This is a genomic window from Prevotella marseillensis (genome assembly GCF_900625065.1).
Taxonomy (GTDB): domain Bacteria; phylum Bacteroidota; class Bacteroidia; order Bacteroidales; family Bacteroidaceae; genus Prevotella; species Prevotella rara.
Genome location: NZ_UYXY01000001.1, coordinates 230686 through 346028 on the forward strand (window position 1 = coordinate 230686; position 115343 = coordinate 346028).

79 protein-coding genes, 3 tRNA genes and 3 rRNA genes (2 of these 85 only partly in view) are annotated in these 115343 nt (G+C 46.7%); 40 read left to right on the forward strand and 45 right to left on the reverse strand.

Translation table 11 applies throughout. The features are described 5' to 3' along the window. On the forward strand, positions 1 to 4466 hold the final stretch of the coding sequence (locus EJL04_RS00995) for a hypothetical protein (protein WP_125103856.1). Its footprint begins 6469 nt before the window's first position; the window shows 4466 of its 10935 coding nt (coding positions 6470-10935); the start codon falls outside the window, past its left edge; its stop codon occupies positions 4464 to 4466. Positions 4467 to 4540: 74 nt separating this feature from the next. Here the strand turns inward: EJL04_RS00995 and EJL04_RS01000 are convergent, their stop codons facing one another. Genes EJL04_RS01000 through EJL04_RS01015 form a run of 4 tightly spaced genes read right to left on the reverse strand, consistent with a single transcriptional unit; the run spans position 4541 to position 8046 of the window. After that, positions 4541 to 6673 (reverse strand): outer membrane beta-barrel family protein, encoded by a 2133-nt coding sequence (locus tag EJL04_RS01000; RefSeq protein WP_125103857.1) that lies wholly within the window; start codon positions 6671 to 6673, stop codon positions 4541 to 4543. A gap of 10 nt (positions 6674 to 6683) precedes the next feature. Continuing rightward, entirely contained in the window at positions 6684 to 7070 is a 387-nt protein-coding gene (locus EJL04_RS01005; RefSeq protein WP_021853844.1) for a DUF6108 family protein, read from the reverse strand. After that, on the reverse strand, positions 7067 to 7570 hold the full coding sequence (locus EJL04_RS01010; protein ID WP_125103859.1) for a hypothetical protein: 504 nt from the start codon (positions 7568 to 7570) through the stop codon (positions 7067 to 7069). The genes EJL04_RS01005 and EJL04_RS01010 overlap by 4 nt, the downstream gene beginning before the upstream one ends. Next, positions 7567 to 8046 carry an RNA polymerase sigma factor gene (locus EJL04_RS01015; RefSeq protein ID WP_125103860.1) on the reverse strand — a complete coding sequence of 160 codons (480 nt, stop codon included), beginning with the start codon at positions 8044 to 8046 and terminating at the stop codon, positions 7567 to 7569. The genes EJL04_RS01010 and EJL04_RS01015 overlap by 4 nt, the downstream gene beginning before the upstream one ends. Before the next feature lie 367 nt (positions 8047 to 8413). On the opposite strand from EJL04_RS01015, the gene EJL04_RS01020 reads away from it, so the two are divergent. From EJL04_RS01020 to EJL04_RS01030, 3 genes are all read left to right on the forward strand, one after another. Further along, on the forward strand, positions 8414 to 8788 hold the full coding sequence (locus EJL04_RS01020; RefSeq protein ID WP_125103787.1) for a transposase: 375 nt from the start codon (positions 8414 to 8416) through the stop codon (positions 8786 to 8788). Between the two features lie 35 nt (positions 8789 to 8823). Next, positions 8824 to 9798 (forward strand): IS3 family transposase, encoded by a 975-nt coding sequence (locus EJL04_RS01025; RefSeq protein ID WP_241209919.1) that lies wholly within the window; start codon positions 8824 to 8826, stop codon positions 9796 to 9798. 852 nt (positions 9799 to 10650) lie between these two features. Then, positions 10651 to 11754, forward strand: a complete 1104-nt coding sequence (locus EJL04_RS01030) for an Mrp/NBP35 family ATP-binding protein (RefSeq protein ID WP_053397492.1) — start codon at positions 10651 to 10653, stop codon at positions 11752 to 11754. Between the two features lie 315 nt (positions 11755 to 12069). On the opposite strand, the gene EJL04_RS01035 is transcribed toward EJL04_RS01030, so the two are convergent. From EJL04_RS01035 to EJL04_RS01055, 5 genes are all read right to left on the reverse strand, one after another. Beyond that, on the reverse strand, positions 12070 to 13332 hold the full coding sequence (locus EJL04_RS01035; RefSeq protein WP_021853841.1) for an ABC transporter permease: 1263 nt from the start codon (positions 13330 to 13332) through the stop codon (positions 12070 to 12072). A 51-nt stretch (positions 13333 to 13383) separates the two neighbouring features. Continuing rightward, the gene (locus tag EJL04_RS16470) at positions 13384 to 14487 is read right to left on the reverse strand and encodes an ABC transporter permease (RefSeq protein WP_125105274.1); all 1104 of its coding nucleotides are present in this window, start codon (positions 14485 to 14487) and stop codon (positions 13384 to 13386) included. Between the two features lie 84 nt (positions 14488 to 14571). Beyond that, positions 14572 to 15561 carry an HlyD family secretion protein gene (locus tag EJL04_RS16475; protein ID WP_021853839.1) on the reverse strand — a complete coding sequence of 330 codons (990 nt, stop codon included), beginning with the start codon at positions 15559 to 15561 and terminating at the stop codon, positions 14572 to 14574. A gap of 5 nt (positions 15562 to 15566) precedes the next feature. After that, entirely contained in the window at positions 15567 to 17060 is a 1494-nt protein-coding gene (locus EJL04_RS01050) for a TolC family protein (protein WP_021853838.1), read from the reverse strand. 45 nt (positions 17061 to 17105) lie between these two features. Beyond that, complete coding sequence (locus EJL04_RS01055; protein ID WP_021853837.1) at positions 17106 to 17981, reverse strand: hypothetical protein; 876 nt, start codon at positions 17979 to 17981, stop codon at positions 17106 to 17108. Between the two features lie 283 nt (positions 17982 to 18264). Here EJL04_RS01055 and EJL04_RS01060 point away from each other — a divergent pair, with 283 nt between their 5' ends. The 3 genes from EJL04_RS01060 to cydB are packed head-to-tail and all read left to right on the forward strand — an operon-like array spanning position 18265 to position 21294. Then, positions 18265 to 18468 (forward strand): DUF4492 domain-containing protein, encoded by a 204-nt coding sequence (locus EJL04_RS01060; protein WP_021853836.1) that lies wholly within the window; start codon positions 18265 to 18267, stop codon positions 18466 to 18468. A gap of 36 nt (positions 18469 to 18504) precedes the next feature. Then, a complete protein-coding gene (locus EJL04_RS01065; RefSeq protein ID WP_125103861.1) occupies positions 18505 to 20115 on the forward strand; it encodes a cytochrome ubiquinol oxidase subunit I in 1611 nt (536 codons plus the stop codon). A 42-nt stretch (positions 20116 to 20157) separates the two neighbouring features. Continuing rightward, complete coding sequence (cydB, locus tag EJL04_RS01070; protein ID WP_125103862.1) at positions 20158 to 21294, forward strand: cytochrome d ubiquinol oxidase subunit II; 1137 nt, start codon at positions 20158 to 20160, stop codon at positions 21292 to 21294. Positions 21295 to 21408: 114 nt separating this feature from the next. On the opposite strand, the gene pgeF is transcribed toward cydB, so the two are convergent. The 4 genes from pgeF to hpt form a co-directional block, all read right to left on the reverse strand. Next, positions 21409 to 22188, reverse strand: coding sequence for a peptidoglycan editing factor PgeF (gene pgeF, locus EJL04_RS01075; RefSeq protein WP_206429362.1), 780 nt, complete (start codon positions 22186 to 22188; stop codon positions 21409 to 21411). A gap of 77 nt (positions 22189 to 22265) precedes the next feature. After that, entirely contained in the window at positions 22266 to 23453 is a 1188-nt protein-coding gene (gene obgE, locus EJL04_RS01080; RefSeq protein WP_021853831.1) for a GTPase ObgE, read from the reverse strand. A 765-nt stretch (positions 23454 to 24218) separates the two neighbouring features. Further along, positions 24219 to 24791, reverse strand: coding sequence for an adenylate kinase (locus EJL04_RS01085; RefSeq protein WP_021853830.1), 573 nt, complete (start codon positions 24789 to 24791; stop codon positions 24219 to 24221). A 24-nt stretch (positions 24792 to 24815) separates the two neighbouring features. Next, on the reverse strand, positions 24816 to 25355 hold the full coding sequence (hpt, locus tag EJL04_RS01090; RefSeq protein ID WP_021853829.1) for a hypoxanthine phosphoribosyltransferase: 540 nt from the start codon (positions 25353 to 25355) through the stop codon (positions 24816 to 24818). An 88-nt stretch (positions 25356 to 25443) separates the two neighbouring features. Between hpt and EJL04_RS01095 the strand changes: the two genes are divergently transcribed. The 13 genes from EJL04_RS01095 (at position 25444) to rrf (ending at position 41002) form a co-directional block, all read left to right on the forward strand. After that, positions 25444 to 26961 (forward strand): bifunctional ADP-dependent NAD(P)H-hydrate dehydratase/NAD(P)H-hydrate epimerase, encoded by a 1518-nt coding sequence (locus tag EJL04_RS01095; protein ID WP_021853828.1) that lies wholly within the window; start codon positions 25444 to 25446, stop codon positions 26959 to 26961. 71 nt (positions 26962 to 27032) lie between these two features. Beyond that, positions 27033 to 28094 carry a DUF4831 family protein gene (locus EJL04_RS01100; RefSeq protein ID WP_021853827.1) on the forward strand — a complete coding sequence of 354 codons (1062 nt, stop codon included), beginning with the start codon at positions 27033 to 27035 and terminating at the stop codon, positions 28092 to 28094. Positions 28095 to 28237: 143 nt separating this feature from the next. Further along, a complete protein-coding gene (locus EJL04_RS01105; RefSeq protein ID WP_021853826.1) occupies positions 28238 to 28981 on the forward strand; it encodes a NigD1/NigD2 family lipoprotein in 744 nt (247 codons plus the stop codon). Between the two features lie 82 nt (positions 28982 to 29063). Further along, complete coding sequence (locus EJL04_RS01110; protein WP_053397501.1) at positions 29064 to 29630, forward strand: RNA polymerase sigma factor; 567 nt, start codon at positions 29064 to 29066, stop codon at positions 29628 to 29630. A 3-nt stretch (positions 29631 to 29633) separates the two neighbouring features. Continuing rightward, positions 29634 to 30956 carry an outer membrane beta-barrel protein gene (locus EJL04_RS01115; RefSeq protein ID WP_125103863.1) on the forward strand — a complete coding sequence of 441 codons (1323 nt, stop codon included), beginning with the start codon at positions 29634 to 29636 and terminating at the stop codon, positions 30954 to 30956. A gap of 11 nt (positions 30957 to 30967) precedes the next feature. Continuing rightward, entirely contained in the window at positions 30968 to 31240 is a 273-nt protein-coding gene (locus tag EJL04_RS01120; protein ID WP_021853823.1) for a LysO family transporter, read from the forward strand. Then, positions 31237 to 31842: a LysO family transporter gene (locus tag EJL04_RS01125; protein WP_125103864.1), complete on the forward strand. Its 606-nt coding sequence runs from the start codon at positions 31237 to 31239 to the stop codon at positions 31840 to 31842. Before EJL04_RS01120 ends, EJL04_RS01125 begins: the two co-directional genes overlap by 4 nt. Positions 31843 to 32498: 656 nt before the next feature. Next, positions 32499 to 35243, forward strand: coding sequence for a T9SS type A sorting domain-containing protein (locus EJL04_RS01130; RefSeq protein ID WP_164511706.1), 2745 nt, complete (start codon positions 32499 to 32501; stop codon positions 35241 to 35243). A 740-nt stretch (positions 35244 to 35983) separates the two neighbouring features. Beyond that, positions 35984 to 37513, forward strand: a 16S ribosomal RNA gene (locus EJL04_RS01135). 101 nt (positions 37514 to 37614) lie between these two features. Beyond that, a tRNA-Ile gene (locus EJL04_RS01140) sits at positions 37615 to 37688 on the forward strand. Between the two features lie 9 nt (positions 37689 to 37697). Continuing rightward, a tRNA-Ala gene (locus EJL04_RS01145) sits at positions 37698 to 37771 on the forward strand. A 119-nt stretch (positions 37772 to 37890) separates the two neighbouring features. Next, positions 37891 to 40780 (forward strand): 23S ribosomal RNA (locus EJL04_RS01150). Between the two features lie 109 nt (positions 40781 to 40889). After that, positions 40890 to 41002: ribosomal RNA gene (gene rrf / locus EJL04_RS01155) — 5S ribosomal RNA — on the forward strand. The 16S, 23S and 5S rRNA genes sit together here with 2 tRNA genes alongside, the layout of an rRNA operon. 674 nt (positions 41003 to 41676) lie before the next feature. Here rrf and EJL04_RS01160 read toward each other — a convergent pair. The 3 genes from EJL04_RS01160 to EJL04_RS01170 form a co-directional block, all read right to left on the reverse strand. Next, positions 41677 to 41910 (reverse strand): hypothetical protein, encoded by a 234-nt coding sequence (locus EJL04_RS01160; RefSeq protein WP_125103865.1) that lies wholly within the window; start codon positions 41908 to 41910, stop codon positions 41677 to 41679. A gap of 67 nt (positions 41911 to 41977) precedes the next feature. Further along, complete coding sequence (locus EJL04_RS01165; RefSeq protein WP_125103866.1) at positions 41978 to 42520, reverse strand: transglutaminase-like domain-containing protein; 543 nt, start codon at positions 42518 to 42520, stop codon at positions 41978 to 41980. 121 nt (positions 42521 to 42641) lie between these two features. Next, on the reverse strand, positions 42642 to 43187 hold the full coding sequence (locus EJL04_RS01170) for a leucine-rich repeat protein (protein ID WP_125103867.1): 546 nt from the start codon (positions 43185 to 43187) through the stop codon (positions 42642 to 42644). A gap of 241 nt (positions 43188 to 43428) precedes the next feature. On the opposite strand from EJL04_RS01170, the gene EJL04_RS01175 reads away from it, so the two are divergent. After that, positions 43429 to 43626 carry a transposase gene (locus EJL04_RS01175; RefSeq protein ID WP_241209925.1) on the forward strand — a complete coding sequence of 66 codons (198 nt, stop codon included), beginning with the start codon at positions 43429 to 43431 and terminating at the stop codon, positions 43624 to 43626. Between the two features lie 83 nt (positions 43627 to 43709). Here the strand turns inward: EJL04_RS01175 and EJL04_RS01180 are convergent, their stop codons facing one another. The 3 genes from EJL04_RS01180 to EJL04_RS01190 all read right to left on the reverse strand — a co-directional run bounded on the left by EJL04_RS01180 (position 43710) and on the right by EJL04_RS01190 (position 45959). Next, the gene (locus EJL04_RS01180) at positions 43710 to 44723 is read right to left on the reverse strand and encodes a M48 family metallopeptidase (RefSeq protein WP_053398260.1); all 1014 of its coding nucleotides are present in this window, start codon (positions 44721 to 44723) and stop codon (positions 43710 to 43712) included. Positions 44724 to 44741: 18 nt separating this feature from the next. Continuing rightward, positions 44742 to 45305 (reverse strand): LemA family protein, encoded by a 564-nt coding sequence (locus EJL04_RS01185; protein WP_125103869.1) that lies wholly within the window; start codon positions 45303 to 45305, stop codon positions 44742 to 44744. A gap of 222 nt (positions 45306 to 45527) precedes the next feature. Next, on the reverse strand, positions 45528 to 45959 hold the full coding sequence (locus EJL04_RS01190) for a transglycosylase SLT domain-containing protein (protein ID WP_021854652.1): 432 nt from the start codon (positions 45957 to 45959) through the stop codon (positions 45528 to 45530). Positions 45960 to 47160: 1201 nt separating this feature from the next. On the opposite strand from EJL04_RS01190, the gene EJL04_RS01195 reads away from it, so the two are divergent. After that, positions 47161 to 47499 (forward strand): 6-pyruvoyl trahydropterin synthase family protein, encoded by a 339-nt coding sequence (locus tag EJL04_RS01195; protein WP_021854653.1) that lies wholly within the window; start codon positions 47161 to 47163, stop codon positions 47497 to 47499. Between the two features lie 5 nt (positions 47500 to 47504). Continuing rightward, entirely contained in the window at positions 47505 to 48077 is a 573-nt protein-coding gene (locus EJL04_RS01200; protein WP_125103870.1) for a 7-carboxy-7-deazaguanine synthase QueE, read from the forward strand. A gap of 112 nt (positions 48078 to 48189) precedes the next feature. On the opposite strand, the gene EJL04_RS01205 is transcribed toward EJL04_RS01200, so the two are convergent. Beyond that, complete coding sequence (locus EJL04_RS01205; protein WP_021854655.1) at positions 48190 to 49101, reverse strand: hypothetical protein; 912 nt, start codon at positions 49099 to 49101, stop codon at positions 48190 to 48192. Positions 49102 to 49307: 206 nt separating this feature from the next. Between EJL04_RS01205 and EJL04_RS01210 the strand changes: the two genes are divergently transcribed. Genes EJL04_RS01210 through EJL04_RS01230 form a run of 5 tightly spaced genes read left to right on the forward strand, consistent with a single transcriptional unit; the run spans position 49308 to position 55019 of the window. Then, entirely contained in the window at positions 49308 to 50630 is a 1323-nt protein-coding gene (locus EJL04_RS01210) for a DUF5690 family protein (protein WP_125103871.1), read from the forward strand. A gap of 1 nt (position 50631) precedes the next feature. Further along, the gene (locus EJL04_RS01215) at positions 50632 to 51852 is read left to right on the forward strand and encodes an NAD(P)/FAD-dependent oxidoreductase (protein WP_053398264.1); all 1221 of its coding nucleotides are present in this window, start codon (positions 50632 to 50634) and stop codon (positions 51850 to 51852) included. A 57-nt stretch (positions 51853 to 51909) separates the two neighbouring features. Continuing rightward, positions 51910 to 52692 carry an electron transfer flavoprotein subunit beta/FixA family protein gene (locus EJL04_RS01220; protein WP_125103872.1) on the forward strand — a complete coding sequence of 261 codons (783 nt, stop codon included), beginning with the start codon at positions 51910 to 51912 and terminating at the stop codon, positions 52690 to 52692. A 15-nt stretch (positions 52693 to 52707) separates the two neighbouring features. Next, positions 52708 to 53901, forward strand: coding sequence for an electron transfer flavoprotein subunit alpha (locus EJL04_RS01225; RefSeq protein ID WP_125103873.1), 1194 nt, complete (start codon positions 52708 to 52710; stop codon positions 53899 to 53901). After that, on the forward strand, positions 53898 to 55019 hold the full coding sequence (locus tag EJL04_RS01230) for a porin (RefSeq protein ID WP_125103874.1): 1122 nt from the start codon (positions 53898 to 53900) through the stop codon (positions 55017 to 55019). The genes EJL04_RS01225 and EJL04_RS01230 overlap by 4 nt, the downstream gene beginning before the upstream one ends. Before the next feature lie 477 nt (positions 55020 to 55496). On the opposite strand, the gene EJL04_RS01235 is transcribed toward EJL04_RS01230, so the two are convergent. Beyond that, positions 55497 to 55569: transfer RNA gene (locus EJL04_RS01235), tRNA-Met, on the reverse strand. 973 nt (positions 55570 to 56542) lie between these two features. Here EJL04_RS01235 and EJL04_RS01240 point away from each other — a divergent pair. The 9 genes from EJL04_RS01240 to glmM all read left to right on the forward strand — a co-directional run bounded on the left by EJL04_RS01240 (position 56543) and on the right by glmM (position 70856). Next, positions 56543 to 57136, forward strand: coding sequence for a TetR/AcrR family transcriptional regulator (locus EJL04_RS01240; protein ID WP_125103875.1), 594 nt, complete (start codon positions 56543 to 56545; stop codon positions 57134 to 57136). 68 nt (positions 57137 to 57204) lie between these two features. Further along, complete coding sequence (gene fabG, locus EJL04_RS01245) at positions 57205 to 57951, forward strand: 3-oxoacyl-[acyl-carrier-protein] reductase (RefSeq protein WP_021854664.1); 747 nt, start codon at positions 57205 to 57207, stop codon at positions 57949 to 57951. A gap of 112 nt (positions 57952 to 58063) precedes the next feature. After that, entirely contained in the window at positions 58064 to 58735 is a 672-nt protein-coding gene (locus EJL04_RS01250) for an RluA family pseudouridine synthase (protein WP_125103876.1), read from the forward strand. 110 nt (positions 58736 to 58845) lie between these two features. Continuing rightward, positions 58846 to 63450, forward strand: coding sequence for a translocation/assembly module TamB domain-containing protein (locus EJL04_RS01255; protein ID WP_125103877.1), 4605 nt, complete (start codon positions 58846 to 58848; stop codon positions 63448 to 63450). Then, the gene (gene tamL / locus EJL04_RS01260; protein WP_125103878.1) at positions 63447 to 65807 is read left to right on the forward strand and encodes a translocation and assembly module lipoprotein TamL; all 2361 of its coding nucleotides are present in this window, start codon (positions 63447 to 63449) and stop codon (positions 65805 to 65807) included. Before EJL04_RS01255 ends, tamL begins: the two co-directional genes overlap by 4 nt. An 826-nt stretch (positions 65808 to 66633) precedes the next feature. Beyond that, a complete protein-coding gene (locus EJL04_RS01265; protein ID WP_021854669.1) occupies positions 66634 to 67545 on the forward strand; it encodes a sugar phosphate nucleotidyltransferase in 912 nt (303 codons plus the stop codon). 109 nt (positions 67546 to 67654) lie between these two features. Continuing rightward, positions 67655 to 68680 (forward strand): DHH family phosphoesterase, encoded by a 1026-nt coding sequence (locus EJL04_RS01270; protein ID WP_021854670.1) that lies wholly within the window; start codon positions 67655 to 67657, stop codon positions 68678 to 68680. Positions 68681 to 68828: 148 nt separating this feature from the next. Further along, complete coding sequence (locus tag EJL04_RS01275) at positions 68829 to 69467, forward strand: BamK family beta-barrel-assembly machinery protein (RefSeq protein WP_125103879.1); 639 nt, start codon at positions 68829 to 68831, stop codon at positions 69465 to 69467. 3 nt (positions 69468 to 69470) lie between these two features. After that, positions 69471 to 70856: a phosphoglucosamine mutase gene (glmM, locus tag EJL04_RS01280; RefSeq protein WP_125103880.1), complete on the forward strand. Its 1386-nt coding sequence runs from the start codon at positions 69471 to 69473 to the stop codon at positions 70854 to 70856. 181 nt (positions 70857 to 71037) lie between these two features. Here the strand turns inward: glmM and EJL04_RS01285 are convergent, their stop codons facing one another. Then, positions 71038 to 71730, reverse strand: coding sequence for an LrgB family protein (locus EJL04_RS01285; protein WP_021854673.1), 693 nt, complete (start codon positions 71728 to 71730; stop codon positions 71038 to 71040). Then, a complete protein-coding gene (locus EJL04_RS01290; RefSeq protein WP_021854674.1) occupies positions 71727 to 72086 on the reverse strand; it encodes a CidA/LrgA family protein in 360 nt (119 codons plus the stop codon). The genes EJL04_RS01285 and EJL04_RS01290 overlap by 4 nt, the downstream gene beginning before the upstream one ends. A gap of 372 nt (positions 72087 to 72458) precedes the next feature. Between EJL04_RS01290 and EJL04_RS01295 the strand changes: the two genes are divergently transcribed. Continuing rightward, a complete protein-coding gene (locus tag EJL04_RS01295) occupies positions 72459 to 74573 on the forward strand; it encodes a VapE domain-containing protein (protein WP_125103881.1) in 2115 nt (704 codons plus the stop codon). 470 nt (positions 74574 to 75043) lie between these two features. On the opposite strand, the gene EJL04_RS01300 is transcribed toward EJL04_RS01295, so the two are convergent. The 5 genes from EJL04_RS01300 to EJL04_RS01320 all read right to left on the reverse strand — a co-directional run bounded on the left by EJL04_RS01300 (position 75044) and on the right by EJL04_RS01320 (position 83325). Further along, complete coding sequence (locus EJL04_RS01300; protein ID WP_241209926.1) at positions 75044 to 76018, reverse strand: IS3 family transposase; 975 nt, start codon at positions 76016 to 76018, stop codon at positions 75044 to 75046. Between the two features lie 35 nt (positions 76019 to 76053). Next, entirely contained in the window at positions 76054 to 76428 is a 375-nt protein-coding gene (locus EJL04_RS01305) for a transposase (RefSeq protein ID WP_125103787.1), read from the reverse strand. Between the two features lie 243 nt (positions 76429 to 76671). Beyond that, a complete protein-coding gene (locus EJL04_RS01310; protein WP_125103882.1) occupies positions 76672 to 79248 on the reverse strand; it encodes a T9SS type A sorting domain-containing protein in 2577 nt (858 codons plus the stop codon). A 125-nt stretch (positions 79249 to 79373) separates the two neighbouring features. After that, positions 79374 to 81494 (reverse strand): choice-of-anchor J domain-containing protein, encoded by a 2121-nt coding sequence (locus EJL04_RS01315; RefSeq protein WP_125103883.1) that lies wholly within the window; start codon positions 81492 to 81494, stop codon positions 79374 to 79376. Positions 81495 to 81519: 25 nt separating this feature from the next. Next, positions 81520 to 83325 carry a M6 family metalloprotease domain-containing protein gene (locus EJL04_RS01320; RefSeq protein ID WP_125103884.1) on the reverse strand — a complete coding sequence of 602 codons (1806 nt, stop codon included), beginning with the start codon at positions 83323 to 83325 and terminating at the stop codon, positions 81520 to 81522. Between the two features lie 334 nt (positions 83326 to 83659). Here EJL04_RS01320 and EJL04_RS01325 point away from each other — a divergent pair, with 334 nt between their 5' ends. Further along, a complete protein-coding gene (locus tag EJL04_RS01325) occupies positions 83660 to 85054 on the forward strand; it encodes an AraC family transcriptional regulator (RefSeq protein ID WP_164511707.1) in 1395 nt (464 codons plus the stop codon). Positions 85055 to 85704: 650 nt separating this feature from the next. Next, entirely contained in the window at positions 85705 to 87153 is a 1449-nt protein-coding gene (locus tag EJL04_RS01330; protein ID WP_125103886.1) for a carbon starvation CstA family protein, read from the forward strand. Between the two features lie 186 nt (positions 87154 to 87339). Here EJL04_RS01330 and EJL04_RS01335 read toward each other — a convergent pair whose 3' ends face one another. The 17 genes from EJL04_RS01335 to EJL04_RS01415 form a co-directional block, all read right to left on the reverse strand. Beyond that, positions 87340 to 88416 (reverse strand): YeiH family protein, encoded by a 1077-nt coding sequence (locus tag EJL04_RS01335; protein WP_053398275.1) that lies wholly within the window; start codon positions 88414 to 88416, stop codon positions 87340 to 87342. Between the two features lie 143 nt (positions 88417 to 88559). Next, positions 88560 to 89468, reverse strand: coding sequence for a LysR substrate-binding domain-containing protein (locus EJL04_RS01340; RefSeq protein ID WP_021854682.1), 909 nt, complete (start codon positions 89466 to 89468; stop codon positions 88560 to 88562). Positions 89469 to 89491: 23 nt separating this feature from the next. After that, positions 89492 to 91048, reverse strand: coding sequence for an IS1634 family transposase (locus EJL04_RS01345; protein WP_125103887.1), 1557 nt, complete (start codon positions 91046 to 91048; stop codon positions 89492 to 89494). A gap of 379 nt (positions 91049 to 91427) precedes the next feature. Then, on the reverse strand, positions 91428 to 92924 hold the full coding sequence (locus EJL04_RS01350) for a BACON domain-containing protein (protein WP_125103888.1): 1497 nt from the start codon (positions 92922 to 92924) through the stop codon (positions 91428 to 91430). Positions 92925 to 92946: 22 nt separating this feature from the next. Continuing rightward, positions 92947 to 96222, reverse strand: coding sequence for a TonB-dependent receptor (locus EJL04_RS01355; protein ID WP_125103889.1), 3276 nt, complete (start codon positions 96220 to 96222; stop codon positions 92947 to 92949). A 500-nt stretch (positions 96223 to 96722) separates the two neighbouring features. After that, positions 96723 to 99395: a hypothetical protein gene (locus tag EJL04_RS01360; RefSeq protein ID WP_125103890.1), complete on the reverse strand. Its 2673-nt coding sequence runs from the start codon at positions 99393 to 99395 to the stop codon at positions 96723 to 96725. Beyond that, positions 99395 to 100336 carry a GLPGLI family protein gene (locus EJL04_RS01365; protein ID WP_125103891.1) on the reverse strand — a complete coding sequence of 314 codons (942 nt, stop codon included), beginning with the start codon at positions 100334 to 100336 and terminating at the stop codon, positions 99395 to 99397. The genes EJL04_RS01360 and EJL04_RS01365 overlap by 1 nt, the downstream gene beginning before the upstream one ends. A gap of 132 nt (positions 100337 to 100468) precedes the next feature. Continuing rightward, entirely contained in the window at positions 100469 to 102085 is a 1617-nt protein-coding gene (locus EJL04_RS01370) for a tetratricopeptide repeat protein (RefSeq protein ID WP_125103892.1), read from the reverse strand. 724 nt (positions 102086 to 102809) lie between these two features. After that, complete coding sequence (locus EJL04_RS01375; RefSeq protein WP_021854691.1) at positions 102810 to 103319, reverse strand: hypothetical protein; 510 nt, start codon at positions 103317 to 103319, stop codon at positions 102810 to 102812. Beyond that, positions 103316 to 104446 (reverse strand): tRNA epoxyqueuosine(34) reductase QueG, encoded by a 1131-nt coding sequence (gene queG / locus EJL04_RS01380; RefSeq protein WP_125103893.1) that lies wholly within the window; start codon positions 104444 to 104446, stop codon positions 103316 to 103318. Before queG ends, EJL04_RS01375 begins: the two co-directional genes overlap by 4 nt. Next, the gene (locus EJL04_RS01385) at positions 104424 to 105035 is read right to left on the reverse strand and encodes a polysaccharide deacetylase family protein (protein WP_021854693.1); all 612 of its coding nucleotides are present in this window, start codon (positions 105033 to 105035) and stop codon (positions 104424 to 104426) included. Before EJL04_RS01385 ends, queG begins: the two co-directional genes overlap by 23 nt. Before the next feature lie 211 nt (positions 105036 to 105246). Then, positions 105247 to 108564: a DUF2723 domain-containing protein gene (locus tag EJL04_RS01390; protein ID WP_125103894.1), complete on the reverse strand. Its 3318-nt coding sequence runs from the start codon at positions 108562 to 108564 to the stop codon at positions 105247 to 105249. Between the two features lie 261 nt (positions 108565 to 108825). Then, the gene (locus EJL04_RS01395) at positions 108826 to 109278 is read right to left on the reverse strand and encodes a YqaA family protein (protein ID WP_021854695.1); all 453 of its coding nucleotides are present in this window, start codon (positions 109276 to 109278) and stop codon (positions 108826 to 108828) included. After that, positions 109266 to 110192 (reverse strand): hypothetical protein, encoded by a 927-nt coding sequence (locus EJL04_RS01400; protein WP_125103895.1) that lies wholly within the window; start codon positions 110190 to 110192, stop codon positions 109266 to 109268. The genes EJL04_RS01395 and EJL04_RS01400 overlap by 13 nt, the downstream gene beginning before the upstream one ends. A 266-nt stretch (positions 110193 to 110458) precedes the next feature. Further along, positions 110459 to 111727 carry a phosphoribosylamine--glycine ligase gene (gene purD / locus EJL04_RS01405; protein WP_125103896.1) on the reverse strand — a complete coding sequence of 423 codons (1269 nt, stop codon included), beginning with the start codon at positions 111725 to 111727 and terminating at the stop codon, positions 110459 to 110461. Between the two features lie 27 nt (positions 111728 to 111754). Continuing rightward, positions 111755 to 113953 (reverse strand): S9 family peptidase, encoded by a 2199-nt coding sequence (locus EJL04_RS01410; protein WP_082335200.1) that lies wholly within the window; start codon positions 113951 to 113953, stop codon positions 111755 to 111757. A 2-nt stretch (positions 113954 to 113955) separates the two neighbouring features. Next, a protein-coding gene (locus EJL04_RS01415; RefSeq protein ID WP_021854700.1) for a THUMP domain-containing class I SAM-dependent RNA methyltransferase crosses the window boundary here: on the reverse strand, positions 113956 to 115343 show its 3' portion. 109 nt of this gene lie beyond the right edge of the window; only the last 1388 of its 1497 coding nucleotides appear in the window; its start codon lies beyond the right edge, outside the window; its stop codon occupies positions 113956 to 113958.

Here is a 115343-nt window from a genome sequence, read left to right on the forward strand (position 1 = left end):
CAGAACAAATTACCTCTAAGTCAGCCGATGGTCAGGATATTGTATCTATTCCGGGGGTAACTGGCAGCTTTACTTGCATGGGAGACATCAGTGAAATTTTATCTAACCGTGCTTATTCTGACTTTAATCAGAATGGCATCAACGAGCCGTGGGAACTTGCCAGTCAGGTAATTCTCTCAGGCAATGTCAACGTGTCAGAGCAGGTTAAGAATGTTTATCATGTAGTTTATTCTGATGCAAAAGAAAATCAGGAACCGCTTAATCCTGTTATATTAGACGGCTTGACCATTATGGACGGTGAAACTTCAAACATATTAAGTAATGCGGCTGATACTGACGAAATCGGTCGAGGTGGAGGCATCTATTCTAACGGAGTGTCTTATCTGCTTAACCGCTGCCGTCTCATCAATAATTTTGCAGTTCGCGGCGGAGCTGTCTATATGCGTGACGCCAAGTTGACCATTGTAAATTCCATCCTGGCCGGTAACGGCACGGTGGATAATGCCCAGCCTGTAGTGCCCACTCAGCTGCCAAGAGGTGGGGCTGTATATGTAGCGGGCGTTTCTGATGCTCCTAAAGTCTATGCAGGGTTATATGCTGTAAATACGCTTTGGGTGAATAATGAGACTGTAGGCCAGGGCGGAGCCATCGGAACAAATTATGCAGATGGAATAATTGGACCGAATTATGTTCCTGAAGTTTCATTAATGAATAATACTTTTGTCAGAAATAAGGCCCAAAGCAATGCGGTGATTTACCACCACAATGGCAAAAATACTATTACAAATACGTTAATGTGGGGTAATGAAATTACAGGTGAGAATATTCCGCAGACAGACGAAACAAACACGTCGATCACTCACAGTGCGAGCGATGCTGTTGATTTGTCAAAATACAGCGATACCAATATTCTTCTTTCTACAGACAATACTTCTGTAACCGGACCTCGCTTTACCAAGCCTTCATCAACAGCAGGTGTAGCCGGCAATGATGCCAACAATCAATGGAATCCCGCTGCAATATCTGTATTGACTGATGCCGGAGACGGAACTCATAAGGTGGCAACCGGAAGCGGAACTATTGACGGTGCATACGCAGACTGGATGCGGAGCAATGCCGGCGAATATGCCACACAATACATGGGATATAAAGACTATATGGACACATATCTCCGTTATGCTGGTCCTTTGAAAGAAGACGGAACTTCTGCCGATAAGCCTATAGACATAGGTTTATATGAATATCAGTACGAAATAACGTTCCCGCAGATGGATGCTATATATGTGGCAACGGTAGAGAGCGGAAAGGCAGATGGATCAAACTGGGCAAATGCAACTTCTGACTTGCGCGGAGCTCTGACGGCTATGGCCAATCCTACAGGAGGTACAGTTAAGGATAAGGCCGTTTATATTAAAGCCGGTGAGTATTCATTGCCAAGAATGTCAACAGGTACGGCTTTTACAGTGTCTATGGGTGATACTCAGTATGGCGAGTCGCTGAATGTAAAAGGCTCATATAATGAGTCGGGTGTTCAGGATTTCAGCAAGCCTACAGTAATTACAACTCAGGAGAGCAATGCCGACGTGACGAGCCTGCTGATGGACGTTGCGGCCAACAACAAGCCTGTAACGATAGAAGGACTTACCTTTATAAACAAAAATTCAAACGGCGGAACAGGAATGCAGGCAAGTACGGGCGGAGGCAAGGTTACGCTTAAAAATGCAGGCTTCCGTGGCAATAAGGCAAATGGATTGAATATAGTTTCTGGTTCGTCGGGCAAAATTCTGCTTGTCAATACGCTGTTTGCCGACGGAGGTACAGGACTTAATGGAGCCGACAGCCGGGTTACGGTGGTGAATGCAACGTTTGCCAATAACAAGGCAGATCTTACCACTTCTGCATCAGTGCCGTCTGTTTATAACTCTGTTTCATGGAATAACGATACACAGAATTTGACAACAGACGATGACAACAAGAATGTGGCAATAACCCGTGGTGTGGCAAACGATAATGTCAATGAAGGTCCTAACTTCCGCGATCCGGATAATGCAGATGTCTATAATCGCGATTATCGTATACGCCCAAGTGTGAAGTTGCTCAATAAGGGCAGCAATGCCAATTATGCAGAGCAGGCTCTGGCAGCAGAGACAATTCCGGCTGAAGAGAAGGATCTTGGTAATAACCAGCGAGTTGTTGACGGGTCGGTAGATGTTGGTGCATACGAGTATGAAGCACCGCTGCAGCCTATTGTCTATGTTAAGGCTGACCTTACGGCAACTGCTGACGGAAAGAGCTGGGAGACGGCTCTTGGCGACTTGCAGGGTGCTGTTGATTTGGCCGGCTTGTATGCTTTGGGACATTCAGGACAGAATGGTTACGTTTTTGTTCACGGCAATTATCATGATACGGGCTTGCTGAATATGTCTCTTGGAAATACCAAGGTGTATGGAAGCATGAACGATGAGCGGAGTGCTGAAACAGAAACTGACCGCATTGTTTCTGACTTGTTGGGCAAGCGTAAAGGCATGTTGGTTGCCGCAAGCCGCTCTTCATTGGAGAACGTTGCCATAGGTGCTGACGGCGTGATAGATGGATTTGAGATTACAGGCAAACCGGTGGTTAATGCCGGTGTGCTTTCCACTTCGATTGTTAATAATGGTGTTGAGGGTGCCGCAGGCGGCTTGTTGTATAATTCGTTGGTGTTGGGCTCAGTCAATGCTGTTAAGGCGGTTAATGTGACGTCGGCGGAAGCCATAAACGGTGCAGCCGGCAGCGGCAACAACCGGGCTTCTGTTGCAGAAACGAACAGTTATGTTACGGACGATTACTGGAAATATCAGTTGATGGAGACCTCGCAGGATATTGATCCGACAGGAAACCGGACGGATATAAGCGAGTATATAATGAAAGTAGGCCATGAGCGCGACCTTATAGGCAACAGGCGAATCCGCAACGCAGTTGATAACGGCTGCTTTGAGACATGGAATATAAGCAGCGATTACGCTATTACGGCAGATGACTATCCCGTTGGCAGGTCAGTGGTGTATGTACGCAAGGGACAGGAACTTTCGGTCAAAGCAGGAGTTTACCCTAATGGCAACGCCTTCAACCCCGGATACCTGCTTCTGGAACATCAGGCAGGTTTGCGCGGCAACGGCAATTACATCTCGCTGACAAACTTTGCTGTTGAACGCGATGTAACAGTAAATGGCAACGACCTGGCCGTAATGCCGTTTGAAGTTAAGCGTATGAGTCCTTTAAGCGGTTATAACTTGAAGCGCTACAGTGGACAGATGCGTGCTGCTTACAGTTATCAGTATGACGGATCTGACGGCAAGGCATGGACAGACGGCGGCTTTGCGCAAATAGGAACAACAGAGGGCTTCCTCATTGAAAACACCTCAAACGATAATCTTACGGTGCGTTTCAGTGGAAAACAGTATAGTGAGGGTGGAGCAGACAAGAGCGTCGTGCTTTATAAATGGAACTATAATGAACCATGGAACTCAAGTTCGTCAGCTGGCAATAAGTTCACACATAAGGAGAACATGAGCTGGAACCTCTTCGGTTCGCCTTATCTCTGCGCAATGAATTATGGCGATATGGAATACGGCCGCGTGATATATGGATACACAGAGGGTGCATATAAGACGATAAACACTGCCGGCGAAACTGCCGGAGGATATATTCCTGCCGGTGATGCGGTTTTCACACAGACTGCAACCTTGAAGGATGCAGAGATTGTCGGCATCAAGACCTCTGAGCAGAAAGACGGCGTGCCTTATGCCGCGGCTGCAAATCTTACGGTAGGTCTGAGACAGGCCGGGGCAACGCGTGCAGCCGGGGCAGACAAGGCCGACGTGCTGCAGCTTAACGCTGTGCCTGAAAATGAGTCACGCAACTATTTCGACATCGCCTCTGATGGCGTCAAGTGGATGACTGCCGACAGCGTAGCGCAGCTTTACGCTGCACGCTCGGGCGCACGCTATTCGCTGTTGTCAGCTGTCAGCCAAGGCGGTGAGGTGGCTGTTGGCGTTACGTTGCCCGAACCAGGCATGTACACGTTCTATATACCTGAAACCTGTGATGCCGGCAACTATGAAAGTGTAGTGCTTAAAGATGCCAAGACTGGCAAAAAGACCAATCTGCTTGATGGCGGCTATGACTTCACTTCTGTTGAAGGCGGCGATATATCGGGACGCTTTACTATAAGCTTCAACCGTATGCTCGATGACGATAAGAATGCGGACATACGCGCATGGTCGCCCTTGCGTGACAGGGTTAGCGTTAGCGGTGTTGAGGCAGGCGACCGCATAGCCGTTTATTCTGCTGACGGTGTCCAGGCTGCTTCATGCGTGGCATCATCTTCTGTTGAGAACATTCAGGCGTCTGTGTCGGGTGTTGCGGTTGTTGAGATAACGCGAGATGGCAGGACGATAGCCGTTAGAAAGGTGAAGATGAAGTGAGTGTAAAGTTTTTCCTTTATATAGAATAAAATCAATGCCGTATGACTCAGTCCGAGTTCATGCGGCATTATTTTTTAGTTTGCCCTCTTTGATTCTCGCTCTTTTGTATCCCTGTAGACATTGTTTACTTTGTCTCTACCAAAGTTATATGATATGCGAAATGATACAGAGCTGGCGTGAATGTCGTTTCGTGTGTAAACCTTATAATCGTTATAAATAGCTGTTGATTTTGTTGTGTTCCATCCAAAAGGATCTGTAACAGATGCTGTCAGTGTGAGTCTGTCGTTCAGCAGGTTATATCTTAAATAACAGCCGAGCAATGACATAGCCTTGTATCTTATCATGCGTTCATGATAAGGAAAATAATGGCTGAATCTCATATCTAGAATCAGATTTTTCTGTTTGTTCAGTATGAATGATGTATTTAATTCAATTTTCCCGCTCCAACTGCTATCGTCAGCATCTTTGTAATCAGTAAGTTTTGATTTGGCATATGTGTGGAAAAACTCGCCGCCAAGGTTGAGGTTCCACCATCCGAAAAAAGAACGGTAATATGATAAATATAGTCCTGTCTTATTGCTGTTGATATGATTTTCCGGTATGGTGTATTGTGAGCCGTCGTTATTGAACCGCGTGATGTAGCCGATGGCATCATTGTTGTATGAATTATATAAAACGGCATATATTCCTTTAAAACTATAGTTTATCTCTGCATTGTGGGCAACACTGGGGCGTAAGTCAGGATTGCCAGACACGTAGTCGCTCGTTGTAGTATAGTATTTATATGGATTCAAGTCGTTGAAGTTTGGTCTTGTTATTCCCATAGAATAAGAGAGTGTGAAACGTCCTGCTTTATGGCTGTTCCAACTGAGATTAACTGTTGGGAACAGATGATTATAGCTATATCTGCTTTCTTCATCTTTTACCCGCTGATATCCTTTGGTGCGTGTAGATTCATACCGTAGCCCGAGCTTACCGAAAAAAGAGTTTGTAAAATTTCTCTCTGCGCTGACATACGCTACGGCCGTACTCTCATCATATTCGAAGGCATTGCTTTGTTTTGTATCTGACATCCAAGAATTGTTCTCCAGATACCGTACATCCAAAGCTGTGTTGTTGCCTATGCATGTAAAAGCCAGTCCTGCTTCCATTTTGAATAACTTTAATGGCAGTATGGCATCCAGTTTGGCTGAATGAATATGATATTTGTTGTCGCCTGTGTTTGTAAGTTTTGTATCCGTATTGTTTGCTGATGTTGTTACGTCCGAAAAACTCTGCGCTTGCTTGTCGTAGTAATTGTAAGTTAGGCTGAGCATTTTTCCTTTTGTATCCAGCATCCAGTCTGAAAAAGCAGTAATTGTTAATGCGTTATCCGGGCGTGAAGGAGAATAGTTTGTAGAACTGTATACATTACCCCGGTCTGTTGTTACATCAAAAAGTTTGCTGTTCAGTCTGTTCGTATAAAAATTAAGTATGACGCCTGCGTTCAGTGTATTTGTAAATTTATATTTGAACAAGCCGTTCGCTCCGAAAGTTCTGTTCCTGTAATTTGTTGTGCGCTGTGAAATCTTCGTGTAATAAGGAAAAATGTAAGTGCGGTCCAGGTCATTGATGCCTTTAGAATCATTCCAACTGGCATCTGCCGACAATTCTACTTTACGTGTCGTATGCGACACATTTCCTCCAAGTTGATAACAGAAAGACTCACGGATGATTCCGTTTGTCCATATGTTTCCACGTGTGCCTAAAGATTCATTTTTAGATGTAATGCTGATATAGGCTACGTTATTGTTCGCTCCATATTTTGCCGGAGGAGTAGTCAGCACCTCAATCTTCTCAATTCCACTTGCCTGAAGATTCTTCAGACGCAAGACCATAGCCTCGTCTGATATCTCCATGAGATGTCCGTCGATGATATATTTTACAGAACTTTTACCTGCTACTGTAACCATATCGTTCACAACCGATACGCGCGGTATGCGGTCAAGCACCTCTATACCGTTCATACCCTTGGCATATTGGTCGTTTTTAGTCAGGTATATAATCCTGTCAGGAGCCTGTTTTATAACGGTGCGTGATGCCATCACTACAACTTCTTTCAGTTCGAGCTGTCTTTCCCAATTTGTTGCAGTAGAGTCTGCTTGGTCCTGAGCTGACATGGGGATGGCAAAAAATAGTGACCATAAAGTGAAAACGTATGGTTTCATATAAAATCTTTTATTTAAAAGCCTTTTCTTTTCCTTGAATAAAGAAGAACGCACCGCCGCCTGATTTGTCACGTTTCAGTCCGATATATATGGTCTCACCGTTATTGACAATCTGCAGTGACGTGTATCTTCCGTCATCTCCCTGATAGTCGGAATAGTCTTTAGCGCGCGGCTTATCCTTTTCTATAGCGTCTGCTATAGCCTTTATTATCTTCAAATTGTTTTTCACGGTTATTCCGCGATAATAGTTGCCGTTACTTTTATAGACAGAGATGCTTACACTCTTGTTGTTGTTATATCTGCCGTCAAATAACTTTTCCACATTCAGTTTCGGGGGCCTTGCACTGGCTGTCAGTGCTATTAGGACCATAAAGAAAAAAATCAGAAAACGTTTCATCTCTTACTATTTTGATTGTTAAAAAATTGTTTTACTTTGTTTTGTTCTGCGGCCTTTTGTCTTTCTATAGCCTGCATGAACTCTTCTACCTTGGCTGCTTCTGTTTCTGCTATTTTTCGTGCAGTCTTTTCGTCTACCTGCTTACCTTTGACGTATGCGACATAATGGCTGTCGCCAGTTGAAGTGCCCATTTCGTTTATTTTAGACAGGAAAACACTTCCTGTCAATATTATGGCAACGCTTGCAGCTGCTGACAAAGTCCATATAAGAGCTTTTTGTAGAGGCGTACGTCTGTGGCGTGCTGAAGTATCATCTGCAAGCTTCATCTGACGCGACAGGCCCATAAGCTCTTTCGTCTCACTTATAATGTCTGAACTGTATGCCGTGCATAGCAATATATATTCCAGTTCAGTTTCTTCCTGCACAGACAGCCGGCACTCATTATAAAGAAGGCATAGTGTCTCTATTTCCTTGATGCTTAAATTCATTTCCTGTTTCATCTGTTTAATCTTTTGTAAGTTTCACGTATTTTTCTGCGTGTACGGCTCATGTTCATTCTTACAGACTCAACCGACATTGACAACTCTTCGGCAATCTGCTCATAATCAAAACCTTCGTGTGTCACAAGGTTGAATATCTGTTGTTGTAGAGGTGTCAGTTCTTCTTTCAACAGATTTTCCAACGTATTTATGTCTTCCACTTCCATTTCGTATTGCAGAGAGACCGGTGTTTTTACTTCATCTATAGTCTTCATATTTGTCCTCCTTAGTCTGTCTATACAAACATTTCGCAATACACAGACAAGCTTGTTTCTCGCCTCGTTAGGATCTGACACATTATTTTTCAGTTTAAGTTTTAGCCATGATTCCTGGAGTACGTCTTTTGCATCCTCATCGTTTTGAAGATATCTCAATGCGATGTGGTGCAGCTTGTCGCGCAAGTCCATGAATGAGGATGTCAATATATCTCGTTCCATATACTACTGATACGAATGAATACGGAAAACATAACAGCAGAATTTCTTTTTTTGTAATTTTAGATGATATTTTTAGTGTATCTGTTTAATTGTTAATGATAAGGTTTATATTAATTATGATATATCAAGGTTTCCCCCGATATTCTCAAAGGCTAAAGTTACGGATTTTTTATTGTATATATGATTGTTTTTATGGGGATCTTTAGTTTTGAATGGCAAATCCATGCTGCCAAAGGTCGCTAATCACCTTGCAAAAGGGCACATATTACATCGCGATATGTGCCCTTTTGCATTGCGGAATGTATGCTTTTGCATTGGTGTTGCAGTGTCTTACCCTGAAAAAAGTTGACTCATAAATAAAATAATTATGAGGAAAAATAAATCACAAAAGGGTCAATATCTTCAAAAAGTGATAGATCTTCGCTCTTCAGGTGTAAGTTTTTTGGGAATATCAAAAATAATTCCCGTATCAGAGGCTACAGTTCGCCGCTGGTGTGCTAAATTTGCACCTGAATTGTATTATGTCGATTTTATGACAAAGAAAAAGACACTAAGAGAGAAGCATGTTCGTGACTCAGTCAGCCTCCCGTCAGACATAGAGGCCCTTCAGGCCGAGATACTCCGTCTTAAGTCCGAACTGACCAAGGCCGAGATAAAGGCCGAGGCTTATGACGAGATGATAAATGTGGCCGAATCCGAGTTAGGCATCAGCATAAGAAAAAAATCTGGCGCCAAACAGTAACATTCCTGCACACGAAGAACCCTGTCCGATACAGGGTGAGACATCTTTGTGCGCTGTTTGGCGTAAGCAAGCAGGCCTATTACAAGTATGATGAGTCAAAGTCAATGATGAGGGCCGCCCGTGATGCCTTTGTGATTGAGTATGTCCGCAAGGTGCGCCGTATAGACCCCGGAATAGGCGCATTGAAGCTCTGGCACATGTACCGGCGTGATTTCAGCGGCAACAGTCCCGTCGGCCGTGACCGTTTTATAGAAATAATGTCATGTAACGGCATGATTCTCCGTAAAAGGTTGCGCCGTCCACGTACCACTGACTCAAGGCACGGTCTTCCGACATATCCCAATCTTATAAAGGAAATGTTGCCCCTCAGACCTAACCAGCTATGGGTCAGTGACATAACGTACATAATTATTTGGACAGACGACATACACTACCGTTTCTGCTACCTTTCAATTGTACTTGATGCATATACAGAAGAGATTGTAGGATACTGTGTCGGTCCGACGCTTGAGACGGCTTATCCCATTGAAGCACTGTGCATGGCTTTGGGAAGGCTGAAGGGCATGGACGGCATCAGCCTTATACATCATTCAGACCGCGGCGTACAATACGCAAGTTCCGAATATGTCAGGCTGCTTAATAAAAATGGTATAAGTATCAGTATGACGGAGACCGGGGATCCGAAGGACAATGCACAGGCAGAGCGTATTAATGGTACCATAAAGAACGAACTCCTTAAGGGTATGAGGTTCACCGACATCGGCCAGGTCAGGGAAGCCGTGGCAACGGCCGTGGACTTCTACAACAACGAAAGGCCGCACATGAGCATCAACATGATGACACCGGCACAGGCTGCTTCATGTCAGGGTGAGATATCTAAGCGTTGGAGCAGTTTTAGGACAAAGGCCATAAAAAACAGACAGGAATGCTCCGATATTGGAGAAGATGGACTATCTTTGCCTTCTGTTCATGGTGTCCTTTCCGGGCTACGCCCTCCAAGGACACCATGAACAGGGATTCTGTCCCGGTAAAAGTCAACTTTAATCAGTAATTAAAAGTAGAGTCAACCAATAACAGTTATAAGTTTAACCAGAGTCAACTTTAATCAGGGAATGGCTTGTTAGAAGTCAACCAATTTTAGGAAAGGACACAGCCTGGTGTATGCAGAAAATATTTTTGTTAAAAACTCGTCACTCGTCACAATCGTATGTAAGACGTTGAATGACAGGATGTTAATGTGTGATGAGTTGTGTTTTCAACTCGTCACACACAGCTGTATTTGGCCTGTTGAGGCTGATTTTGCGGCTAAAAGTATTAATATATTGGCTTTATATTGTTCGGAAAATGGAGAAATAACAGTGATGTGATGAGTTGCTTTTTCAACTCGTCACGCATTAAGTAGCTGATTGATAGAGTGTTAAACCCTGTTGTGATGAGTGATGAGTTTTTTGCGAAAAAGTTTTTTGTATTTCGGAGTTTGGGGCCTTTTCTAAATTTGGTTGATTTCAAAGTGTCCTTTCCCTGATTAAAGTTGATTTCGCTTTGGTGTTTATCTGTTATCGGTTGACAGCAGTATGCGGTTGTCAGGTCAAACTTTTTGTCTTGGGGCTAAAAGGCTGCGGCATCACTGGACGAATGGCATCTTTGCCAGTTTGTTTATGAGTTATGATGATTTTGTTGGTTATATAGTTTTGTCGGAGTATTTTCAGATTAAAAATTTGTTTATTTGCATAATTATTGCGTATTTTGCAGTAAAATTACGATAATGTGCAGTGTGCCCGCTTTTAGGCATGAATTTTGTTGGAATAAGTATATGAAGCAGACACTGACTGCCTTGTTGTGAAATATAAAAAATAAACATTATGACATTATATCCAAAACTGATAATGGATGCCTTGGCTACCGTTACGTATCCGGGTACCAAGAAGAATCTTGTAGAGAGTGAGATGGTGGCCGACAATCTGCGTATTGACGGCATGAAGGTGTCGTTCTCGCTGATATTTCCGCGCGACACCGACCCCTTTATGAAGTCTACCATCAAGGCTGCCGAGGCTGCCATACACTATCATGTAAGCAAGGACGTTGAGGTGACCATAGAGGTGGAGACTAAGTCGAAGCCCAGGCCCGAGGCCGGAAAGATGCTTCCGGGCGTAAAGAATATCATTGCCGTAAGTTCTGGCAAGGGCGGAGTGGGCAAGAGCACCGTTGCTGCCAACCTGGCCATATCTCTCGCACGTCTTGGCTATAAGGTCGGACTGCTCGATACAGACATCTTCGGTCCGTCAATGCCTAAGATGTTCGGCGTAGAGGATTTCCGTCCCTATGCAGTTCATAAAGACGGACGCGACCTCATTGAGCCTGTTGAAAAGTATGGCGTGAAGCTGCTGAGTATAGGTTTCTTTGTAAATCCTGACACAGCTACACTGTGGCGCGGCGGAATGGCTTCTAATGCGCTGAAGCAGCTCATAGGTGATGCTGACTGGGGCGAGCTTGACTATTTTGTACTCGATACGCCTCCCGGAACAAGCGACATACATCTGACGCTGCTGCAGACACTGGCCATAACGGGTGCAGTTATAGTGAGCACACCGCAGAAGGTGGCACTGGCAGACGCACGCAAGGGTATCGACATGTACAGAAACGACAAGGTGAATGTGCCTATCCTCGGACTTGTTGAGAATATGGCGTGGTTTACTCCTGCCGAACTTCCTGAAAACAAGTATTACATATTCGGCAAGGAAGGATGCAAGAATCTTGCCAAGGAGATGGACGTGCCTTTGCTGGCTCAGATACCTGTTGTGCAGAGCATCTGCGAGAGTGGCGACGACGGCAAGCCGGCTGCCCTTAATGTTGACACCATGACCGGTCAGGCATTTATCAATCTGGCCATGGCTGTTGTAACTGTTGTCAACCGCCGTAATGCCGAGCAGGCGCCTACAAAGATTGTTGAGGTAAAGAACAGCTGACGCCATGATGCCGTCTGAACGCTGATGGCTTATGGGCTGTGATTATTATATGCGGTTCTGGCTCGATGTCCTTTAGGCATGGCTCTGGTTATGTCAGGACAATGCAGCGGCAAGCGGGCTGCGGAAAACAAAGAGACAGATTAAAATCTCTGTCTGCTTGCGGCATGTAAAGACATATTCGGCCTGATAGCAGATAAAAATTTAACGGAAGTCAGCATGCAAGTGCATGCCCGACTTCCGTTTATTTTTATGCTAACTTATTGATTTTGCGCACATACATTTTTTTATGTGCGTCTTTGTTTGCATTTTATATGTCTATTCTGCCGTTTCTGTTTCGGCAGTTTCGTAGTTTCTTTCAGTTCTTAGTCTTTCAATTTCCTTTCGTCGCGTCTTTATTATCTGGCGTCTGTAAAGCAGGCACGTTATGAGGAAATAGACGAAAGCCTGAATCCACAGTGCCCTGTATTCGTACAGCACATCGCCAAGGCGTGCCTCCATGCCGTTCATTCTGACAAAGCCGCGTATGCCGAAGGTTGAAGGAACGAGGTTAGACACCCATTGCCAGAACTCCGGTATGGCGCTCTGCGGCCATGATACTCCTGACACAAACAGGAACGGCAGTGAGGTGAATACAACCAGAAGTATGATGTTCTCGCGGTATCTCACGGCGCATGAGACAATCATCGAGAAGAATATGCATGAGAGCAGATAGGGCAGCATGAAGCATGCCAGGTCGCCGGCATGGAGCAGCGACGTGAAGCCGAATATGCGTGGCACAACAAGAGTGATGTAAGCTGATATCACGGCATAAATCATAAGATAGCACAGCGACTTGCCAAGCACGATGCGGAATATGCCGTTGTAATGCCTGCTTACGGGAACGAGCTGCTTAAACCTGTTCTTCTCTCTTGCGGTTCCTGCCGACAGACCTACGCCCAGCAGCAGAGTCTGCTGCAGGATGAGTATAAGCACCGCTGGTATAAGAAAGTTGCCGTATCCTCCAGTTGTGTTGAATATCTGCACTTCGTCAAAGTCAAGCGGCTTTATCGTTATCTCGTTCTCGCGTTCGGTAGTGTTGCCGGCGCGCTGAATCTGTATTTCTGAATTGATGTTTCCGGCTACAGCAGTGGCTGTCTGGAATATGGCTTTGTAGTAGAGCATGAAACTCATGTCGCAGAACACGTTGACATGGCTTTGCTCCATCCGGTTGATGTTGGTCTGAAAGTCTTCTGGAAAATACAGCACGCCCGAGGCTTCCTGTCTGCCCACAAGGTCTCTTGCTTCGCTCAGGCTGTTGCAGTAATATGTAATCTTGGCGTCGGGTGACGCGTCAAACTGTCTGATGAACTGCCTGCTGAGATTGCTGTGCGACATGTCGACCACAGCCACCTGCACCTCGCGCACCACCTCGTTGGTGTAGATCCACGAGTAGACAAGCGGATAGAGCAGCGGCACTAGGATGAAGAAGATAAGCACACCCTCGTCTTTCCAGGTGGTTTTCATCTCTTCAGCCCAGATGTAGCACATGTCATGTATGCCCTCATTGATCTGTTGTATTAAGCTTTTGGCTTTTTTCATCAGGTTTTATATCTTAATTCTTCTTCTGTTTTTATCTTCAGTTAAAAGCGCTTAAGGCAAGTACTCATATTCTAAGGCGGCTTTCTTTATCTTGGATACAACCAGCACGGGAAGCATAATGAAGCATACCATTGCCGTTATGTTTATCCACGAGTAAGCAAGCGGATAGCCGTTGAAGATATTGAGCTGATAAATCATGTAATAGTGCCGTAGCGGAAACAGCTGGGCTATTGATTTTATTGCCGGCGACATGGCAGACAGCGGAAAGGCTGTGCCCGACAGCGAGAAACTCAATACGGCCCACAGACTGCAGATGCTCATAGACATGCGGAGCGACGGCGTGAGCCCAAAGACAAATATGCCGAAGCCCTGAGCCGCGAGGACTGAAAGCAGTCCGAGCAGCAGTATAGCCGGCAGTCCGCCGGGATGAGGAAACTGCAATATGCCGAACACATACATCATGTAGCCATAGAATATGGCCAGGAACACCAGCGTCTGTGGCAATATCTTGCCGATGAGTGCATTGTGAATGTTATTGCCGGCTGTCTCCATCCATTCTTTCGATGTGCCGAATTTCTGTTCCGTTCCTATCGAGTAGACCGTTATCAGGAAGATGAAGAGCATAAGGCAGCCCGGAATGATCATCGTGTTAAGATAGATGCTATAGTTTACGGCGGGATTGTTCACCGTATGCAGGTCGATGACGATAGGCTGCAGAAAACTCATAATCTGGCTTTCTGTAAGTCCTTTTGCCTGCAGCACAGACGACGCTGCCCCAGCAGAGCCAAGCGTAGATATGGTCTTGAGGTCGCGGTAAAGCAGCGCTCCGGCAGTAAGTGAGGTGGAGCTGTAGTAGAACGATATTTTAGGCTGTCTCATTGACAGCAGCTCAGACGTTGTGCCTTCGGGAATATACAGGAAGGCATAAATCTCGTTGCGCTGTATGGCATTGCGAGCCTCGCTTACGTTAGTATACCGTTTTACGATTTTTGTTGTCTGGAATGCGTCCAGCTTTCTTATTATTGAGCGTGTGGTAGATGTATTGTCGAGGTCTACCACGCCAACGGGCATGTTGGTCGGCTGCCCGTTGCTCATTAGTGAAGTAAAAAATATGGTGACAATAACGGGGAATATCAGCATGCAGAACAGATACATCGGATTCTTCTTCAATATTCTGCATTCTCTGCATGCCACGCTGATGATGTTCCTTATGCTGACACTGTTACCCACGTTCTGGTTTTATCTGTTTTTAATTATTAGCGACATACCCGGTCTTAGTCCGTCAAGCTTTGTTACAGGACGGGCTTTCACCTCGAAAGTCTTCAAGTCATACTGTCCGTTGCTCTTAGTGGCTTTCCATACGGCATAGCTGCCTTCGTCCTTGATGTAGTAGACCTTCATCTTCAGGTCTTTGCTGAAAGCCGGGCAATATGCTGTGAATGTGTCGCCGTTCTTGAGTCCGTTGAGTTGGTCTTCACGCACGTTGAATGTACCCCACAGGTCGCTCATTATTGATATGCTCATGATAGGAGAGCCGGCTCCGATAAGTTCGCCCACTTTGGGATAAATGCTGCTTACCTCGCCTTCAACCTGTGCTATCTGCACGGTTTCGTGTATGTATGAGTTTATTTCCTGTACGGCACCCTTTGCCCTGTTCACCTGAGCCGCAGCTGCACGCTTCTCTTCGCGGCGTGCGCCGTTTACTGCCATGTCGTATTGGCTCTTGGCAGCCTTTGCCTGAGCTTCGAGCGCTTTATAGTTGGCAAATGCCTCGTCGCGTTTCTGGGCACTCATGACACCTTCGTCAAACAGACGCTGAACACGCTCGTATGACTTCTTTGCAATGTCAAGTCCGGCCTTGGCCTGCTGCCACATCTCGTAGGCTCCGCGTATCTGTTCCTGACGTGCGCCCCTGTCTGCCATCTCGTTCATGGCGGCAGCAGCGTCTTCGGCACTTTCAGCCTGCTTCTTCTTGGCCTCAATGTCAGGAGCGTCTATTATGGCCAGCGTGTCGCCAACCTTTACATAATCGCCCTCCTTGACTCTAAGTTCAAGAATGCGCCCGGGCACCTTGCTCGACACCCTGTATTCTGATACTTCAATTTCGCCCTGTATCGTTTCAGTTGTCTTGCCAAAAGCAAAGAAACCTATAACTCCTACAATAATGACGGTTATGGCAAATCCGGTTATTGTAAGCAAGATGTTGTTATGTTGTGATTTTTTTGTCATGATTTCTAATATAATGATTCTCCAAGAACTTTCTTTAAGTTGAGCTGTGACAGCTTAACATCAATTTCAGCGTCTATCTTCTGTGAGCGTGCCTGCAGCCATGCCGTCTGTGCGGTCATGACATCCGTAACGTCCATTACGCCCTCTTTGAAGCCGAGGTTGGCACATCGCAGGTTTTCGTCGGCACGTTCTGTATTTTTGTTTGCCATGTTGAGCCGCTTGTTGGCTTCGCTTACTTTGAATGAACTCTGGTTCACTTGCAGTTCCACCTTTTCGCGTGCTTCGTCGAGCTCGAGCATGGCTATCGTCGTGGCAGTCTTGCTGGCCCTTATCTTGTATGAACTTTCAAACCAGTTCCATACAGGTATTCTCATTATCACCCCGACATTCCATACACCGGAGAACTTCTTTTCGAATCCGTTGTAAAGGTTGGGATTTGTTACAAGATAGCCTGCGGTGAGCGCTATTTGCGGCAGATACGCGGCCCTGATTATATTTGTTGTCTGTTTGCTTATGTCAACCGCATTCTGCAGCATCTTCAGTTCTGCACGGTTCTCCTTGGCGGCATCCGTGTCAACCAGCGGTGTCATTTCCACCTTGCTGAATGCGTCTTCTTTATCTTCGTCTTCAAGCCTTATGTCCTTGCTTATCGGCATGCCGCACAGCTGGCAGAGCAGCATTTTTGCCAAAGACACTCCGTTCTCAACTTCCAGAAGCTGCATCTCAGCCTCGTTTAGCTTCACGTCAACCTTCAGGCCGTCGGCTCTGGTGGCAACGCCTTCGCGTATCATCTTTTCAACGTCGCCGCTCAGTTTCTTCACGAGGTTCAGATAGCTGTTAGCCAGTTTCTCCTTATGTTTCAGCGACACCACGGTCCAGTAGGCATTGTCGATGTCGTATATCGTGTTCTGCGTCTTGCTCGTTATGTCGTTTTCAGCCAGTTGCTCGCTTATGTCGGCTATCTTGTTTGCCGCAACGATGCTTCCGCCCATGAATATCGGCTGGCGCACCATGACAGATGCCGTAAAGATATTTCGCGTGTCGGTCCTGAAAGCGTCGCTTATGGATTTTCCTATGGCGTTGCCTGCATTTTCCAGTCCGGGCATTATCTTGTTGGCTATATTTCCAAGCGCTTCGGCTGTCTGCGGTGTTATAACGCCCTGACTTACCATGTCCGTTATTGCAGACGATACGGTGTTGCCCAGTTGGCCGGCAGTTGTAGTGCCGAGGTTGCCGAGCACGCCTTTCTGTTCATTGTTGAGGAGAGAAATCTCCTTGCTCATGAATTCGTATCCGCCGAGCACGTCAACGTGTGGCAGATATTTTGTGCGTGCGGCTTTCCGTGTGTTCTGCGCCACGTCCTTCTTAAGCCGTGCAATGTTTATCTGCTTGTTGTTGCGCAAGGCCATGGCGCGGCAACTGTCGAGCGACAGCACCTGTTGCGCCGCCGCTGTGGCAGGGGCGCATATCAGGAGAAATATGGCAGCAACATTCTTCATAAACGAATAGCGGTTAATTCTTCTTGATGATCCTGAGGTCAGGGGTTATTTAAATGAGAAGTTGCGAGAACCAATCATGTTTCCGTCGGCAAATATGCTGACGTTGTATGTACCGTTGCTCAAGAACTCGTTTACGTTCCAGTATGTTGTTACAGCAGTCTCGTTGCCGGTGTATTCAATGTCTCTTTTCATTGAGTATTGCAGGCTGCGGTTCTCATAGTTGAATGTTCCGCCATTGGTGAGCACAGAGCCGGTTGGCGTAGTTATGCGCACGTAGATGGTCTTCATGCCGCTCTGGGCTGTAACGTTTTTGGCTATGCTGAAGTTTACCTGAAGAGTCTTACACTTTTTCAGGCTCTTTGTAACCTTGCCTCTCTTGTTCTTGGCTGTCAGTGATATGCCTGTGGCATCAAGCTGAGCAGCAATGGCGACCTTCTCAGAAAGCGACTGCTTGTCGGCATTAAGACCTTCGATCTGTCTTGTTGCCTCAGCGTACTGTCCCTTCACGCGTGTGTTTTCTGCTGTAAGGTTCTGGTTAAGACGGTTGAGCGAGTCTATTTCCAGAATATAGCTTCTGATGACGGCGCGGCATGTTGCAAGCTCCTTTTTCAGACGTGCAATCTCGCGTGCGTCTGTAGCCTTCACGTTCTTCAGCTCTTTCAGCAGCTGTTCTGTCTTCATCTGCTCCTGCGTGAGCTGCTCTATGATAGAGTCGTTGTTTATCTGAGTCTTCATCTCGCTGTACTGGTCGGCAAACTGCTGATACTCGTTTTCCATTTCTTTCTTGTCGAGTTCGGCCAGTTCCTGCATGTCCCTGTTAGCCTGCTTTTGCTGCTGCAGACTTATAGACAGGTAAACTATTCCACCGAGTAGAAGTACACCAATGACAGCTGAGATTATTATAATTTTCTTATTTTTCATTTTAAATTCTGTTTTAAATTAATCATGATTATTAAACTGAATGCCATAGCGGCATATTTAATTGCAAAAGTAGATTTTTTATCTTAAAAGACAAAGCATTTATTGAAATAAAAAAACTATTATTGTCAATTTTGCCGTGTTTTTGAACAAAATTAAAATTTAATGTGTATTTTTGTTGAAATTAACTTGCCTTATGCTAATTCGGCGTTTACATTTTGTCGTGAATATAGCATTGAGAGTGGTTATTTGTACTGAATATCTAATATTATGAAATAAAACGGATATGTTGCGCAAGATTTTCGATTTCTATTACAGCGGTTTCACCTCGATGGACATAGGAAAGAAGCTTTGGCTTGTCATTATCATAAAGCTTGTGATAATATTTCTCGTCGTGAAGCTGTTTTTCATGCCCGACGTGCTAAGCCAGAAGGCTGCGGGCGGCAGTAAGGCCGACTATATAAGCAGCCGTATGACCGGTGCAGATTGACAGAGCAAGATTAGTAACTATTAAAAAATAAAGTGTATGACAGATTTTTTATTGAGCATTAGTGCAGGGACCGTCGACTGGTCGAGAGCTCAGTTTGCACTTACAGCCATATACCATTGGCTCTTTGTGCCGCTGACGCTCGGACTTGCGCTTATTATGGGAGTGATGGAAACCTGCTATTATCGCACAAAGAGCGTCTTCTGGAAAGACACTGTGCGCTTCTGGCAGAAGCTGTTCGGTATAAACTTCGCCATGGGTGTGGCAACCGGACTTATCCTTGAGTTTGAGTTCGGCACAAACTGGAGCAACTATTCGTGGCTCGTAGGCGACGTGTTCGGTGCGCCGCTGGCAATCGAAGGCATTGTGGCTTTCTTTATGGAGGCTACATTTGTCGGCGTAATGTTCTTCGGCTGGGGCAAGGTGTCAGACGGATTTCATCTTGCGTCGACATGGCTGACGGGACTTGGCGCTACGATATCAGCGTGGTGGATTCTTGTTGCCAACGCATGGATGCAGTATCCCGTAGGACAGGTGTTTAATCCTGACACGATGCGCAATGAGATGACGTCTTTTGCAGATGTGGCTCTGTCGCCTTTTGCCATAGACAAGTTTTTCCACACAGTTCTTTCAGCCTGGATTGTCGGTGCAGTGTTTGCCGTGGCGGTCAGCTGTTATTATCTTATCAGGGCCAACAGCGGCAAAATGCCCGAGGCTACTGCCGCCAAGACAAGAAAGTTTGCTGTCAGCAGTATAAAAATCGCCTCAATCGTAGGACTCGTCGCAACGTTGCTTACAGCTTATACAGGAGACAATTCTGCATATATGGTGGCAAAGACACAACCCATGAAGCTTGCTGCAATGGAAGCTCTGTATGACGGTGAAGAAGGTGCGCCGCTTACGGCTGTGGCCTTAATAAATCCGTTCAGGCAGCCTGACTATGCCGCTTCTGAAGAGTTGCCTCTTCAGGTGGCAATACCCAAGATGCTCTCTGTGCTGGCAACGAGAGACCTAAACGGCTTTGTGCCTGGTATAAACGACATCATTAAGGGCGGATACACGCAGCATGACGGTACGACTGCATTGTCGTTTGCGGAAAAGTCGGAGCGCGGAAAGGTCGCCATCGACGCAATAGGCAAATACCGCGAAGCCAAGAAAAACGGCAATGCTGCCGAGGCAGATAAGTATGGTGCACTGATTAAGGACAATGTTAAATACATCGGTTACGGATATATGGACAATCCCGACCAGATAGTGCCTTACATACCTGTGTGCTTCTGGTCTTTCCGTATTATGGTAGGTCTTGGCATGTTGCTCATCCTAGCCTTTGCCGTAACGCTGTTTGTTGTCTACCGTAAGGACATCCTGCGTCTCAAATGGCTGCATATTGCATGGCTTGTTCTTCTGCCGTTGGCCTATGTGGCAAGCGAGTCGGGATGGGTGCTGGCCGAACTCGGACGTCAGCCTTGGGCAATACAGGACATGCTGCCCACATGGATAGGCGTGTCTGACATCAGCTCAGGGTCAGTTATCTTCACGTTCTTTATGTTCCTCGTGCTGTTCACGCTTCTGCTTGTGGTTGAAATCAACATTATGTGCAAGGCCATAAAGCAAGGTCCGGAGTTTTCTGATGTTGCTGCCAGACCATAACTGTGTCAATAATAAACATGAACGATAAAAACAAAGAAAATTATGACATATCTTTTTTTGCAACAATATTGGTGGTTCCTGGTGTCGCTGCTTGGAGCGCTGCTCGTTTTCATGATGTTTGTTCAGGGAACAAACTCTATTATCTTTTCTCTCGGGCGCAACGATGTTGAGCGCGGAATGCTGGTTAATTCTACCGGCCGCAAGTGGGAACTGACTTTCACCACGCTTGTAACGTTCGGCGGAGCCTTCTTTGCCTCGTTTCCGTTGTTCTACAGTACGAGTTTCGGCGGTGCCTACTGGCTGTGGATTATCATCCTGTTCACTTTCGTGCTGCAGGCTGTCAGCTACGAATTTCAGAAAAAGCTCGGAAATATTCTCGGTGTAAAGACCTTTCAGACCTTCCTTGTCATCAACGGATGGGTGGCTCCGTTCCTTATTGGTGTTGCCGTGGCAACATTCTTCACAGGCTCTAACTTCGTTGTTGAGAAGGCAAACTTCACCAACGGACTGTCGCCCGTGATAAGCAGCTGGGCTAACGGCAGCAACGGTCTTGACGCCCTTCTCGATGTGTGGAACATTGTACTTGGACTTGCCGTCATGTTCCTTGCGAGGGTTACAGGTATACTCTATACGGTGAACAGCGTCTCTGACATATACATACGCCAGCGCTCAAGAAAGCTGCTGCGTGTTAATCTGCTGCTGTTCCTCGTTACATTCCTGGCTTTCCTTATTTATGTCCTTGTGAAGGACGGATATGCTTACGACCCTGCAACAGGCAACATCTTTGTCGAAAATGGCAAGTATCTTTCAAACTTCCTTGCCTTGTGGCCGCTGGCTGTTATGCTTGTAGTGGGCGTTGTGCTGTTCCTTTACGGAACGGGGCGCACCGTTTTCGACACCAGTTTCAATTCAGGTATATGGACAGCCGGCATTGGTGAAGTGATGGTAGTGCTGAGTCTGTTGCTGTGTGCCGGACTTAACAACACGGCGTATTATCCTTCTGCCGTTGACCTGCAGAGCAGTCTGACCATTCAGAACAGCTGCAGCAGCGAGTTTACGCTCAGCGTCATGTCTGTAGTGTCGCTGCTCATACCGTTTGTTCTTGCATATATAGTTTATGTGTGGCGCATCATCGACCGTCACAAGATTAACCGCGAGACGGTGGAGGAGGGCGAATAATAGTCGCCCTTCCGCATCATATCAACAGTAAAGGCCATATCCCATTCATTCCGGGATATGGCCTTTACTGTTTTATTCTGTATGCCTTCAGGCATTTTCCTTGCGGCTTAGGTGTCAGCGCAATATTATTCCTGTGAATATTCTGCCTGATTCAGTGCCGAGCTTTCGCGCCGAAAAATAGTCGTTGCTGTTGTTGTAGGTGCATACCCCCGACACGTTTATGTTGTCTTCCTTCAGTCCCATGGCTGCCAGCTGCCTGCGGTTGCATTCGGGCAGGTCGATGTGCCATTTGTCTTCCTTGCGGCTAATGTCGGCCATGTTGAATCCGGCAGCCTCAAATTCGGCATAAACTTCGTCGCCTACTTCAAAGGCGTCTATCGATATGCCCGGTCCTATAACAGCCGTCAGGTCTTCCGGACGTGAGCCGAACGACACCTCCATCATCTTTACGGCCTTGCATGCTATGCGCTTTGCCGTTCCGCGCCATCCTGCATGCACCGCTGCTGCAGCGTGGTGTGCATAGTCGTATATTAATATAGGTATACAGTCGGCGGTAGACACGCCTATGCACACGTCCTTTACGTCGGTTATCAGAGCGTCGACGCCTTCAAGAATCATTCCTTTTACCGTTGCCGACAGCGACAGGAAGTCGGCACCTATCTGCATCACTTCCGTGCCGTGAGTCTGGTGCGGCATAATGACACGTTCCTTGTCAACGCCGAGTTCACGGCATAGGTCTTCAAGGTTCTTCTCAATGTCTTCGGGGGTGTCGCCGCAATATCTGTTTATGTTCAGCTCCGCATAGTTTCCGGTGCTGTGTCCGCCGTGGCGCGTGGTGCTGAATGCCGTCGTGTCGGGCGATATGTCATAATATGTAAGCTGTGGCTTCATCATAGCAAAAGTGTTTTTGTTTATATAAAAGAGCCGCATGTTTGCCGTTGCGGCATGTCATGCGGCTCTTGTCTTATGTTTTATTTATCTTCGTCAATGTCAAAATACTCAACATCGTCAAGGTCCTCATAGTCGTCGATGTCCTCAATGTCTTCATCATCAACAAACACTATCTCGTCCTCGCCCTCTTTAAGCAGTTCCTGCGGCAGTGTGCTGAGGTCTTTGTCGCGGTGAACCAGCGTGTCTTCAGCTGTAATGTCCTGCAGCTTGTTGCTCTCGCTGTTGAGCTCTTTCCACAGCACGTCTTTCAGTTCGTTGATGCCCTGACCTGTTACGGAAGATATGAACACCACAGGGATGTCGTCGGGCGTAGTCTCGCGCAGCATCTCAATAAGCTCGTCGTCGAGCAGGTCGCATTTCGTCACGGCCAGCACTCTGTGCTTGTCGAGCATCTCGGGGTTGAAGTTGCGCAGCTCGTTGAGCAGTATCTCATATTCCTTCTTTATGTCGTCGGTGTCGCCGGGCACCATAAACAGCAGCAGTGAGTTGCGCTCTATGTGGCGCAGGAATCGCAGACCGAGACCCTTGCCCTCGCTTGCGCCCTCGATAATACCCGGAATGTCGGCCATTACGAACGACTGTTTGTCGTGATAGCTCACAATGCCGAGCGACGGCTCAAGCGTGGTGAACGGATAGTTGGCTATCTTTGGGCGCGCACTCGACAGCGACGACAGCAGCGTGCTCTTGCCCGCGTTGGGGAATCCAACAAGTCCCACGTCGGCGAGCAGCTTCAGTTCTAATATTATCGTCATTTCCTCCATCGGCTCGCCCGGCTGAGCGTAGCGCGGAGCCTGATTGGTGGCACTGCGGAACTGGAAGTTGCCAAGTCCGCCGCGGCCGCCTTTCAGCAGCAGCACCGTCTGTCCGTCATATGTAACGTCGCACACATACTTTCCTGTTTCGGCGTTATACACCACCGTTCCGCACGGCACGTCGATATATTGGTCCTTGCCGTCGGTGCCGTGACATTTGTCACGTCCGCCGTTGCCTCCGTGTTCGGCAAACACGTGGCGCTGATATTTCAGATGGAGCAGCGTCCAGTAGTTGTGGTTGCCTCGCAGGTAAATGCTTCCGCCTTTACCGCCGTCGCCTCCGTCGGGACCTCCGTTGGGGTTGTATTTCACATGGCGAAGATGCATGGAGCCTCTTCCGCCTTTGCCTGAGCGGCAGTAAATCTTCACATAATCTACAAAATTGGATTCCGGCATGTTGTTATCGTCTTTGTTAATATTTTGCTGCAAAAATACGAAATTATTGCAAAACGTGCAATATATAAGCGGTGCAGATAATAAAATTAAGTATTTCTTTGATATTGTTTTGCCCTGTTGCTGATTCCGTATTGTTCCGTCTAGGATCTTTTGACGCTCTGATATGTAAACACAGCTTTTGCCTTTCAAACTGATTTTCGTTGACGCTCCAGAACGGGCATTTTCTGAAATTAAAAATATTTGTACGCAAATACTGCCGAAATCGTGTGCAAATGTAACGCCTTGTTACTCAATATAATGCCAGCATAAAACATAAAGTGTGCAATTTTTTTCGTAATAAACGGCTGCAAAAAGCCAGGATTTTGCCTTAAAAACAGCCTTTTCATGATTCAAAAACGGCCCACTTTTGCCCCAAAACCGATACGTTTATCATCAGAAAGTGCCCCGTTTTCTTCTCTTTGTAAATATCCTTTACCATTTCATGTCCTTGTGTCCGCCTCGCTTTTCTATTTCGTCAGAAAATCCAAACATTTCTGTAATGTCATTTTGTTGTTTAAGATTGATTGTGGACGACATAATGTGTATGCATATAAACAAATGATGTTGAGCTTTTCTTCGTTATATTCCGTGTTCGTTATGCAAAAATATTTTGCAGTATTTATATGCATCTTTATGTATCTGAATGCGGATTGCCAATAAAAAATAAGAGGCTAAGACGGAGCAACGCTCCCTTAGCCTCTTACATTATAAATATGTCTTACGTATTTACAGATTGTCTATAACATTGCAGATGTCACCGAAGATGCGGTCGAGTTCGCCAAGACCGTTGATGTGGTGATGAAGGTTCTCTTTTGAGTACCATTCAATCAGCGGAGCAGTCTGGTTGTGATAAACGTCGAGACGCTTCTTTATTGTCTCCTCGTTGTCGTCAGAGCGTCCGCTCTCCTGACCGCGCTTGATGAGGCGTGTCATCAGTTCGTCCTCGGGAACGTCGAGCTCTATCATAGCTGCAATTTTGTGTCCGCGCTCGTTGAGCATGCTCTTCAGAGCCTCTGCCTGCGGTATTGTGCGGGGGAAGCCGTCGAAGATGACACCCTTGTGCTCTTTTCCGAAGCTGTCGTAAACGCTTGCAAGGATGCTTACCATCAGTTCGTCAGGAATAAGCTGTCCTTTGTCGATGTATTGTTTGGCAGTTTTTCCCAGTTCTGTCTCGTTCTTGATTTCGTTACGCAGTACGTCGCCTGTTGAGATGTGGCCAAATCCGTACTTCTTAATCATAAGATCGCTTTGTGTGCCCTTTCCTGAACCGGGCGCACCGAAAATTACAATATTTTTCATCTTTTTACTTTATGTTATTTTGTCTTACTCTTCCACCAGAGTATATATGTCGCGCAGGTTGCGTCCCTGCTGGTTGTAGTCGAGTCCGTAGCCAACGATGAAGTCGTTAGGAATCTCCATTGCGGCATATTCGATGTTCAGATCAACCGTAAGTTTTTCGGGCTTGAGCAGGAGTGTGCAGATATGCACCGACTCGGGGTTGCGTGTTCCGAGCGAGTCTATCATGCGTTTCATTGTCAGTCCGCTCTCAACAATGTCTTCAAGGATTATTACTGTTCTGCCAGAGATGTCCTCGTTGATGCCTATAACCTCCTTGATTTTTCCTGTAGACATTGTGCCCTGATATGAGGCCAGCTTCACGAAGGAAATCTCACACGGAATGGTTATGAGCCGCATAAGGTCGGCTGCGAAAACAAACGAGCCGTTGAGCACGGCCAGAAACAGCGGGTTCTTATCCTTCATGTCTTTGTTTATGCGGTCTGCAACCGCCTTGACGCGCTTCATAATCTCGGCTTCGGGATAAGAAATCTTGAATTTTTTGTCATGGATTGTTATTGGGTCCATAGTGCTTTTTTTATATTTTGGCACAAAATTACTAAAAATATATCAAACATTAATAAGCGATTGGCATTAATTTTGTATTTTTGCACTGATGAAGATTTTTACAGGTGCTCAGATTCGTGAGCTTGACAAATATACAATAGAGCACGAACCCGTTAAATCGATAGATTTGATGGAGCGTGCGGCTAAATCGATAACGCATGCCATTACCGAAACTTGGAGCAATGGTATGCCGGTGATTGTTTTTGCCGGACCGGGCAACAACGGAGGCGACGCCCTTGCCGTGTCGAGGATGCTTGCTGAGCAGAAATATGATGTAAGCGTTTATCTGTTCAACATCAACGGCAACTTGTCTGAAGACTGCAAGACCAACAAGCAGAGGCTTATTGAATGCAGGGCTGTAAGAAAGTTTGACGAGGTGGTGAACGAGTTTGACCCTCCGAAACTCGAAAAGAACATGCTTGTCATCGACGGCCTGTTCGGTTCGGGGCTCAACAAGCCGCTGGCCGGAGGCTTTGCCTCGCTTGTCAAGTACATCAATCAGTCGGCTGCTACGGTGGTGAGCATCGACGTACCGTCAGGACTGATGACTGAGGACAACACCTATAACGTAAGGGCAAACATCATAAAGGCTGACCTTACGCTGACACTGCAAAACATAAAGTTGTCGTTCCTTTTTGCCGAGAACCAACAGTTTATCGGCAAGCTTCGCATGCTCGACATAAGGCTGAGCAAGGAAGGCATGGAGCAGATGACATCACATTATCGCATTCTTGAGGAGAACGACCTCAGGCCGCGTCTGCTGCATCGCGACTGTTTTGCACATAAGGGCGACATGGGCCATGCGCTCATCGTAGCCGGCAGCTATGGCATGGCCGGAGCCGCCGTGCTTGCCACAAAGGCATGCCTGCGCAGCGGTGTGGGTAAAGTGACCGTCTGCACGCCAAGACGCAACAACGACATACTGCAGATGTCTGTTCCCGAAGCCATAATGCATGTCGACAAGGAAGAAACCTTCTTCTCAGAGTCGGTTGAGACAGCAGACTATGATGCATTAGGCATCGGACCCGGACTGGGCATGCAGGAAGGCGCAGCTATAGCATTTATCAGTCAGGTGCGCCGTGCGCAGATTCCTGTTGTGGTTGATGCCGACGGCCTGAACATCCTTGCAAGTCACAGGGCATGGCTGCAGCAGTTGCCCAAGGGCATAATAATGACACCGCATCCAAGAGAGTTTGAGCGCTTGTCGGGAAACAGATTCAACGACAGCTATGAGCGCCTGAGCAATGCCCGCGACATGGCAGAGCACCTGCAGGCTTATATCATACTCAAAGGCCACAATTCAGCCTTGTGTATGCCTGACGGAAACATCGTTTTCAACTCTACGGGAAATGCCGGAATGGCAACAGCCGGAAGCGGCGACGTGCTGACCGGTATAATAACAGGACTCTTGGCACGAGGCTACAGGCAGGCTGACGCATGTATGCTGGGAATGTATCTGCACGGACTTGCCGGTGACCTCGCAGCAAAAGAGATAGGAATGGAGAGTATGGTGGCAGGCGACATCATCAGATATCTGCCACAGGCATTCCGCCGTCTGGAAGATTAAACCGGCAACAGGCCTTATGGCCGTTGCCTTTTCCATATATTATAAGTTAGAACCGAAAATAATGAGATATTATGAAGAAGCTGATAACATGTGCATTGCTTTTTACAATGGGACTTCATGCCGCGTCTGCCCAGAAAGGTAAGAACGTGGCAGAGGGAACCGGGTATTATCTTCCACGCACCGAGTTGCGCTTTACGGTGAAGATGGAAAAGACATCTTATACACCGGGCGAGTTTGCCGTTTATGCCGAAAAATATATGAAGGTGAGAAACGTCAGCATGCAGCCATCTGTTACCTACCGCATGTTGGGACTTGACATTAACTCTGAAGGCGAGCGCGACACGTCTAAGTTTTATGTGGCTCCGGTCGACTCTAAACATAATATACAGACGCTTGAACTCGACGATAACGGTGTGCTGCTTGCCATAAATGCAGAACCGAAACAGATAAAGGAGCGTGTGCCGTTTAAGCCCGCGCCGAAACCTGCACCGCTAAATCCGCGCGACTATATGAACGAGGATGTTCTCTCGGCAGGCAGTTCGGCCAAGATGGCTGAGCTTTGCGCTCTTGAGATTTATGACATACGCGACAGCCGCAGCCTGCTGAGCAAGGGACAGGCCGACTTTATGCCTAAAGACGGCGAGCAGCTCAAGATAATGATGCGCAACCTTGACGAGCAGGAGAGCGGACTTATGCAGCTCTTTACGGGCGTTACCGTTAAGGACACTATTGAGACCGAGATTGTGTTTGTGCCTAACAAGGAAACCGACCGCCAGCTGCTGTTCCGCTTCTCGAAGTGGATGGGCATAACCGATGCCGACGACCTTGGCGGCAATCCATATTATGTAAGTGTTGAAGACAAGCATATCATGCCGTCTGTTCAGGAAAATCTGCTCAGCACGAAGAAGGCCAAGGACAATGGCGGATTTTATGTAAATCTTCCGGGAAAGATAAAGGTTACTCTGTTTAAGGGCACCGAACAATGGGCTGCATACGAGCTTTATGCCGCTCAGTTTGGTCAGGTGGTGGCTCTTGACGAAGGACTTTTCGACAAGAAACTGCTTACGAGCATTGTTCTCAATCCTGTAACAGGCAGCCTTGAGAGCATAGAGATAGAGAATATTAAGAAGTAATTAGGCATTTCCTAGCCATATTTCCTGCATCATGGCCCGCTTTCATTCCTGAAAATGTGAATAAAATTTAAAAACATTTGACGGTACGCAAGTAAAATGCACTTTGATGATTTCATTGGTGTAAGATAAATAATAAATATGTTATGAAAGCAATGAAATTCTTTACAGTGATAGCGTTGGCCATGATGTCGGTTTTCACAATCACCTCTTGTGACAACGACAACGATGTTTATTGGTATTATCCGCCTTATCCCAACGCGCTTGTTACGGTGAAGCCCGTAAGCGACAATGGTTTTTACCTTCAGTTGGACGACAGCACCACGCTGTTCCCCACAAACATGAAGACTTCGCCTTACGGCGACAAGGAGGTAAGGGCGCTGGTATGCTTTACAGAGGTGAAGCCTGTCAACTCTGACTATACCAAGTCGGTAGAGATAAACTGGATGGACAGCATACTGACAAAGAAGGGTGTGCCTTATCCGGGTGAAGAAGGCGAGGCTGAATATGGTGAAGATCCGATAGAGATTGTAAAAGACTGGGTAAACATTGCCGAAGACGGATACCTCACTCTGCGTTTCCGCACACGTTGGGGCAACAATGGAGTGGCACACTTCGTCAACCTGTTCACCGGAGTTAATCCCGATGACCCGTATGAGGTTGAGTTCCGTCACAATGCCTTTGGCGATGTCAACGGAGTATGGGGCGACGCCCTTGTGGCTTTCCGCCTGAGCGACCTGCCTGACACAGAAGGCAAGACCGTGAAACTGACATTGAAATATAAGTCGTTCAGCGGCGAGAAGTCAATACAGTTCGACTATTGCAGCCGTAAGGCTGCCGGAAGCACGAATATAGCCGAAAAGCCGGCATATTCATCGCGTGTTAAGTAATCCGGATTATTATTGTTTGTTGATTATATTTCAGAAAAGGCCCCGCCGAGTGTTTCGGCGCAGGCCTTTTCGATATTAAAGAATGACAAAAAACTACGGCAGATATAAAGAGAACGACCTCGTCGAAATGGTAGTTAAGAAAGACCGGGGTGCAATGAAATTCCTTTATGACAGATATGCAGAATATTTGTCTGCCGTGTGTGGTCGCTATATCGCAGACGAAAACGACCGCAAGGATGTCTTGCAGGAGTGCTTTATCAAGATTTTTATGTCGCTCTCTACATTCGAGTATCGCGGCGACGGTTCGTTGAAGGCATGGATGGCAAGGATAACGGTCAACGAGTCGTTGAAGTTTATAAGAAAAAGCGCCACTTACAGTTTTATTGAATATGGCGAGAATGTGCCCGACACGGCCGACGAACCTGAAGTAGAAGGCGTGCCGGATGATGTAATCAATAAGATGATTTTGTCTCTCCCTCCTGGTTATCGAATGGTTTTCAACCTCTATGTGTTTGAAAACAAAAGTCATAAAGAGATTGCACGTATGCTTAACATTGGCGAAAGCTCGTCGGCATCTCAGTTCTCTAGGGCAAAGGCCCTGCTTGCAAAACGTATTAAAGAATATAAAACAGCACATAAAAATGATTAGGTCATGGAAAAACAATGGATAGAAGATCTCAGAAAACGATTTGACGACAGAAAGGCTCCCGTTCCGGAAGGCTTGTGGGATGATATTGAGTCTGCCATGGCCGAGGCAGGTGCTGATGCCGTAGACAGTAGCACAGGCAAGCGCCGGGCACGCATCGTTCCTCTCTGGGGACGATGGTCTGCCGCAGCTGCCGTTTGTGCCGCCTTGGTTGTCGGTCTGGTTAAGTATAGTCAGCCCGCACCTACTGAGTTGGCGTCTGTGGGCAGTGCGCCTCACAAGTCGGCTGACGTTTCTGCCGCAAAGTCTTCAGATAATGTTGCTTATGAATCTGTGTCTACAGATGAAGCCGGCGATGCCGTACAGCCCGCGCTGTCTAGGCTAAAGGCCGGAGTGGCGGCTGTAGTTGAGAGAGCAAAAGAGCGTGCTGCCGTAGACAGCGTAAGGGTAGAGACTGCTGACGAAAACCTCGTGGCTGATGCCGGCGTGGCCGCAGATAAAGAAAACAAAGCTGCTGAAACTGCAAAGAAGGAGGTGTCTGTAGTGAGACATCAGCCTTCCGGCCGCAGACAGTCGCCTTATCGTGCAGACAATGATGACCTGCTGGCTGTCAGTTCGCACAAGCGTCATGACTCAGGCGTGTCGGTAGGCGTATATGGGGCCAACTTCATGTCTATTGGAGGCACTTCTAATGGCGGCATGATGTCTCAGCAGCAGATGAACGCTTACGTTGATCCGGTTTTGAACAAGGATTTTGTCATGCTTACATCTATGAACGACAACCTCAGAGCCGCCGAGACAGAGGAGAACGAGGTGAAGGTTAAGCACCGCCAGCCCGTCAGACTTGGTATGTCTGTGCGTTTCAAGTTGCTTGACAGACTTGGCGTGGAGACAGGTATGAGCTATTCTTATCTGTCGTCTGACATTGCTTCAGGTGATGATGAAGGCGGATTCCGCACAGAGCAGAAACTTCATTATGTAGGTATACCTTTGGGTGTGAACTATGATATCTGGAAGACTGACTTCCTCGAGGTTTATGCCTCTGCCGGCACCATGGCCGAGTTTTGCGTTTCAGGTCGTTCGAGCACGGAGTATGTTTCAGACCAGACAATAATGAAGCGCACTGAGACCGACATGAAAGACAGCAGGCCGCAGTGGTCGGTGAATGCTGCCGCAGGTGTGCAGTACAACTTCAGCAACCTTCTGGGTCTGTATGTGGAGCCGGGTGTAAGTTATTATTTCGATAACGGCAGCAGTGTGTCTAACATATATAAGGATAAGCCGTTTAACTTTAATCTTAATTTAGGTCTTAGGTTTACTATAAGATAGTTGCAGACGTAATGTTTACAGTTATTTTGGTCATGCTTTCAGGCATGCTTTTAGGGCGCTTGCTGCGTAACCGCCGCATGACGTTTTTGCCCCGCGTTGTAATGTTCCTTATATGGGTGCTTCTGTTTCTGCTTGGAGTAGAGGTGGGAGCAAACCCCGAGATAATACGTAATTTGAAGTCGCTTGGCGTCGAGGCTTTTGTCCTTGCAGTGGCAGGCACGTTGGGCAGTGCCGTTCTGGCATGGGCTTTATGGCGTTATGCAGAAAGGAGCGGTGAGCGATGAGAGACAGTCTTATTATAGTCGGCTTTTTTGTGTTGGGTATTGTCTTCGGCATGAACGACATACTCCCTGACTCGTTGGTGGGCAATAGCAGCGTCAGCTTTGGTGCTTTGTGCGCCCTGATGTTTTTTGTAGGCGTCAGCGTAGGCATCGACTCTAAGATATTCGCCAGCATACGTTCGGTCAATCCGCGGCTTATGCTTCTGCCTCTTATGACCATTGTAGGCACCCTAGCAGGCACCGCTGCAGCTTCATTCCTGTTTCCGCGCCACGGCTTTACCGACTGTCTTGCTGTCGGTTCGGGGTTCGCCTATTATTCATTGTCAAGCATATTCATTACGGAATATCGTGGAGCTGAGCTGGGCACGGTGGCTCTCCTTGCTAATATCTCGCGTGAACTTATAGCGCTTCTTTGTGCTCCTTTGCTGGTTAAGTTCTTCGGAAAACTTGCTCCTATTTCTGCCGGTGGAGCCACGACGATGGACACCACTTTGCCTATAATATTGCGCTATTCAGGCCAGCAGTTTGTCATGCTGTCTGTATTTCACGGTTTCTTGGTTGATTTCAGTGTGCCGTTCCTGGTGACATTCTTCTGCTCTATATAATATAATGTATAGGTCTTGTGGTGCAGTGGCAGAGTGCATGTTCTGACTTTGCCTGTTATGCATGCTGCAATATGTGGTCTTTTGGATTCTGATAGACGGCTTATTGCCTGCTGATATGCCACATATTGCAATGCAAGATGCCTGCTCCTGCGTGTACTGCATGATTCATAAAAAGTTTTTCTTAGAAACTCGTAACTTATCACAATTGTCCTTAATTCACTAATATTCAATGCTTTAGCGTGTGATGAGTTGAATACTCAACTCGTCACATCATCATAATCCTGCTGTTTTTATATACGTAAAATGTGTATCCGGTTTTACAGCGTGATGAGTTGTCACAACAACTCGTCACGCTGTAACTCATTGAAGATTATTGCGTTACGTGTCAATGTGATGAGTGATGAGTTTTTTTGAAAAAATTGTTTTGCTGATCGAAACAAAATATGTGCATAATGTTTAGATGTATTTGTTGAAAATAGTTCATAAGATTTGACGGATTAAAAAATGTTAATAGCGTGGAACTGCTTCCCAAAGTGTGATTACAACACTTATGCGTAATCGTTATATTTATGATTTGTCTATTATTATGGCTATATCGCCGTTAAAATGAAGCAAGTCTTATTATATAAATATAAATTATTAACTTTATTAATCTTATGAAAAAACATTTGCTAATAGGCGCTTCTTTGTGTGCGTTGAGTTTGTCAGCGCAGGCACAGCGTATCGACTTTGATAACGCTCCGCTTAATCCCGGGCGCGACACCGAGGACAAATATATCGGATGGACAGTAGATAAGGCAGTTGCTGACACTCTTACAGACATTGAAGTGCCGGGCGACGAAACCCGCAAACTGACACTTGTTGTCAACTGTGGCGACCAGTCGGTTACAAACAGAACTCTGAAATCTAACTGGTGGAAAGACGGAGTGAACAAGCATTCTAAGCTTGTAGGCGACTGTGTGGCTGTATATGGATTTGATTCTGACGGCAACACTCCTCAGCTTACAACGGAGAGTGCTACTATGAACCTTGTCTTTAAGGGACTTTCAGCCGGCAGCCACTCCTTGTTGGCATATCTCAATGTTACTGATGGCAATATCTCTTCGGTAGCACCGATTGACGTGCTGGTGGATGGCGTAAAGGTTGCCGAAAATATAATAATGTCGTCAAGGGCTGAAAGCCCGTCTGCCAGCGGACAGGCTTATATAACGTTTAATGCCGTTGAGGGTGCTGACGTAACTGTAAGTTTTGTGTCAAAGCCAGAGGCAGGTGTTACGTATGGTACTTCCGGAATATTCCTCAGCGGTATTGTGCTGGATGAGTCGAATCCTAATTCAACGGCTTTAGATCCTTATCCCGCAAATCTCGACTATCATGTCGATGCAGACAACGGTTCGCTCACACTGAGGTGGACTAAAGCGCCGATAGCAGTCAGCAGCGTTGTATATATGGGCACATCAGCCGATCAGCTGGTGAAGGTCGGCGAGACAAATGATGATTTTTACACAGTAAGCAACCTCTCTGCCGCCGAGTCGGCACTTAATACATACTATTGGCGTGTTGACGAGATCGATGCCGAAGGTAACGCCTATCCGAGTGATGTATGGTCGTTTCGTCCGCGCCGCATAGCATTCCCCGGAGCCGAAGGATATGGAAAGTATGCTATCGGAGGTCGTGGCGGAAGTGTTTATCATGTAACGTCTCTTGAAGATTATTCTGCTGAAGAGACTCCTGTTCCCGGTACTTTCAGATATGGACTTACTGAAGTTGACGGTCCCCGTACTATAGTATTCGATGTTTCCGGAACAATCAATCTTAAGTCTCGTCTGACATGTTCTGACCCATACGTTACCATCGCAGGACAGACAGCTCCAGGCAAAGGTATCCTTTTCCGTGGTGCTCCTATCGGTGTGGCAAGCGACGGCATCACACGCTTCGTCCGTATGCGCCGTGGATATCATAATGACGATGTGGCTGATCAGGCAAAAGGACTCGACGGTCTTGGTATGGCCGGCAACAATAATGCGATAATGGACCACTGCTCTGTAGGATGGACCATCGACGAGGCTTTCAGTTCGCGCAATGCCAAGAACATCACCTTGCAGCGCACACTTATCTCTGAAGCCCTCAACGTGGCAAATCATCCTAATTATGGTCCAGGTGCGGCACACGGATATGCTGCTACCATTGGCGGCGACACTGCCACTTATCACCATAATCTTCTTGTTCATAACGAAGGACGCAACTGGAGTTTGAGCGGCGGACTTGATGGAGCCGGAAGTTATGCCGGACATCATGACGTATTTAATAATGTAGTATATAACTGGGGCGGACGTGCCACAGACGGCGGAACACATGAATGTAATTTTGTAAATAACTATTATAAGATGGGTCCTGCAACCACTCAGCGCTTCTTGTTGCGTGCACAGCTTGAAGGCACCGGCACAGGTTCGCAGTCATATTATGTTAAAGGCAATCTTAGAATAAATAAGGACGGATCTGTTACAGAAGATGCGCTTGACGAAACTTACAGATATGAGACATCTGGGGGACAGGTGGTTGATTGGACGGTGTTCGTAGACAAGCCCTTCTTCGATTCCAAGGCTGAAATACAGGATGCAAAGGATGCTTATAAGTCGGTTTTGTCTGACGTCGGAGCCAATCTTCCTTATTTTGATGAGCACGACATGCGCATGGTAAGCGAGACATACAATGGCACGACAAGTACAAAGGGTAGCGTTTCGGGTAAACTGGGACTTATCGACCGCGAGACAGATGCTGAAGGATATGTTTATTTCCCTGAAGTAGGCGAGACACGCGGTGCCGATTTTGATACAGATGGCGACGGTATGCCAGACTGGTGGGAGAAGGCAAAGGGATTGAATCCGAATCTCGAAGATAATAATACGCTTAATGCCGAAGGTTACACAGCATTGGAAGAGTATCTTAATTGGATGGCTGAGCCAAATTATCAGATTCTTCCTGGTGTTGAGAGCAAGATTGACTTAAATGCCTTGTTTGTTGGCTTTGATAAAAATTCGGCATTTTATGGCTATGAGTGTCCTGACGGATGGAATGTGATGGATAATTCTGACGGTACGCTCAGCATAGAGCCGGATATTAATGCCGACGGACTTTTCACTATACCTGTTTTCTGTGGTGATGGTACGACAGAGTATACAATGACTCGCAACATTAATTTGTTTGTATCTTCTTCAGCCACTGCAATAGAAAGTCCTGCTGACATCGAGAATGGCGCTTCTGCAAGTTATCAGATATATTCAGTGGATGGTGTGTTGCTGAAAAATGGAAAAGATTTCAAGTCGCTGCCACAGGGTATATATATATTAAAGGTTACAGACGGCAAGAAAGTAAAGTCATATAAAGTGGTGAACAAATAAAAACCAGACATATCAAGAAAAATCCGTTTGAAGGAGTCTCTCCGGATAACGGATTTTTATTTAACCCAAATCTGTTATTATGATTTGGATTGTATTTTTCTTTATATTGAGCGCATTTTCGGTATGTCAGGAAAAAGCGAACAAGAAGATGCCAATAGAAACAAAAGACGGAGTGAAAGAATGAATGCACAAAATTGGTAATGCAATGTGCGGCCTAATGACAGATTTTGGCTAAAATGAATTATGGCATATTTGAAAATCAAAAAGAATATATCTTCTTTATATGAATAAAACTCCAATTTTTTATCTGTTTTTGGGTTTTAGACTAAATTTTTAAAATTAGTGTAAAATTCGTAGATTTTACGAAGAATTATCCTGTTTTGCTTGATTTATATCAATTTTGAGCAGAAAAATCGATATTTTTGAAAAATAATCCTCAAAAAGTTTGTGAGAATAAAATAAACCCCTTATCTTTGCACTCGCTTTCACAACGATAGTGATAGCGAACAAGAAAAGAGTTCTTTGAAAAGTTTACATATACAACAGAAACAGTACAGGCCTTCAATCGTTTCTTAATAAGAAACATGAAGGAAAGAACATGTAGGGTTCCGTCCATATTGCTTGATTCATTTCTTGCAAAGATGGCAATTCACATATACTGGATAATGAAATGCGTACATTACAGAGCAGATTAAATTAATCTTTACCTTCGGGTATTGATTACATTATAAAGATATTTTACAGTGGAGAGTTTGATCCTGGCTCAGGATGAACGCTAGCTACAGGCTTAACACATGCAAGTCGCGGGGCAGCATGAAGGATGCTTGCATTCTTTGATGGCGACCGGCGCACGGGTGAGTAACGCGTATCCAACCTGCCTGTTACCACGGCACAGCCCGTCGAAAGGCGGATTAATGCCGTATGTGGTCCTTTGCGGGCATCTAATTAGGACTAAAGGTTTAGCGGTAACAGATGGGGATGCGTCCGATTAGCTTGACGGCGGGGTAACGGCCCACCGTGGCGACGATCGGTAGGGGTTCTGAGAGGAAGGTCCCCCACACTGGAACTGAGACACGGTCCAGACTCCTACGGGAGGCAGCAGTGAGGAATATTGGTCAATGGGCGCAAGCCTGAACCAGCCAAGTAGCGTGAGGGAAGACTGCCCTATGGGTTGTAAACCTCTTTTGTGCGGGGATAAAGTGTGGGACGTGTCCCATATTGCAGGTACCGCACGAATAAGGACCGGCTAATTCCGTGCCAGCAGCCGCGGTAATACGGAAGGTCCGGGCGTTATCCGGATTTATTGGGTTTAAAGGGAGCGCAGGCCGTCCTTTAAGCGTGCTGTGAAATGCCGCGGCTCAACCGTGGCACTGCAGCGCGAACTGGAGGACTTGAGTACGCACGAGGTAGGCGGAATTCGTGGTGTAGCGGTGAAATGCTTAGATATCACGAAGAACTCCGATTGCGAAGGCAGCTTACCGGAGCGCAACTGACGCTGAGGCTCGAAAGCGCGGGTATCGAACAGGATTAGATACCCTGGTAGTCCGCGCGGTAAACGATGGATGCCCGCCGTTGGGTTTTAGAATTCAGCGGCCAAGCGAAAGCGTTAAGCATCCCACCTGGGGAGTACGCCGGCAACGGTGAAACTCAAAGGAATTGACGGGGGCCCGCACAAGCGGAGGAACATGTGGTTTAATTCGATGATACGCGAGGAACCTTACCCGGGCTTGAATTGCAGGAGAACGATCCAGAGATGGTGAGGCCCTTCGGGGCTCCTGTGAAGGTGCTGCATGGTTGTCGTCAGCTCGTGCCGTGAGGTGTCGGCTCAAGTGCCATAACGAGCGCAACCCCTGTCCATAGTTGCCATCAGGTCGTGCTGGGCACTCTGTGGAGACTGCCGCCGTAAGGTGTGAGGAAGGTGGGGATGACGTCAAATCAGCACGGCCCTTACGTCCGGGGCTACACACGTGTTACAATGGGGCATACAGCGAGTTGGATGTGCGCAAGTACGTCCGGATCAATAAAGTGCCTCTCAGTTCGGACTGGGGTCTGCAACCCGACCCCACGAAGCTGGATTCGCTAGTAATCGCGCATCAGCCATGGCGCGGTGAATACGTTCCCGGGCCTTGTACACACCGCCCGTCAAGCCATGAAAGCCGGGGGCGCCTGAAGTCCGTGACCGCGAGGGTCGGCCTAGGGTGAAACTGGTGATTGGGGCTAAGTCGTAACAAGGTAGCCGTACCGGAAGGTGCGGCTGGAACACCTCCTTTCTGGAGTCGTATTTCATTAGTGTGTGTGAGGACTCTCATGTTCTGTACGAATCTGTTTGTATGTATTACTATATTGGTTGATTAGTCTTTTTAAGACACATAGTCCTATAGCTCAGTTGGTTAGAGCGCCACACTGATAATGTGGAGGTCGGCAGTTCAAGTCTGCCTGGGACTACTCAATCACGGGGGATTAGCTCAGCTGGCTAGAGCACCTGCTTTGCAAGCAGGGGGTCAACGGTTCGAATCCGTTATTCTCCACGTGTCCTTTTTGGACGAACGATCTTTGACATATTGGCACAAGCAAAACAGTAGAGAACACAACGTTAAAGTACAGAGCTGAATGAGTCGTTCCGCAAATGTGGGATGATATCTTCATAGGAAAAGCAAATAAGGGCGTATGGCGGATGCCTAGGCTCACGGAGGCGATGAAGGACGTGATAAGCTGCGATAAGCCGCGGTTAGGTGCAAATGACCCTTGACCCGCGGATTTCCGAATGGGACAACCCGGCCGCCTTAAGGCGGTCATCATGGCAATGTCATGAGGCGAACGCGGGGAACTGAAACATCTTAGTACCCGCAGGAAGAGAAAATAAGTCAATGATTCCCCCAGTAGTGGCGAGCGACCGGGGAAGAGCCCAAACCGGGTGTGTCGAGGCACATCCGGGGTTGTAGGACCGCGCTGTTGTACGAGCATGAGCGAGCGTGACCGTCTGGAAAGTCGGGCCGTAGCGGGTGACAGCCCCCTTCGCGAAGTTCATGCCGGCATAGCGGTATCCTGAGTAACGCGGGACACGAGGAATCCTGCGCGAATCCGCCGGGACCATCCGGCAAGGCTAAATACTCCCGTGAGACCGATAGTGAACCAGTACCGTGAGGGAAAGGTGAAAAGAACTCCGACGAGGAGAGTGAAATAGCCCCTGAAACCATACGCCTACAAGCGGTCGGAGCATGCGTTGCATGTGACGGCGTGCCTTTTGCATAATGAACCTACGAGTTGCCGTCACGGGCAAGGTTAAGCGCCTAAGGCGCCGAGCCGCAGTGAAAGCGAGCCTGAATAGGGCGCAGAGTCCGTGGAGGCAGACGCGAAACCGAGTGATCTACACTTGTCCAGGATGAAGTCCCGGTAACACGGGATGGAGGTCCGCACCGATAAGCGTTGAAAAGCTTCCGGATGAGGTGAGTGTAGGAGTGAAAGGCCAATCAAACTCGGAGATAGCTCGTACTCCCCGAAATGCATTTAGGTGCAGCGTTCCGCGATAGCGTCAAGAGGTAGAGCGACCGATAGGATGCGAGGGCTTCACCGCCTATCAAGTCCTGACGAACTCCGAATGCTTGACGCCCGCAGCGGGGCAGCAAGGGGGCGGGTGCTAAGGTCCGTCCCCGAGAGGAGAAGAATCCAGACCGCCGTCTAAGGTCCCGGAATTCTGCCTGAGTTAGTCTAACGAAGTGAGGTCCCTGAGACAGCCAGGATGTTGGCTTGGAAGCAGCCATTCATTCAAAGAGTGCGTAACAGCTCACTGGTCGAGGGTCCTTGCGTGGATAATAATCGGGTATAAGGCAGATACCGAAGGCGCGGGATAGTAATAATAAAAGTATCGGTAGGGGAGCATTCCATGTGCGTCGAATGTTCATGGTGACGTGAGCTGGAGCGCATGGAAAAGCAAATGTAGGTATAAGTAACGACAAGGAGGGCGAGAACCCCTCCCGCCGCAAGACCAAGGTTTCCCGGGCAATGCCAGTCATCCCGGGGTCAGTCGGGTCCTAAGTCTAAGCCGAACGGCGAGGGCGATGGCAGAAACGGTTAATATTCCGTTACTGCCTGTGCGAGCGATGTGGAGACGGAGAAGTGGAACCGCCGCGGGGTGACGGAAGTCCCCGTTGAAGGGCGTAGGTTATGAGGGATGCAGGCAAATCCGCATTCCGAGCCGACCCTGACAGTACTCCGGCGCCTCCGGGCAACGGAGATAGTGCGGGTAATCATGCTCCCGAGAAAATCCGCTAAGCAATCGCACAGGCACCCGTACCGCAAACGGACACACGTAGTCGGGTAGAATATACTAAGGCGTTGAGAGACTCATGGTTAAGGAACTAGGCAAACTGACCCCGTAACTTCGGGATAAGGGGTCCTCACGTTGAGTGAGGCGCAGAGAATAGGTCCAGGCAACTGTTTAACAAAAACACAGGGCTGTGCGAACTCGAAAGATGAAGTATACAGCCTGACACCTGCCCGGTGCCGGAAGGTTAAGAGGAGAGCTCAGGAGCAATCCGAAGGTTTGAATTGAAGCCCCGGTAAACGGCGGCCGTAACTATAACGGTCCTAAGGTAGCGAAATTCCTTGTCGGGTAAGTTCCGACCTGCACGAATGGTGTAATGATCCGGACGCTGTCTCAACCATGATCTCAGTGAAATTGTAGTATCGGTGAAGATGCCGATTACCCGCGATGGGACGAAAAGACCCCGTGAACCTTTACTGCAGCTTAGCACTGACCTTGGTCATCCGATGTGTAGGATAGGCCGGAGGCTATGAAGCCGGTACGCCAGTATTGGTGGAGCCGCCGTTGAAATACGGCCCTTTGGCTGTCTGAGGTCTAACGCGTGATTCGCGGACACTGCTTGGCGGGCAGTTTGACTGGGGTGGTCGCCTCCAAAAGCGTAACGGAGGCTTCCAAAGGTGCCCTCGGGCCGATTGGTAACCGGCCTTACAGAGTGCAATGGCATAAGGGCGCTTGACTGGGAGGGAGACATCCCGAGCAGGCAGGAAACTGGGGCATAGTGATCCGGCGGACGTGTATGGAAACTCCGTCGCTCAAAGGATAAAAGGTACTCCGGGGATAACAGGCTGATCCCCCCCAAGAGCTCATATCGACGGGGTGGTTTGGCACCTCGATGTCGGCTCGTCACATCCTGGGGCTGGAGAAGGTCCCAAGGGTTGGGCTGTTCGCCCATTAAAGTGGCACGCGAGCTGGGTTCAGAACGTCGTGAGACAGTTCGGTCTCTATCTATCGTGGGCGTTGGAGTTTTGAGCGGATCTGACACTAGTACGAGAGGACCGTGTTGGACAGACCTCCGGTATGCCGGTTGTGCCGCCAGGTGCACCGCCGGGTATCCGTGTCTGGCCCGGATAAGCGCTGAAAGCATCTAAGTGCGAAGCCGTCCGCGAGATAAGAACTCCTTGAGGGCCGTTCCAGACGAGGACGTTGATAGGGCGCAGGTGTAAAGACGGCGACGTCAAAGCCGAGCGCTACTAATTGCCCGAAGCTTTTCCTGTGCATGTTCTTTTGATGTGCATGTAACAGAGGATGAAGTCTCTTTCATCGGTGTACTTCCAGGTTCACTAATGTTTTGTTCTTGTGCCGAGACCGTCAAAAAGCCATATTTAGGTGGTTATTGCGGCGGGGTTCCCCCTCTTCCCATTCCGAACAGAGAAGTTAAGCCCGCCTGCGCCGATGGTACTGCAATGCAATGCGGGAGAGTAGGAGGCCGCCTTTTTTTTCAGAGTTGAGTCCCTGACGTCAGTCGTGATGTCAGGGACTTTTTTTTGTTTGGCCTCACGGAGTATGGGACTTATGAGACTAATAAGACTAATGTGACTTATTTTTAAAGAGACATATGGTGACATCCCCAATGACTTGCCGTACACTTTAGACATTCTACCACATAAATGCACATACGTTTGAAAAGCTGAACAAAGAAACATTAAGCATTTTCGGGTAGTGTTTCACCGAGTGTGTCTGAATCAAGTTGACTTAACCCCGAATCGGGTATTATAATTCAGACGGATTCTTGCTTTATATTGAGCGGATTTTCCTTAGATTTTTCGCAGGCATAGCAGGCAAGTCAGGAAGAAGCTGGCAAAAAGTCGCCAATAGAAAACAAAAGGGCGGATGAAAGCATGAAGGCACAAAATAGATAAAATTATGTGCGGTTTAATGACCAATTGGGGTTAAACGCACTTGATTGATGAAACGCTATCGCTGGGCGACTCTCAAGCTAGAAGTGAATCAAGTGAAAATTCATTTTCTTCCAATGGTTTCGCACTCTCTGTCTGTCCAGAACCTTCAAAGAAGAATTTTAAACAGGCTCTTAAATATCGGAATTATTTTATAAGGGTGCTTGCCAAAACCACTTTTCATCCGATGTGTTGTAATTAGCATGAGGATATGTCAAACCTCTACCGGAACTAATGTTACAGTCTTACCTTGAGGATGATTGCTTTCTCCTTCTGGTTCAGCTTGATTCCATATATTTGTTTCAAGAAAGTAGAGATTCTTTGCCATGTACTCCTTAAGATAATAGTCGGCTGTTTGTTTTACTCTGTTGTTCCAGTTCGCTTCTTCATTAAGTATCAATGGCAAATCATGCTGCAATCTATAACGTACTTCTACTGAGTGAAGCATGATTCCGTTTTCATCTGTGACATATGCTGCAAATGTAGGGTCAACCCAAACCCATTTATTCAGCGATTTACTCCAGGCAATGCAGATGACATGGCAATCGCTGTCCGTCTCCCATCCTTTTCTGGATACATGTTATATATTTTGCAGGAATCCCCACAGCAAGCAATGCCTCTGTCAAGCATATAGCAAGAGCCCTGCAGTTGTAACCACAACTGTTTCTACGAGCAGATTCGTATGTATTTTCCAAATTTCTTGCTCCGGGAGCCAAACCGTTGCTTCCGTCATGTTCGATGTTGTCATGAACCCAATAAAGGAGATTCTTCATTCTGCTGATGTCATCCCCATTACCGGCTATTTTGTCAAGATTGAACTTCTTGCGTGTCATTTTCAACATTCTGTCTGAAGGCTCTGCGTATCTGAAAGCCATATCAAAGGATGGTTCTGAGTTGTATTTTGGGGATTCTTTCAAAATATCAAGTTTGGTCTTGACCTCTTCCCCCAGACTCCATGCGTAATTCATAGCTGTTTTCAATGTGTCCGCTTCCTTACTATTCAAAGCTTTTAGTACGGGATAAAGTATTATGGCTGACTGATATTCATTGCTTCTCATCCAGTCAGAGTTCTTTGCTGTCAGAATCTGTGCCTGTCACTGCGCAGTCTTTTTCAAATCTTTTATCAGGCGAGGATTTGATTTCAGATAATTGATATCTGCTATTGATGCTATCTTGTCGTTATATACTTTCAGAAAAGCCCCATGGACAGATGTATTTCGTTAAATTAGGACATTTGGAGTCTTTCAATAAATCCAAATCGAAATAGACCACAGTGCTTTCAAATATCACACTGTCCAATTTCGGACAGTTATGAGCAAATCCCTGGCCTCCTGTACTCGACACAGGACCTCGGAATATGATTTTCCTCAAGTTTGGGCAGTTTGTCACTAATGCGCAGTCGAAATGACCGATAGCTCCCTCAAACACAATCTCCTCAATAGTGTTATTATCCATAAATAGACCTCCCAGGATATAATCTATATTGCCGAATGTTACTTTTTTCAGATTGGTAAATCCAATATTTCCTAATCTTCCGATTGTCATTATGTCGGGAATATGAATTTCTTCGGCATGAGAGTCGTAAACTAGGCTATCCGGAAACATTCGTATTCCATCCATCACAGGTCCGTCGAAATGGTCAGGAGCATGAAGAACGATATTCTGGGAAAAAGACGGAATTACTATTGTAATTGCAGCAATTAAGCAAATAAAAAATCTATGCATAATAAATATATATTCAGAATGATAAAATTAATAAAAATTCCAACACATCTGTCACATTACTAAATAAATTGGAAAGCGTACGGACGCTAAACAAAAACATTCTCCCTGCAAGACTCTCGCAGCAAGAACCTTCAATACAAGACGATTCTGTTTCATGTAATCTCTTTTAATAATATAACGTGAGTTCGACGAATTGTAAATGCCTGTAAGTTTGGTGATAAGCGAAAATCGTTGTAACTTTATGGTGCTGAACAACAAAGTATTACAAACAATAATCGCCATGATCACCGGGAGTAAAGTTATAGAATTATTTTGTATGGCAGACGATTTAGCTTCGCTGATTTTCAATTCTGAAATTTTTGATGCTATGATGGCAAAATATACGCTTAAACCAACCGTAAAACGCAAATTTAATTATTTGTTGGTGGCAAAGATATAATAAAGACAAAAGTGGGATTAGACTACTGCCATAAATTGTCAGGCAGTATGACTAACCCCACTTTTGTCTTTTAATTATGTTTCTTAGAATTGCTCCAAGATCTCTATTCTTTTCTTTGTATCCGGGTGTGTGCTGAATAATGAATTAAAGAAATTCATCATGCCCGGTGCGAAGTGTTGCGGATGAATAATGAACAGCTGCGCGATATCGTCACGCTTGACGTTATTCAATCCAGGATCGCCTGATATCTTTCTCAGAGCAGAAGCAAGCGCCAAAGGATTGCCGCAAAGCTCAGCACCTCCGGCGTCGGCCATATATTCACGTTTACGCGATATTGCAAAACGCGTAAGCAATGTGAAGAAGTAAGCAACTGCACAGCATAAAGCTCCGATTATGAATACCGCAATCATAGACAGTCCGTTGCCGCGGTTGTCCTCGTCATCACTGCTGCGGCTGCTTAGTCCGCCAAACCAGAATGCGTTATACATCATTTGGATAACGAGGCTCATTATGGTTGATACGATGCCGACAAAGATGATGCTTGTTATCAGCAGTCTTGTGTCGTGATTACGGATGTGCGTCAGCTCATGAGCTATCACACCTGCAAGTTCGTCATCGTTGAGCCTGTCGATTATTCCTGTTGTCAGCGTAACCGTGTAGCTCTTTTTATCTATACCGCTTGCAAAAGCGTTCAGCTGCGGGTCGTCTACGATGTTAATCTTTGGCATATCCATGTTGCATGTCATGCAAAGATTTTCAACGATATTGTAGATTTTGGGATTTTCCTTACGTGTAAGCGGTCTTGCTCCTGTAGCGGCACGTACCATTGCCGTATTTGCAAAATACGCTATTGTAAACCATATTCCTACGCCCACGATGACCCATGGTATGGTGTTCATGAAGTAATAGTTTACTGTTGCGGCGTCAAGCTGGTGTACAATGTTGCCGTATTGGTCGTAGTATCCGTTTCCGAAATAGTTTACCAGTGCGAGGAATACCCATACCATGCCCAGGATTATTACGGGAAACAAGATCAGCAACATTATTGTCAATCTGTTGTTGCGCATAATCTGGGTGTGCATTCCGACATATCTCATATATGCTTGCGATTTATGTTAGAATTTAATTTCAGGTGCCTTGTCGTATATAGCGCGTTCTTCCTGTGGAACCTCGAACATAGGTTCTTTTTTAAATCCGAACATTTTGGCAAAGATGTTTGACGGGAATGTCTCAACGGCGTTGTTGAGCTCTCTTGTTGCCGAATTGAAGAATCTGCGTACTGCGGCAAGTTTGTTCTCAAGGTCAGCAATCTCGTTCTGCAGCTGCATGAAGTTCTGGTTAGCCTTCAGGTCAGGGTAAGCTTCGAGTGACACCTTCAAGCCGGCAAGCGCACTTGTCAGGGCATTTTCAGCATTGATCTTGTCGTTTATTGTTGTGGCGCCCATTGCTGCCGTGCGTGCTTCTGTAACTCTCTGCAGCACTTCGCGCTCGTGTGTGGCATATCCTTTCACCGTGGCTACAAGCTGCGGCACGAGGTCGTGGCGCAGCTTAAGCTGCACGTCGATATTTGCGAAGGCATTTTCGCGGTTGTTTCTAAGTTTTACAAGATTGTTGTACAGGCTTACACACCAAATTGCAAGCAGTACGACGATAACTAAAATAATAATTCCTGTTGTCATAATTTTTTAATGATAAATGGTTTCATAAGTTTGTTTACAAATATAATACCATTTTATGAATATCTGAGGTTTCTTTAAGTCTTTTTGTTTATTATTCTTATTTAATATGAAGGTTGTAGCCAATAAGGACACGTGCCGGTTTAGTTTCGTCATGAAATAAAAAAAAACTGCATGACAGGATTTATCCTATGACATGCAGAGCGTTATGTTAAGTTTTAATGTTTATTTCAGCAGATTCATTACTTTGTTGAAGTATCGCTGAGTGCCTTTTATGCTGTATCTGAGTCCGCCGTTCCACGACCTTATGGCCTGCTCTATGCTGTTTTGCGGATTGTGGACCGACTGAAACAAAATGAACATCTCCTTCGATTTTGCCACGTTAAAGCGGTCAGACAGCTTAAATCTTTTCTTGCTTTTTCTTCTTTTCAGGATGTTGTTGCACTCTCTTACCAGAATCGGAGTTATCTGCATTGCTCCGCATGAGTTGCCGCTTACGGCTTTTGGGTTTCCTTCGCTTTCGACTTGAATAATGGCGTCCATCACCGGATTCCAGTCGAATTGAGGGCTTTGAGTTTCGTTGTTTTCTGCAAAAGCATATAAATTTGCTGTAAATACAAATAATAATACTAATACTTTTCTTAATATTCTCTCCATATTTTACGGTTTATGGCATCTGGACATATAAAAAAACAGGGATGTCCGCGGCAAGCGGTTCGTATGAGAAAAATTATTGAACCGAGTCTGGATGCCAGTTATATACTAACGCGAATGGCGGCTTTCAAAACAAAAGAAGATACGCCATTCAATCTTTTTACCGCTGCAAAGGTATGAAAAAAAATGCGATTATCCAAACTTTGTTCCGTTTTTTTAACATTTTGCATTGAAATAAGCATTTTATATCATGTTGAAAATCAACTAATTGCTTTAAAAATATGTAAAATATTTTCGGCTGCCGTCTTGCGCCCGAATTTAGGCGAAACATAATGTTAATGCACGTTTCACGGCATTTGTTGTTATAGGAACGGCCCATTTTTATATCTTAAATCATGTTGCGTGTTAAAGTGTTATAGACTATAACTATGCTAAGATTGTTGCAGGAGTGAATAGGGGGCAATGTCGCTTTGTCTTGCAGGTAAATTATTGTCATAGTTTTGCCTTGTGCCCGCTTTCGCTATTTTTTCATGATATAGGGTAAGGATTGCAGGCATCAGAATTAAACCTCAAAAAACTGAAAGGAAAATGTGCTATTATCCTTAACGAAAAGCCGGAACGGTAGTTTGAAATATGCAGACTGTAAGCAAAATCGTGCTTATTGGTTTCGAATCATTAACCTATTGTTTACGGTCCGTAAGTGGCCCACTTTTAATGCAAAAGTGGCCGAGTTTTTTGTCGCAAACAAATGGTTTTTTATGTCCAATCCGATGTTCCGTGCATTTCAGTGCAGGCATTGCTAAAGAAATATTGTTTATCCCAATCTGCCGGTATTAATAAGTTTGCTGTGTGATTCTTCCTGTTGGCTGATGACGTAGTGTATCTTGAGCAGTGTTTTCTGAAGGCCGACAATGAAATTTCCTGCCTGCAAGCGTTTGGCTTTCAGAATATTTAAATAAGACAAACAGCTCATTATTCGGCTGCCAATGACCTGCCCGGGTTAAAAAACTGCGTTTTTCGTTTGTCTTTTCATTCTCCTTTCACTATTTTTGACTACCTTTGCATTGACGATTGTTGAAACATGCCATATTGGCAGGCTTAATTGTATGTCGGCATGCGTCATGCCGGGCAAGTGTGAGAGGCACGGCCTGTTTCGTGCATGTTGTTTTTTTGAATGATTAACGGATAATTTCTTTATAAAATTATGTATTACGTTTCTAAGCGAATGGAGATTGCTGGCTGTCATCGCCTTACTCTTTCTTATGACAGCAAATGCTGTAATCTGCACGGACACAACTGGATTGTTACGGTTTATTGCAAGTCGCGTGAGCTTAACGCTGAGGGTATGGTTGTTGACTTTAAGCATATAAAGGATAAAATTCACGGATATCTTGATCATGGCAACTTCAACGAACTGCTGCCGTTCAATCCTACGGCCGAAAACATTGCAGCCTGGATATGCAGTCAGGTTGAACACTGCTATCGGGTGGATATAGAAGAAAGCGAGAACAACAAGGTGTCGTACGTTAAAGACGAAGACTGACATTTATGAGGGTAAACGAAATTTTTTATTCGCTTCAGGGCGAAGGCCACTTTACCGGAACACCAGCCGTCTTCGTACGTTTTTCAGGCTGCAATCTCAGTTGCAGTTTTTGTGACACGGAGCATACGTCGTTTACGGAAATGTCTGAGGAAGACATCGTCCGTGAGGTGTGTGCCTATCCGGCTGCGCATGTGGTTATTACCGGCGGCGAGCCGACAATGCAGCTTACAGCTTCGCTTGTTGACAGGCTGCACGCTGCCGGAATGTATGTGCAGATAGAGACAAACGGCACTTATCGTCTGCCCGAAGGCTGCCGTGTCGACTGGATTACGTGTTCACCCAAATACCGTCCTGTCGTTCTGACGCATATCGACGAACTGAAAGTGGTGTTTCAGACGCCGGAGCAGGATATGTCGCAATATGACGGCATGGAGGCTCAGGTGTATAGCCTGCAGCCATGCGACGTGAATGACGACAGACGGAATGCCGTGATATTAAAAGATGCCGTGGAATATTGCCTTTCGCATCCCAAGTGGCGTCTTTCGCTTCAGACCCATAAAATAATTAATGTGAGATAACGGCCTTCAGCCTCTACGGCGACATGGCTCGCCAGTGTCTGAATAACGTGGCCCGACAGTTATGCCGTCTGTGGCAATTCATAAGAAATCAATGAGGCAATTAGGCATAGCCTCATTGATCACCACCATTGAAGTGAAGTATTTTCAGCAGCTGCTTTTCGTGCTGCAGTTCCTTCAAGCCCTTGTCGGGCGATATGAGCATCATGCTCCTTATCACGTCGTTTTGTCCGCACGTGTAGTTATAATAGTCAATAAGTTCTCCGGTGAGCTTTTCTTTCAGGATAACTTCTGTTCTTAGTTTTTCAAACTCCTCCAGTGGTATTTCGTCTCCCTGGCGTACAAAGATAATACGCCTTGCGATAGGATTGCGGTTGTAGTCGTGCGTGAGATAAATGCCCTTAATCACTTCAGGATATTCAATGATAGGCAGTTGCAGATAAATAACCTTCAGTGCGAGCTGCAGCCTCTTTTGCTCGTTGAACATCAGATAGCCAATCTGGAACGGCGAGAACAGGCCTACTCCTACATAATAGTCGCCGGCCATATTCTGGCAGTATACCTTCGGCAGGGTGTCGCCGTCGGCAATGGATGATATCATGTAGGGCTCAACTTTCAGTCCGTCGGCATACGACGAAGCGCTGTACGACTGGTACAGGCCTGTGTATATGCCTGCGTTGGGAAGATACTTTATTGATTCTTTTTCAATATCGTCAAGAAACGGACGGCTGTTGCTCTTTCCGCTTATCAGCCGTGGCTCTATATGGCACACCTTGTCGTACAGTTCGTCAAGGCATCCCAGCAGCTTTCTCTTAGACACATTGTTCACCTGCTGCAAGGCGTTGTTAAGCGCGTAGTCGCTGTCGTTGCCGCCGGATATGCTGTTGATGTAGGCGGGCAGTACAGACGAATATAAAGAAGACAGAACGCTCGATGTTATGTTCGTCTCCTCCGAAATGTCCTTCATCTTCACTCCTGCGTCACGCAGTTTCTTCAGTTGCTCATACAGTGATACCAGTTTATCCATATCCTTTATTTTTGGCGCGAATGTACCAAAACGATATTACAAAAACATTACCATTCTGATTCATTATCATGATATGAAAATTACATAATGAATACACGTTTTTTTGGCGTTATAATATATGATTAATTGATTTTTTCATATTGCAGACCGATATACTTTTGCTGCCGTAATTAAAAAAATGAACAAACAAAATCATCAATATAATTATGGAAAAAGCAACAAAGAACAAAAGAATGTCGGAACTCCTGCTTATACTTTGGGCCGGAGGTGCAGCCTTGCTGTCTTACTCGCTTGTATATGCCTTGCGCAAGCCGTATACGGCAGCCTCTTTCGAGGGATTGACCCTGTTTGGAACAGATTATAAGGTAGCTGTTACAACCATTCAGATACTTGGGTATGTAATAGCAAAATTCTTCGGTATAAAACTTATCTCTGAGCTGAAACGCGAAAACCGCTTCCGCTTTTTTGTAACATCGGCAATAATGGCCGAGGTGGCTTTGATAGGCTTCGGCGTGCTCAGCGCTCCTTACAATGCCGCAGCAATGTTTTTCAACGGCCTGTCGCTCGGATGCATGTGGGGCGTTATCTTTAGTTTCATTGAGGGCCGCAAGGTTACGGATATGCTGGCGAGCCTTTTGGGCGTAAGCATGGTGTTCAGTTCCGGAATAGCCAAGAGCTTCGGACTCTTTGCCATGAACGAACTTAATATAGACCAGTTCTGGATGCCGGCAGTCATTGGCGGCGTGGCCCTGCCTCTGCTTGTGCTTATGGGCTATCTGCTTAAGCGTCTGCCCAGCCCTACACAGGAAGATATCGAGTTGCGCAACGAGCGCGTTGTCTTAGACTCTGAAGGCCGTAAGCGTCTGTTCCTGAGTTTCGCGCCAATACTCACGCTGCTGTTTATCGGCAACTTCATGCTCCTTGTCCTGCGCGACATCAAGGAAGATTTCCTTGTGCTTATTCTCGACATGAGCAATCAGTCGTCATGGCTGTTCGCACAGGTCGACACTATAGTTACATTGGCCATACTTGCCCTGTTCTCCGCCTTTGTGTTCTTCCGCAGCAACATCAAGACGCTTATGTGTCTCATGGGCATTGTCATACTGAGCTGTATCACCATGGCATACGTGTCGTTCAACTACAAAGCCCTCGACCTGCAGCCTGTTGTGTGGCTGTTCATAGAGAGCCTGTGCCTTTATATAGCCTATCTTACGTTCCAGACAATATTCTTCGACCGTTTCATAGCCTGTTTCAGGATAAAAGGCAACGTTGGATTCTTCATCGCGATAATCGACTTTATCGGATACATGGGAACGGTAACACTGCTTTCAACCAAGGAGTTCCTCAATTTCGACATGGAATGGTTCGACATGTTCAATCACATGGCATTCTTCGTCGGTGCAGTATGCACAGTCTTGTTCACAATAGTAGCCACACTTATCTACAAGCGCTATTCGCTTAACAACAGAAACAAGACAAAAAACTCTAAGATGGATTTGTTTATAAACCCTCAATATAATACAATTTAAAATGAACTACGACATCATAATCATAGGAGGCGGTCTGCTCGGAACAGCCACTGCCTATCAGTTGGCAAAACGCAAAGCCGGTAAGATATTGCTTTTAGACGGTAACGAGATTGCATCTCAGGCCTCTTCGCGCGCGGCCTGCCTGCTGACACGTGCGCGGACAAAACCGGCGCTGATGGAACTGGTGCAGGAAACCTACGACTGCATAGACGAGATAGAACAGCTTCTTGGAGAGTCGCTCGAGCTGCAGCAGTGCGGAAGCGTTACGATTGCTTCGTCAGAAGCCTCGCTGAAGGGTGTGGAAGCCTTGGAGAGTGCAGCCAACGACTTTGGCATTCCGAATGAACGGATATCACAGAAACGTGTGAAAGAACTGTTGCCATGGATCAACGAAACTGCCGCTGACGTAGCCGTATATATGCCTACAGACGCCTTTATCGACTCTGCACTGCTGTGCTCTGGATATGCCAGGGCTGCAAAGGCGCTGGGTGTGGAACTGAGAACTAACTGCAAGGTGAGGTCGATACAGACCGAAGGCGGAAGAATAAGCGGCGTTGAACTGCCTGACGGTGAGATGATAAGTGCTCCCGTTGTTGTCAATGCTGCCGGCTCATGGGCCAATCTGCTTATGCGTCCGCTCGGTGTAGGACTGCCGTTTACGCCCGTAAGGAGCCACTTCTGGATTACCGGCATCGACAAGCAGCGCTTCCCGGTAAACCATCCGTTCTCTGTCATTCCTGACGCAAGAGCCTTCACGCGATCGGATGTAGGAGCCTTGATAATAGGTTTGCGCGAAAGCCAGTGCCAGTCGTTCGACCCTTCTACGATGACAGACCAGCTTCAGGACTTCGACTTCAACAAGGCTGCCAAGTGGGAAGTGCTTGACGAATGTGCACCGCTCCTGAAGCGTTTCTTGCCGGATATAGAAGACCTCGGCATAGCCCACTACATGGCCGGTCCGTCTTGCTATGTGCCCGATGCAATGTTTATCATCGGTCCGGTGAGCAAATACGAAGGTCTGTTTACCGTTACGGGCTGCTGTGGCGGTGGCGTGGCTGCCGGTGGAGGTATGGGACGGTTGGCTGCCGAACTTATTACAGGCGAGAAACCATTTGTCTCACCCGGTCTTTTCGCACCGGAGCGTTTTGGTGAAGTTGATCCGTTCTCAGCCGAATTTCAGAAGAGATGTGCCGATGCCCGTTCTAACAAAAAGGGCGGATAGGCCTGTGCTGCAAATGAAGATATAGAAAACACGAACATAAATATAAAAATGTAGAAAATGAAACGATATATAGTTTTTCTGAAACAAGTACCCTTATCCACAAAGGTTGAAATAGATCCGGTGACAAAGACCTTGAAGCGCTCGTCGGCTCTTACGCGCACCAACCCTGACGACCTGCATGCGTTGCAGACAGCCGTTAACCTTAAGAAAAAGACCGGGGCTGAGATTGTGGCCGTAAGCATGGGACCGGAGATGGCTGTAGAGGTGTTGCGCGGGGCACTGCAATACGGAGCCGACAAGGCTGTGCTGCTTTCGTCGCGTGCTTTTGCCGGAAGCGACACGTTGTGCACGAGCAAGTCGCTCGCAGCTGCCGCACGTAAGATTGGCGACTACGACCTGCTGTTCTTCGGCAAGATGGCTGTAGACGGCGACACTGCACAGGTTGGCCCTGAGGTGGCCGGTCAGCTTGACATTCCGCAGATAACACAGCTGACAGCCATAACGGCCATATCTGACACTTCGGTAAGTGTTACAAGAAACGCTGGCTGCAAGCTTCAGCATCTTGAGGTGAAGATGCCGTGCGCCATCATGGTGAGCCGTGAAAACTGTGAACTTGAGAACGTAACGCTACGTGCATGGCAGAAGGCACGCCAGCAGTCCATTACAAGATGGAACGAGCACGACCTGGGCCTTTCTTCTGACGAGATCGGACTGTGTGCGTCGCCAACGCAGGTAGTGGCAACAGAGGTTCCTCAGCACGACAAGGTGGTAGAATGGATTGAGGACGGACATGCCGTGATGGACATTATAGAGAACAACGTGCTTTGTCAAACAAAATAACAGATAATAAGAATTATGAGTTTCGCATTAAATTTAGATAAAGATCTTTGCATAGGTTGTGGCATCTGCTCTGAGAGCTGTGCTTTCGGGGCTATAACCATGAGTGATTTTCCCGAGATAAACGAAGACAGCTGCCGTCTGTGCGGAAGTTGTGTACAGGCATGTGCCGCCGGAGCCTTAAAGATAAACAAGGAGCAGCCTAAAGACAGCGCTGCCGACAACAGTAAAGGTATATGGGTGTGGGCTGAAGTTGAAAACGGACAGTTGGCTCCTGTGAGCATTGAGCTGCTGGGCAAGGCTGTAGAACTGTCTGAAAACTTGGCGCAGCCGGTTGAGGCAGTGCTCATAGGCGACGGCGTGAGCGGGCTGGCAGACGACCTTATTGCGTATGGCGCCGACTGTGTGCATATGGTTGACTCGCCGTTGATGGCCGACTTTATCGACGAAAACTACACCAAAGTCTTTGAACGCCTGATACGGCAGAATCGCCCGGCTATACTCCTTATGGGGGCAACCCTGCTCGGACGCGGCCTTTCGGCACGCCTTGCCTCGGTGCTTCACACAGGACTTACGGCCGACTGCACTGAACTTGAGATTGACAAAGAGACCAAATTGCTGCGACAGATACGTCCTGCTTTCGGCGGCAACCTTATGGCAACGATAATAAATCCTGCGCATCGCCCGCAGATGGCTTCGGTGCGTCCCGGCATCATGCGTCCGGCCGTGAAAGACGGCAGCCGCAGAGGCCGCGTCGTGAGATACGACTGCGACGAGAGCATGAATGATGCGCGCGTAAGGCTTATTGAGACATTGAGCAGCGAAGTGAAGCATTCGTCGCTGAGCAACAGTAAGATTATCGTGGCGATAGGGCGCGGAGTGAAGACGCGTAAATGTGCCGACGAAATCAGCGCATGGGCAAAGAGCATAGGTGCGTCTGTTGCCGGATCGAGGGCTGCCGTTGAGATGGGGCTTGTGGATGCATCGGTTCAGGTAGGGCAGACCGGTCATACTGTTGCCCCCGACCTTTATGTGGCAATAGGCATCAGCGGACAGATACAGCATACGGCTGGTATTGTCGGAGCTAAAAAGATAATGGCGATAAACACCGACAGGCAGGCTCCGATATTCAGCGTGGCAGATTACGGATGGAACATCTCTGCCGAGGAAGCGCTGGCAAGGCTTGTAGACATAATATCTGTAAAGGCATGAGCAAGAAGATATTAGCATGTATCGTCGTGCTGGCGGCATCCTTCAGTGTGGCACTTGCCGGCGATTCGCTCAAGATAAAGTTCCGTTCGCGTGCATTGTTGGATGCCACGGTTACCGATTATGGCAAGGAAGACGTGCAGGGCTATTATCGCCTTGAAGATTTCCGTGTAGGCTTTAAGGCAAACTATGGTCAATTCGAGCTGAAGGCCGATATCGGTTTCGGCGGCGGAAAGGTGGCGATAAAAGACCTGCTGTTCAACTATCACATGAAAAACTGCGTGGTGGCTGTGGGCAACGCCTATGAACCTTTCTCGATGGATATGCTCATAAGCACCGTAGACATGCGCTTCAATCAGTCGGCAACTTCGGTGCTGGCGTTCACCAACAGCCGTAAGCTCGGCGCAACGATACACTATTATCTGCCGTCGCTCTATCTGGCTACGGGCGTTTATACGCACAACGACATCAACAAGATTGGCAGCAGCCAGGTAAACGCCTTCGTGTCTACCAGCCGTGCCGTGTGGCGCAGGCAGAAGGGCGACTATCTCATACATGCAGGAGGCGCCTTCTCGTTCCGCACACGGCCGGTAAACACCGAGGGGGACCCTGAAACTGAAGTTAGCAGTGCAGGCGTGACGTCGATGCTTCCCAATGCTCTGCTAAACGCAAAGGTAGACCATCTTGGCACGGAGGTGAAGGGGCTGCTCGAAGCTTTATACATGTCGCCCAAGTTTATGATTCAGAGCGAATACTTTGTCGACCGCTATAACCGCACTCAGGGCGAAGCCTATATGCCTCACGGCGGATATATTCAGGCCGGATATCTTATAAAGGGGCGCGGATTTGAGTATGATCCGGTGTACAGCATACCGGGACGCCCTAAGACAGAAAAGGCTATTGAGCTTACTGCGAGGTTGAACTACACTGACATGAACGACCCGAAGGCCGGCATATCGGGAGGCAAGGAGACCGACCTGTCTGTAGGGGCCAACTTCTATCTTAACAAATATTTGGCCGTGAAGGCCAACTGCAGCTATGTCTTTGTGGGCGACAACTGCAACGAGTTTTATCAGAAAGACCTGCTGCTGGGCCAGATACGAATACAATACGTATTCTGACGACCCCTTTCTTTAGCCGAAAAATGTTTCAGTCTCTATGCTTTCCTGCCGGGAAGCATAGATTTTTATTTGTCTTCAATCGTCATTGTCATTTGGCATAACATCCGTTTTTATATAGAGCTTGCCGTTGCCTGCCTTCCGTATATATAGCGGAAATGTCGAAATAAGGCAAATGACAGGCCGGCAGTGGAAAGCAGAATGGCGAAAGAATGCATCAGTCTGCTTGTATAATAAAGCCGGATACGGTATGCTGAAGGCCATCCGTAATGATGCATGGCTGTCAGTATGTCTCAGCGAACTGTCCCGATAATGTACCGGTCTTCTATGGATTTGCCGGCAAAAAGTCTTTTTCCGAACAGGCTGACAGACGCGGATATAGCGACAAATATTGTGCTGCACGCCCTGAAACAGGGCATAGGAAAGTTTAGAAAAACAAAAAACGGATAAATACTTAGTTAAGTATATTATCCGTTGTAGTTGCGGAGGCAGGACTCGAACATGCGACCTCCAGGTTATGAGCCTGGCGAGCTACCAACTGCTCCACTCCGCGATGTTAATTTTTTATTCGCTTGCGCCTCATTTCTGATTTGCGTTTGCAAAAGTACTGCTTTTTTTTGAATCTGCAAAATTTTAGGGAAAAATTTTAATGGAAAATTAAAAAATGGCTATAAAAACGGCTGTTTTTGCCGTCTTGGCTCATACTTTACATGGCTTTAGCCTGCATTTGTGAGGTTAGCCGTGCGTAAGCATTTTGCCTTAATGCCGAGCATTATGACATTTTGTTTATGTACGGATTTTATGGTGAAATAGAAAAAATGTTGCCATTAAGCCCGTCGCTTGGTAAAGCATATTTACAAAAGAGAGCCAAACGGCAGGTTTTTTAGTGGTAAACCTATGGTTTTTTACTCAAAAACGGCACGTTTGGCAATGCAAAACAATGCTGTTTTTGAGCGCAAATCATGTCATTTTATGCCATTTTAGGACAAAAAATGATGCACATTATTTGGTCAGGCGGCATAATGCCTTATACGACAGACTGTTGCAATTGCACACGTATTCTGCCCGTATTTTCGTCCAAATGATTTTAATTTTCAAATATTCAAGTTTCAGGGCGTCAGCGAAATTCAAATTGACATGTAAATGCCTAATATTAAGTCAAAGTGGCAAGTCTGTAGATTGTTCGTCCGTAAGCCGCTGCTGCCGGTGCTGGTGTGCCTGCTTTCAGCATTTGTTTTATCATAAAAGCATTTCTATATAATATAATTAATGTGAACTCTCTGCTTGCCGTTGTTTGGCAATTTTGTTGATGTCTTTCTGTGAACAGGCGTGTTGCCATCCGTTGCTGGCGTGATGTTCGGCAGGCTTTAAGCATGCGTAAAAACGCATAAAGTGCCTTTATTTATAGTTTAGTTTAATGTTTCTTTAATCTTTTACGCGTTAAAATGTTTGTGGAGTCAAATAAAAATAATAATTTTGCACACGATAATCAGTATGTGCAAAAGTAAATTAGGAGAAACAACCAGATGTCCATATCTAAAACAAGGCAAAAACTGGTAGACGTTGCCAGGCAACTGTTTGCCAAAAATGGCTTGGAAAATACGACGATGAACGATATAGCCAAGGCTTCGGGCAAGGGCAGGCGTACTCTTTATACCTATTTCAAAAGTAAAGAGGAAGTCTACTATGCCGTGATTGAGTCGGAGCTCGAACGGCTTTCGGACAAGATGAACGAGGTGGCCGCCAAGAAAATACGGCCTCAGGACAAGATTATTGAGCTGATTTACACGCACCTTAACATGATTAAAGAAACCGTGATGCGCAACGGCAACCTACGCGCTGCCTTCTTCAGAAATATATGGATGGTGGAGAAGGTGAGAAAGAACTTTGACGAAGACGAAATAGAACTTTTCAGAAAGGTGTATGCCGACGGTAAGCTCGACGGAGAGTTCGACATAGACAATGTTGAGCTGGTGGCCGACATCACGCACTATTGTATCAAGGGTCTTGAGGTGCCTTTTATCTGCGGCCGTCTTGGTCATGGCATGACGCCCGAGGCCAGCAAGCCGCTTGTGGTAAAAGTCGTGTATGGTGCGCTGGGCAAGCCGATGTCTAAGTAGGAGGCTTGTGCCTGATATAAAAAATATGTACTTAAAATTATCTACAACTTTATAAAATAAAAAAGAAAATGGGATTATTAACAGGTAAGACTGCGCTTATTACAGGTGCAGCGCGCGGTATCGGTAAGGCTATCGCGCTGAAGTTTGCTGAAGAGGGCGCTAACGTAGCCTTCACAGACCTTGTTATTGACGAGAACGGAAAAGCCACAGAGGCCGAGATAGCTGCTAAGGGCGTTAAGGCTAAGGGATATGCCAGCAATGCTGCTGACTTCGCTCAGACAGAAGAGGTTGTTAAGTTGGTGAAAGAGGATTTCGGCTCAATAGACATCCTCGTTAACAATGCCGGAATAACAAAGGACGGACTGATGTTGCGTATGACTGAGGCACAGTGGGATGCAGTTATCGCTGTCAACCTTAAGAGTGCGTTCAACTTCATACACGCTTGTGTTCCTGTAATGATGCGCCAGCGTAAGGGTTCTATCATCAACATGGCATCTGTAGTAGGTGTTCACGGTAATGCCGGCCAGGCTAACTATGCTGCTTCAAAGGCAGGTCTTATTGCATTGGCAAAGAGCATCGCACAGGAAATGGGTCCTAAGGGCATCCGCGCCAACGCCATTGCTCCGGGCTTTATCGACACAGCCATGACTCAGGCTCTGTCTGACGAGGTTCGCAAGGAGTGGGCTGCAAAGATACCTCTGCGCCGCGGCGGTACAGTTGACGACATCGCAGCCTGCGCTACATTCTTGGCTTCAGATATGTCAAGCTACATCTCTGGCCAGGTTATCCAGGTTGACGGTGGTATGAACATGTAATAAATTATCAGTTTATACAGATTTGCGCAAAGAGAGAAGATTGCTACGAGAGTCTTCCCTCTTTGCTTTTGTTAAAACATTATCAGTCATATTATAAATACAGAATACAGACATGCAGGTTATATACGAGGACAATCACATCATCATAGTGAGCAAGCGCAGCGGTGAGATTGTGCAGGGCGACAAGACCGGCGACAGGACACTGGCCGATGATGTGAAGCAGTATATTAAAGAAAAATATGCAAAGCCGGGAAATGTGTTTCTCGGTGTTGTCCACAGGCTCGACCGCCCCGTTTGGGGACTTGTCGTGTTTGCCAAGACGTCGAAGGCCCTTTCGCGTCTTAACGACATGTTCAGAACAGGCGACGTTCATAAGACCTACTGGGCGATAACCCAAAACTGCCCTGCAGAGCCTGAAGCTGTATTGACCGACTGGATTAACCGCAACGAAAAGCAGAACAAGAGTTATGCCTACGACCATGAGGTGCCCGGCTCAAAGAAAGCCATGCTGCACTACAAGGTGATAGGCCGTTCGGACAATTATACGCTCGTTGAGGTTAATCTGATGACCGGACGCCACCATCAGATACGTTGCCAGTTGGCAAACATCGGATGTCCGATAAAAGGCGACCTTAAGTATGGCGCAAGGCGCAGCAATCCCGACGGAAGCATATCGCTCCTGGCACGCAAGATAGAGTTTGTGCATCCTGTGTCGAAGGAGAAGATATACGCCGAGGCACCGCTTCCTGACGACAGGTTGTGGCGCGAAATGCGTATGCTGTAACGTTATATTAGCCTCGTTAGGCATTTTTGTTGCCAAATAATTTCTTTTTTTCCGAAATATTTGCTTACTTTGCATGTATTACGGTTGGATACAATTTTTTACATGTGCCGATGAGGAAGACGTTGAAGTGGGCCGGTGTGATAGTGCTGACACCGGTTTTGCTGTTTATTACGCTTGCAGTGCTGCTTTACATCCCTGCTGTACAGAATTGGGCTGTAAAGCAGGTGGTTGCGTATGCCTCTGATAAAACCGGCATGGACATCACGGTAGACCGTGTGCGGCTCGAGTTTCCGCTTGACCTCGGCGTGCATGGCTTCCGCATGATTCAGCAGAACGACTCGCTGCCGCAGGTGAAAGACACTGTGGCTGACGTCAAGAAACTTGTTGTTGACATACAGCTTTGGCCGTTGTTGAAGAAGAAGGTGGAGATAGACGCCTTCGAGTTCAACGGGCTTAAAGTGAATACGGCTGATTTTGTTCATGAAGCCCGCGTGAAGGGAAGCATAGACAGACTTTATCTGCGCAGCCACGGAATAGACTGGGGCAAGGAGACAATACTCGTCAATGAGGCCGAACTGAAAGATGCCTCTGTAAACGTGGAACTTAGCGACACGGTTCCGCCCGACACGTCGAAGAGCAAAAACTATTGGAAAATAACCGTAGAGAAGCTTGATATAGCCAATACGGGAGTTGTAGTACACATGCCCGGCGACACGCTTCAGGTAGGAGCCTATCTGGGTAAGGCTGAGGCGCGCAGCGGCTTCTTCGACCTTGGTACGAGCCTTTACAGACTGAACAGCCTTAAGCTTGACGACAGTCGCGTAAGCTATGACAACAATTTCAAGGTGCGCACAAAGGGACTAGACTATAATCATATAAGTCTGTCAGACTTAAACATCAGCATTGATTCATTCTATTATTGTGCGCCTAAGCTCGACATGATATTGCGTGCCTGCTCGTTTAAGGAGAAGAGCGGTATCACCGTCAATGACATCTCAGGTCCGTTTGCCATGGATTCTGTCAAGATATCCCTGCCTTCTTTCAGCCTGAAGACTCCCGACTCTTATCTGAAGGCCAATCTTATAATGGACCTTAATGCGTTCAGCGACAAGAATCCGGGCAAGCTGCAGCTCAGGGCTGACGGTGAGTTTGGCAAGCAGGACATCATGCGCTTCATGGGCAGTATGCCCACAGCGTTTATACGGCGTTGGCCTAATCAGCCGCTTTCGGTCAAGGCAGTCATATCCGGCAACATGAAATATCTTAAGTTTGCCGGACTAAACCTTAAGCTGCCTACGGCGTTCAATGTCAACGCACGTGGCTTTGCCGCAAACCTTAACGACGATAAGCGTCTGCGTGCAAATGTCACCCTTGACGCCAGAACATATAATCTGAGTTTTGTTAAGGCGCTGGCTGCGAGCAGTGGAGGCTCGTTTAATATACCTGCGGGAATTGTTCTCAAGGGCGACTTTAAAGCCAACGGCAAACAATATGCGGCAGATTTCATAGCCCGTGAGGGCGGAGGCAGTGTTAAGGCAAAGGCCGACTTTAATGCAGCCACTTTGGCTTATAAGGCTTCTGTTGCAGCCGATAATCTCCATCTGGGCCATTTCTTGCCGGGCAGCGGAATGGGCGATTTCACAGGCAGCATGAATGTTAAGGGCAACGGACTCGATTTCCTGTCGCATCGCACAGCTTTGCAGGCAAAGGCAGGCATAAGGAAATTCAGTTATGGCAAGTATAATTTTGACGGAATTGATTTCGACGCTAACCTTAACAACGGCAAGGCGCATGCTTGCGTTAACAGTGCCAATCCGCTTATTAACGGTAATGTGAGGTTTGACGCATTCTTGAGCCGCAAGAAGATAATGTCCTCGCTTAAGGCTGACTTGAATCATGCCGACTGGTATGGACTAGGAATAGTGAAGTCGCCGTTCACGACATCTTTCAACTGTGAGATAGATGCGTATACAGATCTTAAGACATTGCTGGGCGTGAAGGGTAATCTGAGGAATCTGGTCATGACAGATTCGGCAAGGACCTACCGTCCGGATAACCTTGAGATTGACATGATCACGAGCAGCGACACAACTCACTTTGCCGCATATTGTGGTGACTTCCGTCTGAGGTTCAACGGCAGCGGCGGATATAAGAAAGTGCTTAAGCAGAGCGGATTCTTCATGGATGAACTGTCTGCCGAACTTAAAAATAAGAAAATAGACATATCCGTGCTGAGGTCTAAGCTGCCTTTGGCCGATCTTTATCTCACAACAGGAAAGAATAATCCTCTTAGCAGGTTTATAGCCAATGCCGGCTATGTGTTCCAGGATGCAAGCATAGACATAAAGTCGTCGCCGCATACTGGACTAAACGGCAGCGTTCAGCTTCTTGAACTTCAGAAGAACACCCTGGTGCTCGATACCGTGCGCTTTAATATCGTGTCAGACTCTACGCAATGCTCTTACAACGGACAGGTGCGCAATAACAGCGACAACAAGCAGTATGTGTTCAATGCCTTGTTCGATGGATATGTGTTTGAGAAAGGCTCGGGCGTAAACTTCAAGGTGTATGATGCAAAAGACAGCCTCGGACTCAAGATGGGCATTGAGGCTTCGATGGAGGAGAACGGCATAAAGATGCACATGCTTACTGACGATCCGATTCTCGGATATAAGAAGTTTGAGGTTAACGAGAACAACTATATCTTCATGGGAACCGACCGGCGCATCATGGCAGACTTGCGCCTGAAGGCCGACGACGGAACGGGTATATATGCATATACTAACGACGAAAACACCGATGCGCTTCAGGACCTGACGATAGGACTTAACAAGTTTGATCTGTCGAAGCTGCTTACGGTTGTTCCGTATATGCCTCGCATAACCGGAATAATGAACGGCGACTTCCACTTGATACAGACAAAGGACGAACTTTCTGTGTCATCGTCAGTAACTGTAGACAAGATGACATACGAGCGGACACGCATGGGCAACATCGGACTTGAGTTTGTCTATATGCCTCAGTCGGACGGAACCCACAGCGTTGACGGAATGCTCATGTGTAACGATAATCAGGTGGCAGACATTAGTGGATCGTATAAGTCGGAAGGTGACGGACAACTGGATGTTACGATGAATATGTCACGCCTGCCGATGCGTCTGCTCAACGGATTCATTCCTGATCGTATCATTCGTCTGAAAGGTTATGCCGACGGCTCTCTTGATGTGAAAGGCACGCTGTCGCATCCACGTGCCAATGGCGAGCTTACGTTGGATTCTTGTTATATGCGCAGTGCGCAGTATGGCATACGTATGCGTCTTAGCGAGGAACCTATCCGTATCGTAGGAAGCAATCTGCTGTTCGAGAATTTCAAGATGTTTGCAAACAATGACAACCCGTTGATTCTCGACGGAAACATCGACTTCTCTGACGTTGCCAACATGTCTATGGATTTGCGCATGGCTGCCAAGAACTGTCAGATAATTGACGCCAAGGAAAACAGGCGCAGTGTGGCTTTCGGTAAGGCCTTTGTCGACTTTATCGGCACTATGCAGGGGCCGCTTAGCAATCTTAAACTATTAGGACGACTTGATGTGCTCGGTTCTACCGACATGTCTTACATCCTGCGTGATTCGCCTTTGTCTACTGACAACCAGATGGACGAACTTGTTAAGTTTACAAGCTTCAGTGACACTACAGAGGCCGTTGTAACACATCAGCCGCTGTCGGGCTTCAGCATGGATCTCACGATGAATATTGCCCAAGGATCACACGTCATGTGCTACCTTAACGCCGACCATTCTAACTATATCGACCTTATGGGCGGCGGAAGCCTGCGCATGAAGTATGGCTTGACAGGCGACATCGTGTTGACTGGAAAATATACTCTCGACAATGGCGAGATGAAATATTCGTTGCCTATTATTCCTCTTAAGACGTTTACCATTCAGGACGGAAGCAATATTGAGTTTACCGGCGACCCGATGAACCCGAAGCTAAACATAACGGCCACGGAGAGAACAAAGGCAAGTGTGTCTAACGGCGGGGAGCAAGGGCGTACGGTTGAGTTCGACTGCGGCGTGGTTATAACCAAGACCCTTTCGGACATGGGACTTGAGTTTACGCTCGATGCGCCGGAGGATATGTCGCTGCATAACGAGCTGATGGCAATGAGCGTGGAACAGCGCGGCCGACTAGCCGTTACGATGCTTACCACGGGCATGTATATAGCCGACGGCAACACTAGCGGATTCTCCATGAACAACGCGCTAAGTTCGTTCCTGCAGAGCGAGATTAACAATATTACGGGAAGTGCGTTGCGCACGCTCGACCTCAGTTTCGGTATGGACAATGCCACTGACGCCAGCGGAAACACTCACACTGACTATTCGTTCAAGTTTGCTAAGCGTTTCTGGAACAACAGAATGAAGATTGTAGTAGGCGGAAAAGTGTCAACGGGTGCCGACGTGGCTAATCAGAACGAGTCGTTCTTTGACAACGTGACGCTCGAATACCGCCTGAGTAACTCTTCAGACACTTACGTCAAGCTGTTCTATGACAACAATGCTTACGACTGGCTCGAAGGCACCACCCGCGAGTATGGCGTAGGTTTTATCTGGAGAAGAAGCCTGCAGCATTTTAAGGATATATTCAGTTTCAAGAAGAAGGACGCGATTATTCCATTGCGCTCTGATACAATACCTGACAAGAAATGAGACTATCGGTAAAGAATATAATATATGTGGCCAGAAGGTTGTTTCCGTCGTTGCGCGTTTTTGCGCTTCGTGTGTGCCTGTTGGCTGCCGTTTCGGTGTTGCTGTGGTCGTGCTCAACCACCAGCGGCATACCGAAGGGCGACCAGTTGTTCATCGGACTGACAAAGATCGACTATCAGGACTATGAGAAAAGCGACCATTATGAGACAACTCGTGAGGAGGTTGAGGCTTCGTTGGCTACAGCTCCCAACGGCGCCTTGTTCGGCAGTTCGTATTATCGCACGCCGTTTCCTTACGGCTTGTGGATATGGAACGCCTTTTCAGGCTCAAAGAACAAGATAGCACAATGGATGACCAAGACGTTTGGCAAGTCGCCCGTGCTCATGAGTCAGGTAAATCCTCAGCTCCGTGCCTCAGTGGCGCAGTCGGTGCTACGCAATCATGGCTATATGAACGGAACGGTAGAGTATGAGATTGTGGAACAGAAGAATCCAAAGAAGCGCAAGATAGGATACACCGTAAAGTTCGGACCGCTGCTCACGGTGGACACACTTCAGTATGTGGGCTTTCCGGAGATGGCCGACACGCTGTTAGAGAAGACAAAAGATGAGGCCAAAATAAAGAGCGGTTCGCCTTTTGACGCCTCTGCTCTTGACGCAGAGCGCAACCGCATAGCCACTTTGTTCCGCAACAACGGCTATTATTATTATCAGCCGAGTTTCGCCTCTTATCTTGCCGACACAACCATCACGCCCGGCAAGGCCAGTCTGCGTCTGCAGATGGCCGACAATCTGCCGGAACTTGCCAAGCACAAATGGTATATAGGAAAAATCAGAATAGACATCCGCAAACAGTTTATGGAGGTGCTGAAAGACTCGTTCAGCCATCGCTATTTCACGGTCAGGTTCAATGGCCGCAAGCCGCCGATACGTCCGCGAATAATCTTGAGCGACCTGAAACTGCGTCCGCGCAAGCTTTTCAGATACGACGACTATTTGGAATCTTCAAACAAACTTAGCGGATCGGGGCAGTTCAGCTCGGTTGAGTTTGCGTTTACGCCGCGCGACACTACAGCAACATGCGACACGCTCGACCTTAACCTGTCGTGTACGTTCGGCAAGCCTTATGACTTTTATATAGAAACCAACTACACCAACAAGATAAACGGCCGCACCGGTCCCGAGCTTGTTATCGGTTTCACAAAGCGCAACGCCTTCCGTGGCGGCGAGAAGCTCGACATAAACCTTCACGGCTCTTACGAATGGCAGAAGGGCGGCAACGTCAGCGGCTCGTCGACAGACATGAACTCATACGAGTATGGTGCAGACGCATCAATAGAGTTTCCGCGCCTTATTGTCCCGTTCCTTAAGCATCGCCGCTATTTCACAACGCCTACAACATACGCCAAGATCGGTATGAACGTGATGAAGCGTCCTGATTATTTCAAGATGCACACCTTCTCTGCCGAATGGACCTATAAGTGGCAGCGTTCGGCTACGTGGCGCCATGAGTTCAGTCCGCTGACGCTGCAGTATCAGCGCCTTAACTACACCACGGCTAAATTCGACTCCATACTTCAGGAAAATCCGTATTTGCAGACATCAATGCAAAATACGTTTATCCCAAAGATGCGCTATATGCTCGCATACAGCAGCACTGTGAAACACCGCAACCCTGTTGTATGGCAGACCACCATCACGGAGTCTGGCAACATCTTGTCGCTTGCTTATATGGCTGCCGGAAACAAATGGGGCGAAGTGGGCAAGCAGCTGTTTAAGAATCCATACGCGCAGTTCCTCAAAATAGAAACCGACTTCAGCAAGATATGGCAGCTGGGGCAGAAGTCGCAGCTTGTGTGGCATATCAGTGCCGGAGTGATTTACACCTACGGCAACAGTCTGGCAGCTCCTTACAGCGAGCAGTTTTATGTGGGAGGAGCCAACAGCATAAGAGCCTTTGCGGTGAGAAGCATAGGTCCGGGAAGCTACACCACCAACGAGTCAAAACTGTCGTATCTCGACCAGACAGGCGACATAAAGCTGCAGCTTAACCTTGAGTATCGCTTTAATCTTTTCGGCAACCTTTACGGAGCAGCCTTTATAGATGCCGGCAATGTGTGGGCCCTGCGTGACGACGGATATCGCGAGGGCGCCAAGTTCCAGTTTAAAAACGCCCTGAAGGAAATGGCTCTCGGCACGGGAGTAGGTCTGCGCTACGACCTCGACTTCCTCGTGTTGCGTCTCGACTGGGGTGTAGGTCTTCACGTGCCGTTCGATACGGGCAAGAGCGGATTCTATAACATTCCCAAGTTCAGCGATGGCCAGGCCATTCATATCGCCGTCGGCTATCCTTTCTGATGCAGTTTTTTGCTAACGTTATTTGCCGGACACAGTGTTAATGGCTGATTCTGTTGTGTCCGGCTCTGCTTGATTCTCCTGTAGGAAAAGCACAAATCTGCCGATTCTGTAAGACGTACGGCCCTGTGTTCCTGCGCTGCATCTTGGCGTTCTGCATGCTGAAGAGAAACAGCATTGATTTGCTGCGCCGGTTTGTCATAATGTTATGTATGACATGATTTTACTTTCTTTGTGATTTTTGTTGGCGCTCTCATACTGCGTTATTTTAAAATTAAAATCATTCGGACGAAAATATGGGCAAAATACGTGTGCAGTTGCAATGTCTTGTGATATAAGACGTTATGCTTATATCCAAAATAATGTGCATCAATTTTTGTTCCGAAACGATATGAAAAATCTGCATTTTTGCCTAAAAACAGCCTTGTTTTGCGTTGCCAGATGTGCCGTTTTTGAGTAAAAACTCATAGGTTTACCATTAATTAACCTGCCGTTTGACTCTCTTTTGTAAATATGCTTTACCTGTTGGTGCTTAAATCATGCTCCGCTTTTTCTATTTCAGGCTGAAATTGTGATAAAGTCAAAGTGACACAATGCGCTGTTATTTCCTGCGTCTGCTTACAAACAGACTTTGTGGAACACGGCATGATAAGTTACGCCTTGTTTGTTTGCCAATGTTTTTTATGCCGAAAACGCCACGAAAAACGCCGCCTTTCATAAAAAATGAGTATATTTGCATTCTGTTATTTATGAACAATATCCTGACATAACTGTTTAACACGCATTGCCGGGACATAAAGTTAAACCTTAAAATAAAATTACGTACAATATGAAACCTGCATTATTATTGCTGGCAGCCGGAATGGGAAGCCGTTACGGTGGTTTGAAACAGCTCGACGGACTGGGTCCTAACGGCGAGACAATCATGGACTATTCTATTTATGATGCCATAAAGGCCGGATTTGGCAAGATTGTTTTTATTATCCGAAAAGATTTTGAAGACGATTTCCGCGAGAAGATTCTTAGCAAGTACGAAGGCCATGTGCCTGTTGAGCTTTGCTTCCAGAGTCTCGACAGTCTGCCTGAAGGCTTCAGCTGTCCTGAAGGCCGTGTAAAGCCGTGGGGTACAAACCATGCCGTTCTTATGGCAAAAGACGTTATCAAGGAGCCGTTCTGCGTGATCAACTGCGACGACTTCTACAACCGCGATGCATTCATGGTTATAGGCAAGTTCCTGTCTGAACTTCCTGAGGGCAGCCGCGGCAATTATGCCATGGTAGGTTTCCGCGTTGGCAACACTCTGTCTGACAACGGAACCGTGGCACGTGGCATCTGCTCAAAGGATGATGCCGGCAATCTGACCACTGTGGTTGAGCGCACTGAGATTATGCGCGTAAACGGTCCTGTATGCTACAAGGACGAGCAGGGCGAATGGGTGGCAGTTGAGGACAACACACCGGTGTCAATGAATATGTGGGGATTCACTCCCGATTATTTCGAGCACAGCGAGGCTTATTTCAAGGAGTTCCTCTCTGATCCGAAAAACATGGAGAACCTCAAGGCCGAGTTCTTTATTCCGCTTATGGTGAATAAGCTGATTAACGACAAGACAGCCACAGTGAAGGTGCTTGACACAACCAGCAAGTGGTTTGGCGTAACTTATTCTGCCGACCGTCAGGCTGTTGTAGACAAGATTCAGAGTCTTGTTGACGAAGGCGTTTATCCCAACAAACTTTTTTAAAACTGAATATTGCCACAAACAGCGGCGTTTAGCCGCCTTTCAATATGTTGCAGTGCAGGGCTCATGTTGTTATGCCCGCACTTGAAACACATTCCTATTTTGATAAATAATGGACATTAACTTGCTTACAGCTGCGGAGACCGAAAGCCTCCGCAGCCTTATCCTCAGTTCAGACAATATTATTCTTTGCTGCCACCGCAGTCCCGACGGCGATGCTCTTGGCTCGCTGCTCGGCATGGCAGAGTTTTTGCGTCAGCAGGGCAAGGTGCCCGTGGCTGTCGTCCCCGATGCCTATCCCGACTTCTTGCAGTGGCTGCCGGGCACGGAGCGCATCATAAGATACGACAAGCATAAAAGCTTTGTCGACGGACTGTTGGCTTCGGCCGATCTTGTGTTCTGTCTCGACTTCAACACCTTCTCACGTACTGACGACATGGCAGACACGCTGGCTGCCTCGCCTGCAAAAAAGGTTCTCGTTGACCATCACCTTAATCCCGACATCGACACGGAGTTGTGTGTGTCGCATCCTGAGGCATGCAGCACATGCGAACTGGTTTTCCGCCTGATATGGCAGCTCGGCAGTTTCGACATGATGACGCGCAAGTGTGCTGTTCCGCTGTATTGCGGCATGATGACCGATACGGGCGGATTCACATACAACTCAACACGCCCCGAGATCTTCTTCATTATAAGCCAGCTGCTTACCAAGGGCATCGATAAAGACAAAATCTACCGCAACGTTTACAACAACTACAGCGAGTGGCGCATGAGGCTCATCGGCTATGTGCTTAACGAGAAAATGGTGGTTATGCAGGAGGAGCGTGCAGCCTATTTCGTACTGACGCGCGACGATCTTAAGCGCTTTCATTACATCAAGGGCGACGCCGAAGGACTGGTTAACATGCCCCTGCAGATAAAAGGCCTGAGGCTGAGCATATCGCTCAGACAGGACACCGAGAAGGACAATCTTGTGTGGGTGAGCACACGCTCTGTTGATAACTTCCCGTGCAACAAGCTTGCAGAACAGTATTTCAACGGCGGCGGCCATCTAAACGCTGCAGGCGGACGCCTTGAGTGCTCGGTTGAAGAGGCAGAGGCGCTGGTAAGGAAGGCCGTAACCGAATTCAAGTTCTGACATACGGCTTTTTTATCTGTCAAAAGGCAATATCCGCGTTAATTTGCCGAATATCAGTTAAAGTAGCATAATTATAAATTGCGATGTGGCGTAATTGGTGTATTTTTTGTAATTTTGCCAGTCGTACTTACATATTATAAAAAATAGAATGAGAAATTTAGCTTTGGCTTTCATAGCCTTTATCGCAGCCGTAACGGTTATAAGCTGTGATGATACAGAGACTTATGCAGAGCAGAAAGATAAGGAGCGTGCTGCAATTAGTAGATTTATTGCCGATTCGGCCATAACTGTCATAACTGAGTCGCAGTTTAAGGAGCAGGGATACAAGACCGATGTGAGCAAGAATGAGTTTGTGCTGATGCAGAATTCAGGAGTTTACATGCAGATTGTCAGAGAGGGATGCGGTGAGAAGATAAAGGAAGGCGAGACCACAACCGTGCTTTGCCGCTTCACCGAATATAACATTCTAACCGACTCTTTGCAGCTGACAAACGACATCCTCAGTTTTTCTTCTATTGTTGACAAGATGACCGTAACAAACAGCAGCGGATCGTTTACAGCGTCGTTTATCGACGGACAGAGCGTCATGGCCATGTTCTATGGCACAACGTCAGTTCCGTCAGGCTGGCTTGTTCCGTTGACTTATATAAAGGTTGGACGTCCTGAAAAAGCAGGAGACGAGATAGCCAAGGTTAATCTCATCGTTCCGCACACACAGGGACATGCCTATGCTTCTTCGGGCGTTTATCCTTGCTATTACACGATAACTTACGAAAGGGGAAGATAAATAATGACACTTATTAAATCAATTTCAGGCATTCGCGGCACCATCGGCGGACATACGGGCGACACGCTCAATCCGCTTGACATCGTAAAGTTCGTAACCGCTTATGCCACATATATCCGCCGCAGCGGCAAGTCGTCAAGCGGCAAGATCGTAGTAGGACGCGATGCCCGTATATCAGGCGAAATGGTCAGAAGCGTTGTTTGCGGCACGTTGATGGGCGTTGGCTATGATGTCATCGACATCGGTCTTGCCACAACGCCTACAACAGAACTTGCTGTGCGCATGTCGGGTGCCGACGGCGGTATAATCATTACGGCAAGCCATAACCCGCGTCAGTGGAATGCCCTTAAGTTGCTCAACTGCGAGGGCGAGTTTCTCGACAAGGCTGCCGGCAACGAAGTGCTTGACATTGCAGAAAAGGAAGACTTTGAGTATGCCGATGTAGACACTCTCGGCCATTATATAAAAGACGATTCGTTCAACTGCCGCCACATCGACTCTGTGCTGGCTCTCAGCCTTGTAGATGTTGAGGCTGTAAAGAAGGCACATTTCCGTGTATGTGTTGATGCTATTAATAGCGTGGGAGGCATCATCCTGCCCGAACTGCTTGAGGCATTGGGCGTTGATTACGAAATACTTAACGGCGAACCTACTGGCGATTTTGCCCATAATCCGGAACCGTTGGAGAAGAATCTCGGTGGTATAATGGAGCGTATGCGCAGTGGCGAGTTCAGTCTTGGTATCGTTGTCGATCCTGATGTAGACCGTCTTGCGTTTATCTGTGAGGACGGACGTATGTTCGGCGAGGAATATACGCTTGTCAGCGTTGCCGACTATGTGCTCAGTCATACACCGGGCAACACCGTAAGCAACCTCAGCAGTACACGTGCCCTGCGCGATGTAACCGAGAAACACGGCGGTTGCTACACTGCATCTGCTGTAGGCGAGGTAAACGTTACAACCAAGATGAAAGAGGTTGGTGCCGTTATCGGCGGCGAAGGCAACGGCGGAGTTATTTATCCCGAGAGCCATTATGGCCGTGACGCACTTGTAGGCATTGCCCTTTTCCTGTCGTCTTTGGCTCATAAGGGTTGTAAGGTAAGTGAGCTTCGCGCAACATTCCCTGATTATTATATAGCCAAAAACCGCATAGACCTTACTCCTTCAACTGATGTTGACGCGATACTCGAGAAGGTTAAGCAGATGTACAGCAATGAGCAGGTAAACGATGTTGACGGCGTTAAGATTGATTTCCCCGACAAGTGGGTGCATCTGCGCAAGTCTAACACTGAACCGATTATCCGTGTCTATAGCGAGGCTTCATCAATGGAGGAGGCTGACGCACTGGGCAAGAAGATAATGCAGGTGGTTTACGACATGCAGAAATAATATCGAATTGATTATAATCTTTGTTATGCATCCGGGGCTGTGGCTCCGGATGTATTTTTATAAGCTAAAATATCTGAGGCCGATATGACTTCTATACAAAAATAACGGACAACAGCGTTAGATGTATCTTTCCGGCTGTTGTCCGTCTGCATTTTATGAATGTTAGAAAGTAAGTGTAAAATCAGATACCCATAAGCGGCAGAATTGACGGAGTTAGCAGTGAGGTCAGGATGCCGTTGATCGTAAGGCCAAGACTTGCGTAGGCTCCGTGCACCTTGCTCACGTCCATTGATGTTGCCGTACCCATGGCGTGTGCCGCCGTTCCCATAGACAGACCTTGTGCCACAGGGCTGTTTACGCGTGCAAATCCCATTGTCTTATAGCCAGCCACCGCACACAGCAGACCTACGCACACCACTACGGCTGCCGTAAGCGACGGTATTCCGCCGATACTCTTCGTAACTTCCATTGCGATAGGCGTGGTTACAGATTTTGGTGCGAGCGACATTATCACCGGCTTCGACGCACCGAGCGCTTTAGCTATAAGCACTACCGATATAATGCCTGCCAGACAGCCTGCAAGCTCTGACATAAGTATCGGCAGAAACTGTTTCTTTATCGTTTCAAGCTGCTGATACAGCGGTACGCCAAGCGCCACGACGGCAGGCTGAAGCCAGAATTCTATCATGTGTCCGCTCGTGTTGTATGTTTCGTATTTTACGCCTGATATCTTCAGAAAGGCTATCAGCACGCAGATGCTCACCAGAATGGGGTGCATTATTGTCCAATGAGTCCATTTGCGGAGCAGCTTTCCGAAGAAATAGCTGCCGAACGTGAGGGCGATAAGAAAAAATTCGTTTGACAGATAGCTCATTGGTCGCCTCCTTTCCTGTTTACGGCTTTTCCATAAATCTGATGAACCCATCCCGTTACGGCCAGTACAATTACCGTGGATATGGCCGTTGAGATTACTATTGGCCAGAATTCGGCCTTAATAATGTCGAAATAGAGCATAATGGCAACGCCGGGCGGAACAAAGAAAAATCCGATGTTTGCTACAAGAAAGTCTGATATGGTCTTTACCCATTCCAGACGTATTATCTTCAGCTTCAGCAGAAGAGTAAGAATTAGCATGCCCAGGATGCTCGACGGCAAAGGTATGCCCGTGAGCCATATTATCAGCTCACCTAATGCGAGACAGCCAAACAATATGGCCAATTGTCTAATCATCATAACCTTTAAAACAAATAATCTTTTTACCTAACGGGGTGCAAAGGTATATCGTTTTTAACTGATATACAAATTTGTTAACACTTTTGTGCCTTCATTTTTTATGCTGCTTACAGTTTGTCGTATATTTGCTTGATCTGATTGTATGTTTTGATTTAATCTCAGTTTCCATATTTGCAGTATCAGTTATGGTCATTTCTTGTTGATTTGTTTGTTTGCTTATGCAGCAGTGGATGAGCTCCTGTGTGCGGGGAGACTGTTGCGGCTGCTGACTTATTAGAACTTTAGCGTGTTTTTGATATAGATAAAATTTGCAATCGCTTTTCTGATGTTGTATTTTTGCGGCAAGGATAACAAATAATTTCTTATATCATGAATAATACATTTAAAGTAAGTTTGTTTAAGAACTTCCTTAACAGGGAGACTATTGCTAATTGTGAGTTGGACGAATTGGTGGTTATGATCCGGCAGGGACGCTATGCCGATGCTTTGTCAGACTATCGTTGTTATAGTCCGTTGCTGTCTTCAGGCAAGCCCGTCTCATGTTCCCGGAGCGATGTAATGACAGCCGACAACCGCATTCCGCGCCTTTGTTTCTCTTCCGTATATAAGCGCCGCAACGTAAAAAGAATTGTAGTCGGACGCAACGGACTGCTTTTCATCGAGATAGCAGGACTAAAGAGCTTTGATGAGGCCGTGCGCATACGGCGTGTTGCATCGCGCCAGCCATACACAATGTTGGCTTTTATCGGTGCGAATGGATTGTCTGTCATTGTGGTTTGTTCTATTTCGCAGGCTGACGGCACTGTTCCATGCGATACGGAGGCCTGGCGCAGGCTAATGTCAAAGGGGTACAGACTTCTGCATTATATATATTCGTCACAGCTAAAGACCGAAATATCTATGCAGACAGGCACTGCCGAGGCTATGTGCCTTATGAGTGCCGATGCCGGCATTTATTACAATCGTGAGGCTTTGACATTGATCGTGTGTGAGAATGATGTGTATGACACTTTTAATGTATGCCGTTCGCATGCTTTTGAAGCCGATGAGTCGCCTCTTCCGGGCAAATCGTCTTCAGAGGCTTATCGCTATATCTTTTATTGCTGTTGGAACCATGTGCTTGATTCAGAACTTAATCAGGACGACCCTTATTATGCTGAACGCGCCATACAGAAGCTGGCATACCTGTGCCGTAAGTCAGGTTTGCCGCAGCAGATGTGTGTTGACCGCACAATGAACCTTGGCACGATTAATGTAGAGCGCGGCCTGGTTGAGTTGTTTTTTGCGCAGGCATATCGTCAGGCAGAAGATAATCCTAATCCGTTGAGGTATGTCGAGGTTCCCCGGCTTCAGGCCATGAAACTTGATAATTTTTTCAGTACACGTTATGTCATGCGCCGCAATGTGCTTACGGGTGTGGTGCAGTATAAGCACATCGGGGCTTGCGATGCCGATTACAGGCCGGTTACGCAGGAAGTTATCAACACCATAGCCGTGAAGGCTCAGCGCGAGGGCATCAGGGTGTGGGCACGTGACATCAAGGAACGCGTGAATTCTACGCTTGTTTCTGATTTTGATCCGTTGAACCATTGGCTTGACTCATTGCCCGAATGGGACGGACGCGACCGCCTAAAGGCCTTTGCGCAGCGTGTTCCTACCGACAATTCCCGTTGGCCGGAATACTTCAGCGTATGGATGCGCTCAATGGTTGCTCACTGGATGGGGCTGGATGTCATGCACGGCAACGACCTTGTTCCCCTGCTCATTGGCAGTCAGGGCTGTGGCAAGTCGTCGTTTGCCAAGATTATATTGCCGCCAGAGCTCCGCGCCTATTACAACGACCGTATCGACTTCCGCAACGACAACACGCTGATGCGTGGCCTGTCATCCTTTGCCCTTATCAACATCGATGAGTTCGACCGCTATTCGGCCAGTAGACAGCCGCTGATTAAATACATCATTTCAAAGAGTGAAGTAACTGCCGTGAAGGCATATCGCAGCAATTTTTCAACCGAACGCCGTTATGCAAGTTTCATAGCCACAACCAACAGCAGGCATCCTTTGACCGACCTTACCGGTAGCCGAAGGTTTGCGTGCGTGGCAGTTACGGGCAGCATTGATTTCACTTCGGCTGTTGATTATCAGCAGCTTTATGCCCAGATTATAAGCGAAATACGTGGCGGCGCCTTGTGTTATCTCAATGCGGCAGCTACTGAACGCCTGATGGACGACAACATGAGCTTCATGCGTGTTTCTGATTTTGGTTCGGCCGTAGCCCGTCTCTTCCGCATTCCTGAAGCCGATGGGGCAGGGCATGAGATGTCTGTTGACGACATTGTGTCCGTAGTCTGCCGTGCCTATCCGCGTCTGCCATTGTCAGGGTTGTCTGATAAAAGTGTAGGCATAACGTTGAAGCGGCTAGGTTTCAACAGGCGCCACACGCGCACCGGAGTGCGTTATATCGTGGAGCAAATAGGAGAATAATTTTTTCTTTAGAAACTCATCACTCGTCACATTCTGCTCTAAGATGCTTGCTGTCAGGTGGTTATAGTGTGATGAGTTAATTTTTCAACTCATCACACTATCTGTTTTTCAGCTTTTTCAGGCTTTTATTGATGTTTTTATAATGCAGAATTCAGACAAACAACAGTTTCTGAGCATAATTAATCCTGTTTTGGTTGACCAAATATGCATGTGTGATGAGTTGAAAAGTCAACTCGTCACACTGTAAATCGTTGTAGATAAATAAGTTATGCCCAATTGTGACGAGTGATGAGTTTTTAAAGAAAAACATTTTTATTATATGCGTTGGTATGTCCTTTCCTAAAATTGGTTGACTTCTAACAAGCCATTCCCTGATTAAAGTTGACTCTGGTTAAACTTATAACTGTTATTGGTTGACTCTACTTTTAATTACTGATTAAAGTTGACTTTTACCGGGACAGAATCCCTGTTCATGGTGTCCTTGGAGGGCGTAGCCCGGAAAGGACACCATGAACAGAAGGCAAAGATAGTCCATCTTCTCCAATATCGGAGCATTCCTGTCTGTTTTTTATGGCCTTTGTCCTAAAACTGCTCCAACGCTTAGATATCTCACCCTGACATGAAGCAGCCTGTGCCGGTGTCATCATGTTGATGCTCATGTGCGGCCTTTCGTTGTTGTAGAAGTCCACGGCCGTTGCCACGGCTTCCCTGACCTGGCCGATGTCGGTGAACCTCATACCCTTAAGGAGTTCGTTCTTTATGGTACCATTAATACGCTCTGCCTGTGCATTGTCCTTCGGATCCCCGGTCTCCGTCATACTGATACTTATACCATTTTTATTAAGCAGCCTGACATATTCGGAACTTGCGTATTGTACGCCGCGGTCTGAATGATGTATAAGGCTGATGCCGTCCATGCCCTTCAGCCTTCCCAAAGCCATGCACAGTGCTTCAATGGGATAAGACGTCTCAAGCGTCGGACCGACACAGTATCCTACAATCTCTTCTGTATATGCATCAAGTACAATTGAAAGGTAGCAGAAACGGTAGTGTATGTCGTCTGTCCAAATAATTATGTACGTTATGTCACTGACCCATAGCTGGTTAGGTCTGAGGGGCAACATTTCCTTTATAAGATTGGGATATGTCGGAAGACCGTGCCTTGAGTCAGTGGTACGTGGACGGCGCAACCTTTTACGGAGAATCATGCCGTTACATGACATTATTTCTATAAAACGGTCACGGCCGACAGGACTGTTGCCGCTGAAATCACGCCGGTACATGTGCCAGAGCTTCAATGCGCCTATTCCGGGGTCTATACGGCGCACCTTGCGGACATACTCAATCACAAAGGCATCACGGGCGGCCCTCATCATTGACTTTGACTCATCATACTTGTAATAGGCCTGCTTGCTTACGCCAAACAGCGCACAAAGATGTCTCACCCTGTATCGGACAGGGTTCTTCGTGTGCAGGAATGTTACTGTTTGGCGCCAGATTTTTTTCTTATGCTGATGCCTAACTCGGATTCGGCCACATTTATCATCTCGTCATAAGCCTCGGCCTTTATCTCGGCCTTGGTCAGTTCGGACTTAAGACGGAGTATCTCGGCCTGAAGGGCCTCTATGTCTGACGGGAGGCTGACTGAGTCACGAACATGCTTCTCTCTTAGTGTCTTTTTCTTTGTCATAAAATCGACATAATACAATTCAGGTGCAAATTTAGCACACCAGCGGCGAACTGTAGCCTCTGATACGGGAATTATTTTTGATATTCCCAAAAAACTTACACCTGAAGAGCGAAGATCTATCACTTTTTGAAGATATTGACCCTTTTGTGATTTATTTTTCCTCATAATTATTTTATTTATGAGTCAACTTTTTTCAGGGTAAGACAGTAATATGATAAGTGCCCTTTCGTAATGTAAAAGGCCACCTTTCGCATTCTAAAACCTATGCTTTTGCAATGCGGAATGATACGTGTCAGAATGTTTGAAAGTCAATAATTTATGATGAAAAAAACGCCTGTCTTTTCCGTTTTGGAAAGACAGGCGCTGCTTTTACTATATCCACATTCTATGATGTGAAAATCCCCATTATTATTTAACTAAAACTTTTTTTACCAAGTTTCCTACTTTTACAATATATATACCATTGTTCAGGTTGAAGGTACAGTTGCCGTCAACATTGCTTTCTGCCACTTTTACGCCTGAAACATTGTAAATAGCAACCGGCTTATTAGCAGCGCTGACATTGATGTAGCCTTTACCTGCAGTTATGCCTTCTTGCATATCGTTCATCTGGTATATGTTAGTGCTTACCGGTCCTGTAAGTGTCATGCTGATGCCTGTGTATGCTTCGTCTACTCTTATATAGTGCTTGCCAGGAGTAGTGACAGTGGTTTTCCAAGTGCATAGCATATTGTAATCCTCGTCGAATGAGTTTTGGAATTCCATTACAACTCCATTAGTTCCGTTGAGTGCATCTTCTTCGTTGGCAAACCATACAGGGTTGGTCATAAACGGAGCGTTGGTTGTAACAGTAACTTCTCCTTCTTCAAGCGGAACGACATACCATAACGGTTTAGTTGCCTCAACTTCCGGTAGTTCTACAGCCTCTCCGTCTTTAAGCTCGATAGCCGTATTGACAGACTCGCCTTCCTTGAATTCTCTTTCGGTGAAGGTTACGTTGTTGCCTTTTGACGCTGTTGTTATTTTAACATTTACAAGGAATATGTCGCCTGCAGCAGCCGAAAGATCAACATAGTAAATAGTAGAAGCTGTTGTTCCGTCGAAGTATGGTCTTGATATTGCAACAGGTTCACCGTCCTTGCCCTTGCAGTAATAAATTTCGTCATAGCCCATTGTATTGTAAGGCTTGTCACTCTCGATGGTCAGAACACCGTCTTTCTTCATAGTGTATTGCAGCCAGAGGTTGCTCGGCACTTCGTCTCCGAATGTGTATGTATCGCCGTCTACTATTATCGGGTTAGTGCGTCCTTCTCCGAGATCATAATCTTTTTCCTCTATGGTGAACTTCTGTCCGTCCAAGGCTCCGTCTATCTTAATGAGATATGTTGTTCCCTCAAGAATTTCAAGTACGTATGCCATATTTTCGTCTCTTGTAGTAGAATAAGAGCCATCGTATGGGCCGGTGCCCTTCGGGAATGAAACAAACATATTAGACGGTCCGCTGAAATACAGCTTGCCGGTTATTGTGGCTGTATACTTATAATACTTGATGTATCCGTTCTTGTTTTCAACAGTGTTTTCACCTTTCACGGCTGTTATAGGATCGGTGATGATGTCTCCCTGCATTATGTCCTCCATTGAAACTTTGAATGTGATAGGCTCTGTCTCGCTTGAAGTCCATTTGATGATATAGCGCTGGCCCTGCTCGCCTCCGCTGACCTGTGTGTAAACAGCCTTATTGTCAGAAACTGTGTTATAGCTGTTGCCTTCAAGATAAATTTCAACCTTAGTGTATCCGCTTTGTATTTCAGAAACAGCCTTTACATCAAGAATCTTGTTCGACTGTGCCGGAACATCTACCGCATAGAATGTTGTCTTGTTAGACGCTTCCATTGTGATTTCTGATGGAATTTCGCTGATTACAATCGGGTTCGACTCTTTGTCTCCTGCTTTATAGTCTTCGCATGCAAAGGTCATAATTTGCTCTTCTGTCGTAACTTCAGTTTTGTTTACACATACGAAATATATAGTGTTTGGCTCTTCCAGTTCCCAACGTGTGTTGAAGCTGCCTTCTTCTGATGTGGCCAAAGTATATCCGGCTTCAACCAAACTCTTGTCTTCCGGGAAAATCTTAACTTGTCCGCCAGGAAGCTCACTTGTGCTGCTGACAACTCCATATCCGGTTCTTTCGTTTGAGTATATGTAGTAATAAGTACCGGCTGCTGCAGGAACAGTGTTGTCGCCTTCTTTCAGACGGAACGGCATGTAGAGCGAGCCGCGCTCGGCATCTTCAAATGTAATGTCAAGCATGAAAGGAGAATAGTTGTCGAATCTTATCAGATATGTTTTTCCTTCTTCTACCGGCATCTTGCATTGATGTTGTGAACCGCGGTCGATGGCGAATGTCGGGTCGAATCTGAGTCCAATAGATCCTTCAACTGCAATGCCCATTACGGCTGTAGGTGCAGTCATGACGAGCAACCCTTCTTTGTCTGCCGTATAAGTGGCATAGAAAACTTGATCAGAAAATACATACTGATTTCCCATGTAATACTTTCTTCCAGGTGATATTGGCATGGGGTCGTTTTCTTCAAGGCCTTTACCAAGTTCAGGGAAAGAAGTTGTCTTTAAGTCAAATTTTGCCTTGTTGCCATCGTATACAGGTATTTTAAAATAAATTGTACTGCCGGCCTTTAACGGGAAATTCTGTGTGATGTAGAATTCACTCTGAGCTGGCTTTACAGGAACTCGTTCGTTGCCTTCGAGTTCAAATGCCTCTAATTGCTGTATACTGGTTACCTCAATCGTAAGTATGCTGTTCTCTTCAGCTGTGTATTTCCAGTAAACGTCCACTTCTTCTTTTGTATCAGGCGTATATTCGTTATAACCGACACGCAGGTTTATCGCTGTTTCGGGCGAGTCTTGTGCGATGGCTAAGCCTGACATTGCAGCTAGCAACATTGTTGCAAAAAAATGTTTTTTCATAAGCTGTAAGTTTTAAAAGTTAAACAAGAATTGCAGCATGGAATATTATCTTCAGTTTCGATGGAATAAATCGCACAGGGAAATATTCCATGCTGCAAATATTATATATAGTGTCTGGAAAGGTTTTATCTTATAACATATTTCTTGCCGCCCTTGATGTATATGCCTTTTGTGAGGCCTTTAAGGTTGCCGTCGGTGCGCACTAAGCGTCCGTTGATGGTATATATGTCGTTGTCGTTCTTTGCTTCATCAGAATTTATTGTCTGCTTGATTCCTGATGCAACACCTTCTTCGACAGTTACATTTGCTATCTGTAAATAAGACATTCCATTTACAGGATACGGGCTTACGAGGTGTATACCTATACAGCGCGCTCCGTCTGTTCCTGCCGGAACGTTAAACTCATACTCAGAATAAATCCAGTTGTCGCCTGATTCATTCAACTGCGGCTTGAACGTAAATTCATCAAACATAGCATGTTCTGTGTAAATGTTGTTGCTGCCCAAAGTGAACTGCAGTTTCTCTTCGGCTGTGCAGCGTATCTTCACTCTAATCTTGTAGCTCTTTGCGGCATTAAACTCGAGCGGAGGACTTATCAGCCATTCGTCGGCGTCATTTCCGTAGTTTTCGATACCTGGGTTGACAATGTATTCTGCGCATGGTGTAGTATCGTCAAACTGCAGCGGTCCCCATTCAGATGTATATGTCCAGCTGTATGCGTCTTTATTGGCATCATAAGCCATCCACTGATTTTCAAAATATGTCATGTTTGAAAAGTCTTGTGACATCGGCAGAGTCATTGCCTTGCCGAGTACATAGGCTTCGGGCATGTTTGCAGCTGTCTCACCATATTCGTTGCATGCATAGATGACGTATGTGTAGCGTCCGATACGTGTCATCTGGTCGTCTGTGAACGTGGTTTCTTTCAGGTTTTCAACAACAGTCTTGTTGTCCGGCTGGCGCACGATCTTATATGTCAGTCCGTCTGGAGAGAAATATCCTCCGTTAAAGCCTTGTGTAGGTGCGTCCCATGACAGCTTGGCTGAAGCACATCCTTCACCAACGACGAATTTCATGTTAGACACCTGTCCCGGCATGTCGTTGCCTACAAATACCGTTGCGCGGGCCTTGCCGCCGTTGCCGGCCTTGTTTACAGCGTAAATAACGTATGCGTAGTCGCCGTCAGCATCAATACTGGTGTCGTCATAAGACGTTGCATTAGCTTCCAGAGTTGCAATCTTTTCTCCGTTACGCTCTATCACATAACCTGTAACGGCATCAGCCAATGTCTCGCCGCCGAAAGAAGTTGTAGGAGCTTTCCATGTCATGTGTGCTGTCTTTGCACCTTTCTCTCCTGGTGTAACTGTGAATTCTGCAGGTTCAGCAGGAGCGTTGTCTCCGCCTTCAGCAAACGGGATGTAGAGAGCCATGAATGATGAGTTGATACCAATCTGTCCGAGATTCTTCATTGTTACATTTTCAGATGTCAGGTCGATGCACAGCATGTGTGCTTGTATGCCCTTGTCATAATCATATGAGCATGCTGCCCAATACAGAAGACCAGTAGAATGGTCGAATTCCATTGTCTGATTCTGTGACAATCCTCCGAAACCTGTCTGCAATACTCTTGTGAGCGAACCATCATTTTTGTTCACCTTATACAGCACGCCGTCATTGGCGCCTACGCCATATAATGTTCCGTCCATGTCGGCAGCAATTACGCCAAGAGTTTTTTGCAGCGTTGTAACCTTTGTAAGCATACCGTCTTTAAGGTTGACGCTATACAGGGCCGATTCTCCCTGATAGAAACCTATTGCGTACATTGTCTTAGAACTGTAGTCATAGGTCATGTCCTGTGTCTTGAAGTTAGTGCCTTGTGCGGCAAGTCCTTCCGAACCCAGCACGGTGTAACGGCCCGTCGTTATATTGTATGATATGAAGTCGCTGTTCTGAGGACCCATAAATGAGTCGTAGACATACTCGTATGCATAGAAGACATCGTCTACGGCAGCTCCCGAATAGATGCTCTTCATGTTTCCATAAGGATATATTACGTCAGCTTTTGAAAGATCATTGAGGTTTAATGAACAAAAGCCGTAAGCACCTGCCAGAGCTCCGTTGTAGTTAAAGTATCCATACATTTTCCTGTTTACGGTTGATGCTGAGCCGCTGTCAGCAGCATACGCAGATGTGTTGGCGCAAATAATAGCCAAAACTGCAAGCATGGAGAATAAAATTTTCTTCATAATGGTACTTTTTAAATGTTAATAATTAGGGTCTTGCTAAAATAACTTTTTTAATTAACTCACCGCATTTTACAATGTACATGCCACATCCAGGAGTGCATGTTATATGCCTCTGGGCTGATTTCTGTATAATGCGGCCGTCAGCTGAGAGTATGAGTACATCAGACTTTTGCGGATTGTCAATATTTATTGTTCCTCCGGTTGTGCTGATGCGTGCCAGTTCTTGTCCTGCTTCGTGTGATTCAATGCCTGTTGCATCGCTCTTGAAGTCGAAAGTGATCACACCGTTGTTTTCTCTTATGTTTGTTATCGGACAGTTTACCGCGTCAGATGTAGTATGCCATTTTGCAGAAGGCATTGACGTGTCGGTAAACTGTGTGTTGTTGCTTGTTCCGGGGAACGGGTCGCCGGCCTCGGTACCGTCAGAGGCATGCCCGTCTGCAGGGATAAGAGAAACATGCTCATAGCCTGACGATGAGGTGTTGACACGGTTGGTATTCCAAAGAGAAGGAACATAATGTATTTGCGAAATAATCAGTCCGTGACCGTCGAGAGCCTTGTCCCAGCCTGTCTGCTGGCGGTTCTCCAAGGTGAAGTATTCATTGTTGTCTGTTCCGCATACAATGAAGTATGCCTCGTTTGATTCAGACAACGGGTTTAATGTCAGGTCCTTGGCAGGTTCGCTAAGCACTACAGGTTCGAGCCATCCTACAGTATATTTGTCCATTGCTGTGTATCCGGCAGGAGTCTTGCTGTCGTCATTATAGAGTCCGTTGCACATCACGTCCCATGTAAGCATGCCTTGCATTCCTGAATATGCTGCGTCGTATATGTCAGGCAGTCCGAGGATGTGGCTGAACTCATGGCAGAATGTGCCGATGCCGTCGAGAGTTGTTCCTTCATGGCCTCTCAGCTCACATGAACATGCTGCCTGTCCTAAATACAGTCCGTCGTACATGTTCCAGCTTTCGTAAGTCAGGTCTACGGCCTGTGGCCATACGGTCTCTTCGCTGCCGCCCTGCGACTGTCCGTAGCCGGCATACACCACGAAGATAAAATCAACATATCCGTCGCCGTTGTAGTCGTATTTAGAAAAGTCGACGTCTGTGTTTGCGTCTGCCATGCTGCATGCATCTATCATCAGTTCTGCTGCTCTCTCGTCATAGCCGTAATATGCCATTTCGTGAGGAAGGTCAACAGGGCCGACGATGTCAAATGTAGGAACAAACTTTCCGGCAGACTGCGCGGTGAAATAGCTCTTTATGCTTCCTGAAGCATACGGGCCTGAATAGTCTTCATCGTTTGCCATGCTGTTATATATGTCATGGATGTTGTCAGTAGAAAACTTCTGGTCCTTAAACTGGGCTAAGATTATAAGTCCACGGATATTGCCTATTGTAGGGAATACGGGCTCTATGACGCTTGGCGAGCTTTGACTTTTTACTCTTTGCGCCTTAGAGGCTATCTCCTGGCGCTTGTCCCTATAGGCTACGGCAAGCTTTTGCTTGATAGCCTGCTGGTCTAATGTCTTTATAAACTGGAGTTCTTTAGCGTTGCGGCTTGTTGCGTTGTGTGCCACCATTCCTGTCGGCATCACCTTGTTGTCAACAATTTCTGCATATCTAAGACTTCCGTTTGCATCGGGTAGAAGGATGAATCCGTCTTCACTTACATAATGGTGCATGTATTCGTCACCATTTAAATACACTGTTACCTTAGTTCCGTCTGCCTGGGTGTATGATATTTTGTTTGGCCAGGCAGGAGCAGCGTATGCGCCGTTTAAACAAATCAGGCAAGCTGCAATGGTAATAAAAACGTTAAGGATTCTCATAATATTGTAGGTGTTAAGTTTATCAGAACAATGGATTTATTAAATTTTTACGTCTGCTAAATTATATTTTTTATTACAGATTATACAAATAAACACATTCAAATTCTTCACATTTCACGAAATATTAAAAAAAAACTTGCATTTTACGATTTTGTCTATATTATTCTCTTATATTTTGTTTAATTTTGCAATGTAAGACGATTAATAGTCTGTCGATTAAAATTTATTAAAAGCCTAATACGATATGTTTAAATACATTATTTTCATAATATTTCTATTTGTATGTCCTGTATGTCATTCTTATGCGTCGATGCCTGCAAACACAAAATCAGGCATGACAAAAATAATAGCCGACGGCTTGTATAAGGATGGCAATTATCCTTTGGCCCTTACATATTATATAAAAGGTATGGAAATAGCTGAAAAGGAAGACGACAAGCGCACATACATGGCATGCATAGGTAATATTGCCAATATTTATGAAGCTTTTGGCGATTATGAGGCAAACCTCTTCTATCTGCTGAAAGGATACAAGATGTCGAAAAAGCTTAATGACGAAGAGCTGATAGGCAAATACCTTACTAATATAGTGCCTGCATATTGTCATCTGGGGAATATTAAAAAGGCAAAGGAATATTATGATATAGCCAAGAAGATGCAGGTAAGCAAGAACACAACACAATGGGAGTATTTCCTAATATATAATTCTGCCCGAATAAAGCAGGCTGAACGTAAGTATGACGAAGCTGTGAAGGATCATCTAAGGGCTGCCGCATACGCAGAGAAAAATGAGCTGGACGACATCTATGTATTGTATCAGGAGTCTGAGATAGGAAATATTCTCGTCAAAAAGCATGATTACGGCAATGCTATAAAGTATGGAGCTAAATGCCGGGATATGTCTGTTGAAATGGATAATGCCGAGATGGAAATCAATGCGTACAAGATTCTTTACGAGGCGTATGCCGGAAATGGCGATAGCGATTCTGCCAGAAAATACAGAGTGTTGTATCTTGAGACTTATGACTCGGTGTTTAGTGCAAAGGGCATGAATAAGGCAAGGGGAAAATTGCAGGAGTATGAGTCGCGTAAAAGTACGGAGGAGATAAGTTCGCTGACCTCGATTATCAATATTTACACCTTGGCTGTTATCTTGATTTCTATTTTGTTGATAATCACGATTGTGCTGGCAGTGGTGGTTATACGCAAGAACCGTAATTTAAGAAATGCACAGCGCCTGCTTATCAACAAGAACAACGACTTGATAAAATCAGACAGAAGCAAGGTGGCTATTGTGCCGTCTTACAATGAAGGCGATGAGGCCGGCGACGACGAGTTTGACGGAAATGCCGGTGGGGTTGACATGACGCAGGAACAGGCAGACGCGCTTCTTGCGAAAATCAATGAGATTATAAATACGCCCGAAATAATTTCTGATCCTGACCTCAGTCTGAAGATTATAGCCGACATGGCAAAGTCGAACACAAAGTATGTTTCGTTTGTCATCAACAAGACATACAATAAAAACTTCAGAACATACATTAACGAGAAACGTATAATGGAGGCATGCAGAATGCTTTCGGATAATGAGCATTATGGCAATATGACCATTCAGGCTATTTATGAGGAGGTGGGATATACCAATGCGACAAGCTTTAACCGCACGTTTAAGAAAATTAACGGCATGACTCCAGCCATGTATAAAAAGCTGGCGACTAAAGAGAAGTAAATATACGGAAGCTACAAGAAGGTAAATTTTTTATGCCATGTGCATGGCCGGACGATATTCTTGCATGTGAATGATGCGTTGGCTGTATGGCAAGGCTTATTTTATGTAGGCTTAACAGGTGCTGCGATTTGTAAAGTCATAGCCTACGGACTGGCTTACGGTTGCGGAGCATACTGATTTCTCATAAAAAAACAATTAGTTTTTGATGAAAAACTCGGCCGTTTTCGCTTCAAAAGTGGCCGAGTTACGACATGAAAACAATAGGTTAATGATTTGAAACTAATACGCATCGTTTTGCTTATTGTTTTTGTTGAATAGTCGTCTGATATGAACGCTTGTTAATAATAAATGTATGTTTTGCTTTCGATTTTTCTGGGTTGTAAAATAAAATTATTTGATATTCAGCTTGAATGTTAAGATATTGTTGTGCCGGATATCACGTTTATGGCATTTTTGCGTAGTCTTGTTTTTGTCAGTGATGCATTTTTTAGGATAAAACTTTAAAACAACATGAAATGTCTCAGTGGGATAAGCTGTTGTGCGGCTTATATATTTTATATATAAAATCAGGTTTTTCTTTGCATTTTTAAATTTATATTTTTACTTTTGCCAATAATTAGTATGTTCAAAAGAGAATAATAATCTAATCTATGATCACATTTGTTTTAAGTTTGGTTGCCCTTGTGGTGGGCTATTTCATTTATGGACGCATCGTAGAGCGTGTGTTTGCTCCCGACGACCGTCCTACACCGGCTGTAAGTATGGCCGACGGCGTAGACTATGTAGTATTGCCGGGATGGAAAATCTTTATGATTCAGTTTCTTAACATTGCCGGCACAGGACCTATTTTCGGTGCCATCATGGGTGCCAAGTTTGGCCCTTCGGCCTATCTGTGGATAGTTTTCGGCTGTATCTTTGCTGGTGCGGTTCACGATTATCTCAGCGGAATGTTGTCGCAGCGTCATGGCGGTGCTGGTTTGCCGGAGCTTGTAGGCTGTTATCTCGGCAAGTCAACTAAGAAGGTCATGCTGGTGTTCTCTGTTTTTATGCTTATAATGGTCGGTGCCGTGTTTGTATATAGTCCGGCATTGATATTAGGTACAATATGCGGCGACTCAGTTACATGGGTTTATGTATGGTGTCTGATAATTTTTGCATATTATTTTCTTGCCACGATGCTTCCTGTTGATAAGATTATCGGCAAGATTTATCCGCTTTTTGCCATTGCCATGCTGTTTATGGCTGTTGCGCTCATGGTGGTGCTGTTTGTCAAATGGCCGCAGCTGCCAGAGCTTACCGACGGACTTGGCAATCTGTCGCCTAAATCGGGCCCGATATTCCCATGTCTTTTTATAACCATTGCCTGTGGTGCCATCAGCGGCTTCCATGCCACTCAGAGTCCGCTTATGGCACGTTGTATGGCGAATGAGAAACAGGGACGTCCGCTGTTTTACGGTGCGATGATAACCGAGGGCATCGTTGCGCTTATATGGGCAACAATATCTTCTTATTTCTTTTATGGCGGAGCCGCACAGGAGCTTGGCGTTCCTCTTACGCTTCAGGCACCTGAGGTGGTAACCACCGTGTCTTCGGGATGGCTCGGCATGTTTGGCGGTGCATTGGCTATACTTGGCGTTGTGGCTGCTCCTATAACGAGCGGCGACACGGCATTGCGCAGTGCCAGACTGATTATTGCGGAGTTTCTTAACTTTGAGCAGCACACCATACGCCACCGCATTTATATATGCATACCTCTGTTCTTGGTCACGTTGGGCTTCTTGTGGTTTAACATTGCCGATGAAGACGGCTTCAACGTTATATGGGGATGGTTCGGATGGGCCAATCAGACGCTTGCCGTGTTTACGCTTTGGGCGCTTACGGTGTATCTTGCGCGTAAGTCAAAGCCGTATATCATAACGCTTATCCCGGCTATGTTTATGACGGCCGTGTGTGTGGCATTCCTTTTTGTTTCTAAAAATTCGTTTGCACTCAGCAATGTTGCCGGCTATATAGCTGCCGTCATAGTGCTGCTGCTGTCGGGAGTGCTGTTTGCGTTCTGGCACAAGAAATATTGCCGGATAAGCACAGACAACGATTAATTTTTTGTGATAATATGTCGTAAGCCCGCGTCCGGGCTACAGGCCATGACCTCATTGAGCAGGTCATGGCTTTTTATTTATGATGAAAAGCACAAACCGACAGACTGATATCGATTATCTGTCCGCCGGTTTGTGCTTAAGTTTATTGAATTGTGCTTTGAAGAGAGTATGTCGTTATAAAACGTATTATCCGAAAAAGCCTACAACGTATTTTGTTATAAAGTATCCGCCACCTACGAGCCATACGTAAAGCATGCCGGCAAGGAGGAACGGCTTGGCTCCGGCCTGTTTAAACTTCTGTATGTTTGTGTCTGTTCCGAGAGCAGTCATTGCCATGGTCAGCAGGAAGGTGTCGATGTATTCAATGACGCCGTTCAGCGGTATGTCCTTAACTGTCGGTGCATCGAAAAGATACTGCAGGAGGGAGTTTACACAGATTATGCCGATGAAGCCGAAGGCAAACCATGGTATTGTGATTTTGCTCTTTTCCTTATGTCCGTCGGCTGTGGCCTTCTTGCGTCCGGCAAGCGCGAAGCTCATTATGACGAGCACCGGGGCAAGCATCATTACGCGTATCATCTTTGTGATAGTTGCAGTGCCGGCTATGCCCAGGCTGTCTGTCGGGTCCATGGCGTTGCCGGCTCCGGCTACGTGTGCCACTTCGTGCAGCGTGCTTCCAGTGTAGATTGCAACGGCTGTGTCGCTCAGGCCTGAAAGTATTCCGGAACGATACATGATGGGGTAGAGGAACATTGATATTGTTCCGAAGATAACCACAGTTGATACGGCAATGGCTGTCTTGTGGCTTTCACATTTCACTACGGGCTCGGCTCCGAGCACGGCTGCTGCACCGCATATGGCGCTTCCTGTAGAGGTCATTAGCGTAGTGTCGCGGTCGAGCTTGAGCATGCGGCCAAACCACAGGCCAAGAAATATTGTTCCTGTAACGATTATGGCATCCACGATTATTGCCGGCACTCCTACTGCCGCAACCTGTGTCAGCGTAAGGCGGAAACCATAGAGCACGATACCCGTGCGGAGAAGTTGCTTCGTGCAGAACTTAATACCCGGCACCCAAGTTTCGGGCAGTTTGTTGCGAAGGCTGTTGGCATAGAGCATACCAAGGATGATTCCGATGATGAGCGGACTGAGCGAGAGCTGCTTCATGATGGGCAGGTCTGCCAGATAGAATGCTGCAAACGAAAATAATGCAATCAGCAAGATTCCGTGAAGGGTGTTTGCCCTGTTTCCTTTTTCAAACATGATAGATTACCTTTGTTAATAATATTTATTTTATTCTCTTTTTCTCCTTGCCGGGCAGACCTTCGTGTCTTGTTGTCGGGCTGCCTTTAAGTTTACTGCTGCAAAGGTAATTAATTTTTTGTTATGTAGTATATCTTAATTTTTTATACTCTATAACCTGAAGTTATTATGCTGCGGCGTGTAAAGTCTTTGAACTTTTCGGTAAGCGGCGAATCCTTGCCGGCAGAGGCCACAAAGCAGAAGTGGCGGCTGAAGTTGAGACCAGCAATGTCGATGACTCTGAACACGCCTCTGGCCAGTTCTTCTCTCACGGAGAACACCGACACTATGCCCATGCTGCGGCTGTGGCGCAGAAAGGCCTTGATGGCTTCGGTGCTTCCGAGGCGTATGCGTATGTTAAGTTCCTGGGGCCTTATTCCGTGCTTTTCCAGTTCGGTCTCTATCACCTCGAGTGTTCCTGAGCCTTGTTCGCGTATGACGAGCGGTTGGCGGCACAGCTCCTGCGGAGTAATTTCTTCGGGCATCGACTCGTTGCCCGACTGCTTTATTATGGCCACGAGTTCGTCTTCAAGAAACGGCTCATACTGTAGGCCGGCTGAATGGGTGATGCCTTCTACCATGCCAAGGTCGATGTCGTGGTTGAGCAGTGCATTCTCTATGTCGCGCGAGTTGCCGTTGGTGAGCGACACCTCTATCTGCGGAAATCTTTCGGTAAATTCTGCCAGTATCTGCGGCAGCACATACTGCGCCACCGTGGTGCTTGCGCCTATGCTTATGTGTCCGCTGCTGCGCTCGTTGAGCAGGTTCATGTCGTATTCCATGCGGTTATACTCGTCGAGTATGCGGCTGCAGTGTTCAAGCATGAGCCGTCCGGCATCGGTGAGCATTATCTTTCCGCCTGTGCGGTCGAAGAGTCTTACGGAGTATTGCCGTTCCAGTTCGTTGATGTGTTTGGTTATTGCTGGCTGGCTTACGAACAGCTCTTTAGCCGCACGTGTGAAACTGAGGTTCTTGGCCACGCTGTAGAATGCTTTTAGTCTGAAATCTGACATATTACCGTTATTTCCTGACTTCGTCAACGTGTCACCCAAAAATCATCAGTAAACAATGAAGCAATGCGTTGATGACGTTTCATCAGCATAGTTCTGTTGATAGTCTGCTTACTTTGAGGCAATGTCATCTGTATAGTCACTATAGTTTTAGCAAGTTCGAGCACCTTGTCCACACTCATATTTATGCCTGATAGTTTCAGCAGACGCTCCAATTCCTTGTAAACTTTCAAGGCCACGAAGCAGATACAGACATGTGCTTCTATCCTGCGCCTTGTAAAGTGAAACATTGGTCTTATCTCAATCTTTGATTTTGATATGCGGAAAGCTCTTTCAACATGCCACAGGTTATGGTAGGCGGCATATACGTCATTGACGTGTATATTCGTATTGGTAAGGTATCCTTTGAGACCATCCCATTTCGCATCCTTCTCCAGTTTCTCGTAATTGATGGTCACCTTTACATTTCCTTCCATTTTCAGGAATTTGTTGTATCCACGCTTGTTGATATTGTCTTTGGTAAGCGTACCTCTGTGGTATGCCTTCTCCAGACGGCGTATACCTTTCTCACGGTTATAAGCATCCTTTCGGGCACGCTCTTCTGTATATCCGACCAACAACCTCTGTCCGTTACCTTTATCGTATTCAACCATTTGGCAGTCCGTCTTAGGCTGCTCCAGTATCCATTCCTGTATCTTCCTGCTCTCGTTCTTGATTTTCGCACCGATGATATACTTGTAACCGTTTGCTTCAAGGTCGGCTATATTATCGTTGTTCATCAACCCTGAGTCAGCCACCACGACAAAATCTTCCAGCTCATATTTCCGGACAAATTCAGTCACTACCGGAAGCATCGTGTGCCCCTCGTACTTGTTGCCCTCATGGATGCAATACGCAAGCGGATAGCCGCCAATGCTGACCAACAGTCCCAATATAATCTGAGGGTTCTGATGACGCCCTTCCTTGGAGAAACCGGTTTTGCGAAGCTCGTCCTCATAGTCCGATTCAAAATAGAGTGTGGTGACATCATAAAACAGCACACCGATGTGGCCGCCTAAAATATTCTTCGTGTGAAGGACGCTTATGTCCTGAACTATCTTATGTTGGTTATCGCTCAGTTTGTCCAAATAACGATAGATCTTCGACAGGCTGACATCTTCGTCAAAATGATTCTTCAGATACTCCACTGTCGCAGCTTTGCTTGCAGGATAAGACAAACGGGCTTTTACAAGTTGGCGGAATACCTCATCATCTATCCTGTTGAATCCAACGCTGTCAAAGACACGGTCAAGTATCAGGTCCGCTCCATTGATCGAGATGTTGGTTATGCACGAAAGCATCTGTTCGGCACTCAGAAGTTCTGCATCACACTTCTTACGTTCCTCACCGAAAAGATCCAGCCGTGGATGGCGGTGTTCCTGTTCCTCATATATCCATTTACGACCTTTCATTACGAGAGAATCTACCTCTTCTTGAGTGCGCGCTATACCTATAGTGGTAAGCTCATTCATCTTGCCCTTGACCTTTTCAACCACTATGACACCTACATTGCCTGATGGGTATTTCTTTTTACGTATAAACATGTTTTTTGCATCGTGTCACCCTAAAATGGGTGACACAAAATTACAAAATATTGTTTATCAACGAATTATAATGTTTAGTTTTTTTGAGTGACGAAGTCAGGACATATTACCGTTATTTGTTTCTTAACCTGACAAAAATACAACTAAAAAACGAGAACGGAAAGCAAGGCGTGATAAAAGTGGTTGTCTGGAAAAGAAAATATTCTGAGATTTATATTTTGCGGCGTAAGCATGAATGAGCAAAATTGATAAAGCTATTGCAGCCTAATGGTGATTTTGATAGAAACAGAAATGGCTGTCCAAAGATTCATTTATGGACAGCCATTTCTGTTCTTATCTGATATGCAGCAAGCGGCATCAGCTTTTTTTATTCTGCTTATCAGTTGTTCTTGCTGACGAATATGGCGTTCTTTATTTCAATTGTTTCGCCGTATGTCAGGTGAGCGCCGATAACTGTAATCTCGTCTCCAACCTTGAGACCGCTGTTGGCAACAAAGTCGTAGCGGTTGTCGCCAGTTGCACCATATCCGGGATACAAACCATAGAGATAAACCTCGTTTGTACCGTCAGAGATATATACATTGCCGTAATGGTCGTTGGCTATCTTTGTGATTGTACCGGTTATCATATAGTTGGTGTCGCTGTCAGGAAGACCCATGAAGTCGGCAATAGAGATGGTGGTTGTTGGATTCAGCTCTGTAACGTCGCCGCCTACCAGTTCTACTGTGCCTTTATATGTGTCGTGTGTGCCTACAACGGTTACGATGTCGCCGTTCTTAACGCCTTTGGCTGCAGCATTGGTGCTCTTGTAAACCAAGGTAGAGCCGCTCCAGTCGGTCAGCGTGAAACTTCCGTTGTCCTGAACGTCTGTTGCCACACCCTTAAGGCGATATTGTGCATCGCCGTCGGCAGCAGCGTTGAAGTCAGCTACAGATACGTCCTGTATGCCGCCTTGCTGTGTGATTGTAGTCAGTGTGGTGTATGTCTTACCGTCTGCCACAGTAGCAAGTGTCAGCTCTGTTGAGCGTATGCCTCCTTCGTTGGGTGCAGCCTTGAAGGTCAGTTCTGCAGATGTGCCGTTCTGCTTTATTGAAGCGATAGACAGCCATTCCTTGGCATCCTCTGGAATGTCTACTGACACGCCAGAGCCTTTTGTGGTTACATATGCTGTAATGGTGCCGCCATCTTTAGAAATGGCGTCTGCAGAAAGAGAGTCAACTTTGATAAGGCTCTTGTTGATGTCAACAACAGTAACGTTTACCAGCTCTACAGTTCCGTTGTAAGTAAGCTTCGGACCCTGAACTGTAATCTCGTCGCCTACCTCGATGCCAAGGCTGAGGAAGTTCTTCTCAGCGCCTGACGCGTCGAGAGTTCCGTAGATGTAAATCTCACCTGTGCCGTCGTTCAGATAGAGGTTTCCATAGGTGGTGTTGGCGATAGCTGTCACCGTACCTGTTACCTGATAAGTCTTGTTGTCAGGTCCGGCAATAACCTCGGCGCAAGTGGCGTTTGTGATGCTTACTTCACCCTGTACGACGTTGAGATGCTGCACCTTGCCGTTGCATGTTATTGTCATGGCGTCAGAGCTGCGGCCGCCTGTGTAAGGTTCTGCAGAAAATACGAGCTGTGTTTCACCGGCCTTGCCTACTGAGTCAGAATGCTCGTTAAATTTAAGCCAATTGGGCTTGTTCTCAAGTATCCAGTCGCCTTTGGCTTTTACAATGATGGTGTCGTTACCACCTTCCTCGGGGATGGATATGTATGATTTTGACACCTGAATGTCGTCAAGCAGAGTGATGTCATCGTCGTTTGAGCAGCTTGTGAACAAAGCCACAACACTCAGCAGAAGCAGGGAAAATATATTTTTTAGTTTCATAATTATACTTCCGTTTTAAAAATTAGTTGAATGTGTACTTGATGCCGATAGACATATACCAGCACTGACCGATTGCATGGTTTGCTGTCCATGTCTTTGTTGATCCGTTGATAGATGACGGAGTAGAGAACACAGCATAGCCGTCAGCGTCGGCTCCTTCATATTTCAGGATCTTTGCTTCTGTGCCGATAGCCGGGTTGAGAGTCTTGGCCACACCCCATGAAGAGTTGAAGAGGTTGCCGACGTTCTTGATGTCGAAGCTCAGGGTCAGCATGTGTTTGCATGCGCCAGTGTTGAACACGAAGTCGTGCTTGTAGCTGAAGTCGAAGCGGTGAACCCATGGAGAGTAAACGCTGTAAGCCTCTGCATATTCGCCCTGATGATTCTTCAGGTAGCTGTTGTTGTGTACATAAGCCATGAAGCGGTCGCGGTCGTCAGCTGTCTTGAAGCGGAACTGGTTCTTCTCAACCTGCTCGTCCGTCGGGATGAAGATCGGGTCGTAAGCTTGTCCGTCGCCGTTCATATCGTTCTGCAGCATGTATGTGTAGTTGTAAGAGCCGCGCCATCCCTCATAGATGAGGCTGAAGTGGTTATGGCTGTTGTCGTGAGCAGTGATCTGTGCTATCACGCGGTCTGGCTCAACATACTGTGAGTTGTGCAGCTTGATGTTGTTAGGACCTTCTACTGAAGGCAGATATGCTATTGTAGAAGAAGCGTTAGAGCCGGGCATACCTGTAAGCTCCTTAGAGCAGGTGTGTGTATAGGCAGCCATGACGTCGATGTTCTTTGTAGGAGATGCGTATGCTGACAAGCTTGCGCTCCATCCGTAGCCTTTGTGTGTGTTAGACAGCACATAAGCAGGCACAACATCTTTGTTGTATCCGGTAGGGAATATCGGGCGGTTGTCAACACCGTTGAAGCGTGCAAATCCGCCTACATCTGGAATTGACCAGTCTTGCATTGTAACGCCATATATTGTCTTGTTGAAGATACCTTCGGCTGTGATTGTCAGAGGGAAGCCTACTGGTACAACATAGTCAATAGCCAAAGACGTCTTCCATACCTCAGGCATCTTGAAGTCGGGGTCTACGGCTGATATCTGTGAAGGCAGAGTACCGTCCTCAGGTCTGATTGTCTTAGGATAGCCCAGCTCGAAGAGTTTGTTCTGCAGGGCGTCGATAGTGGGATAGCCGTTCTCGTTTGTAACAAGTCCTCCGGCAAATTCTTCCATTGTGAATCCTTTCTTTGCAGCGTTTGCGGCATTGATGATTGCCTGATACTGCACCATACCTGAGTTGGTAGGCATGTTGGTGAAGAATACCAGCGGCAGACGGCCCTGGAATATACCTGAACCTCCACGCAGCTTGAGGGTCTTGTCGCCGAGGATATCCCATACGAAGCCTACACGCGGAGCTACAGTAAGATTAGAGCTCGGCCATTTGCCTGTGTCAATGTGGCGTCCGTCGTAGTCGAGGTCGTATATGGCCTTGTTTGTCATAAGGTCAGCGTTGCTGAAGAACATGTCGTCAAAGCGCAAACCGTAAGTAAGCTTGAAGCGTGGATTGATAGACCACTCGTCCTGCAGATAGATACCGAGAGTGTTGAAGCTTACTTTCGCAGCCGGATCGCTCTTGCCGTCGTAGCCGTAGGTCAGGTTTACAATCTCAGGAGCAGCTCCGTTGAGGAAGTCGTCGAGTGAGTAGTAGCGGTAATATCCTGTACCGTTACGCATATAAGAGTTGAGCGCCATCTGGTGTTCAAACTTGGCTCCAAGCATAATCTTGTGGTTGCCGGCATAGTAGGTAACATCGTCCTTGATGTTCCAGATGTTATTACGCACGGCGTTGTTGTGTGTGAACAGCTCCTTACCGAGTGAAATGTAGGCAGTGTTAGTGCCTGTGCCGTCCATGATGTCTATGAAGGGGAAGTCAGCCGAATTGGTGAAACGCACATCATCGAGCTTTGAGTAAGTAACCAAGAACTGGTTAGACAGGTTCTCGGCGAAGCGGCTGTTAAGGTCGAGAGAGAAAGAGTGAACAAGGTTGTCGAGAGCATACATAGAGTTGGCGTAGCTCATTGACATCTGTGAGAAGCGGCCGTAAGCCGAGCGCGTACCTCCGTCCATTGAAGATGCGTTGGTGGGGTTCCAGTTGCGGTTCTTCGTATAGTTGTAACGGAATGACAGATGGTGCATGTTGGTGATGTTCCAGTCAAGACGTGCCAACAGCTTGTAGTTGTTTTCGTCGGCAGGGAAGTTTGTCCATGAGCCAGTGTCGTAGCCATATTTGTCTTTCACGAAGTTTGACACCTTCTCAAGGTCGGCCAATGTCGTACGTGAAATATAGTTGTCTGCGTCGGCCACGCCGTCCACAGAACCGCGCCAACGGTTAACCACTGTAGGAGTCTTGCTCATTTCTCCGCTGACGAAGAAGAACAGCTTGTTCTTGATGATCGGACCGCCGAGAGTGAAACCGTAAGTTGTCTTCTGGTCTTTCTCGCGTGCACCGCTTATCTGCTCGCGCTCAATGGCATCACCGCGCATGTTCTCGTTCTGATGATATATGTAGGCAGTACCCTTGAAGGTGTTCGTACCTGACTTGGTTATGGCGTTCACGCCACCGCCTATGAAGTTAGTCTGACGTACGTCGTAGGGTGATATCACAACCTGCATTTCTTCGATGGCATCGATAGATATAGGGTTGCCGCCGCCGGGCAGACCGTCGCTCAGACCGAAGTTGTTGTTGAAGTTTGCACCGTCCACGGTGAAGTTGGCTGTACGGCCGTCAGTACCGGCAAAGCTCATTCCGTTGCCGCCGTAGGGAGACAGACGTGTGAAGTCGGTGATTGAGCGGCTTACTGTAGGCATGTTCTCCAGCTGTCTCAGGTTGATGTTGGTAGAGGCACCTGTTCTTTCTGCAGTAAATTTTGTAGCCTTGGCCGAAACCACTACTTCGCCCAGCTCATTGGCGTCTTCAGCGAGCTTTACGTTCAGGCTGTATGACTCTGCCAACTGCAGCGTCACATCTTTTGTAACGCTCGTTGTGTAGCCTATGTAGCTCACTTTGACGGTGTAGGGGCCGCCCACGCGCATACCGTTGATAGAGTAGCGGCCGCTTTCGTTCACCACGGTGTTATAGGTGGTTCCCGACGGCTCGTGCACTGCTGTTACGGTGGCGCCGATAGCCTTGTCGCCTCCGGCCGTAACCATACCGTTGATTCCTGACGTTGTCATCTGGGCCAGCATGGCGGTCGCAGAGAACAACATCAACACGAATAGAATTTCTAGACGTTTTCTCATACTGTTATTGTTTATGATTAAAAATAAAATTTTAATAATCTGACTTAATTTTTCTTTTCTAAGGCGCCTCTGTTACGTCAGAATGCGCCTTACAACTATTCCACATGCAAAATTAATTAAAAAATAGATATATTATGTTACAAGGCGATTAAAGTTGACCTTAAACCCTTAATTTTTTTATATAAACGCCCTTTTTGGCTATTTTGGACGTTAATTTTAATAAAATTTGTTTACTTTAATGCGTCGGCTGTGCATGTGGCGATATGCAAGGTAAGTTAAATTTCAATTGTTCACAGGCCAGCATATTGTTTAATTCGACAAAAATATTGGTGTCTGCAGATGTTTTATTTTTTTTGGGGAGGCGTACTGTCTCTAATTTTTTCTTTGGCACGTTCGCCTGTGTCTGTAAAAAACAGATGACAATCTGCTAGATATGGAATGGCTGTTTTGCTGTATTCAAACGCTGCTTTAATCAATAATATGCGTGCTTTGTCTTGCCACTAAAATAAATTCATCCTTGCCGTCAGCATAACGGAGCGGCCGCGCAAGTTGTATTCGGAATAAAATTCAGACATGGCAATGTTGTAAGAATAGACATACTTGTGTGTGTTGAGCAGATTGTTGCATTCAAGAGAATATTTCACTCGTTTATGATTCAGGTTAAATTTTAAGTTAAGCAACGCAAATGATTTGTTGCCAATTGCCAAGTTGTTGTAATAGTGGTTCAGTCCAGTGTCAATACTTATGTTCATCGGCATGCTGAGGCTGAGCAGCAAGCTGTTGTTCATTGTGCGTATTGCCGGCATTGAATATCCGTCTGTCGTGCTTCCTTTAGACAGAAACATACTGCTGCCGGCATCGACAGACATGAAGTTGAACGGCTCTGCCTTTATTCCGGCTGTGAATACTGCCGCCTCAGAGTTATATCTCGTTATCTGCTCCTGGCGCAATACGGGCATGTGTCCTTTGCTGTATTGGGCAGTCAGTTTTATGCTTATGTTTTTCCAACTTATGTTTTTGCCTGCCGAAAGCATTACGGCAAATTCTTCACCACGGCTTGATGTGGTGCGGGCATACATGTGAGATAATATTCCGTTGAACGTTTCACCATATATCACTTTTGGACTTCTGCACGAATAAGAGGCATTGAGCGTTATGAATATCATGTTGAACGGATCTTTAAAGTCGATGTCAATGTCTGCTGCCTGCCATGTCATGCGTGGTATATAAGCCTCGTAAGATGCTATTTGACGATAGTTGGTGAGGATATATCCTCCGTAAAGAGTTGACAATGAAGGGTATCTGTGGTCGGCTGTATAGTGGCCGCTTATTGTCAGATTTGACAGCGCTTTCCATCTGACATAAGCTGTGAGCGAAACGTTGAAGTCGTTGCGGCTGATGCTGTTCTGCTGTATTTTCTGGTTGAGGCTCAGCATTTCGTACATCAGCGGAACGTTTATTCCTGCGTTAAGACTGCCGTCGTAATAGTCTAGCATCGCAGTTATTCCCGTTTTAAGGTGCGACAGATAAGTGTCATTAGCAAAATCGGTTACTCTCGTCGAGGCTGCTCCTGTTGTGTTCAGTACGCTTTCCATGCCGCTGTGGTTATAGTTGAGCGTGGCTTTGGGCGATATTCTGAAGTTTCCTATTTTAATTGCAGACAACATTTCAGCTGAGTTTTCAGTCATGAATCTGCGGCTCTTTACGTCTTGTCTCATCCCCGTATAATTTCCGTTGCCGAAGATTGAGTCATACATGCAAGGCATAACCGTCAGCGCCTGCGGCTTTTTTTCATAGGTGACGAGCGAGTTTACGGCCACGCCTTTATAGTCGTCTTTCTTTATTATCATGCTCAGGCGGTTTTGCATGCTTATGTTGCGTGTCCACAGACTTTGACTTATGGGTGCTTCACTGTTTTCGGTATAGCCTTTGCCGCTGTTCCAGTGAGCTGTCATACCGGCCGTTTCGCTGAGATATAGTTTCTCTTTGTTTATCTTATATTCAAAGTCGCCTTCAGCCCTGTTTTCTGTAGCAGCATCGGCCAACTGTTCCGATATCACGGTGTTGCTCCCGTCGGGAAGCAAATATGTAGTCTTGTCATAACTGTTTCTGTGTTCATGGTCGTTGGAGTAAACAATGTTAAGCCGAGTTTCGTGGTCATCGTCGTTTTTCCATACGGAATTAATGCTTGCTGCGTGCGACTGATTAAAATAATAGTTGTGCTTGTCTATACCAGGCGGAGTAGGGCGCACAATGTCGGTAAACTGTTCAGCTTCGCCACTGTTGTTGCATGATGCAAGTTCTGACGACACGTCAGTGCCGTCGTTGGCCGTCTTATATGTTGCTATGTGCTGTCTCTTTTTTGAAAAATAAGTCATGACAGCTTCTTCGTGCCACATCATGCCATTGTCGTCGGCACCGACGCCGAGCAGTGCTTCCATATTTAACGTGCCGGCTGCCTCAGGTTTCAGTTTCAGGTTTATAGCTGCCTCGTCTGGAATAACGAGTTTTTTCAGGGCTTTCACTCCCTGATGGTTCTCCATCACCTGAACCGTTGCCACCATTTGCGCCGCAAGATTGTTGGTGGCAATGCTGTAACGTCCGGCAAGAGCGTCTATGCCGTTGATGTAAAGGTGGCTTATATTCTTGCCCTGATAATAAATATGTCCGTTGTCGTCAACCTGAATGCCGGGCATACGCCTTAGCACATCGCCTATTGATATGTCGTTCTTGCCGATAAAGGCGTCGACCGAATAGTTGAGCGTGTCGCCAAGCTGCCAGATTTTACCCGATTTCACCACTACTTCCTGTAGCTCTATCGACTCTTTTTCTGTCTTATAGTTATGTGTTGCCGATATGTTCTTTACGGTTTCGCTTATTTTCTTTATGTTGAAGCCGTACACCATGAGCCTTATTTCACTCTCGTTGCTGTCAAACTGCAGTTTATAGCGTCCGTCGCTTTCCGTAAACGTGTATGCAATGACGCTTGTCGTGTCTTTTTCCGACAGCGCCATTACTGTTATGTCAGTCAGTGGTGTGCCTTTGCCGTCGGTAATCTTGCCTGTGAATATGGTCTGCGCGAAGGCTACACTATAGGCAGACATTAATATCAAGAGCAGTATGGTGTAACGTTTCATCAGCGATTTTTCCTTTTTCGTTTTGTTATGACTCATTATTCAAGCTCAATCGGGTTGTAAGGCTCAGGAGGATAGTCGCCTGATGTAACCATGTGTACGGTTTTTCTGTCGTCGCTGACAAACAGTTCTTTTGGACCGCCCACGGCCAGTGCGCCTCCCGGGTCTTTATAAATCTTCTTTATCAGAGCCATAATCTTCTCTCTTGTCATCACCTTTTCTTTCATGTTGTGGGCTTTATAAGTTGTTATCATGTCGCCGGGCCGTCCTTTCTCCAGTCCTACGCATGTCCAGATGTAGTCATTGTCGTCTGAACTTATCTGCATGATGAGTCCTGGCAGGTCGGCAAATTTATACGGACCGCTATATATGGGAATGTCGGGTGTGTACCATGCCGTGTATTTACGTCCGCGGAACGTGCACGATGCCTTTTTGCACTGATAGCCAATTATTGTTTTGCTTCCGCTTTCCAGCTTCCATTCAATTTTTGGAGCAGCCTCATTGTAGCATAGGTTTGTATAGTTATAATACATCCTGCGCCTTACGTTAAGGTTTTTTGTTTTCGTATTGGTGAGTATTTCTTCCGGCAGCACGTCGTTTTCGTCTAGTTTCGAAGGATAGTTCTCGTCTTTTTCGTATGCTATCGTGCGCAGAGAGTCGTTAATATGCAGCAGTCTGCTGTAACAGTAAGTGTAGTTGTAGCCGATATCGAGTCTCTGCAGGTCTTTGCATACGGATGCACGGTCGGCAGTGTCTTTTACGAATTTAACGTCATAGTAAACCTTTATCCTGCATGAGTCGATGTCCTTCATGTCTTTTTTGCTGATGCTGAACGGACGGCTTATGCCCGATGAGCGTCTGGCTTTGCGTATGTTGCTTTTAACGCTTTTAGCAAACTGCGGATTGTCTTTTATGTCTTGTGCGCAGGATGCGGCACACATAAAAAGTGACAGGCTAATGATGATAACGATGTTTTTCATAATTTCGCGTTTATATGTGATATGACATGCAGTTGCAAATTTAGCCTTTTTCAATATTTGTATATCATTATTACAGTGTGCATTTTGTGTGCATAATTATATTATGTGGCATGATTGTGCGGTGTAAATGCCTTACAGTGAGCTGATTATCTCGTCCCAGTCAGCCGGACTGCCTTTGCGGTTAAATGCTTTGTAGTAGAGTCTTCTTCTGACAGAAGATATTGATTCCTTGCTGTGGTTGGTAAGATGTGATATGTTTACGGGGGAGATATTTATCTTAATAAGCAGACACACTCTATATTCAAAACTGCTCATTCTGTTGTAAATGTTATGAAGTTTCTCTGTGTAGTTCTCGTAAACAGAGTTTACCACATTGTCAAGTTCGTCCCATTCCGTTTCTGACAGGTTTTCGTTCTTTTCCGGGTATGCAGAAATTTTCTTTTGTATGGTTTTGTATATTTCTGACGAATTTATTTTTCTTATTTTATCATCGGTCGGTTTCGCCTTGTTTTCCTTAATTCCGCTGTTAATTATTTTCAGTTTCTCGATTTTAAGATTTATTATTTCAAATCTTTTTCTGTATAGCATAATTGTCGATATCAGGATTGTAGCCAGCAGTATGCTTGTAATAACGAAGATGGTTGTCTTTGATTTTTCCTGTTGGTTTTTCAATTTAAGTTCTTTGTTTTGCTCATCCCTTATGCTGTAGTCATAAAGAGCGAGATATTTTGCCACGGCGTCAGATGCGTTTAATTTTCTTATTGAGTCGGATATGTTTATGTACAGCTCAAAGTATTTGTATGCCTCTTTGTTCTTGCCGCTCTTTATGCAGTGTCTTGTCAGTCCGTCGTATGCTCCTTGTCTTCCGTAAATATTTCCGTATTTGAGCAGTTTCTTATAGCACATCAGTGCAGAGTCTTCCTTTCCGGTTATTCTATATAATTCAGAATATATAGAAAGGGCCGGACTTATCTCTATGGAATCTCTGTAAGGATCTGATTCTTTAAGAAGTTTAAATGCCTTGTCTGTGTCTTTTAATTCATATAAATATAAGGAAGCCATCTGGTCTTTTATAGACGAAGCGTAGCTTTTGTCGTCAAGTGTTGATGCCAGCCTTTTTGCAATATTGAAATATTCCAATGCCTTATACGGATTTTCCAAATTCCGGTAGGTGTCGGCTATGTCACGCAGGCTTAACACCATGTTGCACGTGTCATTGTTTATCTTGTCAGTTTTATATGCATTGATAAATTTTATAAGTGACCTTTTATGAAATTCCTGATATCTCAGAGTGTATCCGGCTTGTGCGTAAATGTTTGCCAACAGCTTTGTGTCCTTTGAATATTTTTTAGCAGTTGCTTCAGCCATATTGAAATATTTTACAGCTTGTGGGGCATCATGGAGTTTCCTGTATATTCTTCCTGCATAATAGTATGCCTTGGGCAGAAGTCTCTTGTCGCCTTTATTTTCATAATATTCTACGAGCCTTGTTATCGTAGAATCGGATGTTTGCGGTATGTATGCCTTGTCCTGAGCCTTGATTTTCAGCAGTTCATAATAGTTTCTTGATGCCTTAGTAGCGTTTTTCATGTATGGCCCGATGCTGTCGAGCATGTTCAGTGCCCGTTCGGCGTCGTTGTCTGCAACGCTGTCAATGTTTGTCAACTGCTTAATCCGTATGTCGTTTTGTTGGCATGAGCAGAAGTACAATGCCGTAACGACGGCAACAATAATCCGCAATAATTTCATGATGTCCGTGTTTTCATTTGTGATAAATGCAAAGATATAAAAAGGCGAGAGCAATGGCAAACAAAAAACCGGTGTTTTTGATTTTGCATTGCCGAGCCGCATCATATCTTGTTCAAATATATTAAAAATTTTGGTAAAATGCGGCGATAGTAGATTAGTTTTTATTAAAATAATGTAGCGATGTGGATATGAACTTTTGATATCTGTTTTTGATTATTGTATTTCAAAACGTCAGTTGGCTATTGTCATGTGAAAGTAGGAAAATAGAGTGATTCTGTTGCTTATTATTGGATCAGTTATGCAATTTATGGCGTTTTGAGTGCTAAGATGATGGGTTTTTAGGTGCAGAAAGCATGATATTGTGCATTATTATGCTGTTTTTGGCGAGGTAGATGGGTGAGTTCCTTATCAAAAGTGCCAGGGTTTTTAACCGTTACTCTATGAGTTACGACCCAAAAGTGGCCGAGTAATGTTTTTTAACAGTATGAGATTTTTGCACAAAATTATTGATATATGCATATCGTGTTGGTATAAAGATAATTACAGATGCACACGAAAAACTGGCTGTTTTTCGTGCCTGATTGCGCTTTTTCGGGAAGAATGTGGTTACTGATGCTTACAAAAAATCACAATGTAAGCAAATTGTTGTATTTACTTGCATTGTGATTTGTGTGGATAAAGGTGCTGTTTGGGAATTCTTACCCTTATTAATCAGCTCTCGCGGTCAATGGGTTTTGCCGATGTTCTTGCCGTGCGAGTAAGCGTGTGCAGCAATTTCGCCGATAATCTTTTCTGCCATTTCGGCGTCTATCGTGCCGCCTTCGGGCAGGCGTGTGTAGTTGGCGTCGTGCTCATCCTGCTGCTCCAGACGGCCGCACAACAGCAGTTCGAAGTTGCGCTTATATTCGTTCACCATGGCCTGATAGAAGTCGTCAGTGCGGCAGGCAAAGCGGACAAGCTCCATGTCGCTGGTTCCGGGCTTCATAAACTCGCGCAGCTGCTGCTCCATCTCCTCTGTTGCGAAGTTGAGGCGCATCAGGGCAAAGAAGGCCTCGCGATTGAAATAGCGCGAAATGTGCTCATAGTGGTTGAGCATGGTTTTCTTTACGTTTATCGGCTCAAAGCCGTTCTGGATGTCGGTGCCGTGCTGCGACTCTATTATTCCGGTGACGAAGTATTTGAAGAAACTTCTCACTACGGCCGCCAGCACGATGTCTTTGCTGATCTGTTTCATATCTTGTCATTGTTATTGTTGTTGTTGTCTTGCAGCGCAGCCTTTATGTTGCGCATCAGTCCGTCGTATTTGGCACGCTTCACGGCGCTGCCCTTGAAGAGCCGGCGATAGTCGTCCACGGTCAGTGATGTCCATTTCTCGCGCGTCATGTTGAGCAGTTCTTCGCGCGGGCGGAGCCGCTCTTCTGTTGTGCCCTGTGCAAACCTGTTCCACGGGCAGGCGTCCTGGCAGCGGTCGCAGCCGTAGATGCAGTTGCCCATCTTGCAGGCATATTCCTGCGGAATGTCGCCTCGGTTCTCAATGGTCAGGTAAGAGAGGCAGCGGTCTGAGCTGAACTCTGTGCGCCGGCTGTCGTCTGTCAGATGCATGGCGCCGGTGGGGCAGGCGTCTGTGCAGGCGTGACAGTTGCCGCAACGTGAGGGCAGGGGACTGTCGTATTCAAGTTCTGCATCGACAAACAGCTCTCCGAGGAAGAACATGCTGCCGGCATGGGGGATTATAAGCTGATGGTTGCGCCCAATCCAACCCAATCCGGCCTTCATCGCCCAATAGCGTTCGAGCACCGGAGCTGTGTCGCAGAAGGCGCGGAAGGTAGGGATTTGAGAATTGAGAATTGAGAATTGAAAATTTTGATTACTCTTTTGGTTGTGGACGGGTAGGTTATTTGGGCTGCTGCCGAGTGAGGATTGTGAGGCGGCATTTGCGCTGCATGGTTTGTCTGCTTTGGGGAGTGTTGCCGCCAGTGTGGCGTTGTTGTCTGTGCGTTCAGTTAGTCCGAGCGTTGAGGCCAGCTTGCGCAGCTTGTCTTTCATTATGTAATGATAGTCTTGGCCCAGGGCATAGGCGGCTAATTGTGGCTCGTCGGCGGGTATGCGGCTTGACGGAGCGTAGCTGAGCGCAACGCAGACAATGCTCTTTACGCCCGGCATGAGCAGCTGCGGGTTGAGCCTCTTGTCGACGTTGGCAGCCATATAGTCCATGCCGGCATGGCCCTTACGGCCGAGCCATGCAGCGAATCTTGCTGTTTCTTCGGCTTCAACTGGCTCAGCCTTGGCTATGCCACATGCAAAAAAGCCGAGGTTGCGTGCCTCGGCTTTTATCGTTTCACTCGAAAGTTTTAAACTCATATCCCTGTTCTTTTAGCCATTTCAGTGCCTCCGGCAGAGCGTATCTCAGTTTGTCGATGCTCTTCAGCGAGTCGTGAAACGTGATGATAGAGCCGTTGCGCGTGTATCGCTTAACGTTTTTCAGCACGTCTTCGGCAGTAAGCCATTTGCTGTAGTCGCGTGTAACGAGGTCCCACATCACGATGCGGTATTTGCGCCCCAGCCAGAAATACTGTTCCCACAGCATCCACCCGTGCGGCGGTCTGAACAGATGCGCGTTGATAAGGCGGTTTGCCTTTTCGGTGTTTGCGCTGTAGGCTTTGGTAGAGTGCTTAAAGCCGCCCCAGTGGTTGTATGTGTGGTTGCCCACCTGATGGCCGGCTTCGACGATTTGCCTGAACAGCTCGGGGTGCTTGCTTACGTTTTCTCCAACCATGAAAAATGTGGCGTGAGCCCCATATTCGGCCAAGGTCTTCAGGATAAACGGCGTTGATTCGGGTATAGGCCCGTCGTCGAAGGTGAGATATACCGCCTTCTCGTTCTTGTCCATTCTCCATGTTGCCCTCGGGTAGAGCCAACGTAGCCATTTGGCCGGCTGTTCTATAATCATCTTTTTTCTTTTTCTTTCTGATGTTAAGTTTATTCAAATTTATAATTGAGAGTCGCGAATGGAGAAATTAAGCTCGACGTAAGCCAATTATGATTTGCCTTTAGAGGCATTCTCTCGTATATTCCTTTAAGCCAATTCTTTGACAGTCGGCTTAAAGGTCGTGAGAGCAATCATAATTATCCATTCTCAACTCTCAATTATCAATTATAAATCATTCTTCGCCCATCAGTCGTCCGCCTTTGCTCTGATATGTGGCAGCGTCGGCGTTAAACTGCTTCATGAGGCTCTCTGCCCATTTGTTGTCTATCATGTGGGCTATGTCGATGCAAGAGTTCATGACGTATAGGTGCATCATGCAGTCTTGCTGCGACTGCATAAAGCGGCTTCCGCTGAGCGAGTTGTACCAAACCATATACTGGTGTGCGTTCTTGAACACTGAGTTGATGGCCTCCTTAGCCTTTGCCTTGTTGCCCAGCAGGGCGTAAGCCTTGGCTATGTCGATACCTCCGCTGAGATAGTTCATCGGCACATTGTATGCCGGTATGACTTTCTCTGCATATGCCAGGGCCTTGGCAGCCTTGTCTTTCTTGCCCTCCTGTATCAGGTTGAGCGCAAGCTGCGCAAAGAGACGTCTGTGAGTGTAGCACATGCGCATCACAGTTTCGTCGAGATAGATGCCCTTCTTGTCGAGACCGCCGAACTTGAAGCGTGTCATGAGGTTGGTGTAAACACGCTCTGTGTCGAAGTTCTTCATGCCCGGAGCATTTGTCGTAAACGGTGTGATGCGGTTAGCCAGACCTTCCTGTATGAAGTTGTCGCCAAGGTTCATATAGTTTTCCTGACCAACAGTGATAGCCACGTAGACAGGACGTGTCCAGTTGCACTGTGAAATCATCTCGAGCATCATCAGGTCGCCTTTGTAAAGAGCGTTCTTGCCTTTGAGCGAGATGATCATCTGATCAGGTATAGAGTCGCTCGCCATCATCATGCCGCTCTTTCTTACGGCCTCTTTGTCAATGGTCAGATACAGCGTGTCGGTAGGTATGACATGCATGTCGTCCTTGCCGTCGCGTACCCAATGCTTGAGAACGTTCTTTACTTCAAACGGATTGTCGCCCAATGTGGCCTTTGCCTCCTTCGGGTTAGTCTTATAGAAGTCGAGAATCTGCTGCTTCAGTTCGGGTACAACCTCAACATACTCGTTGGTGCCTGAGCAGTAGTCGAGTCGCGGCCATGTGATAGGCACTGAAGGAGAGTTGTAAGCCTGGCGGCACATCTGATCGATATACCAGTCGGTCTGCAGATAGCTCAGGTTGCAGACGCGTGCGTCTGTCCTTGCTCCCTCAACTTCCTGATTATACCAGAGCGGGAATGTGTCGTTGTCTCCGTTTGTGAATATAATCGGGTTGCCTTTGTCCTGCATTGACATCAGATAGTTCTGTCCGAAGTCGCGGCATGTGTAGCGTCCGCTGCGGTCGTGGTCGTCCCATGTCTGGCTTGCCATCTGTATAGGAACGAGCAGGCAGAGGATAGACACTATTGCAGACACGGCTGTGCCGTTGATGTTGAGTCGCTTCAGAAGGTCGATGATGGCTGCAACGCCAATACCGCACCAGATGGCAAAAGCATAGAACGAGCCTGCATACGCATAGTCGCGCTCACGCGGCTGCATAGGTGTCTGGTTAAGATATATGACGATGGCCAGACCTGTCATGAAGAACAGGAAGAACACTACCCAGAACTGGCGTATGCCACGCTGTCCGCGGTAAGCCTGCCAGAACAGACCGATGAGACCGAGCAGCAGCGGCAGACAATAGAACACGTTGTGTCCCTTGTTGTCCTTCAGGTCATCAGGCAGCTTGCTCTGGTCGCCCAGACGCCAGTTGTCGAAGAACGGAATACCAGAAATCCAGTTGCCGTGTTCAAGTTCGCCGTTGCCCTGAATGTCGTTCTGACGTCCGGCAAAGTTCCACATGAAGTAGCGCCAGTACATGAAGTTGCACTGATAAGACAGGAAGAAGCGTATGTTCTCCATCTGTGTAGGCATCTTCACGGTTATAGGCTCGCCGCAGCGGTCGTAAGGCACCTGTGTGCCGTCAACTCCGCCCATCCAGCTCTCGTATGCACTAGCGTGTGCGGCATCCCACATACGCGGGAACACCATGTTCTGTGCATAGATGTAGTCGGTCTTATAGCGAACTATGAAGTAAGAGTCTTTTTCGTCGGCAGAAGCTTTCTCCTTGCGCTGGTATATAGGTGCGCCCTGCTTCATGCGCGGCTTGCAGTATTCGCCGTCGCGGTCAAACTGCACCTGAGAGGTGTAAGCCTGTCCGAAGAGCAGCGGGCTGTCGCCATACTGGTCGCGGCTGAGGTAGCTTCCCAGCGTGAAGATGTCCTCGGGAGAGTTCTGGTCCATAGGAGGGTTGGCCGAAGACCTGATGACGATGAGTGCATAGCTTGAATATCCGATCATAAGCATAAGCATGCAGAGCAGAGCTGTGTGCTTGATGCGTGAGCTTACGAGCAGCTCTTTACCGCGCTTCCATTTGAGTACGAACCACAGGGCAGCAAGAACTATTACGCCGATGATGAAGGCAGATATGCCGAAACCGTAGAACGGCACGCCGAGCATGGCAACAGAGAGCAGGAACGAAATGTTCTCGCGCTTTTGGTTCTTGTTGTTGTAGCTCTCATAGATAGCCCATATGACGATGGCCACGAGCAGTATGATGTAGATAATTTCGCCGGTGTTGAACGGGCAGCCCAGCACGTTGACAAAGAACAGTTCGAACCATCCGCCAACCTTGATGATGCCCGGAACCACGCCGTAGAGGATGGCTGCAACAAGTACAAACGATATGAAGAGTGCTATGAGAGAACCCTTGAGGTTGGCATTGGGGAACTTGCGGTAATAGAACACCAGGACAATGGCCGGAAGACAAAGGAGGTTGAGCAGGTGGACACCGATGCTCAGTCCGGTCATGTAGGTGATAAGCACCAGCCAGCGGTCGCTGTGAGGCTCGTCGGCATGGTCTTCCCATTTTAGTATGAGCCAGAACACAATGGCCGTGAACGCTGAAGAGTAGGCATAAACCTCACCCTCAACGGCACTGAACCAGAATGTGTCGCTGAATGTATATATCAATGCTCCCACAAGGCCGCTGGCTTCAATGGCAATGAGCTTGCCTGTTGTCAGCTGGCTCCAGTCTTTCAGAATAAGTTTGCGTGTCAGGTGTGTTATGGTCCAGAAGAGGAACATAATACATGTTGCGCTGAGAAGTGCGCTCATAGTGTTCACCATGAGAGCCACTTGCGACGGGTCGCTGGCAAACTGAGAGAACAGATTGGCTGTGAGCATGAAGAAAGGTGCACCGGGCGGGTGACCGATTTCTAACTTATACCCTGTTGTAATAAACTCCGGACAGTCCCAGAAACTGGCTGTCGGCTCAATGGTGCTACAATATACGAAGGCTGCAATAAAAAAAGCTAACCAGCCTAGAATATTGTCCACTAATTTAAATTGTTTCATTGAATATAACTGTTTTTTATGAATTTCAATTTTCAATAAAATACGTGCAAAGATAATGTAAATCAGAGATAAAACAAAATAAATTAATTTGTTTTAATATTATCTTGAGTTTGTGTAACTGCCTAAGGCATAACATGTTGTGTGGCTTTTGGCCCCCTGCCGCATCTCGCGGCATGTCAATATGTGCTGTGTGTGCTTTATAGTTGTGTGCGTAACTTTTTGATATTCAATGCATTATCATATATGCACCGCCGCTTTAGGCTACACGAAAATTTCAACGCCGTAGATGATGAGCGCATATCGCAGAAATTTTCCGATTATAACGCTTATGACGGTTATGGCAACGTTAGAGCGCATCAGGCCTAGTACTATTGTTATGCCTTCGCCGATGACCGGAAGAAAGGAGAAAAAGCCCATCCATGCGCCACGGCCGGCCATGAACCGTTTGGCTCTGTCGAGTTCTTTTTTGTTCACGTGCAGGTATTTTTCAATCCAGTCTATGCGTCCGAGCATGCCGATGCCATAGTTGAGCATGCTTCCGAGCACGTTGCCTATTGTGCCGTAAATAACCAGCTGCCACGGGTCGAGTCCGGCAGCAAGAAGCGCAAGCATAACCACCTCGCTGCTCAAGGGGAATATGCTGCCCGCAAGGAATGCAGAAATCAGCATTCCTACATATCCGTAGTTTGTCAGAATTTCTATTAGGGAATCCATAAGTTATATGCAGTTAGTGCTAAAGTGCCTGCTGTCAGGCAGCAGAACGTGATGTTTGTCAGCTTTGTATTTGTCAGTGCTATATAGTGGGCAGCCAGTATGCTCGTGCTTATTGTCATGATGCTTAACAGCGGCTTTATGTGCTGCGGTTGTAATATTATAAAGACAAAGGTTATGGCTGTCATTGTTATGAGAATCTCATAAATCATCCTGGTTCTTATCTTGTCCTTATAGCTGTTGCGCAGAAAATGGAAGCTGCCTATTGCGGCGATAATCGTGATGTAAGCAAAAGTAGCTATTATGTGATAATTGCTGAAGTCAAACTGGAATGGCGATGCAAACTGAGCTATCGACTCTATGTGGGCGAGCAGAAGATCGGCCGTGCCGTTGAAGATGAAATATCCCGAAAGAAACCAGTATGGCGCTGTTATGCCGATGAGTGACGCCAGGAGCGAACGCATGCTGAACGACATGAGGTTGGCACGCATCATTATCCATAGGAATGGTACGAAGTATAATATCTGAATGAAAAAGATGCTGGCAATGCCGATGAAGAAAAATGCATAGAACACCAAGCCTTGCGAGCGCTTGTTCTGATAGCATTTGAACAGAATAAGATATGTGGCAACAACACAAAACTGGACGACCCACACGTCTGTGGAATCGAAAAGAAAAGCAGACATGAGCGTAAGTGCCATAAACGAACAGGAAACCATACGGCTGTAGATGCGTATGAGCGAGTTGCTGTTGTTGAGTTCGACCATCAAATAGGCAGAAAGTCCGAACAACAGGAAATGAAGATACAGCTGATTTGCGATGAGACCGCCTGCCAGCCATATCATAATTGAATAAACTGCCGTCACCGGCAGTGCGAAGCGGCTTCCCGCTATTTTGTTCTGTAATCTTTTTACCACTTCTGAAAACCTTAAATTCTTTAATTATAATGGAAATATATGTTCCAATAAGAACACATTATTATAATAGAAGATGGTGTGACAAAATATTGTTAAAGGATGCTTCCGTTATTTGTAACAGTCTTCCCCTGTAACTAAGGCAGATGTAAAGCTGTTTTAACGGGCTGTTTGTTTTGTTTCTGCTCATCGGGCACGAACTTATTTCAGCCTTTTCCTGTAACTACATATTTTGACACACCGTCTTGACCTTCAATGTTACCTTCCGTCTAGAGGTCTTGTCCTATATCGCTGCGGAAGTATTTGTCCTTAAACTCAATTTTCTGAGCTTCTTCAAACGATTTCTTCAAGGCTTCTTCCTTGTCTTTTCCGTAAGAGCTTACTGCTATCACGCGTCCGCCTGCCGTAACGATATTGCCGTCTTTGATGGCAGTACCGGAGTGGAACACGATGCTTCCGTCAACTTTGTCAATGCCGCTGATGGTGTAGCCCTTGGCATATTTCTCGGGATATCCGCCGCTTACAAGCATTACGCATACGGCTGCGCGTTCATCGAATTCAATTTCATGCTTGTCGAGATCGCCGTTGGCCACGCCTTCAAAGAGGTCTACGATGTCGCTCTTCAGACGCAGCATCACGCTCTCTGTCTCAGGGTCGCCCATGCGGCAGTTGTATTCGATAACCATCGGGTCGCCGTTTACGTTAATAAGACCGAAGAAGATGAAGCCCTTATAGTCGATGCCTTCTGCTGCAAGTCCGTCTACTGTCGGGCGGATGATGCGGTCTTCAACCTTCTGCATCCATTCTTTTGTTGCGAAGGGTACAGGAGTTACGCTGCCCATTCCGCCGGTGTTGAGGCCTGTGTCGTGTTCGCCTATGCGCTTGTAGTCTTTTGCCTCAGGCAGAATCTTATAGTTCTTGCCGTCTGTCAGTACAAATACTGAGCATTCGATACCGCTCAGGAATTCTTCGATTACAACATTTGCCGATGCGTTGCCGAACATTCCGTCGAGCATTTCCTTGAATTCTTTCTTGGCTTCTTCAAGTGTCGGAACAATAAGAACACCCTTGCCGGCACACAAGCCGTCGGCCTTTAGAACATAAGGAGGCTGGAGCGTTTCGAGAAATTTCAGTCCTTCCTCAATGTTTGTGCCGTTGAATGTCTGGTATCTTGCTGTCGGTATGTTGTGGCGCTGCATGAATCCCTTGGCAAAATCTTTTGATCCTTCAAGAACAGCTCCCTGCTTTGACGGACCGATGACGGGGATGTTGGCTGTGCGTGCATCATTCTTGAATTCATCATAGATGCCTTTTACCAGGGGATCTTCCGGTCCTACGACAACCATGTTGATGCCTTTCTCTACGGCAAAGTCCTTCAGTGATCCGAAGTCGTCAGCCTTTATGTCAACATTCTCGCCTACATTGGCTGTTCCGGCATTGCCCGGAGCAATATATAGTTTCTCAACTTTGTCGCTTTGAGCTATTTTCCATGCCAGTGCATGTTCGCGGCCGCCTCCGCCCAATAATAATATCTTCATTTTTATGATAAGATTTGTTTATCGTTTTTACTTTAGATAATCCTCAAAATATTGTGTTATTCTTTCATGCAGGTGTACGCTTTGATGCCCCATCATGTTGTGTCCCTCGCCGGGATATACAAAGAAGTCGGGCTGCGTGCCTGCCTCTATGCAAGCCTTAAGGAATGAGATGGCATGCTGCGGAACTACAGTCGGGTCAACCGTGCCTATTATTATCTGCAGTTTGCCTTTCAGATTCTTTGCCTTGTTTATCAAGCTTGTTTCTGCATAACCTTCAGGGTTGGCCTGCGGTGTGTCCATATAACGCTCGCCGTACATCACTTCATACCATTTCCAGTCGATTACCGGACCGCCTGCAACGCCTACTTTAAATACGTCGGGGTAGGTGGTCATGAGCGATGTTGTCATGAATCCGCCGAAACTCCAGCCGTGAACTCCCATGCGTGTGGTGTCTACATAAGCAAGGCTCTTCAGATATTCTACGCCTTTGAGCTGGTCTTTCATCTCCTCTACGCCAAGGTGGCGGAATGTTGCCTGCTCAAAGTCGCGTCCGCGGTCGCACGAACCTCTGTTGTCGAGGATGAAGAGCAGATAGCCCTTCTGAGCCATATATGTTTCCCAGCTGCGGCTCGCATAGTGCCAGCGTGCCTCCACGTTGCGTATGCCGGGGCCTCCGTAGACGTATACAACGGTAGGATATTTCTTGTTAGGATCAAAGCCTATCGGCTTCACCATTCTGTAATACAGGTCTGTGGTGCCGTCGGCAGCCTTGATGGTTCCACAAGAATACTCAGGTACATTGTAGCCTTTCCATGGGTCGGCAGCTGTAAAATAGTTGACGTTTTTAGCGTCGCCTGTGCTTACAATGTTTATCTTGCGCGGCACATCTGGTTCGCTGTAGTTGTCATAAAGATATTTTCCGGTGCTTGACAGAATCATCTCACAATGTCCGCCTGCGCCGCGTGTTGAAGCGTGGAAGCCTTTGCCGTTGTCAAGTAGAGTGCGCTTGCCGGTCTCTATGTTAACCATATAAAGGTTGTTCTGGATGGGGCTGCATTCTGTTGAAAGTATGATTGCGCTTTTCTTCGACTCGTTGAATCCTACGAGTTCAAGTACAAGCCATTTGCCGCTTGTTATCTGCTTGAGCTGTTCGCCTTTGGTATTGAACAGATACAGATGGTTATATCCGTCTTTCTCACTCTGCAGTATGAACTTGCTGTCGTCCCAAGGCAAGAATGTGATAGGAGTTACCGGATGAACATATTTGTCGTTATGTTCCTTATAGAGAGTCTCGAGTTTGTTGCCTGTTGTTGCGTCATAGCTTACGAGCGCCATGTCAGTCTGGTCGCGGTTAAGCTCTATCATATAAACCTTCTTGCAGTCGGGGCTCCATGCTATGTTTGTGAAATAGCGGTCTGTTGGGTCGCCTGCTTTCAGATATATTGTCTTTCCTGTCTTCAGGTTATAAACGCCCACTGTAACCTTATGGCTTGTTTCGCCCGCCATAGGATATTTTATTGGCGTTTCGGTGGCTATTCTGGTGTCGATGTTAACGAGCGGATAGTCGGCAACCATGCTCTGATCCATGCGGTAGAAAGCCAGACTCTGTCCGTCGGGACTCCAGAATGTGCCTTTATATATTCCGAATTCATCGCGGTGTACACTCTGTCCGTAAACAATCTCCCTGCTTCCGTCGGTTGTCAGCTGAGTGGTTTTGCCTTCGCCGTCGGTAACAAACAGGTTGTCATCCTTTACAAAAGCAACTGCTCTTGATGCGGCGTTCCATTCTGCGTTGCTTTCGCCTTCGCAGCTCTGGCGCCATACAACCTTTTTCGACTTGAAGTCGATGAGCATGCGCTCTTTCTTGCCGTTGATCAGTACGAGTGATTTTTCGGGATAGGGGAATGAGGCATAGAACAGGTGACGGATTTTTGTGCTGTCGTCTGTTCCTGCCCATTTGTTGATGTCGTCAACAGTAAACATCACGGTCTCTTTGCCGGTTTTCTTGTTGACCAGGCTGCATTCTTCCGTGTCTGTTCTCACGAGTTGGTCACCCCACCATGTAAGATACCTGTTCTTAGGCACCATGTTATGGTAGTTTTTGCCGCCGAAGTTAAGGTCTTCGAGCGTAAACTGCTTCTGGGCATTTACAGCTGTTGTTGTTAGCATCATCAGTAATGAAAATAAACCCAATTTGGCTAAAGCCGCAATATTCTTATGTTTCATAATCAAAACGTTTTACGGTGATCGCGTTTGCCTTTGTTGTCTTTATAGCCTTTTCCGCCTTTGCGTCCGCCCCTGTCGCCGTTGTCGTCGAAGTTGCGGCCCTTGCGCTTGTCGTAGCTAAAATCCTTATGGTCGTCAAAGTCTCTGCGCTCACGGCCGCCTTTTCTGCGCTCGCGTCCGCCGTCGCCGCTGTCTTTGAACGAAATCTTGTGGAATTTGAACGTGCGGATGTCGCCTTCCTCGTTGTCATCCTCCTCTTCAATGCGCTTCTTGAACTCGCGGTTTTTCTTGAAGCGGTGCTTGTCGGCCATGGCGCGTTTCTCTTCTTCTGTCTTCAGGATGTTTCCCTCGCTTCTGAAGTCTTTCAGCTTGCCGTCAAATATCTGATATTTACGGAATTCGCACTCAAGCGAACCGTTGTAGAGAGGTATCTTTATTGATGGTTTCAGGCCTATCTGGTCGAAGCACTCCTCGCGATAGCTGAGCACCCATGCATCGTTCTCCTTAAACTGATGTTTCAGTATTTCGCCTATAGTGCGGTAAGTTCCCAGCAGGTCGGGTGTAGATATTCTTTCACCATAAGGCGGGTTTGTCACCATTATAGCCTTTTCAGCAGGCTGCTTAAAGTTCTTTATGTCAGCCTGTTCTATGGTTATGCATTTTGTCATGCCGGCGGCCTTGACGTTGAGGCGCGCCTTTGTAACGGCTGCAAGGTCGATGTCATAGCCATATATGTGGTGAGTAAATTCGCGCTCATTAGAGTCGTCGTTGTAAATCTGGTCGAAGAGGTCGCGGTCAAAGTCGGGCCATTTCTCGAAGGCATATTCCTTTCTGAACAGACCTGGGGCCATGTTGTGGGCTATCAGGGCAGCCTCTATGGGCAGAGTTCCCGATCCGCACATCGGGTCAACAAAGTCTGTTTCGCCTCTCCAACCGGTCATAAGAATCATTCCGGCAGCGAGAACCTCATTGAGAGGAGCCTCGACAGACTCCTGTCTGTATCCTCTTCTGTGAAGACTTTCACCACTCGAGTCGAGCGACAGCGTACACTGGTCTTCGGCGATGTGCATGTTCAGGCGAATGTCCGGGTTGGCCACAGATATGTTAGGACGCTTTCCGAATTTTTCGCGGAACTGGTCTACTATGGCATCTTTCACCTTGTAAGACACAAATTTGGAATGTCTGAATTCCTCAGAGAACACAACCGAGTCAACCGAGAAACTCTTTTTCAGGTCGAGATACTGTGTCCAGTCTATTTTCTTTATTTCGTCATACACCTTGTCGGCCGTGTCTGCCTTGAAGTGTGCAATAGGTTTCAAAATTCTTATTGCCGTGTGCAACTGAAAGTTAGCCCGATACATCATTTCCTTGTTACCGGTGAACGACACCA

What these genes read in the sequence shown, in the direction of transcription:
- EJL04_RS01000 (WP_125103857.1), bottom strand. Translation starts at nt 6,673, where the DNA reads ATGAAACCATACGTTTTCACTTTATGGTCACTATTTTTTGCCATCCCC.
- EJL04_RS01005 (WP_021853844.1), bottom strand. Translation starts at nt 7,070, where the DNA reads ATGAAACGTTTTCTGATTTTTTTCTTTATGGTCCTAATAGCACTGACA.
- EJL04_RS01010 (WP_125103859.1), bottom strand. Translation starts at nt 7,570, where the DNA reads ATGAAACAGGAAATGAATTTAAGCATCAAGGAAATAGAGACACTATGC.
- EJL04_RS01015 (WP_125103860.1), bottom strand. Translation starts at nt 8,046, where the DNA reads ATGGAACGAGATATATTGACATCCTCATTCATGGACTTGCGCGACAAG.
- EJL04_RS01020 (WP_125103787.1), top strand. Translation starts at nt 8,414, where the DNA reads ATGAGGAAAAATAAATCACAAAAGGGTCAATATCTTCAAAAAGTGATA.
- EJL04_RS01030 (WP_053397492.1), top strand. Translation starts at nt 10,651, where the DNA reads ATGACATTATATCCAAAACTGATAATGGATGCCTTGGCTACCGTTACG.
- EJL04_RS01035 (WP_021853841.1), bottom strand. Translation starts at nt 13,332, where the DNA reads ATGAAAAAAGCCAAAAGCTTAATACAACAGATCAATGAGGGCATACAT.
- EJL04_RS16470 (WP_125105274.1), bottom strand. Translation starts at nt 14,487, where the DNA reads ATGTATCTGTTCTGCATGCTGATATTCCCCGTTATTGTCACCATATTT.
- EJL04_RS16475 (WP_021853839.1), bottom strand. Translation starts at nt 15,561, where the DNA reads ATGACAAAAAAATCACAACATAACAACATCTTGCTTACAATAACCGGA.
- EJL04_RS01050 (WP_021853838.1), bottom strand. Translation starts at nt 17,060, where the DNA reads ATGAAGAATGTTGCTGCCATATTTCTCCTGATATGCGCCCCTGCCACA.
- EJL04_RS01055 (WP_021853837.1), bottom strand. Translation starts at nt 17,981, where the DNA reads ATGAAAAATAAGAAAATTATAATAATCTCAGCTGTCATTGGTGTACTT.
- EJL04_RS01060 (WP_021853836.1), top strand. Translation starts at nt 18,265, where the DNA reads ATGTTGCGCAAGATTTTCGATTTCTATTACAGCGGTTTCACCTCGATG.
- EJL04_RS01065 (WP_125103861.1), top strand. Translation starts at nt 18,505, where the DNA reads ATGACAGATTTTTTATTGAGCATTAGTGCAGGGACCGTCGACTGGTCG.
- cydB (WP_125103862.1), top strand. Translation starts at nt 20,158, where the DNA reads ATGACATATCTTTTTTTGCAACAATATTGGTGGTTCCTGGTGTCGCTG.
- pgeF (WP_206429362.1), bottom strand. Translation starts at nt 22,188, where the DNA reads ATGATGAAGCCACAGCTTACATATTATGACATATCGCCCGACACGACG.
- obgE (WP_021853831.1), bottom strand. Translation starts at nt 23,453, where the DNA reads ATGCCGGAATCCAATTTTGTAGATTATGTGAAGATTTACTGCCGCTCA.
- EJL04_RS01085 (WP_021853830.1), bottom strand. Translation starts at nt 24,791, where the DNA reads ATGAAAAATATTGTAATTTTCGGTGCGCCCGGTTCAGGAAAGGGCACA.
- hpt (WP_021853829.1), bottom strand. Translation starts at nt 25,355, where the DNA reads ATGGACCCAATAACAATCCATGACAAAAAATTCAAGATTTCTTATCCC.
- EJL04_RS01095 (WP_021853828.1), top strand. Translation starts at nt 25,444, where the DNA reads ATGAAGATTTTTACAGGTGCTCAGATTCGTGAGCTTGACAAATATACA.
- EJL04_RS01100 (WP_021853827.1), top strand. Translation starts at nt 27,033, where the DNA reads ATGAAGAAGCTGATAACATGTGCATTGCTTTTTACAATGGGACTTCAT.
- EJL04_RS01105 (WP_021853826.1), top strand. Translation starts at nt 28,238, where the DNA reads ATGAAAGCAATGAAATTCTTTACAGTGATAGCGTTGGCCATGATGTCG.
- EJL04_RS01110 (WP_053397501.1), top strand. Translation starts at nt 29,064, where the DNA reads ATGACAAAAAACTACGGCAGATATAAAGAGAACGACCTCGTCGAAATG.
- EJL04_RS01115 (WP_125103863.1), top strand. Translation starts at nt 29,634, where the DNA reads ATGGAAAAACAATGGATAGAAGATCTCAGAAAACGATTTGACGACAGA.
- EJL04_RS01120 (WP_021853823.1), top strand. Translation starts at nt 30,968, where the DNA reads ATGTTTACAGTTATTTTGGTCATGCTTTCAGGCATGCTTTTAGGGCGC.
- EJL04_RS01125 (WP_125103864.1), top strand. Translation starts at nt 31,237, where the DNA reads ATGAGAGACAGTCTTATTATAGTCGGCTTTTTTGTGTTGGGTATTGTC.
- EJL04_RS01130 (WP_164511706.1), top strand. Translation starts at nt 32,499, where the DNA reads ATGAAAAAACATTTGCTAATAGGCGCTTCTTTGTGTGCGTTGAGTTTG.
- EJL04_RS01160 (WP_125103865.1), bottom strand. Translation starts at nt 41,910, where the DNA reads ATGCTTCACTCAGTAGAAGTACGTTATAGATTGCAGCATGATTTGCCA.
- EJL04_RS01165 (WP_125103866.1), bottom strand. Translation starts at nt 42,520, where the DNA reads ATGAGAAGCAATGAATATCAGTCAGCCATAATACTTTATCCCGTACTA.
- EJL04_RS01170 (WP_125103867.1), bottom strand. Translation starts at nt 43,187, where the DNA reads ATGCATAGATTTTTTATTTGCTTAATTGCTGCAATTACAATAGTAATT.
- EJL04_RS01175 (WP_241209925.1), top strand. Translation starts at nt 43,429, where the DNA reads ATGGTGCTGAACAACAAAGTATTACAAACAATAATCGCCATGATCACC.
- EJL04_RS01180 (WP_053398260.1), bottom strand. Translation starts at nt 44,723, where the DNA reads ATGAGATATGTCGGAATGCACACCCAGATTATGCGCAACAACAGATTG.
- EJL04_RS01185 (WP_125103869.1), bottom strand. Translation starts at nt 45,305, where the DNA reads ATGACAACAGGAATTATTATTTTAGTTATCGTCGTACTGCTTGCAATT.
- EJL04_RS01190 (WP_021854652.1), bottom strand. Translation starts at nt 45,959, where the DNA reads ATGGAGAGAATATTAAGAAAAGTATTAGTATTATTATTTGTATTTACA.
- EJL04_RS01195 (WP_021854653.1), top strand. Translation starts at nt 47,161, where the DNA reads ATGTATTACGTTTCTAAGCGAATGGAGATTGCTGGCTGTCATCGCCTT.
- EJL04_RS01200 (WP_125103870.1), top strand. Translation starts at nt 47,505, where the DNA reads ATGAGGGTAAACGAAATTTTTTATTCGCTTCAGGGCGAAGGCCACTTT.
- EJL04_RS01205 (WP_021854655.1), bottom strand. Translation starts at nt 49,101, where the DNA reads ATGGATAAACTGGTATCACTGTATGAGCAACTGAAGAAACTGCGTGAC.
- EJL04_RS01210 (WP_125103871.1), top strand. Translation starts at nt 49,308, where the DNA reads ATGGAAAAAGCAACAAAGAACAAAAGAATGTCGGAACTCCTGCTTATA.
- EJL04_RS01215 (WP_053398264.1), top strand. Translation starts at nt 50,632, where the DNA reads ATGAACTACGACATCATAATCATAGGAGGCGGTCTGCTCGGAACAGCC.
- EJL04_RS01220 (WP_125103872.1), top strand. Translation starts at nt 51,910, where the DNA reads ATGAAACGATATATAGTTTTTCTGAAACAAGTACCCTTATCCACAAAG.
- EJL04_RS01225 (WP_125103873.1), top strand. Translation starts at nt 52,708, where the DNA reads ATGAGTTTCGCATTAAATTTAGATAAAGATCTTTGCATAGGTTGTGGC.
- EJL04_RS01230 (WP_125103874.1), top strand. Translation starts at nt 53,898, where the DNA reads ATGAGCAAGAAGATATTAGCATGTATCGTCGTGCTGGCGGCATCCTTC.
- EJL04_RS01240 (WP_125103875.1), top strand. Translation starts at nt 56,543, where the DNA reads ATGTCCATATCTAAAACAAGGCAAAAACTGGTAGACGTTGCCAGGCAA.
- fabG (WP_021854664.1), top strand. Translation starts at nt 57,205, where the DNA reads ATGGGATTATTAACAGGTAAGACTGCGCTTATTACAGGTGCAGCGCGC.
- EJL04_RS01250 (WP_125103876.1), top strand. Translation starts at nt 58,064, where the DNA reads ATGCAGGTTATATACGAGGACAATCACATCATCATAGTGAGCAAGCGC.
- EJL04_RS01255 (WP_125103877.1), top strand. Translation starts at nt 58,846, where the DNA reads ATGAGGAAGACGTTGAAGTGGGCCGGTGTGATAGTGCTGACACCGGTT.
- tamL (WP_125103878.1), top strand. Translation starts at nt 63,447, where the DNA reads ATGAGACTATCGGTAAAGAATATAATATATGTGGCCAGAAGGTTGTTT.
- EJL04_RS01265 (WP_021854669.1), top strand. Translation starts at nt 66,634, where the DNA reads ATGAAACCTGCATTATTATTGCTGGCAGCCGGAATGGGAAGCCGTTAC.
- EJL04_RS01270 (WP_021854670.1), top strand. Translation starts at nt 67,655, where the DNA reads ATGGACATTAACTTGCTTACAGCTGCGGAGACCGAAAGCCTCCGCAGC.
- EJL04_RS01275 (WP_125103879.1), top strand. Translation starts at nt 68,829, where the DNA reads ATGAGAAATTTAGCTTTGGCTTTCATAGCCTTTATCGCAGCCGTAACG.
- glmM (WP_125103880.1), top strand. Translation starts at nt 69,471, where the DNA reads ATGACACTTATTAAATCAATTTCAGGCATTCGCGGCACCATCGGCGGA.
- EJL04_RS01285 (WP_021854673.1), bottom strand. Translation starts at nt 71,730, where the DNA reads ATGAGCTATCTGTCAAACGAATTTTTTCTTATCGCCCTCACGTTCGGC.
- EJL04_RS01290 (WP_021854674.1), bottom strand. Translation starts at nt 72,086, where the DNA reads ATGATTAGACAATTGGCCATATTGTTTGGCTGTCTCGCATTAGGTGAG.
- EJL04_RS01295 (WP_125103881.1), top strand. Translation starts at nt 72,459, where the DNA reads ATGAATAATACATTTAAAGTAAGTTTGTTTAAGAACTTCCTTAACAGG.
- EJL04_RS01305 (WP_125103787.1), bottom strand. Translation starts at nt 76,428, where the DNA reads ATGAGGAAAAATAAATCACAAAAGGGTCAATATCTTCAAAAAGTGATA.
- EJL04_RS01310 (WP_125103882.1), bottom strand. Translation starts at nt 79,248, where the DNA reads ATGAAAAAACATTTTTTTGCAACAATGTTGCTAGCTGCAATGTCAGGC.
- EJL04_RS01315 (WP_125103883.1), bottom strand. Translation starts at nt 81,494, where the DNA reads ATGAAGAAAATTTTATTCTCCATGCTTGCAGTTTTGGCTATTATTTGC.
- EJL04_RS01320 (WP_125103884.1), bottom strand. Translation starts at nt 83,325, where the DNA reads ATGAGAATCCTTAACGTTTTTATTACCATTGCAGCTTGCCTGATTTGT.
- EJL04_RS01325 (WP_164511707.1), top strand. Translation starts at nt 83,660, where the DNA reads ATGACAAAAATAATAGCCGACGGCTTGTATAAGGATGGCAATTATCCT.
- EJL04_RS01330 (WP_125103886.1), top strand. Translation starts at nt 85,705, where the DNA reads ATGATCACATTTGTTTTAAGTTTGGTTGCCCTTGTGGTGGGCTATTTC.
- EJL04_RS01335 (WP_053398275.1), bottom strand. Translation starts at nt 88,416, where the DNA reads ATGTTTGAAAAAGGAAACAGGGCAAACACCCTTCACGGAATCTTGCTG.
- EJL04_RS01340 (WP_021854682.1), bottom strand. Translation starts at nt 89,468, where the DNA reads ATGTCAGATTTCAGACTAAAAGCATTCTACAGCGTGGCCAAGAACCTC.
- EJL04_RS01345 (WP_125103887.1), bottom strand. Translation starts at nt 91,048, where the DNA reads ATGTTTATACGTAAAAAGAAATACCCATCAGGCAATGTAGGTGTCATA.
- EJL04_RS01350 (WP_125103888.1), bottom strand. Translation starts at nt 92,924, where the DNA reads ATGAAACTAAAAAATATATTTTCCCTGCTTCTGCTGAGTGTTGTGGCT.
- EJL04_RS01355 (WP_125103889.1), bottom strand. Translation starts at nt 96,222, where the DNA reads ATGAGAAAACGTCTAGAAATTCTATTCGTGTTGATGTTGTTCTCTGCG.
- EJL04_RS01360 (WP_125103890.1), bottom strand. Translation starts at nt 99,395, where the DNA reads ATGAGTCATAACAAAACGAAAAAGGAAAAATCGCTGATGAAACGTTAC.
- EJL04_RS01365 (WP_125103891.1), bottom strand. Translation starts at nt 100,336, where the DNA reads ATGAAAAACATCGTTATCATCATTAGCCTGTCACTTTTTATGTGTGCC.
- EJL04_RS01370 (WP_125103892.1), bottom strand. Translation starts at nt 102,085, where the DNA reads ATGAAATTATTGCGGATTATTGTTGCCGTCGTTACGGCATTGTACTTC.
- EJL04_RS01375 (WP_021854691.1), bottom strand. Translation starts at nt 103,319, where the DNA reads ATGAAACAGATCAGCAAAGACATCGTGCTGGCGGCCGTAGTGAGAAGT.
- queG (WP_125103893.1), bottom strand. Translation starts at nt 104,446, where the DNA reads ATGAGTTTAAAACTTTCGAGTGAAACGATAAAAGCCGAGGCACGCAAC.
- EJL04_RS01385 (WP_021854693.1), bottom strand. Translation starts at nt 105,035, where the DNA reads ATGATTATAGAACAGCCGGCCAAATGGCTACGTTGGCTCTACCCGAGG.
- EJL04_RS01390 (WP_125103894.1), bottom strand. Translation starts at nt 108,564, where the DNA reads ATGAAACAATTTAAATTAGTGGACAATATTCTAGGCTGGTTAGCTTTT.
- EJL04_RS01395 (WP_021854695.1), bottom strand. Translation starts at nt 109,278, where the DNA reads ATGGATTCCCTAATAGAAATTCTGACAAACTACGGATATGTAGGAATG.
- purD (WP_125103896.1), bottom strand. Translation starts at nt 111,727, where the DNA reads ATGAAGATATTATTATTGGGCGGAGGCGGCCGCGAACATGCACTGGCA.
- EJL04_RS01410 (WP_082335200.1), bottom strand. Translation starts at nt 113,953, where the DNA reads ATGAAACATAAGAATATTGCGGCTTTAGCCAAATTGGGTTTATTTTCA.